A 115,343-nucleotide genomic window follows, 5' to 3' on the forward strand; every position below is an offset into this window, starting at 1 on the left:
GTCGGAAACCACTACCTACTCAAGCTGGGTGGCCATGGACCGCGAACAGGGTTTTGCGGCGCACATTGGCAAGCCGGTCGGCAACACCCAGTTCTACCTGCTGGACGCACAGATGCAGCCAGTGCCATTGGGCGTGCCGGGAGAAATCCACATCGGCGGTGCCGGTGTCGCCCGCGGTTATCTGAACCGTGATGACCTGACCGCTGAACGGTTCCTGCGTGACCCGTTCAGCAAGGCCCCGAACGCCCGGATGTACAAAACCGGCGATCTGGGCCGCTGGCTGGCAGACGGCAATATCGAATATCTGGGCCGAAACGATGATCAGGTCAAGATCCGTGGTTTCCGTATCGAACTGGGTGAAATCGAAGCCTGTCTTGCAAAACATGAATCGGTAAAAGAAGCAGTAGTCATGGCCCGCGAAGACGTGCCTGGTGACAAGCGCCTGGCGGCCTACTTCACTGCTGATTCGCAAGTGAGCCTCGACGTACTGCGCGAGTACTTACTGGCGCAACTGCCGGACTACATGGTCCCGACCGCCTATGTGCAGTTGGAAAAACTGCCGCTGACTCCCAACGGCAAACTGGATCGCAATGCCCTGCCCGCTCCCGATATGTCGTCGGTGATCAGCCGCGAATACCAGGCGCCGCAAAGTGCCGCCGAACGGGCCATTGCCGAGATTTGGCAAGACCTGCTGGATATCGATCAGGTCGGTCGGCATGACCACTTCTTCGAGCTCGGCGGCCACTCGCTGCTCGCCGTGAAGCTGATCGAGCGCATGCGCCAACAGAACATGAGTGCTGACGTGCGCGTACTTTTCAGCCAGCCAACCCTGGCCGCGCTGGCCGCTGCCGTGGACGGCGGCACGCAAGTCGTCGTACCGGCCAACCTGATTCCTGAGCACTGCAAACACATCACCCCGGATATGCTGCCATTGGTAGACCTGAATCAGGCGTCCATCGACCAGATCGTGGCCTGTGTGCCGGGTGGTGCAGCCAATGTGCAGGACATCTATGCCTTGGCGCCATTGCAGGAAGGTATTTTTTACCATCACTTGACGGCCACCGAGGGTGATCCGTACCTGCAACATGCACTGCTCGGTTTTGACAGCCTGGAACGCGTACATCAGTTTGCTGCGGCCCTGCAGACAGTGATTGCCCGCCACGACATCTTGCGCACCAGCGTACTGTGGGAAGACCTCGACGAACCAGTCCAGGTGGTGTGGCGCCATGCCGAGTTGAGCGTGGAAGAGATCCGCATCGACCCAGCAGCCCCAAATATCACCGCGCAGTTGCAGGAAGTCCTCGACCCGCATCACCACCACTTGGACATCCGCGAGGCGCCCATGATGCGCATTGCCTATGCCCATGATCCGGTCAACAACCGCTGGGCAGCGCTGCTGCGATTCCATCACCTGATCGACGATGTCACTTCACTGGCCGTTATTTCCAAAGAAGTCGAAGCCTGCATGCAGGGCCAGGAACACCTCCTGCCCGCCTCAGTGCCTTATCGCAACTATGTGGCTCAGGCCCGTCTCGGCGTCAGCCCCGAATCGCACGAAGCCTTCTTCCGCGATCTGCTCGGCGACATCGACGAGCCGACCCTGCCGTTCGACCTGCACGATGTGCAAGGCGACGGCAGCGAAATTGAAGAAGCGCATCACCGCATTGACAGGGCCTTGAGCCAGCGCCTGCGTACGCAGGCCCGACAATCCGGGGTGAGTGCGGCCAGCCTGGTGCATCTTGCCTGGGCCCAGGTCGTCGGACGCTTTTCCGGACGCGACGTCGTGGTTTTCGGCACCGTCCTGATGGGCCGCATGAGTGGCTCGGCGGGAACAGACCGCGCGTTGGGCATGTTCATCAACACCTTGCCGATGCGCATTGATCTGGGTCATCAGGGAGCTCAGGCCAGCGTCAAAGCCACTCATGCACAGCTGTCGGTACTGCTTGAGCATGAGCATGCCTCACTGGCACTGGCACAACGTTGCAGCGGTGTAACTGGCGATCTGCCGTTGTTCAGCGCCCTGTTCAACTACCGGCACAGCGGCGGCGAAGCCTCGAGTCCTGAGGCCAGTGCCGCGTGGGCGGGCATTCAAAGCCTGGGCGCTGAGGAACGCAGCAACTACCCGTTGGCGTTGAACGTGGACGATCTGGGTGAGGGCTTCATACTCAACGCCCAGACCGTTGTCGACATCGGCGCTCAACGTGTCTGCGACTACGTGCAAACGGCACTGGAAAGCCTGGTGGAAGCACTTGAGCATGCCCCTCAGACGCCCTTGTACAGCCTGTCGATCCTGCCGGAACAGGAACGCAATCGACTCATTGTCGAGTTCAACGCCACCACGCTGAATTATCCGCTGGAGCAGACCATTCATGGGCTGTTCGAAGCGCAGGTCGAGCGCTCGCCGCAAGCAGTCGCTGTGGTGCATGGGGATGTCCGCCTGAGTTATTGCGAGCTGAATAACAGGGCCAACCAACTGGCGCACCAGTTGATCGAACTGGGCATCGGCCCGGATGACCGGGTGGCAATCTGCGTCGAGCGTGGGCTGGGCATGATCGTCGGTCTGCTGGCGATCCTCAAGGCAGGCGCGGGTTATGTCCCGCTGGACCCCGCCTACCCCGCTGAACGCCTGGCCTATATGTTGCTGGACAGCGCGCCGGCCGCAGTGCTGGTGCAGGCCGCGACTGCGGATGTGCTGACGCTCGGTTCGCTGCCTGCCATCAATCTGGACGACGTCGCCTGGCAGGCGCAATCCGTCCAGAACCCGCACGTACAGGACCTGAGCGCTTCGCATCTGGCCTACGTAATCTACACCTCCGGCTCCACCGGTCTGCCCAAGGGCGTCCAGGTCGAACACCGAAACGTCGTGAATCTGGTGCAGTGGGGCTCGCTACTTTGCCCGGTCTCGCAGCACGGCGCGCTGTTGCACAAGACATCGATCAGTTTCGATGCCTCGGTGTGGGAAATCTTCTGGCCGCTTTGCAGTGGTCTGTCATTGGTACTCGCGCGTCCCGACGGGCAGCATGACCCAGCCTATCTGGCTCGGCTGATTCGTGAGCGGCAAGTCAGTGTGGTGCAGTTCGTACCGGTGCTGCTCCAGCAATTCCTCGATCTGCCGGACAGCAGCCAGTGCCTCAGTCTGACCGATATCGTGTGCGGCGGCGGTGAGCTGACGGCCGCGCTGGCCGAGCAGGTCCGCCAGCGCCTGCCCTGGGCACGCTTACACAACGTTTACGGACCGACGGAAACCACTGTGGATTGCAGCGCCTGGACACTAGAGCCGCACATGCCGGTGCCAGAAGCCACGCTGCCGATCGGTCGTCCGATCAGCAATACGCGCCTTTACGTGCTGGACACACATGACCAGCCCGTGCCTCAGGGCGTGATCGGTCAACTGCACATAGGCGGTGCCGGTGTCACCCGCGGCTATCTGAACCTGCCGCAGCAGCAGGCCGAAAGATTCATTGACAGCCCCTTCGTTGACGGTGATCGCCTGTATCGCAGCGGCGATCTGGTGCGCCAGCTGGCAGACGGCAACATCGAGTACCTGGGACGTGATGACGATCAGGTGAAGATCCGAGGTTTCCGCATCGAGCTGGGTGAGATCGAAGCCAAACTGGCCAGGCACGAGGCGGTAAAAGACGCCGTGGTCATGGCCCGTGAAGACGTGCCCGGCGACGAACGTCTGGTGGCCTATTACACATCACGGGGGGCGGACGAGACGCCGGACATCGGCCTATTGCGTAGCCATTTGCAAACCCAACTGCCGGATTACATGGTGCCCTCTGCCTATGTGCGCCTCGATTCTCTGCCGTTGACCGCCAACGGCAAACTGGACCGCAAGGCCCTCCCCGCTCCGGATCAGTCATCGGTGGTCAGCCATGAATACGAGGCCCCTATTGGTGATACCGAGATTGCCATCGCCGATCTCTGGCAAGACCTGCTGAGCATCGACCAGGTCAGTCGTCATGACCACTTCTTCGAGCTCGGCGGGCACTCGCTGCTGGCCGTGAAGCTTATCGAACGCATGCGCCAACAGAACATGAGCGCCGATGTGCGTGTGTTGTTCAGCCAGCCAACCCTGGCCGCGCTGGCCGCAGCCGTGGGCGGCGGCATGGAAATCGTGGTGCCGGCCAACCTGATTCCTGAGCACTGCGAACGGATTACCCCGGACATGCTGCCGTTGGTGGACCTGGCTCAGAACTCCATCGACCAGATCGTGACCCGTGTGCCGGGCGGCGTGGCCAACGTACAGGATATCTACCCGTTGGCACCGCTGCAGGAAGGTATTCTTTACCATCATCTGATGGCCCCCGAGGATGATCCGTACCGGCGAACGGTGCTGTTCAACTTTGACAGCCAGGAACGCGTGCAACAGTTTGCTGCGGCCTTACAGACGGTGATTGCCCGCCACGACATCTTGCGCACCAGCATAATTTGGGAGGACCTCGATGAACCGGTTCAGGTGGTCTGGCGCCATGCCGAGCTAAGCGTGGAAGAGATCCGCATCGACCCCGCGCAGTTGCAGGAAGCCCTCGACCCGCGTCACCACCACCTGGACATTCGTCAGGCGCCTATGATGCGTATCGCCTATGCCCGTGACTCAGTCAATGACCGCTGGGCAGCGTTGCTGGTGTTCCATCACCTGATCAACGACGCCACCTCGCTACCCGTGCTGGCCCATGAGATCGAAGCCTGCATGCAGGGTCAGGAACACCAATTGCCGGTCTCGGTGCCTTACCGCAACTACGTGGCTCAGGCCCGTCTGGGCAAGAGTATCGAAGCCCACGAAGCCTTCTTCCGCGACCTGCTCGGCGACATCGACGAGCCCACCCTGCCGTTTGACCTGCACGATGTGCAAGGCGATGGCAGCGAACTCGAAGAAGTGCGCCAGCAGCTCCAGGCTGAACTGGCCGGCCGCTTGCGCCAGCAGGCACAGAGCCTCGGCGTCAGTGTCGCCAGCTTGTATCACTTGGCCTGGGCTCAGGTACTGAGCAAAGTCACCGGCAAAGATGAGGTGGTCTTCGGCACCGTATTGATGGGCCGGATGCAAGGTGGCGACGGCGCCGACCGCTCGTTGGGGATGTTCATCAACACCCTGCCGTTGCGGGTCGAGCTGGGCAGTCAGGGGGTGCGCAACGGCGTGAAGCAGACCCACGCCCGCCTGACCGCGTTGCTCGGCCATGAACATGCGTCTCTGGTACTGGCTCAGCGCTGCAGTGGGGTGCAAGCACCGACTCCGCTGTTCAGCGCCTTGCTCAATTACCGGCACACCGACGCACCGAGTAGTACCGCCGAGGGTCTGGGAACCTGGATCGATATCGAGCGGTTAAAAGGCACGGACCGCACCAACTACCCGTTGGCCTTGGACGTGGATGATGAGGGCCAGGGTTTTGCCTTGACCCTCACCTGCCCGGTCGACATCGGGGCTGAACGGATCGCTGGTTACGTACAAAAGGCACTGGAAAGCCTGGTGCAAGCACTCGAGCATGCACCGTCATCCGCGCTCAACACCTTGCCAATCCTGCCGCAGGAGGAGCTACAAAAACTGCTGGTGGACTTCAACGCCACCGCCGTGCCCTATCCGCAAGACAGCACCATTCATCAGTTGTTCGAAGAGCAAGCGCGGGTACAACCGGACGCCATCGCGGTGGTCTTCGAAGCCCAGCGCCTGAGCTATGCCAAGCTGAACCGTGAGGCCAACCGCCTGGCGCATCACCTGATCGGCCTGGGCATTGTCCCGGATGATCGGGTGGCGATCTGTGTCGAGCGTGGGCCGGCCATGATCGTCGGCCTGCTGGCGATCCTCAAGGCCGGAGCCGGTATGCTGCCGCTCGACTCGTTGCCTGTTATCAATCTGGACGACGCCGCTGTGCAGACGCAATACGTCCAGAATCCGCACGTGCCGGGCCTGAGCGCTTCGCATCTGGCCTACGTAATCTACACCTCTGGTTCCAATCTGGACGACGCCGCTGTGCAGACGCAATACGTCCAGAATCCGCACGTGCCGGGCCTGAGCGCTTCGCATCTGGCCTACGTAATCTACACCTCCGGCTCCACCGGTCTGCCCAAGGGCGTCCAGGTCGAACATCGAAACGTCGTGAATCTGGTGCAGTGGGGCTCGCTACTTTGTCCGACAGCGCAACACGGCGCGCTGTTGCACAAGACATCGATCAGTTTCGATGCCTCGGTGTGGGAAATCTTCTGGCCGCTTTGCAGTGGTCTGTCATTGGTACTCGCGCGTCCCGACGGGCAGCATGATCCAGCCTATCTGGCTCGGCTGATTCGTGAGCGGCAAGTCAGTGTGGTGCAGTTCGTACCGGTGCTGCTCCAGCAATTCCTCGATCTGCCGGACAGCAGCCAGTGCCTCAGTCTGACCGATATCGTGTGCGGCGGCGGTGAGCTGACGGTCGCGCTGGCCAGGCAGGTCCGCCAGCGCCTGCCATGGGCACGTTTACACAACGTTTACGGACCGACGGAAACCACTGTGGATTGCAGTTCCTGGACACTGGAGCCGCACATGCCGGTGCCAGAAGCCACGCTGCCGATCGGTCGTCCGATCAGCAATACGCGCCTTTACGTGCTGGACACACATGACCAGCCCGTGCCTCAGGGCGTGATCGGTCAACTGCACATAGGCGGTGCCGGTGTCACCCGCGGCTATCTGAACCTGCCGCAGCAGCAGGCCGAAAGATTCATTGACAGCCCCTTCGTTGACGGTGATCGCCTGTATCGCAGCGGCGATCTGGTGCGCCAGCAGGCGGACGGTAACCTCGAGTACCTGGGCCGCAATGACGATCAGGTCAAGATCCGTGGTTTCCGTATCGAGCTGGGTGAAATCGAAGCCCGCCTGAGCCGGCATCCGACAGTGAAGCAGGCCGTGGTCATGGCCCGTGAAGACGTGCCCGGCGACAAGCGCCTGGTGGCCTATTTCACCGCTGAGGCTGAAGTGAGCCTCGACGTACTGCGCGAGCATTTGCTGGCGCAGATGCCGGACTACATGGTGCCCGCCGCCTACATCCGTATCGAGTTTCTACCGCTGACTCCCAACGGAAAACTGGACCGCAAGGCCCTGCCCGCACCGGATCAGTCCTCGGTGATCAGCCGCGAATACCATGTGCCGCAAGGTGCCACCGAACAGGCTATTGCCGAGATCTGGCAAGACCTGCTGGGCATTGATCAAGTCGGTCGTCATGACCACTTCTTCGAACTCGGCGGCCACTCGCTCTTGGCAGTGCAGATGATCTCGAGGCTGCAAACGGAACTGGGCAAGACCATTGGTCTACGAGGCTTGTTCGTGGAACCTACGGTTACTGGCTTCGCGCAAACACTGACGCCACAATCACGGACGGCTCCTCGAAGTAACCTCGTGCCCGTCCGCCGCGACGGTAACCAGCGCCCTTTGTTTCTGGTGCACCCGGCGGGTGGAGAGGTGCAATATGCTCGGGATCTGGCACCCTGGCTGGACGCCGACATACCGGTCTACGGCATTGCAGCCAATGGTTTTTTCGCTGGAGAAAAGACGCTGAGCACGATACCGGATATCGCTGCCCACTACCTGACGGCTATTCGCGAAGTGCAACCACATGGACCTTATCGCATCGCCGGTTGGTCGGCAGGGGGGACGATTGCCCACGAAATGGCCCATCAGGCAATCGCCAGGGGTGAAACGATAGAGTTCCTGGGTATTATCGATTCCAACATACAAGAGACAGCGCCCAATCATCCAATTAGCGAAGCACAGTTCCTGTTGGAGCAGGTAAAAGAACGCATGGAACCAGCGCTGGAGAAATCACTTCAAGCGTTGGCCGCCATCGACGAAATCCAACCTATGCTTGTATTGATACTTAGCAATAACTTGCTACCAGAGCTATGGAAGGATATCGATACCGCACTGCTGCGAACTCACCTGGCAGTGGCCTACTCGATTTGCCAGGCTATGGAAACCCATGTCAGCCCCCGCACGGCAGTCAAGGTCTCGCTATTTATCGCCGAGGACGAATCGTACGCTGACACCACTCTGGGCTGGGGCGCCTTTCACGATGATCACTTGCAAGTAACCCTAGTGCCCGGAGAGCATCACACCATGATGAGAGAACCTCACGTCAGCGCGCTGGGCGAGGCGATTTCCTTGGCCTTGAAGCGTAAATAAGATAGAGCATTGGCGCTTGTCCGGTAGACGAAAAAACGCCGGTATCGTGAATTGATGGGCAGCTTGCTTTTCTGGAGCGCCGCGCCATCAATGAAAGCGCTGTCTTGCACCGTTTATCCGGGTCCATTGCGCAGCTGTGGTCGAACTCTTGTTGAACTCCGGCCAAACTCGACCTTCCCCGAAAGTGCTTCTTTCCAGACTTTCCGGATGCGGGTAAAAAGACACCACGATATGCGATTTGCGCCTCAGGGCAGCCATCGGATACGGGCTTTTTAACAGCGCCAACCGATACATTGCGATCCACCCCAAACCCCGCCTCGGCGGGGTTTTTCATTGGGCGAAATACAAGGAGACCCGTGCAAATGTTGAAAGACTACCGATGCGGACAGTGCAAGAAGCTGCTGGCCCGCGTAGGTGACTACACCGAACTCCAGATCAAGTGCTCCCGCTGCGGGACGCTGAATCATGTGAAGGCCGTGAGCCATGAGTTATCGCCTTTGAGCGAAAAAGGTACAGCAGCGTCGCTGCTGCCTCCCAACGCTAATTAAAGGTATCAACTATGTCCAATAGCAGCTCTGCTGTAAGCCAGCTCAAAAATATTCCTCTAGCAGGTAACATCAATTACGCACCCACTGTCTGGTCCCGTGCCGATGCGCTGAAGGTCAATGAAAATGACCCGACCACCACGCAGCCACTGGTCAGTCCGGACTTTCCGGTCATGAGTGATACGGTATTCATCTGGGACACCATGCCGCTGCGCGAGCTGGATGGCACGGTGGTGTCGGTCAACGGCTGGTCGGTCATCCTTACCCTAACAGCTGACCGTCACCCCAATGATCCGCAATATCTCGACGCCAATGGCCGTTATGACATCAAGCGTGACTGGGAAGATCGTCATGGCCGCGCACGCATGTGCTACTGGTACTCGCGTACCGGCAAGGACTGGATTTTTGGTGGTCGTGTAATGGCCGAGGGGGTATCACCTACCACCCGAGAGTGGGCCGGCACTCCCATACTGTTGAATGACAAAGGCGATATTGATCTTTATTACACCTGCGTCACGCCCGGCGCAGCGATCGCCAAAGTACGTGGCAGTATTGTGACGTCCGATCAGGGCGTGGAGTTGAAAGACTTTACCCAGGTCAAAAAACTGTTCGAGGCCGACGGCACCTATTATCAAACCGAAGCGCAGAACTCGACCTGGAACTTCCGCGACCCCAGCCCGTTCATTGACCCCAATGACGGCAAGTTGTACATGGTGTTTGAAGGCAACGTCGCCGGTGAACGCGGTTCGCACACAGTAGGGAGTGTCGAACTTGGTCCTGTGCCACCAGGTCATGAAGACGTGGGAGGGGCCAGATTCCAGGTAGGTTGCATCGGTCTGGCGGTCGCAAAAGATCTCAGTGGTGAAGAGTGGGACATACTGCCTCCCTTGGTGACTGCCGTCGGCGTGAACGATCAGACCGAGCGCCCGCACTATGTCTTTCAAGACGGCAAGTATTACTTGTTCACCATCAGTCACAAGTTTACGTATGCCGATGGTATTACAGGGCCAGACGGTGTCTACGGTTTTGTCGGAGAACATTTGTTCGGTCCGTACCGGCCAATGAACGCTTCAGGCCTGGTGCTCGGCAATCCGCCCGAGCAGCCTTTCCAGACGTATTCCCACTGCGTCATGCCGAACGGTCTGGTGACTTCATTCATCGACAGCGTGCCCACCGAAGGTGAGGATTATCGTATCGGCGGCACCGAAGCGCCGACGGTGAGAATCCTCTTGAAAGGAGATCGCTCGTTCGTGCAGGAAGAATATGACTACGGTTACATTCCTGCGATGAAAGACGTGCAACTGAGCTGACACGCCATCCGCGTACGATGCCTGAAGAACGCCTGTGCAAGCAGACGCTCTTCAGGCGTTCCTCTCGGCAGCTTGCTCATCGCGAGGAGCTGCTCGACCATGGTTACATACTCGCGCGTTGGAAGGTGCCGTAACCGTTAATGAATAGGCGTTTCAAAATGCCCATACATAAAGGAGAAGCCGCAATGGCGATCGCGAACAAAAATCTCAAGGCGACATGGGTCGCAACCGTTACGAATCTTGACTGGCCGTCAGTCTCCTCTCTGGCCATCACTGATGAGGCTGCACGTGTCAGTGCACAGAAAGAAGAGCTGACCGGCATTCTTGATGATATTGCGGCAATGAAAATGAATGCAGTTATATTCCAGGTTGTTCCCTGCGCAGATGCATTCTACGCATCAGACCTGCTTCCATGGTCGAAATACCTGACGGGGACACTCGGGAAAAATCCTGGTTTCGACCCGCTGGCTTATGCTGTTGAGCAGGCGCACGCTCGTAATATTGAGCTGCACGCCTGGGTGAACCCCTACCGCATATCAATGAGCACCAGCGATGCCACAATAGATGAGCTTAATAACTCATCCTCTGACTCGCCGGCCTCTGTGTTTAAACTGCATCCTGAGTGGGCGGAAACTTCAGCGAACCGCTTTGTTCTCAACCCCGGCATACCTGAAGTTCAGGCGTGGGTGAGCAGTATTGTTGAAGAAATCGTCACTAAATACGATGTCGATGCCATTCAGTTCGATGATTATTTTTATTATGAATCCACCGATTCCCCTCTGAATGATGATGCCACCTACCAGAAATATAATTCGACCTTTACCACAAAGGCCGATTGGCGACGGAATAACACTTATTCGCTGGTTGATGCGTGCCATAAAAAAATAGCCGCAGTCAACACGGCTGTCTTGTTTGGCGTCAGCCCGGCAGGCGTCTGGCGGAATAAATCTGAAGACCCGCTGGGGTCTGATACACAGGCAGGTGCGTCCAATTACGATTTCGCGTATGCAGACACCCGGAAATGGGTAATTGACGGCATCATTGATTATATCGCCCCACAGGTCTACTGGCCGTTTGCCCGGGAGGTTGCCCGCTATGACGTCATCACACAGTGGTGGGCGGATACCGTCAGAGGGACGGGCACAGCGTTATATGTGGGTATGGCTCTGTATAAAGTGGGAACGGCATCAGAAGCCGAGCCCGACTGGACTGTCGAGGGGGGCGTGCCTGAATTTACTCGTCAGCTTGACCTGAATGATTCTCTGGCTGAGGTGTCAGGTTGTATGTTTTTTCGACATATGTTTCTGCGCGCTTCACAGACACAGCAGGTGGTTGATTACCTGAAGCTTCGGTGGGCCGACGTCTAATATTTTTATCGTTGGGCTTGTGCGCAATGGGCAAGCCCTTGTAATGAGCCGTCTTTTTTAAAATGGATTTCTCCCGATCAAGACATGCAATTCGGGCTTCCAACCCTTGAGTTTTCTGCTGCTCGTGCGTACGCGCTTTGCTCTGTCGTGAGAAATTAAAATGACGGACTGCATATTAAGAAATGTCCCTGTATTCCATTGCAGACATTTTCCATGCGATATAGCTTAATTCAGGATTTAGTTCGAATTCGCCTGACTTAATATAGTCGATGAGTTGATGCAGACGTGAAAATTTTTTAACTTCCCCCTTCTGCGCACTATTATATAATCGGCCATCACAGTGAACATCACCCCAAAAGTACCAAAAAAACTGATACGCTTTTTTTTCAAAAACATCCACTGCTACGTGGCCTGTAGTTTCTACTACTTCGGCGGGCTTTATAAGTTCATCCAAAGAAACACTCCTGGCACACAGCGGGCGTGAGATTGTGCAACCGGCAATGGCCAGGCCGCTATCAATTTAGTAACACCCTTCAACCATGTAATCGCTACCGCCAAAAATACGTGAGCATGAGAACAGGAGTCTATTGAGATGCAAGTGGAGAATCTGATTGGGGTGGCGATCATCGCGCTGGGCATGGTCATGACGCCGGGCCCGATCATGGTCTACTTAACGTCCAGAGCAATTTCGCAAGGACGCATGGCCGGTATGATCTCGCTGGCAGGGGTCGCCTTGGGATTCGCCTGTTACCTGATTGCTTCAGGTCTAGGTCTGGCGGCGCTGTTCAAGGCCTTCCCGATGGCTTATGACGTGGTCCGATTTGGAGGGGCTTTCTACCTCGGCTATCTAGCCTGGAATATGTTTAGCGGTGCCTCAGTGTTCGAACCGCGCGAACTTCCACCGCACTCCCCTCGTAAGCTTTTCACCATGGGGCTGGTGACGAACTTACTGAACCCCAAGATAGCACTGATGTATACCGCACTGATTCCCCAGTTCATTGATCCCTCGGCAGGCTCAACACTGCAGCAGTACATACAGTTGGGGCTGGTGCAGATATCCATTGCACTTACATTGAACGGTCTGATCGTCCTGGCTGCCGCGCGAGTCAGTCGCTTCCTTGCCGCTCGGCCGACGGCCATGCGCGCGCACCGCTGGGCGTCGGGTACGTTACTGGGAGTGTTCGCGGTAGATATACTTATGCGCAATCCGCTAGCATAAACCCGTTTCCAGCGAGCCGTGGTAAAGCCTGAGCTCACGTTTCTTCAGAAAATCCTGCCACCCCCCTGATCAAGCCGCTCTGGCCTGTTACGCTTCGCTCCGGCCCGCCTCAAATAGGTATCGATGGAGCTGCTCTTGACATCAGGTTCTGTACGAAAAGTCGGCGAGCGCTCGAACCTTGGACTTTATCAATATACCAAGGCATATTTCCTCTTCTCGTATTGACAACCGAAACTTCGACTGACTCGTCATGCTCAAGTTGCCGTTTCTGAGGAATTCGCGACGGATATTAGAGTGCATTCCCGGGCGGGTGGAGATATAAGTATCTCCACGGCTAAATGTTCCCTGAGGCTTATTTATTTTTTCCAGTTGATGCTCACCGGATTGGTTACCGTGTTTTTTTCTTGAGTGTAAGTGCCGTTTTGCTGGGCAAGGCCCTCGCCGGTATCAACAACAGCGTTCTGGATGAACATATTTTGCTTGTCTCCACGGACGAAAGTTAACTGATGAAAGGCCGTTTTATTTCCCCAGTCGCTGGAAGGCAGAGAAATGAAACGTACGGTGAACGTTTCCTCATCTACATTGCCCTGTATGGAGTAAACGCCATAGTGGTTTTCACCCTGCGAAATGAGTTTGTATGTGCCGTTGTCGTAATAATAAATTTCGGCATCGGGGAAAGGTTTTTTGTCGTACATTTTACGGTAATGCAGCACTTGCTTAATGGTGGGCTGACCGAAGCTAACGGTCAGTTCCTTACCATCCACCGAGGTGGTCAGTCCTTCGGCGTAGGCACCGTTCATGAGCATTAGCAGACTTAGGGTTACCGTTGTTATTAATTTCAATTCACTTTTCCTCGCCTGGTTTTATGGATGACGTTGCGTCAACGTGCTGAGACTACTATCTACATTGGCAATGTTACAATTTTCATGCCTGCGCTGCATACAGTTTATGAACTAGTCAGCCTGCGGCACTGGTCAACCTCGTTGGCCCACACCTCCCCAGCGGTGACGGTCGTAACGGCCTCAACAATCGCCCCCCCCTTCAGCAAGTACACTCCAGCGCACTTCGTATATTCAGCACATTTAGAGGCTTTTCAGTGATACCTATGGCCAGCTTGCGCTGAGCATCTGCCAAGATTGACTTCGACCTCAAGCAGCGAGAAACGCTACGTGACAACTCGACGTGGCAGAGCGTGAGCTCAAGTTTCTTCAGGAAGTCCGGCCATCCACCTGATCAAGCCATTCCGGCCTGTTGCGCCAAGCTTCGCTCCAGCGCGCTTCAAATAGGTCTCGATGGAGCTGCTCTTGACATTAAGTTTGTCGGCGAGCGCTCGAATCGAAGACCCCATCAGTAGACCAAGGCATATTTCTTTTTCACGCATTGACAACCGTAACTTTGATTGACTCAACTTCTCGTTGAAATCATGCTCAAGTTGCAGGGCGCTCTGCCTAAAGGCTTCGTTTTCGGCATTTGTCATGCAAGAAATGAGCATTGCACCAGCGTGCTGCTCCAGCATGGGGAGCAACGCCTCTGAAAAATTCTTCAAAAATGATAATTCGGAAAGTGAGAAATCACGCTGGTGATGCTCGCGGTACAGAGAAATAACCCAAAGCTTTTTCGACTTGTGCGCTACCAGATTGCAGTTATAAAAACCCGGCGCACCCGAGCTGGCTTTTCCAGCGCTATACGTTGGTTTCAAGTGAACCAGCAAAGTTTGTTCACCTTCGATTATTCGATTGAGCAGAATCTCATGCTGCGAATAAGTCGGGCTCATCAACTTATGTTCGGCACTCTCTTGCCCCAAGGGCTGGATACTGACAATACGTCGTTCATTCTCGTTGAGACTCCATTCACTCAAATCGAGGAAATCTATAGCAACGGTGGCCGCAATAACCTTGTGCATATTAGAAGCGAATCCTGCATCGCCCACGCTTTCAATTAAATTGCCGAGTTCCATAAAATAGCTCGACTGATTTCCCGTCATTTCAGAATTCTTTTCCATTAGAAGATATTCGCCCATCGGAGTCTGCCTCCAGCGAAGCCAAAAGCAACCTTTCATAGAAGGCCGCCGCGTGGCTTAAATGCCTAGTAGTGCACGCACCTCAGGTTGTAGGATGATTTAGCCGACGTATTTAATCCTCGGCAGGAAATGATCGCCATTACCCGCGCCGGGGTTTGTGACATCGCCAAAAAGCAGTCGGTTCGTCCGAACAGTAAGTACGAGCATGGTTACCACGTTGCGTTGTCGGTGTGCATATCCGGCTGGGGTAAGGTCCGGCTATGCGGCTATACAAATAGCCTCATCGACGTCGCCAGTATCGACTGTGCCCTCTACAGGAGCGAGCACTGCACCCTTGTCGTCAGTAATGGGCGCTGCTCCGGGCTTGAGCAAGGGTGGGGTCGATGAGCTGGTTGGCCTGTGCAAGAGTTAATAGCGTCATGACATGCAGTCCTGATAAATGGATACAAGGCCAGCCTAGAGATTAGTAAGTTAGCGCGCCATAGCGTCGGGCGTATTCACACTATCCATGGCATGGATAGTGTGAACAGTGCCATCAGCGAGCAGGACGATTTAGCGAGGAGAACTGGGCGTGAACCAAACCACGTAACCAGATATGCGCTGCGTCTTTGTGCACTCGCTCGTGCCAGTATTGTCGGACGGGTATACAGGGAGGGCTCATCGGTAACGTTACGAGACGCACGTTGGCATAGCGGGCAAACACGTGGGCAATGTCGCTGGGTACTGTTGCAAGCAGGTCAGAGTTTTCAAGGACGGGTAATAGGCTCATGAAATGTGCCAGCTCGAGCCGCACGCTTATCCGTAGACAGTTTTCAACCATGAACTGTTCTATGAAATGATGGCGTCCATCCACCCTCACGACAACGTGATCAGCATCAAGGTACGCTTCCAGTGATAGATGTGTACCGCCCGCCAGCAGCGGATGCTCGGCACGCATGACACAGATATGCGCGCTGTCGAATAGCTTCTGTTGAAAGTACTGTGCTCGCTCAAGGTCTGGAAAATATCCGATAGCCAGTTCTGCATCCCCCGAATCCAATATCTCCAAAGTGGCAGCGCGAGCACACGACATTACCCGTAGCGTCGCGGAGGGAGCCACAAGCGTCAGAGCCCTCAGCAGCGAAGGGACAATAACTACCTCACCTATGTCGGGTACCAGAATACTGAAAGCTCGCGTGCATTGGGCGGGGTCGAATAACGCAGGCTGCAACAACTCCTCACGTACGGTCTGCAATACTTTTTCAATGGCTGGTGCTAGCGCAATCGCACGTGGGCTAGGTTTCATTTCAGAGCCGCTACGCACAAACAAGGGATCGTCGAATTGCACACGCAATCTGGCCAGTGCCGCGCTCATGGCTGGCTGGCTGAGGCCAATGCGATCGGCCGCCCGACTGACGCTACGGCACTCGAGCAGGGCTCCAAAAACGGTGATCAAGTTCATGTCCAGCGAACGTAAATCCATGAGCTTTCTCGCGAAGAATTATCAATCCAATGGTTACCGCAGCGGTAAGCATACCTATGCGCATCATGCAGTTTATTAATGTTTCGCGTTCCGGACCACGTGCCAGGAAAAACCACATGGACACACTCCCAATCCTGCCTAAGCGATGGAGAGTGCTCTTCAAACCGAAAACAGCCAGTCAGTTAAAGATCGTCAAGCAACTACTCCAGCAGGCCACTGAACTCGTTATTGCGACGGACGCTGACCGCGAGAGGGAGATGATCGCCCGCGAGCTGATCGAGTATTGTGGGTAATGACTGCGAAATATGGACCGATACACGCGCCGCACAGCATTTTTTGCCAAAAAAAACGCCCCGTACACAAGCATTCGCTCGGTACGAGGCGCTCCAGTTTTACATCACGGTTTGCTGTTGCCGTATTTCGCGTCAGGCGGCAGCTTAAAGCGGTCCCACCTGAAAATGCATCCAACAAAAAAGGCGTCCCGAAGGACGCCTTTTCTGTTGGACTCAAAACGACTGTTCTTGAGTCCTGATCTTCAACCCTGATACAGCTGGGCGAAAATGGTCGGGGTAAGGGGATTCGAACTCCTGACATCCTGCTCCCAAAGCAGGCGCGCTACCGGACTGCGCTATACCCCGATGATGCTAAAAAACACCTCCGAGGAGGCGTTTTCTATTTGGGTGACGCTTGTGGCGTCACTCCCTAAGATCCAGCCAGATACAAACCAGCTAAAAATGGTGGGTCGTGTGGGATTCGAACCTACGACCAATTGGTTAAAAGCCAACTGCTCTACCAACTGAGCTAACGACCCAAATATGGTCGGGGTAAGGGGATTCGAACTCCTGACATCCTGCTCCCAAAGCAGGCGCGCTACCGGACTGCGCTATACCCCGACTGAAACCGCATTGAATCTTGCGAAATCTGGCTCCACGACCTGGACTCGAACCAGGGACCCAGTGATTAACAGTCACTTGCTCTACCAACTGAGCTATCGCGGAACTATCAATTTCAGATTCAACTTTACAACCTGTTGCCTTGAAACCAGCGTGCTGTTAACTCGTTGATTTCAATCTCATCGACCTTTGCGCTTCGTTTGTATCGTTGCGTTCACGTCTCTGAGGCGCGCTATTCTACAATTTTAAAAACACCTGTCAACCCTATAAATTGCTTTTTAAGACAATGATTTGCGATTTTTTTTCAGATAGCCTCTCGGGCCCGATTCTACTGCTGACCGCGCCTCAAAAAAAGGCCCTCTGTCCGAGGGCCCTTCTATAAGAGCGTTGACAAGCGCTGTCAGACAAACGTGATCTCGTCGTCGACCACCTTGCCGGTGATCGTCGTACCGGGCATGAAGCTGCCCGAGAGGATCATCTGCGCCAGCGGGTTCTCGATCCAGCGCTGGATGGCGCGCTTCAGCGGCCGTGCACCATAGACAGGGTCGTAACCAACGGCTATCAGCTTATCGAGAGCTTCGGGGCTCAGGGTCATCGACAGCTCGCGCTCGGCCAGACGCTTGCGCAGGCGGCCCAGCTGGATGTCGGTGATACCGGCGATCTGGTCACGCGCCAGCGGTTCGAAGATGACCACTTCGTCGATCCGGTTAACGAACTCCGGACGGAAGTGCGTACCGACTGCGTCCATCACCGCAGCACGCTGCGCCTCACGATCACCGACCAGTTCCTGGATCTGCGCCGAGCCCAGGTTGGAGGTCATGACGATCACGGTATTGCGGAAGTCCACCGTGCGCCCGTGGCTGTCCGTCAGGCGTCCGTCTTCAAGCACCTGCAGGAGGATGTTGAACACATCGGGATGCGCCTTCTCGACCTCGTCGAGCAGAATCAGCGAATACGGTTTGCGACGTACGGCTTCGGTCAGGTAGCCGCCCTCTTCGTAACCGACGTAGCCTGGCGGCGCACCAATCAGGCGAGCCACGGAGTGTTTCTCCATGAACTCGGACATATCGATACGCACCATCGCCTCTTCGGTGTCGAACAGGAACTCGGCCAGCGCCTTGCACAGTTCGGTCTTACCTACACCGGTCGGGCCGAGGAACATGAACGATCCGCTCGGACGATTAGGGTCGGAAAGCCCGGCACGCGACCGACGCACGGCATTGGAGACCGCGACCACCGCTTCTTCCTGGCCGATCACGCGGTTGTGCAGCAGGGTTTCCATGCGCAACAGCTTGTCGCGCTCGCCTTCGAGCATCTTCGACACCGGAATGCCGGTCCACTTCGAGACGACTTCGGCAATTTCTTCCTCGGTCACCTTGCTGCGCAGCAACTGGTTCTCCGGCTTGCCGTGCTGGTCGACCATTTGCAGGCTGCGTTCCAGGTCCGGAATGATGCCGTACTGCAACTCGGCCATGCGGTTCAAGTCACCACGACGACGCGCGGCTTCCAGCTCCTGACGGGACTGCTCGATCTTCTGCTGGATCTGCGCCGAGCCGGTGACTTCGGCTTTTTCCGAGGTCCAGATTTCTTCAAGATCCGCATACTCAAGCTCAAGACGCTCGATTTCGCCCTGAAGTTTTTCCAATCGCTTGATCGCCGCCTCGTCTTTTTCCTTCTTGAGGGCCTGAGCCTCTACCTTCAGCTGGATCAGGCGACGTTCAAGGCGGTCGAGCACTTCAGGCTTGGAGTCGATCTCCATGCGAATACGGCTGGCCGCTTCGTCGATCAGGTCGATGGCCTTGTCCGGCAACTGGCGGTCAGTAATATAGCGGTGGCTCAACTTGGCCGCTGCGATGATCGCGCCGTCGGTGATAGCGACCTTGTGGTGCACTTCGTAGCGCTCTTTCAAGCCACGCAGAATCGCAATGGTGTCTTCTTCGCTTGGCTCGTCGACCAGGACTTTCTGGAAGCGACGCTCAAGTGCAGCATCCTTCTCTATATATTGGCGATACTCGTTGAGCGTGGTGGCCCCCACACAATGCAACTCGCCACGGGCCAGCGCAGGTTTGAGCATGTTGCCCGCATCCATCGAGCCTTCGCCCTTGCCAGCGCCGACCATGGTGTGCAGCTCGTCTATAAACAGAATGATCTGGCCTTCCTGCTTGGACAGCTCATTGAGCAGAGACTTCAGGCGCTCTTCGAACTCGCCACGGTACTTGGCACCGGCAATCAGCGAGCCCATGTCCAGCGACAACAAACGCTTGCCACGCAGGCCGTCCGGCACTTCGCCGTTGATGATGCGTTGCGCCAGCCCTTCTGCGATGGCAGTTTTACCCACGCCAGGTTCACCTATCAGCACAGGGTTGTTCTTGGTGCGGCGCTGCAGGACCTGAATCGTGCGACGAATTTCGTCATCACGGCCGATCACCGGGTCGAGCTTGCCCTCTTCAGCGCGCTTGGTCAGGTCGACGGTGTACTTGTCCAGTGCCTGACGCGACTCTTCGATGTTCGGGTCATTCACGGCACCTTCGCCGCGCAGGTTGTTGATGGCATTCTCCAGCGCCTTCTTGCTGACGCCCTGGCCCAGCAACAATTTCCCGAGCTTGCTGCTTTCATCCATTGCCGCCAGCAGTACCAGCTCGCTGGAAATGAACTGATCGCCTTTCTGCTGGGCCAGGCGGTCTGCCTGATTGAGCAGGCGCGCCAAGTCCTGCGACATGTTGACGTCGCCGGTCGGGTTCTGGATTTTTGGCAGTCGGTCGAGCTCGGCGCTGAGTTCCTTGCGCAGGCTATTGACGTCAAAGCCGACTTGCAGCAACAAAGGCTTGATGGAACCGCCCTGCTGTTCCAGCAACGCCTGCATCAAATGCGCAGGCTCGATGGCTGGATGGTCGAGGCCAACGGCCAACGACTGGGAATCCGATAACGCTAACTGTAATTTACTGGTCAATCTGTCGATACGCATTAGTCACCTTCCTTTTAATGCAGGCCGGAGCAATGAACACACCTATAAAGAAAACCTGCTTGATAGCCAGTTAGATGCGGACGATTCTGCGTGTTTCAAGCGGGCGCGGGTTGATACAGATCAGACGAGCGTCAGGCAAGCCTAGCTGGCCTGCGCAAAACAGCCTGCAATCAGGCGTGTTCGATCCAGATCAGTGAGGCGAAGCGACCTGTGCGGGCGGCACGGCGGTAAGAAAAGAAGCGTGAATCAGTAACGGTATCCAGCCCACCGCCATAAACGGCAGAGATACCGTGGGCAGCCAGTCGCATCCGGGCAAGCGTATAAATGTCGGCCATGAAACGATCAGGATTCGAACTGGCGACAAATGCCCCGGCGGTTTGAAGATGTCTGCTTGTAAATGCCTCGCGCACCTCTGGACCGACTTCAAAGGAAGGCTGGCCGATGGCCGGACCGAGCCAGACAAGAATGTCTTGCGGATCACTTTGCAGGCTGTCCGCTGTCGCTTCCAGCACACCCGCCGCCAGACCGCGCCAGCCTGCATGCGCAGCAGCGACACGCGTACCGTCGCGGCGGCAGAACAGGGCTGGCAGGCAATCGGCGGTCATGATGGTGCACGCCACGCCAGGACTGCTTGTCCAGCTGGCATCGGCTTCGACGACACGGGAAGGGTCGGCATGAACCACGTCCACGCCGTGAACCTGGCGCAACCAGGCTGGCTGAACATTCAGATGAGAGGTCAGGCGCAGGCGATTGCTCGCCACGGCCTCTGGGCTGTCATCGACATGATCGCCCAGATTGAAGCTGTCGAACGGGGCCAGACTGGCTCCGCCCGAACGGGTGGTAACGCACGACTTGATCTGCGCTGGCGCGGGCCAGTCAGGTATCAGCCAGTCATTCACCCGATGAACGCCTCGCGATCCTGCTTGAGCAGCGACAGCAACCAGACAAAATCATCCGGCAGTGGCGATTCCCAGCTCATGCGCTTGCCGGTGATCGGATGATCCAGCTCCAGGAAGCGCGCATGCAGTGCCTGACGCGGGAAGGTCTTGAGTGAATCGACCATGGTCAGGCTCGCGGCGGGCGGAATGCGGAAACGACCGCCGTAAGCCGGATCGCCGACCAACGGGTAGTTGATGTGCGCCATGTGCACGCGGATCTGGTGCGTGCGGCCGGTTTCCAGCTTGACCCGCACATGCGTGTGCGAACGGAAGCGCTCCAGCACGCGGTAATGACTGACCGCCTGCTTGCCACCTTCCATGACCGCCATGCGCTGACGCTGCTGGCCGTGGCGGCCGATAGGCGCGTCGATCTTGCCACCTGCGGTCACCACGCCGATCACGATGCACTCGTAGATACGGCTGACACTGCGACTCTGCAACTGAGTCACCAGTTGTGTCTGTGCCTGAATGGTCTTGGCGACCACCATCAGACCGGTGGTGTCCTTGTCCAGGCGATGCACGATGCCGGCACGCGGGACATTGATGATGTCCGGCACGTGGTGCAGCAAGGCGTTAAGCAGCGTGCCGTCGGCATGACCGGCAGCCGGATGCACCACCAGCCCTGCGGGCTTGTTGATGACGAGGATCTGGTCGTCTTCATAGATAATGTCGAGCTCGATGTCCTGAGCGACCCATTCACCCTGGGCCTCCTGCTCGGCAATCAGCTCGAGAACAGCACCACCATGCACGATGTCACGAGGGCGCAGAACGCCTCCGTCCACAGTCAGGCGGCCGTCCTTGATCCAGGCGGAAAGGCGCGAGCGCGAGTGCTCAGCGAATAATTGTGCGGCGACTTGATCGAGGCGTTGACCGCCCAATTCGGACGGCACCTCTGCGCGAAGTTCTATATTTTCGGACATGACCAGACTAGGTGGCGGCTAGCCTTTGGTTTCGGCAGCGCGCTTGTGGTTAAATACGGCGTCTTTTGTCCCGCCGGTATCGCGGGGCGCTCATCATAACAGGACGGCCCCGCCCAAGACAGCAGGCCGTTATAGGGACGCAAGCCGCCATGCAAGTGAAACACCTGCTGCTGATCGCCATCCTCGCATTGACTGCGGCCTGTTCGTCGAAGGAAGTCATCGACGAAAACCTCAGCGAAGTCGAGCTGTACCAGCAGGCGCAGGCCGACCTGGGAAATAATAGCTATAACAGTGCCACTGAGAAGCTCAAGGCGCTGGAATCACGCTATCCGTTCGGTCGCTACGCTGACCAGGCACAGCTCGAGTTGATTTACTCGAACTACAAAAACGGTGAACCCGAAGCAGCCAAATCCGCTGCCGAGCGTTTCATCCGCCTGCACCCGCAGCACCCGAATGTCGACTACGCGTATTACATGAAGGGCCTGACCTCCTTCGACCAGGACGTCGGCCTGCTGGCTCGCTTCCTGCCGCTGGACCAGACCAAACGTGACCCGGGTGCTGCACGCGACTCGTTCAACGAGTTCGCCCAGCTGACCAGCCGCTATCCCAATAGCCGCTACGCGCCTGACGCCAAGCAACGCATGATTTACCTGCGCAACCTGCTGGCGTCCTACGAAATCCACGTAGCTGACTACTACCTGACCCGTCAGGCCTACGTCGCAGCCGCCAACCGCGGTCGTTATGTAGTGGAAAACTTCCAGGAGACGCCTTCAGTGGGCGACGGCCTGGCCGTGATGGTCGAGTCTTATCAGCGTCTGCACCTCGACGACCTGGCTGCCACCAGCCTGGAAGTGCTGAAGACCAACTACCCGAACCACCCGCAACTGGCTGACGGCAAGTTCACCCCGCGTGAGGCTGAAGCCGACAACCGTTCGTGGCTGTCGAAAGCGACCCTCGGCCTGATCGACGGCAGCGCGCCGCTGCCACCGGGCCAGACCCGTGCCGATCAGGACATCAAGAAGCAGTATCAGGATGCCAAGGACTCGATCCCGAAAGAGCTGTTGCCGGAAAACCAGGCAGAGCTGGACGAGCAGGCCGCGAAAGAAGCTGAAGAGAAAGGCACCAAGAGCCGTTCGTGGTTCAGCTACATGACCCTGGGTCTGTTCGACTGATCCTGAGCGCGTAAAAAAGAGGCCTTCGGGCCTCTTTTTTTTAGCATCACATTAGCCACTGTGCGCCCGCTCGCGGCTTGGCTACACTGCGCCATCGTCAATCACTAAGCGGGTAGTCATGATTCGCCTATTAATGTGGGTCGCGTTGATCGCGGCGGTGATCTGGTTCGTCAAACGCCTGATCAACCCTCCCAAGCAAAAAACCCGCAAACAGCCGCCTGAAATCGATGCTGCGCCGATGGTCCGTTGCGCCCATTGTGGTGTTCACTCGCCTCGCGACCGCGCATTGAGTCAGGGGCAGCACTGGTATTGCAGCGAGGCACACCGGCTGGAAGGCCCTGCGGCACGTGACCGCTGAGACGTCCTACCTTGCCAGCCCACAGGCGCAACGGATTCTGCGCCTGTATCACCTTTATCGACTGACCATTGGCGTCGTATTGGTCCTGTTGATCTCCAGCAGCCTGGAAACCGAACTGTTGCAACTGGCCAACCCGAACCTGTTTCGCTCTGGTTGCTGGCTGTATCTGGTGTTCAATATTCTGGTCGTGGTACTGCTGGAACGGCCTACTCGTCAGTCGCACCTGTTCAGCCTGGCGATGGTCGACGCCATCATGCTGTCCGGCTTGTTCTATGCGGCGGGCGGCCCTTCCAGCGGCATCGGCAATCTGCTGATCGCCTCGGTGGCTATCAGCAACGTATTGCTGCGCGGCCGCATCGGCCTGTTGATAGCCGCCGTGTCTGCCATCGGCATCATTTACCTGACGTTTTACATCAGCTTCGGCACGCCTTCGGTGTCCAACGACTACGTGCAGGCAGGTTCTCTGGGTGCACTGTGCTTCGCCGCTGCGCTGCTGGTGCAGGCGCTGACCGCACGCATGCAGACCAGCGAAGTACTTGCCGAACAGCGAGCAGCGGACGTCGACAGTCTGGAAGAACTCAACGCTCTGATCCTGCAACGCATGCGTACCGGCATTCTGGTGCTGGACGCCCGCCGTCAGGTGCTGCTGGCCAATCAGGGCGCACTGTCTTTACTTGGCCACGAGCGGCTGGTCGGCCAGGTCATCGACGCCTACTCGCCGCAACTGGTGGAGCGCCTGCGCCAGTGGCTGATCAACCCGATCATGTTGCCACGCAGCATCACCTCATCTGCAATCGGGCCTGAACTGCAACCCAGCTTTGTCGCCCTCAATCGTGGCGATCAGCGCCAGACGCTGATTTTTCTTGAAGACCTCTCGCAGATCGCCCATCAGGCGCAACAACTCAAGCTCGCCGCGCTGGGTCGCCTGACTGCCGGCATTGCCCATGAAATACGCAACCCACTGGGTGCGGTGAGCCATGCGGCGCAGTTGCTGAACGAGTCGGAAGCGCTCAGCGCGCCGGATCGTCGTTTGGGGCAGATCATTCACGATCAGTCGCAACGCATCGACCGGGTGATCGAAAACGTCTTGCAGCTCTCCCGGCGACGCGAGGCGCAACCGCAGCTGCTGGATCTGAAAGTCTGGCTGGACGCCTTTGTCGCCGACTTCCGCGACTCCGTCCTGCCCAACCAGCTGCTTCATGTGGAGGTCCATTCCGGCACGCTGACCACCCGCATGGATGCGGAGCAACTGACACAAGTCGTGACCAATCTGGTGCAGAACGGTCTGCGCTACAGCAGCAGAAATCACCCATTAGCGCAGGTCTGGCTGAAGCTGCATCATGACCTGCAAAGCGACCTGCCCATTCTGGAAGTACTGGATGACGGGCCGGGGGTCAGCGAGCCGCATCTGAGCAAGCTGTTCGAACCGTTTTTTACCACCGAAAGCAAAGGCACCGGTCTGGGGCTATACCTTTCCAGAGAGTTGTGCGAAAGCAATCAGGCGCATCTGGAATACGCCCCCCGCGCGGATGGCGGCAGTTGTTTGCGCATCACCTTCGCCCACCCGTTCAAAACGAGCTGAGCATGAGCCCACGGCAAAAGATCCTGATAGTCGACGATGAGCCGGATATTCGCGAACTCCTGGAAATCACTCTGGGACGCATGAAGCTCGACACCCGCAGCGCACGCAATGTTGCCGAAGCGCATGAATGGCTGGCGCGCGAGCCGTTCGACATGTGTCTGACCGACATGCGCTTGCCCGATGGCAATGGCCTTGAACTGGTGCAGCACATTCAGCACGGTTATCCACAGGTGCCGGTGGCCATGATCACGGCCCATGGCAATCTGGACACCGCGATTCATGCGCTCAAGGCGGGAGCCTTCGATTTCGTGACCAAACCGGTCGACCTCAACCGGCTGCGTGAGCTGGTGACCAGCGCGCTGAGCCTGCCCTCAAGCGTTCAACCGGCGTGCAGCATCGACAGCCGCCTGCTAGGCGATTCGCCGCCAATGCGCACGTTGCGCAATCAGATCGGCAAGCTTGCGCGCAGTCAGGCGCCGATCTACATCAGCGGCGAATCAGGCAGCGGCAAAGAGCTGGTGGCGCGGCTGATACACGAACAGGGGCCGCGTAGCGAAAAGCCCTTCGTGCCGGTCAACTGCGGGGCGATCCCTTCTGAACTGATGGAAAGCGAATTCTTCGGCCATCGCAAAGGCAGCTTCAGTGGTGCGCACGAAGACAAGCCCGGCCTGTTTCAGGCAGCCCAAAACGGAACGCTGTTTCTCGACGAAGTGGCTGACCTGCCGCTGGCCATGCAGGTAAAACTGTTGCGGGCGATTCAGGAGAAATCCATTCGCAGCATCGGCGGCCAGCAGGAACAGGTGGTCGACGTGCGCATCCTGTGCGCGACCCATAAAGACCTCAGTGCCGAAGTGGCGGCCGGGCGTTTTCGTCAGGACCTGTATTACCGGCTGAACGTGATCGAACTGCGCGTGCCCTCATTGCGCGAACGCCGTGAGGATATCGACCAACTGGCAGCCAGCGTTCTGCGCCGCCTGGCAGGCAAGGATGCCCAGCCGGTTGCGCGTTTGCATGCACAGGCGCTGGAAACCCTGAAAAATTATCGCTTCCCCGGTAACGTGCGCGAACTGGAGAACATGCTGGAGCGCGCCTACACCCTCTGCGAAAACGATGAGATCCACGCCAGCGACCTGCGTCTGGCCGAGTCCTGCAGCCCCCAGGAACACCATGGCGCGAACCTCGCCGATATCGACAATCTTGAGGATTACCTGGAAAGCGTCGAGCGTAAACTGATCCTGCAAGCCCTCGAAGAAACCCGCTGGAACCGCACCGCTGCCGCAGAACGGCTGAGTTTGTCCTTCAGGTCACTGCGTTACCGGCTGAAGAAGCTGGGGCTGGATTGAGGATCACAACTATCGTACCGACGCTCTGCGTCCGATCTTGCATAGGCGGCGCAGCGCAGATTTGTGACGCGGAGCGTCACCCAAGGCGTTCCCACGCTGGAGCGTGCGGAACGATCAGCGCTGAGCCGGCGCTTTAGGAACGGGAAGCGTCCGTGAGAACACCTATCGTGCCGACGCTCTGCGTCGGTATGCCGTTCTGGACGCTCCGCGTCCGGTCTAGCTCGGGTGTTGCGAAGTATTGAAGCAGCAATAATCATGACCACTCTCAAGCGCAGTCACTCATTGTCCACTCCTATCAATGCCAGTAAGCTCCCCCCATGAACAAAACCATCAGCAATCCCGCAGCAGGCCGTGGTCCGGCAGACCATGAGATTCGTGATCAGATCGTGATTGCGGCCACGGAGCATTTCAGCCAATACGGTTACGGCAAGACCACTGTCTCTGATCTCGCCAGGGCCATCGGTTTTTCCAAGGCGTATATCTACAAGTTCTTCGAGTCCAAACAGGCCATCGGCGAGATGATCTGCGCCAACTGCCTGAGCGAAATCGAGGCTGAAGTCCGCGCAGCGGTCAACGACGCGAGCACCCCACCGGAAAAGCTGCGACGCATGTTCAAGTCGGTTGTCGACGCCAGCGTGCGGCTGTTCTCACAAGATCGCAAGCTGTACGAAATCGCCGCTTCGGCAGCCACTGAGCACTGGCAGGCAACGTTGATTTATCAGGAACAGCTCCAGGAAATCCTTCAGGAGATTCTCCAGGAAGGTCGGCAAACCGGCGACTTCGAGCGCAAGACGCCGCTTGATGAAACCGTCGCGGCGATCTACCTGGTGATGCGAACCTACTCCAATCCGCTGCTCCTGCAGCACAGCTTCGATTACACAGACGAAGGCCCCGCCCAACTGTCCAGCCTGGTGCTACGCAGCCTGTCGCCGTGAGTAAAACAGATTTGTGACTATTGACTAATTTGGTCACTAGAATCAAAGTGCAGGTCTCGATCACTGCACGTTGAGATTCCCATGCTCCGGCACCGCCTCGCCCTGCTCACTTTTGCCTGTGTTCTACCGATCGCACTGACCGCCTGCAGCGAAAAGACGCAATCGGACCCGCGCACCGAATCGCCTTTGGTGCGCGTCGCAACCCTCAAAGAGGCTGTCGTAGCACCCCGCGCCTTCACCGGGACTGTGGCGGCGAGAGTGCAAAGCGATCTGGGCTTCAGGGTTTCCGGCAAGGTACTGGAGCGATTTGTCGACACTGGGCAAGCCGTAAAACGCGGGCAACCGCTGATGCGTATCGATCCTGCAGACCTGAAACTGGCTGCCCAGGCGCAACGCGAGGCAGTGACTGCCGCCAGAGCGCAGGCCAGGCAGACGGCGGATGATGAGGCGCGCTACCGAAACCTGCGCAGCAGCGGCGCAATATCGGCTTCAAACTACGACCAGATCAAAGCCGCAGCCGACTCGGCCAAGGCTCGACTCAGCGCCGCCGAAGCGCAGGCAGAAGTTGCTTTCAATGCGACCCGTTATGCAGAACTCATCGCGGATGCCGACGGTATCGTCATGGAAACCCTCGTTGAACCTGGCCAGGTCGTCAGCGCCGGACAAGTGGTAGTGCGGGTTGCACATGCAGGGCCTCGTGAAGCCGTCATTCAGCTCCCGGAGAACCTGCGACCGCGCATAGGTTCTGCCGCGCAAGCCACGCTGTTCGGCAATCAGGACCTCAACACCAGCGCTCGGCTGCGACAGCTCTCGGACGTTGCAGACCGCCAGACCCGCACCTTCGAGGCGCGTTATGTGCTGGAAGGCGATATGGCCAATGCGCCGCTGGGCACCACCATCACCGTGAAAATTCCAGGCACAGACGCCTTCGGACAGGACGTTTTCCAGGTACCGATCAGCGCCTTGTACGACGCGGGCAAGGGACCGGGCATCTGGGTCATCAAAGGCGAGTCGGCGCAGGCTTACTGGACGCCGGTAACCGTCCGCCACCTTGATGACGAGCACGCTTTTATCAGCACCCAGCTCAGCCCCGGCGTGCCGATAGTCGCCCTGGGCGCACACCTGCTGCATGACGCCCAGCCCGTAAGAGTGATCGCGCCAGCGGCGGCCAGCGTGGCCGAGAGTGCGCAACCATGAGCGGTGATCGTTTCAACCTGTCGGCACTGGCGGTGCGTGAGCGCTCGATCACCCTGTTTCTGATCTGCCTGATTTCATTGGCCGGAATCATTGCGTTTTTCAAACTGGGTCGCGCTGAAGACCCGCCTTCACGGTCAAGGTGATGACCGTGGTGTCGGTCTGGCCCGGCGCAACTGCGCAGGAGATGCAAGACCAGGTCGCGGAAAAGATCGAAAAACGCCTGCAGGAACTGCGCTGGTACGACCGTACCGAAACCTACACCCGACCGGGTATGGCGTTCACAACCCTGACCTTGCTCGACAGCACGCCGCCCTCACAGGTCCCGGATGAGTTCTATCAGGCGCGCAAGAAAATCAGTGACGAGGCCATGACACTCCCATCCGGAGTCATCGGGCCGATGGTCAACGATGAATACTCTGATGTCACTTTTGCACTGTTCGCGCTGAAGGCCAAAGGCGAGCCACAGCGCGTGCTGGTCCGGGACGCCGAATCTCTGCGCCAACGCTTGCTGCATGTGTCAGGCGTGAAGAAAGTCAATATCGTCGGCGAGCAGCCGGAACGGATTTACGTTGAGTTCTCGCATGAGCGACTGGCAACGCTGGGGATCAGCCCTCAGGACGTATTCACCGCACTGAACAACCAGAATGCGCTGACTGCGGCAGGCTCGGTTGAAACCCGTGGGCCGCAGGTGTTCATTCGGTTGGATGGCGCGTTCGATGAGTTGCAGAAAATCCGCGACACACCGGTCGTGGCGCAGGGCCGCACGCTGAAGCTGGCGGACATCGCAACGGTCAAACGCGGTTACGAAGACCCGGCGACGTTCATGATTCGCAGTGGCGGCGAACCCGCGCTGCTGCTGGGTATTGTCATGCGTGACGGCTGGAACGGCCTGGACCTGGGCAAGGCACTGGATCGAGAAGTCGGCGCGATCAACGCCGAGCTGCCACTAGGCATGAGCCTGAATAAAGTCACCGATCAGGCCGTCAACATAAGCTCGTCGGTCGACGAGTTCATGATCAAGTTCTTCGTCGCCCTGCTGGTGGTCATGCTGGTCTGCTTCATCAGCATGGGCTGGCGTGTCGGCGTGGTGGTCGCTGCCGCCGTACCGCTGACCCTGGCGATGGTCTTCGTGATCATGGCCATGAGCGGCAAGAATTTTGACCGCATCACACTGGGCTCGCTGATCCTGGCCCTAGGACTGTTGGTCGACGACGCGATCATTGCCATCGAAATGACGGTGGTGAAAATGGAAGAAGGTTATGACCGCATCGCCGCGTCTGCCTACGCCTGGAGCCACACCGCCGCCCCCATGTTATCCGGCACGCTGGTCACCGCCGTCGGCTTTATGCCCAACGGCTTCGCACGTTCCACTGCGGGCGAATACACCAGCAACATGTTCTGGATCGTGGGCATTGCACTGATTGCCTCGTGGGTCGTCGCCGTTTATTTCACACCGTATCTGGGCGTCAAGCTGCTGCCTGACGTGAAGCAGGTCGAAGGCGGGCACGCAGCGCTTTACGACACACCGCGCTACAACCGTTTCCGCCGGATTCTAGCCAGGATCATCGCTGGCAAATGGATGGTCGCAGGTTCGGTCATCGGGCTTTTTGTGCTGGCCGTGCTGGGCATGGGGCTGGTCAAGAAGCAGTTTTTCCCGGTGTCTGATCGCCCTGAAGTACTGGTCGAAGTGCAGATGCCTTACGGCACATCAATCGCGCAAACCAGTGCCGCCGCCACAAAAGTGGAAAACTGGCTGGCCGAGCAGGCCGAAGCTACCATCGTCACCGCCTACATCGGCCAGGGTGCGCCACGTTTCTACATGGCGATGGGCCCGGAATTGCCTGACCCGTCATTCGCCAAGATCGTGGTCCGCACTGACAGCCAGGAACAACGCGAAACGCTGAAACACCGATTGCGCCAGGCGATCTCCGAAGGCTTGGCGGCGGAAGCGCGTGTGCGGGTCACACAGTTGGTATTCGGCCCGTATTCAGCATTCCCTGTTGCCTATCGTGTCAGCGGCCAGGACCCGGACATGCTGCGTAGCATTGCTTCGCAGGTGCAGCAGGTCATGACCGCCAGCCCGATGATGCGCACGGTCAATACCGACTGGGGCAGCCGCACACCGACTTTGCATTTCACCCTGCAACAGGACCGCATGCAGGCCATCGGCTTGAGCTCCAGCCAGGTCGCGCAACAGCTGCAGTTCCTTCTGACGGGCCTGCCCGTTACTGCGGTGCGTGAGGACATTCGCACGGTGCAGGTGATCGCCCGCTCAGCTGGAGACACGCGCCTCGATCCGGCGAAAATAATGGACTTCACCCTCGCAGGCGCCGACGGGCAGCGTATTCCGCTGTCGCAGGTGGGGAGCGTCGACGTGCGCATGGAAGAGCCGGTAATGCGACGTCGTGACCGCGTGCCGACCATCACAGTGCGCGGCGACATCGCCGACGGCCTGCAACCACCCGATGTGTCGACAGCCATCACCCGGCAGTTGCAGCCAATAATCGACACCTTGCCCAGTGGCTACCGGATTACGCAGGCAGGCTCAATCGAAGAGTCCGGCAAGGCGATGGACGCGATGCTGCCGCTGTTCCCCATCATGCTGGCGGTGACGCTGATCATCATCATTCTGCAAGTGCGCTCGATATCGGCCATGGTCATGGTGTTCCTGACCAGCCCGTTGGGACTCATCGGAGTGGTGCCTACGCTGATTCTTTTTCAGCAACCGTTCGGCATCAATGCACTGGTCGGGCTGATCGCCCTGTCGGGCATTCTGATGCGCAACACGCTGATTCTGATCGGCCAGATTCATCATAACGAGCAGGCAGGGCTTGATCCGTTTCAGGCGGTGGTCGAGGCAACCGTACAACGTGCGCGCCCCGTGATACTGACGGCGCTGGCGGCCATTCTGGCCTTCATCCCGCTCACCCATTCGGTGTTCTGGGGCACGCTCGCCTACACGCTGATCGGCGGCACCTTCGCGGGTACGGTACTGACACTGGTGTTCTTGCCCGCCATGTATTCGATCTGGTTCAGGATCAGGGCGCAGGGTAACAACAGGCCGATGACTGTACAGTCTGAGTGAATGCAGTCAGTCAGAAATGCAGGCGGCCTGCCGGTGCGTAAGGCGCTGGGTCAATGATGGGCTTGCGGTCCAGCAGCAAGTCGGTGAGCAATTGGCACGACGCAGGGGCCAGTACCAACCCGTTGCGGTAGTGACCGCAGTTCAGCCAAAGCCCTTCGAAACCGGCAAGCGGCCCGATAAAGGGGATGCCTTCGGGTGAGCCTGGACGCAGCCCGGCCCACTGGGCGATGGGTTCGGCATTGGTCAGTTCTGGTAGCAACTCAATGGCCGATGCCCTCAAGCTTTCCAGAGCAGCCTGCGTGGTGGTCTTGTCGAACCCTTCGTGTTCCAGCGTACTGCCGATCAGGATATGCCCGTCACGACGCGGGATTGCATAACGCCCTTTCGCCAGCACCATGCTCGACAGAAAATCCGATGCGCATTTGTAGAGGATCATCTGACCTTTTACCGGCTCGACCGGCAGGTCCACGCCGAGAGTCTTGAGCAGCTCACCGCTCCAGGCGCCTGCAGTGAGAATCACCCGATCCCCGATGACAGCACCTGACGGTGTGTTAACGCCTGAAACCCTGCTGCCTTCACGCACAAAGCCGCTGACTTCGCACTGCTCCGCGAATCTCGACATTGGGCATCGCCAGCAAGGCCGCCTTAAGCGATTTGACCAGCCGGGGGTTGCGCACATTGGCCACATTGGCCATGTAGATCGCCCGTGAGTACCCCTCCCCCAGCACCGGCACGGCATCATGCACAGCCGAGATATCGACACTGCTCAAGGGCCGCTTTTCGCGGGCAGCCCACTCAAGCGCGGCCTGTTCGTCATCGAGGTCGAGCCAGTACAGGCCGGTGGTATGAACTTCGGGATCGACGCCGGTCTGCGCGAACAAGCGCTCACCGAGGAGCGGATAGAAGTCCTGCGACCAGTGCGCCAACGCGGTGACCGCCGGGCTGTAGCGCCATGGATAAAGCGGCGAAACGATCCCGCCACCGGCCCATGAAGATTCCTGGCCGACGGCGGAGCGATCAAGCAATACGACGTTGACCTGTTCGGAAGCGAGATTGAAGGCGGTCAGCAGACCTATGACTCCACCGCCGACGATGACTACTTTCTGCTTGGACATCTTGCTCTCGGGACAGGAAAACGGTTTCAGCGGCCCCAACAGTCTTTCGGGGTCACGCCGGCTGTGGCGCCTGGATTGGTGCGCGCTCCGGTGTTGGTGATCACGAAGCTGCCGCACTTGTCGCCAGCCATCATCGAGCCCGGGATGGGGTCGGCTGTCAGGGTGAAATCGGTGGCGTTTAGGACCGGCGTAATTTTGTAGTACGTATTGGCAGCCACCACCGTCGCCCCGGCGTAGCTAGCCGGACTGATTCTAGAATAATAGCGCTCCAGCGCCTGCGTTTGCTCCGACAGCAGACTGGCGATAGCCGAACGCTGAGTGCGTTTTACGTACTCGGTGTAACTGGGATAAGCGATGGCGGCCAGAATACCGACAATCGCCACGACGATCATGAGTTCGATCAACGTAAAGCCCCTGGATGTCGCGCGCATGATTAGTTTCCCTATTGGATTTGTCGCCACATGATGCGTTGAAAGACCGTCGCAGATAAGGGCTCTATAAAACCGAAGATATTTCCTTTGCTGTCCGTTACATAGGTCACTGCATTGGAGGACGAAGAAACCACCGAAGCCAGATTTGGAATACCCGCGCCAAAACCGATGCCAGACACCAATATATCGCTGGTGGTGATGTCACCGTCCCCATTGGTATCAAGGAAGCGATAAGTGAGCATACTGCCGGTTATCGGTTCCAGCTCTAACAGTCGACCTGTCCCCGTACTTTCGCAGGGATCAGTTGAGTTTACCGCCGCTGTAGTGAACGCAATTCGCCCCCTGATGGTTTGTGCCGGGAAGATAATTCGTTCACCCACATATGGCGCGCCTGTAGAGAGCGGCAAATACCAGCCTTTCTGGCTCGTCCAATCCACTTTATTCGACCTGGAGGTAAAATAGGTTGCTCCAGATCCGGTCGTACTCGAAACGATCTGCTGGGCCTGCAGGTTACCCTCTACGATACCTCCAACTCCTCCGTCTGCATCCCATATGGCATAGAAATCCTGTAGCGCAGTTGTCTGCTTGTCGGCCGTTTCAAGAAACTTGCCGGTCCCGAAATAGATAAGCTTTCCGTTAAGAGGGTGGTCCAGAATATAGGGCTGTACGGTAATCGGCTGGCCCGCGCCTCGTGGCGCAGTAAACAAAGGCGATCCACTGAATGCAACCTTCCAGCCGCTGGCAGCATTAGAGCTCAAATCAAACTTCCACATGCGCCCTTTCAGGTCGCCTGCGTAAGCCGCCTGAACCACGTTCTGCGAGTTCACGCGCAGCTTTACCGATGACAGCCCGTTATCCGTTTCGCTGCCAATGGCCGGAGTAGGGATTTCAGCGATCAGCGCTCCCGTCGACGCATTCAGCACGAAAAGAGAGGCTCGGCCGGTAAAGCTGCCGTAACCATTGCCGACCACGACTATCCCGGTGCCGTCATTCATTCGGGCGGCCTCAGGCCTGGAGTAGGTGTACCCCAGATTATTGAATTTGTTGTTGGTGTTAGAGGTGTCAGGCGCTTTGACTTCCCAAAGAGCACCTACGTTATTGGTTGTGCCCTCAAACAGCCTGATAGCAAAGAACGCCTTGCCGCCGGCGCCCAGTCCGCTTGCAGCGACTGTGCGCCACGTAGCACCGCTGCCATTCTGGGTATCAAATACAGCTATCTGCCCGTCTGCTGTAAATTTATGCACCCCTGCCCCATAGTTGCTTGCTGCGATAGTGGCCAGCGAGTTCAGCGCCGTCGATGGCATATAGCCGTAAGTGCGCTTGCCTGTGCCGGGAGTAATCACGTTAAAGAAACCGTCGTTGGCATTGACCAGCAGGCTTGAGCTCATGTTGTTGGCCTTGATGGTCAGATAATCAGAGTAGGACGTGCCGGTGCCGTAATCTGTGGACGTCTTCTCCGAAGGGCTCGTAACCAGCAGATTGGTATTGATCAAATCGCCCAGCACTCGCGTGCGAGTTCGCAACGCCGCATTTGCAGTGCCTTTGGCCCAGGCGATCATTTGCGAACCGTTCACGCCATTAGGCAACGTAGCAGTAAATGCAGTTTGCTGGGCAGGAGACAGGGCAGTGAAATTCAGCGCAATGACCGCAGACGATAACGTATTCCAGCTTTCGTAGGTCGGCGGAGGGGTAGAGCTCGCTAATATCGTTGTGTCGGAAGACCAGGCGAGAGCACCTGTAGCCCCGGTGCTGGCATCCAGCTTGAAGGCATTTACCGTGCCGTGCCAGTCAGTCGGGTCATACAGCGTCTGGAAGAAAAGCGTGCCCGACGCCAAGGACGAGGAGTTCGATGACGCACCTCCGCCAGAACCCGCCTTCGCGTAAATATCACTCAACGCAAGGTTCAATGCAGCGTTCAAACCAGCACTATCGTTGGTCTGAAAATACTTTCCATGCCCATGGTTGTCGTCTGCAGCATCAATCAGCATCTGGTTCGATGCTGTGAAACCGATGGTGTAGGTACTCAGGTTTTGCTTGGTGAAACCTGCGTTATCCCAACTTTTACCAGTCAGGTCACCGCCTGGATTCACAGCGTCGCGTCGCAGGTCAATGTCGTAAGCGAATTTGGCCAGATCGTCCAGATACAGCGTGTCACCCTCACCATCACCCGACAGATTGTCTCCATCGTTGGCCGCATTAAGATCCCAGTTGGGTAGCGAACGAGTGGTATTCAGAACATCGTCTGGGTCGTTGGTCGGGAAGGTTCGATCGTAGGTTGGCAAGCCATCGGTAACCACGACACCGTAGTTTTTCTGGCAACGGTATTGAATCGGACTCACATAGTTCGAACCGTTCTGATAGTACGGTGACATGCCGCGAAAATACCGCGTGATCTCATAATAGGTCTCAGCCAGCGGGGTGTTGGCTGTCGGGTTCAGGTCGGCAATGGCCTGCTTGAGGGCCGTAATATTGTCATTAGCCTGGGCCTGAGTGACGCCATTGGTGGTGCCTGCCACCGGGGATAGATCGGTGACGACTCTTGCAATCTTGCCACCTGGTCCGAGGTCGAAATTATTCGGATCGTTGAACGTGGCAAGCCCGATTCTTAGCGACGTATTGTTGGTCACCAGATTGGTTGCTACGGTTTTGGCAACGTTCATCCGGTAATCGTTGGGGATGACACCAGTAAGGTAGTTGCGAACTCCGAAGTTAGGCTGGACCAGATCGATCAGATAGGACAGGTAATTGGCGGTATAACGCGTTAGCCCGCCTCCGGCAGGATCAGGAAGGGCGAGGCAGTATCGAATATTACCGCGAAAAACGGGACGCCCTCCCGACGGGCAAAGCAGCGACAGATCGAAAATACTGATGCCGTTGATATCTCCCAACGACAACGTATCGTCTCCCGAGATCGTGCTCGCAAAAGGACAGACAACGGTGATGAAACCACTTATACATTGAGTGGAGTAATAAGTGATGTCCGACCGCTTAATCGTCGGATCGAACCCTGCCGCCCAGATGATGTTGTACATACTCCCGGAGTTATCCACGAGCAGCATCAGATTCGGCGCCACCGCCGATGCACTGAGCAATGGCACCTGCGCGGGGGTAAACGCGTAAACCGGCGTCGTCATGTACAACGCAAACAATGCGCCGTAAATGTACCTCAATGCACCACGCAGCACCTTAACAGTTGGCATAAATGCTCTCCAGCACCGTGCGCGGGGCGGTCTGACTGGAAACGGGAGCAACAGCAGTTACCCGATAAAGCGTCGCGGCACTTGAAGTTTTACACTTTACCGGCGTCATCGTAGTGCCCAGATTCTGAATGGCATACACCCCGCCGCCCGCCGCTTCAAACCACGTCACACCGGCGCTACCTGCACCTTTGCCTTGCACCGTATTGAAGTCGGTAGGTGGCGCACAATTGGCTTGAGAGCACACAGCCATTGAGAAACCCGCCTTTTTAATCTCCGACTCCCCAAGGCGCAACGCCGCTTCAGCCATTTGAAAGGATTGGTTACGGACCATTACGCTGCCCGCCATCTTCTCCTGCAACGTGGCGTTCTGCATCGATGAAATACCCAGCAGCGTCAGCAGCAGCAGGAATACCAGACTGACCAGCAACACCATGCCGCGCTGTCGGGCAGCGAAGGCATGGGGCACATTAAGGCGCACGATCTTGTTCATGTTCGGCCTGTTCAAAAGCGGTTACGCAAATAGGCGACGACGCTGTACTGCTGAGTATTGACGCGTCCATCCGGGTCCTTCAGCGTCAAGAGGATGCGGACGCTGCGTATATCGCCGGCATTGGCTTCGGTAATGGTCCGGGTGTAAGTCATCGGATTGCCCACCATGCCGAAGAGAAAATCCAGTCCGACCACGTTCTGTAGCAGCGGCTCTGGCTTACCACCCGTGGTGGCCTGGATAGTCAGGTCTGTGCCGCTCAGTGTGTAAACCAGTTGCCGCAAGGGAAACGCGGTTTGCCCGGCAGTTGGAGCACGCGCACCGGCATATAGCTGGAGCGTTGATTGGCAATCCGAAATGATCGTCCAGGTGGGCGAGCCTCCTGTAGTGCCAATATCAGCAGTTATCAGCGTCAGTTTATTGTTCGCGTTATCCCACAGGATCGGGTTATCCATCGCTATGGGATAGGTTATAGCTGGCGAAACAGGTATGTAACCACTGAAGCTAAGGCAGCCATACATACCGGTCATCCTGATTTCCTGTACCAGTTTGCTCAAGATGAAACGGGCATCTTCCTGCATGCGCGCGGCAGCGTTCTGGCTCTGAAACGTGCCTCTGGAAGCGGTGAATATCTGGATGATGCCCAGGCTCACTACCAGCCCGAGCACCAGTGCCACCATGATTTCGACCAGTCCGAAGCCTCTGGAAGCTTTTCTCATGGGGAGACCCCGATGCGCGAGACTAGCTTGAAGCTTTGAGGTGGCGGCGTAACAGTCGCACTGCCTGTTGCCTGATTGCTCGCACCGGCGGCACGTGTGTCGCTCCAGCCAACGGTAATAGTCACCAACGTAGAGTCACTGACCACAATGCTGCCCGTGCCGCTCGTGCTTGCAAAATTAATGATATTGGCTCTGAAATCAGACAGATCCTGATCTCTGGCCTTGTTCAGGTTGGCAACAGGGGCCAAATCCAGACTTGCCAAACCATAAGTCGCCAACACATTGCTGTTCGACCCATTGGCACTCGCATTACCATCAACGTTGGCGCGAATACGGTCCATCATGTCGTAGGCAATGAAGCTGGCCTGGCTGCTCATGGTCGAGCTGTCGGTGTATTTGAGCGCATTAAGCTGAATAGCCGCAGCCCCCAACAGCCCGATAGCCAGGATCAGTACCGAAACCAGTACCTCGATCAAGGTCATGCCGGTCTGGCGATGTCGGGTGTTGTAAAGCATCAGCAGCTTCCACCGAGGACAATCCGCCCAGTCAGGCAAATACTCATGTTTTTAGTCGTGCTGCCTCGGGTGTAGGTCATGGTTACCGCCGAAGCCGGGGCTATAAGCCCGCCCAGATTATTGAAGTCAAATGCCGCTACGTTAGGGTTCGATACCAGCGTCCCCCCGCCGCTCATAGCGGCAATGGTACGAAGCGCAGTAGGCGGCGTCTTGGTGTCGGAAGCCAGATACACCTGCAATTCGCCGGTCCAGGCGGTCCCGCTGGTCGGTGCAATTCGCACTGTCACTCCCCTGTTTATCGCCTCAAGTCGCGCATAGTTGAGCGCTCGCTGCAAATCGCTGAGTTCTGTGTCGGCTTTGTTGCTCTGGATGGAGCTGGTGAAATTCGGGATCGCGATAGCCGCCAGGATGCCCACCAGGGACACAGTGACTAACAATTCGATGAGGCTGAATCCCTTGGCTATATGACGCATTGAGTGTCTCCTAGACGTTATGACTATAAGGCAGCAACGCCGCAGGAAAATCCATAGCGAGACGTACGGTTGTTTTGCGACGACGAACGTCCGCAAGGTTCGGAAACGGCGTTTTCCAGGGAGGAAAGCACATGAAGCATGCAGGATTCACACTGGTCGAATTACTCATCGTGGTTGCACTGATCGCCATTCTCGCCAACATCGCAACACCTTCTTTCAAGGAACTGATCGAATCAAATCGTGGACTCGCAACGGCTCAGGAGCTGGCCAGCGGCATCCGCTCGGCAAGAGTCGCCGCGATCACGCGCAATCAGATCGTGACGATTTACGCCATCGAGCAAGACTGGAGCAATGGCTGGCGGATCATACTCGACACAGATGGCAAAGGGCCTGACGAAAACGATACGTTACTGGTGGAACGCGCCAATGGCGGTGAGACACGGGTTGCTGGCAGCCCAAAGCGAGCCAGACAGCTGAGCTTCAATGGCCTTGGAGGGTTGCGGGGCAGGACTAACGATACGCTGCATGTTTGCGTCAGGGACCAGCCGGTCAGCCGCTATCGCGTGATAGTGGCTGCCACCGGCCGGGTCAGGATCGAAGACACAAAAAGGGAAACAGCCTTGTGCGGCTGAGCGATGTCAGAGCAGCGACTTGACGCGCAGCTCCTTGGGCATCGAGAAGGTGATGTTCTCCTCACGACCCGCCAGCTCATCCGCGCCGGTCGCGCCCCAGGCGTGCAGTTGCTGAATCACCCCACGCACCAGCACTTCCGGAGCCGATGCACCGGCGGTGATGCCGATCTGTTGCACGCCGTCGAACCAGCTCTGCTGCATGTCTTCAGCGCCATCGATCAGGTACGCCGGGGTGGCCATGCGCTCGGCCAGTTCGCGAAGACGGTTGGAGTTGGAGCTGTTCGGGCTGCCCACCACCAATACCACGTCGCACTCGTCGGCCAGTTGCTTGACGGCGTCCTGACGGTTTTGTGTGGCGTAGCAGATGTCGTCCTTGCGCGGCCCGCCAATGGCCGGGAAACGCGTGCGCAAGGCGTCAATGACACGGCTGGTATCGTCCATCGACAATGTGGTCTGGGTCACGAAGGCCAGCGAGTCCGGGTTGCGGACCTGTAACTTCGCGACGTCACTTTCGTCCTCGACCAGATAGATCGCGCCGCCATTGATGGCGTCGTACTGACCCATGGTGCCTTCGACTTCCGGGTGACCGGCATGACCGATCAGAATGCACTCGCGACCGTCCCGGCTGTAGCGGGCGACCTCGATATGTACTTTGGTGACCAGCGGGCAGGTGGCATCGAACACTTTCAGGCCACGACCTGCGGCTTCTGTGCGAACGGCCTGGGAAACACCGTGGGCACTGAAAATAACGATGACGTCGTCCGGCACCTGGTCCAGTTCTTCGACGAAGATCGCACCGCGAGAGCGCAGGTCTTCGACGACAAATTTGTTGTGAACAACTTCATGGCGCACGTAGATCGGCGGACCAAACACTTCCAGAGCACGATTGACGATTTCGATCGCACGATCCACTCCGGCACAGAAGCCGCGGGGGTTGGCGAGTTTGATTTGCATGCTGTGCCTCATGTGCGGAACAGCCCGGCCGAAGCCGGGCTTGATGGCGAAGATCAGGAAGCCAGAATCGCCTGCACTTCGAATATTTCCACTTCGAAGCTCAGGGTCTTGCCCGCCAGCGGGTGATTGAAGTCGATGGTGACCTGCTCGTCATCGAAGGCTTTCACCACGCCGGGCAACTCGGTGTTGGCCGCGTCATTGAAGATCACCAGCAACCCCTCGGACAGCTCCATGCCCACGAACTGCGAGCGTGGCATGATCTGCACGTTTTGTGGGTTGGGCTGACCAAAGGCGTTTTCCGGTGGAATCTGCACGGTCTTTTTGTCGCCCGCCTTGAAACCGAAAATCGCCATTTCAAAACCGGGCAGCAAGTTGCCGTCGCCGACCTTGAACGTGGCAGGCGCCTTTTCGAACGTACTGTCGACGGTATCACCGTTTTCCAGACGCAGGGCGAAGTGCAAGGTGACCTGTGTGTTCTGACCGATGCGCAGCTCGCCAGACGAGCCTTGAGTCGAAGGTTGCTCAGTCATTGACGGTCTCTCCGGTTTTTTTTGCTCTTGAACATGTCCAGCGCCAGCATGATCGCGCCGACGGTGATTGCACTGTCGGCGACGTTGAAGGCCGGGAAATACCAGCGGTTTTCCCAGTGAACCAAAATGAAGTCGATCACATGACCCAATACGATGCGGTCATAGAGATTACCCAACGCGCCGCCCAGCACCAGCGCCAGCGCAATGGCCAGCCAGGTGTCATCGCGACCGAGACGCTTGAGCCAGACCACCAGTACCGCGCTGACTACAATCGCGATCAGGGCGAACAACCAGCGCTGCCAACCGGCACCATCTGCCAGAAAGCTGAAGGCAGCACCCGTGTTGTAGGCCAGGGTCCAGCTGAAGAAATCCGGAATCACCACGATCTGCTGATACAGGCTCAACGCATTCTCGAAGTAATACTTGCTGGCCTGGTCTATCACCACAATCAGCACGGTCAACCACAGCCAGGCCAGCCGGCCAAACGAGGCGTTAGGCATAGTGACGCACCTCGCCTGCACCGCTGATGTTGTCTACGCAACGGCCGCAGATTTCCGGATGCTCGGGGTTCACACCGACATCCTCGCGGTGATGCCAGCAACGGGCACACTTGGCGTGGCTGGACTTGACCACCTTCAGTTTCAGACCCGCTACTTCGGTGACCACCGCATCCGCCGGAGCCGACACGAACGGTGCAACGCTGGCGGTCGAGGTGATCAGCACAAAACGCAGTTCGTTGCTCAGCTTCGACAGGTCAGCAACCAGTGAATCTTCTGCGTACAAGGTCACTTCAGCCTGCAGGTTGCCGCCAATGGCCTTGGCCGCGCGCAGGTTTTCCATCTCCTTGTTGACCGAGGTCTTCACCGCCATGATCCGCTCCCAGTAGGCGCGGTCCATGTCGAACTCGGCAGGCATTTCGGTCAGGCCTTCGTACCAGGTGTTGAGCATCACCGATTCGTTGCGCTCGCCCGGCAGGAACTGCCACAGCTCGTCGGCGGTGAACGCCAGGATCGGCGCGATCCAGCGTACCAGCGCTTCCGAGATGTGGAACAGCGCGGTCTGGCAGGAGCGACGCGCAGTGCTGTCGGCAGCCGTGGTGTACTGGCGATCCTTGATGATGTCCAGATAGAAACCACCCAGCTCCTGCACGCAGAAGTTGTGGATCTTCGAGTACACGTTCCAGAAGCGGTATTCACCGTAATGCTCTTGCAGCTCACGTTGCAGCAGCAGGGTGCGGTCCACGGCCCAGCGGTCCAGCGCGAGCATCTCTTCGGCTGGCAGGATGTCGGTCGCCGGGTTGAAGCCCGTCAGGTTCGAAAGCAGGAAGCGTGCAGTGTTGCGGATACGACGATAGGCATCGGCGCTGCGCTGCAGGATCTGATCGGAAACCGCCATTTCGCCCGAATAGTCAGTTGCCGATACCCACAGGCGCATGATGTCTGCACCCAGCGAATCGTTGACCTTCTGCGGCGCGACTACGTTATTCAGCGACTTGGACATCTTGCGACCGTTCTCGTCGACCACAAACCCGTGGGTCAGCAGTTCGCGATACGGTGCGTGGTCGTCCAGCATGCAACCGGTCAGCAGCGACGAATGGAACCAGCCGCGGTGCTGGTCGGAACCTTCCAGGTACAGGTCGGCACGCGGACCGCTTTCATGGCCCATCGGGTGCGAACCGCGCAGTACATGCCAATGCGTGGTGCCCGAGTCAAACCAGACGTCCAGAGTGTCGGAGATCTTGTCGTACTTGCCGGCTTCGTCACCCAGCAACTCGCTGGCGTCCAGCTTGAACCAGGCTTCGATGCCCTCTTTCTCGACGCGCTGGGCCACTTCTTCCATCAGCTCGACGGTACGTGGGTGCAGGTCGCCGCTTTCCTTGTGCAGGAAGAACGGAATCGGCACGCCCCAGTTGCGCTGACGCGAGATGCACCAGTCAGGACGGTTCGCGATCATCGAGTGCAGGCGCGCCTGACCCCAGGCCGGTACGAATTCGGTGTCTTCGATGGCCTTGACCGCACGCTTGCGCAGCGTTTCACCGCTCTCAGGCTGCTTGTCCATGCCCACGAACCACTGCGCGGTGGCGCGGTAAATCAGTGGCGACTTGTGGCGCCAGCAGTGCATGTAGCTGTGGCTGATGGTTTCGGTGTCCATGAGGCTGCCGACTTCGACCAGCTTGTCGATGATGTTCTGGTTGGCCTTGAAGATGAACTGGCCACCGAAAAACTCCAGCGACTCGACATACACACCATTGCTCTGCACAGGGCTGATGATGTCGTCGTTGCTGAGGCCGTACTGCTTGCAGATATTGAAGTCGTCCACGCCATAGGCAGGCGAGCAGTGAACAATACCGGTGCCCGCACCCAGTTCGACGTATTCCGCCAGGTAGATCGGCGACAGACGGTCGTAGAACGGGTGGCGGAAATTGATCAGTTCCAGCGCCTGACCGGTGGTGGTCGCGATGACCGTGCCTTCCAGCTTGTAACGGGCCAGACAGCTTTCGACCAGCTCGGACGCCAGCACCAGCAGTTTGTCGCCGACATCGACCAGCGAATATTCGAACTCCGGGTGAACGTTCAGCGCCTGGTTGGCCGGAATGGTCCAAGGCGTAGTAGTCCAGATGACGATGGACGCAGGCTTGCCCAGCGAAGGCAGGCCGAACGCTGCGGCCAGCTTAGCCTCGTCGGCAGTCGGGAACGCGACGTCGATGGTCGAGGATTTCTTGTCCTGGTATTCGACTTCGGCTTCGGCCAATGCCGATCCGCAGTCGAAACACCAGTTGACCGGCTTCAGGCCCTTGAAGACGAAACCGCCCTTGACCATCTCCGCCAGCGCACGGATTTCCCCGGCTTCGTTGGCGAAATTCATGGTCAGGTACGGATTGCTCCAGTCGCCCAGCACGCCCAGACGGATGAACTCGGACTTCTGGCCTTCGATCTGTTCGGCTGCATAGGCGCGGCACAGCTCACGCGTGCGATCGGCGGACAGGTTCTTGCCGTGGGTCACTTCGACCTTGTGTTCAATCGGCAGACCATGACAGTCCCAGCCCGGCACATAAGGGGCATCGAAGCCCGCCAGGGTCTTGGAACGCAGGATCATGTCCTTGAGAATCTTGTTGACCGCATGACCGATGTGAATATTGCCGTTGGCGTACGGAGGACCGTCGTGCAGGACGAACTTGGGACGATCCTTGCCAATCTCGCGCAGCTTCTGGTACAGGCCAATGCTGTCCCAGCGCTGCAGAGTTTGCGGCTCGCGCTGGGGCAGGCCGGCCTTCATAGGGAAGGCGGTGTCCGGAAGGTTTAGCGTGGATTTGTAGTCGGTCATTTCAGGCTCTTGGTTAGGCTATGCATGCAAAATGTCTGCGTTCGGTCGACTATTTTTGATACATGTCCATCAGGTTAACCATGCCAATGGGCACGGGCGGCGGCGACGTCCGCATTGATCGCCGTCTTGAGCGCCTCAAGCGAGGCAAAACGCTGCTCATCACGTAGCTTGTGGTGGAAAGCCACCGTTAAACGCCGGCCGTAAAGGTCGCCGGCAAAATCCAGAAGATGCACCTCAAGGTGGGCACTGCCATCACCGGCCACTGTCGGGCGCACACCAATATTGGCGACCCCCGGCCAAGCCTTGCCGTCGATGTCCATGCTGACCAGGTAAACCCCGCTCAGCGGCACGCGACGACGCTTGAGTTGTACGTTGGCGGTGGGCGTACCCAATTGCCGCGCCAGCTTCTGGCCATGCAATACCCGTCCGGTTATCTGGAACGGACGACCCAGCATACGCTCGGCAAGGGCAAAATCCGACGCAGCCAGGGCTTTACGCACTTTGGTACTGCTGACCCGGATGCCATCGATCTCAACGGTCTGCGCCGCTTCTACGGTAAAGCCATAAGTTGTGCCGGCCTGTTGCAGGAAGTCAAAGTCACCGACCCGGTCAAAGCCAAAACGAAAATCGTCGCCCACTTCGAGGTGCAGAACACCCAGACCGTCGATCAGCACGGTTTCCACGAAACTCGCCGCACTGAGTTTGCACAGGCGCTGATTGAAGGACAGGCAAAGTACCCGGTCAACGCCCTCGGCTTCAAGCAGCTCAAGCTTGTCGCGCAAACGCGCCAGGCGTGCCGGAGCCGTGTCGGGCGCAAAAAACTCACGCGGCTGTGGCTCGAAAATCACCACGCAGCTGGGCACACCCAACTCGACGGCACGCTCACGCAACCTCGCCAGGATAGCCTGGTGGCCGCGGTGTACACCGTCGAAATTGCCAATCGTGGCGACGCAGCCCCGATGTTCGGGGCGCAGGTTGTGAAGGCCTCTAACCAGCTGCATAACGCACTTCTTGCTCATAAAGTGGCCGATTATAACCACACAAGGCCACGGACGACAGGCAACACGCCAAGACCGGACAGCGGTTCGTGGCGCGCAATGAAAAAAAAACCGACAGCCAACCGCTGTGCAGCGACCTACATGACCGCCTTGCGGGCGAAATCCCGGAGGCGAAAGCCGAGTAACAGAAGCATTGCAAAATAGGTCACGACACCCGCCGCCACCAGCGCACCGAGACGCAGAAAGCGCTCAAGCATTTGTCCGTGGTCCCACGCGGGCATGAAATGCATCATCCCCAGCAGGACGGCCGACATCACGGTAACTGCAACGACCAGTTTCAGCAGAAACTTCGTCCAGCCCGGCTGCGGCTGAAACAGCTGTTGCTTGCGCAACTGCCAGAACAGCAGGCCGGCGTTGATGCACGCGCCCACGCTAATCGCCAGCGCCAGCCCTGCATGCTGCAACGGCACTATAAACGCAAGGTTGAGCAACTGAGTGACGATGAGGGTGAAGATCGCGATTTTCACCGGGGTGCGGATATTTTGTTGAGCATAAAAGCCGGGTGCCAGCACCTTGATCAGGATGATCCCCAGCAGCCCGACCGAATAGGCGACCAGCGCACGCTGGGTCATGGCCGAGTCCAGCGCATCGAACTTGCCGTATTGAAACAGCGAAACGGTCAACGGTTCGGCAAGCAACCCCAGCGCCAGCGTGCAAGGCAGCACCAGCACAAAACACAGACGCAGCCCCCAGTCGAGAATCCGTGAATACTCCTGACGATCCCGTTGTGCGTAGGTTTTGGACAGGATCGGCAGCAGAATCGTACCCAGCGCAACCCCCAGCACGCCGGATGGCAATTCCATCAAGCGGTCTGCGTAGTACATCCACGACACCGAGCCGGCGACGAGGAACGAGGCAAAAATCGTATTGATGATCAGAGAAATCTGACTGACTGACACGCCGAGGATGGCGGGCAGCATCTGTTTCATGACCCGCCAGACGCCGGTATCACGCAGATTCAGACGCGGCAGCACCAGCATGCCGATCTTTTTCAGGTGCGGCAGCTGGTACAGCAACTGTAGCAAGCCGCCGACCAGCACTGCCCAGCCCAGCGCCATCACCGGAGGATCGAAGTAAGGGGTAAGGAACAGCGCGAAGAAGATCATGCTGACGTTGAGCAGCGTCGGCACGAATGCAGGCACCGAGAAGCGGTTCCAGGTATTGAGAATCGCACCGGCCATCGAGGACAGGGAAATCAGCAATATATAAGGAAAGGTCACGCGCAGCAGATCCGAGGTCAGCGCAAACTTTTCTGGCGTGTCGACAAAGCCTGGCGCCGTGGCCCAGATCACCCAAGGCGCGAAAATAACGCCCAGCAGCGTCACCAGCGCCAGCGCCAGCGTCAGCAGCCCGGTCACGTACGCAACAAACGTGCGGGTCGCCTCCTCGCCCTGCTGGCTCTTGTATTCAGCCAGAATCGGCACGAATGCCTGGGAAAAAGCCCCTTCGGCAAAAATGCGCCGCAGCAGATTGGGCAGTTTGAAGGCAATGAAAAACGCATCCGTTGCCATTCCGGCGCCGAAAGTGCGCGCGATAATGGTGTCGCGAATGAAGCCCAGAACCCGGGAAACCATGGTGATAGAGCTGACGGCGGCAAGTGACTTGAGTAGATTCATGGAAAGAGTTGTGCGCCTTGGCAAAGGATGGGCGATTAAGCCAGCCATTTATGCGATACTTCGCGCCGCAAAAACGCCCGAAGCAAAGGCCGCGAGTTTACAGGTCACAGGCCGGAAATAAATCCTCCGGTCAAATGTAGCAACCACTCAGCGGAACACCTTAACTGCCCTTGACAAGACTTCAACTCATCGGCATGATTCGCGGCCTATTTTGTTTGCTATTTCACAAAGTCTTTCGAGGAGCTCGACGGTGGCCAACACACCTTCCGCCAAAAAACGTGCAAAACAGGCTGAGAAGCGTCGCAGCCACAACGCCAGCCTGCGTTCCATGGTTCGTACCTACATCAAGAATGTAGTTAAAGCCATTGACGCAAAAGACGCAGAAAAAGCGCAAGCCGCTTATGTTCTTGCAGTGCCTGTTATCGACCGTATGGCCGACAAAGGCATCATCCACAAGAACAAGGCTGCTCGCCATAAAGGGTCGTCTGAACGGTCACATCAAGGCTCTGAGCCTTGCTGCTGCAGCCTAAGCGACACGCTTGTTAAAAAACCGACCTCAGGGTCGGTTTTTTATTGCCTGAAGGAAAGAGGCAGGAACAAGAGTATTCATCATGCCGCCACAACCCCCCCCCCCCCACGCTGGAGCGCAGGGAACGATAATCTCACCCATCGTGCGACGCTCCGCGTCGGCATGCCGTTCTGGACGCTCTGCGTCCGATCTTGAGTGTGTGGTGCGGTGCAGTTTTTTGACGCAGAGCGTCACCCACAGCATTCCCACGCTGGAGCGTAGGGAACGATAATCTCAACTATCGTGCGACGCTCCGCGTCCGATCTCGCTACACGCTCAAGGTGCGGGCGCGGCTGCCCATGGCAGGATCGGAATAGCGGTCACGGCATTCTGTGGGCTACCCTCGATGACGCGGTCGCTGTAGACCAGGTACACCAGCGTGTTGCGCTTCTTGTCGAAGAAACGCACCACCTGCATGGTCTTGAAGACCAGCGAAGTGCGCTCCTTGAAGACCTCATCGCCATCCTTGAGGTTTTCCTTGAACCGGATGGCCCCGACCTGACGGCAGGCGATGGACGCCTCGGCACGGTCTTCAGCCAGCCCCAGGCCGCCCTTCACTCCACCAGTCTTGGCGCGCGACAGGTAGCACGTCACACCCTCGACCTTGGGATCATCGAAAGCCTCGACCACGATTCGATCGTTAGGCCCGACCATCTTGAACACTGTGGACACCTGACCGATCTCTTCTGCCGAGACCAGCACCGGCACCAACAACAAAGCAGCCAGAACACCTTGCATGACGCGCATCGCTTATTCCTTTTATTTACCTGAACCCACAACCCCAATCAGACGAGGATCAGGTTATCCCGGTGAATCAACTCCGGCTCGGCCATGTAGCCTAGCTCACGAACAATGGCTTCGGAGGAATGACCAATGATTTTCTGGGCCTCGATGGCGCTGTAGTTACTCAGGCCACGAGCGATCTCCCGACCATCCGACGCCACACACACCACCATCTCGCCTCGACGAAAACTGCCCTGCACCAGCTTGACGCCAACCGGCAGCAGGCTTTTATGATCCTTTGCCAGCGCCGACACCGCACCATCGTCCAGCACCAGTGTGCCGCGAGTCTGCAGATGACCTGCCAGCCATTGCTTGCGCGCAGCGAGCATTTCGCGCTCGGGAGACAGCAAGGTCCCCAGCCGCTCACCCCCCTTGAGTCGCGCCAGAACGCGCTCGATGCGCCCGCCGACGATCACTGTATGAGCACCGGAACGCGCGGCCAGACGCGCCGCGCGCAGCTTGGTCTGCATACCACCACGACCCAGCGCACCGCCGGTGCCGCCCGCCACCGCATCCAGCGCCGGATCATCGGCACGCGCTTCGTAAATCAGTTGTGCGTCAGGGTTATTGCGCGGATCAGCATCGAACATGCCGTCACGGTCGGTCAGGATGACCAGCAGATCAGCCTCGACCAGATTGGCGACCAGCGCCGCCAGCGTGTCATTGTCGCCAAAACGGATTTCGTCGGTGACCACGGTGTCGTTCTCATTGATGACCGGCACCACGCCAAGTTCGACCAGTGTGCGCAGCGTACTGCGCGCGTTCAGGTAACGCTTGCGATCCGACAGGTCATCGTGCGTCAGCAGGATCTGCGCGGTATGCCGGCCATGCTCGGCAAAGCTCGACTCCCACGCCTGCACCAGCCCCATCTGGCCGATTGCAGCAGCAGCCTGAAGCTCGTGCATCGCACTGGGTCGCGCTGTCCAGCCAAGGCGACTCATACCGGCCGCCACAGCCCCGGAAGAAACCAGCACCAGCTCGACGCCCGCCTCATGCAGCGCCACCATCTGTTCAACCCACACACCCATGGCGTTGCGATCCAGGCCCTTGCCATCCGCGGTCAGCAGGGCACTGCCGATTTTCACAACCCAGCGCTGGGCACCCGTCACTTTGCTGCGCATCTTCTTCCAACCTTAGCCAGAGGGTTTTCAAATTCGGGATACAAAAACGCCGCTAACAATCGTAGCGGCGTTCAAGTTTACTTCAAGCAATCAGTCACGGACGTAAATGATTTCCGGACCATCTTCATCGTCCACGTCTTCTTCATCCCAGTCATCGTCGCCGATGTCATGCACGCTCTTCACGCCACTGCGACGCAGGGCACGCTGGTCGTCCAGCGCCTGCAACTGCGCACGCGCCTCGTCTTCGATGCGCTGATCCAGCTCGGCCAGCTCTTCGGCATAACCAGGCTCTTCGGCGATACGCAGACTGCGCTCTTCGAGGTAACGCATGATGTCGCGCGTCAGTTGCTCAGTGCCTTCTTTGGCGATGGCCGAGATCACGTAGACCGGGCCGGTCCATTCCAGGCGATCAACGATCTCCTGCTTGCGTGCTTCCTGCTCTTCTTCAAGAATCTGGTCGCACTTGTTCAGCACCAGCCAGCGATCACGCTCTGCCAGCGACGGGCTGAATTTTTCCAGCTCGCGAACGATCACTTCTGCGGCATCCGGAGCGCTGGTTTCATCCAGTGGCGCCATGTCGACGAGGTGCAGCAACAGACGGGTACGCGCCAAATGCTTGAGGAAGCGAATCCCCAGGCCTGCGCCGTCGGACGCACCCTCGATCAGGCCGGGAATGTCGGCGACGACAAAGCTCTTCCAGCGATCGACACTGACCACACCCAGGTTCGGCACCAGTGTGGTGAACGGATAGTCGGCAACTTTCGGCTTGGCGGCCGACACCGAACGAATGAAGGTACTTTTACCGGCGTTCGGCAAGCCCAGCAGACCTACGTCAGCCAGCACCTTCAATTCCAGCTTGAGATCACGCTGATCGCCCGGCTTGCCCGGCGTGGTTTGACGCGGCGCGCGGTTGGTACTGGATTTGAATCGGGTGTTACCCAGACCGTGCCAGCCGCCCTGAGCAACCATCAGGCGTTGACCGTCTTTGGTCAGGTCGCCAATGATTTCCTGGGTGGTCGCATCAATGATCGTGGTCCCGACCGGGACGCGCAGTACCAGCTCTTCACCTTTACGACCGGTGCAATCGGCGCTACCGCCGTTGGAGCCGCGCTCGGCATCAAAGTGACGGGTGTAGCGATAGTCGACCAGCGTGTTCAGGTTTACGTCGGCGATCATGTAAACCGAACCACCATCACCACCGTCGCCGCCGTTGGGGCCACCGTTTTCAATGAATTTTTCGCGACGGAAGCTCATGCAACCGTTGCCGCCGTCACCGGCTTTTACTCGAATGGAAACTTCATCTACAAATTTCATAACGCACGCCTCCCGCCACAGGGACGAGCAGAACCACATAAATTACATAAGACTCTTGCAAAAATGAGCGTTGCGATACCGATCAGAAACCAGCGACCCCAGGGGTCAACATCACAACAGCCCGCACAAACAGTTTTGCAAGAGACTCACCTGCCTCTCTACCTCTACAAACAAAAAAGCCCCGTCGCAAGACAGGGCTTTTAAGCAACTGCGTGATTACGCTGCGGAGACTTCAGTCTTCGGAACGATGCTCACGTAGCGGCGACCGAAGGCGCCCTTGACTTGAAACTTGATCACGCCTTCCACTTTCGCGAACAGGGTGTGATCCTTGCCCATGCCAACGCCGTAGCCAGCGTGGAATTGGGTACCGCGCTGACGCACGATGATGTTGCCAGGGATGATAGCCTGGCCGCCATACATCTTCACGCCAAGGCGTTTGGCTTCTGAGTCGCGCCCGTTACGGGTACTACCACCAGCTTTTTTGTGAGCCATGAGTCAATTCTCCAAATGAGGATTAGGCTGAATTAAGCCTGAATACCTGTAATTTTGATCTCGGTGTACCACTGGCGGTGGCCCATGCGCTTCATGTGGTGCTTACGACGACGGAACTTGATGATACGAACCTTGTCGTGACGACCTTGCGAGATCACTTCAGCCACAACAGTGGCGCCAGCAACAACCGGAGCACCGATGTTGACGTCGTCGCCATTGCCAACCAGCAGAACGCGGTCGAAAGTGACGGATTCGCCAGTAGCGATTTCCAGTTTTTCAATTTTCAGGTATTCACCTGGGGCGACTTTGTACTGCTTGCCACCGGTAACAATTACTGCGTACATGGTATTTCTCCGAAAATCCTGCTCACCCAGCTCTTTATAAGAAGAGTATTGGCTGGCATGGCTGCATGGGGCTGGAACGGCCCGTTTGCATTGCGTAAGGCAGGTGCTGCCCAGGAAAGTTAGGGTGCGCGATTGTACGCAAGGCAATCATGGGTTGCAAGAGGCGGGTCGTCATACCTTGACACGCTCTAGCCCGCAACCTAGCATGCGGCGCAACCTATCCGGAGCACGTGTCGCTGATGCAACCCCAAGCCTTCTACCGCACGGTGGCGGACGACTTTAGTGCCGTTGACCTTATCATCAAAAAGCAACTGACGTCGCGCGTACCGCTGGTTTCCAAGATCGGCGATTACATCACGTCGGCCGGCGGCAAACGCCTGCGTCCGCTGCTGGTGCTGTTGTGTGGCAAGGCCCTGGGCCGTGAAGGCGACGATGTTCGCCTGCTGGCCGCCACCATCGAGTTCCTGCACACCGCCACGCTGCTGCACGACGATGTCGTTGACATGTCCGGCATGCGTCGTGGGCGCTCTACCGCCAACGCACTGTGGGGCAACGCGCCCAGCGTGCTGGTCGGCGACTTCCTTTATTCCCGCTCGTTCGAAATGATGGTCGAGCTGGGTTCGATGGACGTCATGAGAATTCTTTCCAAGGCAACCCGCGTGATTGCCGAGGGCGAAGTCCTGCAACTCTCCAAGATCCGCGACGCCAGCACCACCGAAGAAACGTATATGGAAGTGATTCGCGGCAAGACAGCCATGCTGTTCGAAGCCTCGACCCACAGCGCCGCCGCCCTGTGCAATGCCTCTGACACGCAGACTGAAGCCTTGCGCACCTTCGGCGATCACCTGGGTGTGGCCTTCCAGCTGGTTGACGATCTGCTCGACTACCTCGGTGATGCCGAAACGCTGGGCAAGAACGTTGGTGACGATCTGGCCGAAGGCAAGCCTACCCTGCCGCTGATCTACACCATGCGCGAAGGCAGCCCCGAGCAAGCCGCGCTGGTTCGTCAGGCTATTCAGAAAGGTGGCCTGGAAGATCTGGAAAGCATCCGCAATGCCGTGGAAAGCGCCGGTGCGCTGGATTACACCGCACGCCTGGCCCGCGACTATGCCGCGCGCGCCATTGCCTGCCTTGAAGCCCTTCCGCCCAGCGAATACCGCGATGCACTGGTCGAGCTGAGTGAGTTTGCGGTCGCCCGCACGCACTGATCGCATGCAGTTGCAACCAGAAGCCCGTCCAGTGTGACGGGCTTTCTTTTACCTGACATAAACTGACCTGAATCAACCATCCAGCACAAAATGAGAATTAATCTCAATAGTGCCTTGCTATTATTCCAATAGGAATTATTCTCATCTAACCGAACACAGGAGATGAGACATGACTTATTTGATCGATGCATGGCTGGACCGCCCCCACCCTTACCTGAGAATTCTGCACCGCGAGACCGGCGAGGTGTGTGCCGTTCTGGAAGAGGAAGCTCTGGAGGAGTTGCGTGATCAGGGAGACCTGGACGTTTACAGTCTGAGTTCGAGCGAGCCGCTGGTGCTCAAGGAGATGGTGCGCAATCTGTTTCTATTCTGTTATGCGCGGGCGTTGCGCCCCATGGGTGAGTTGCACTGAGCATGAAGCATCAGCACAACCCCGCCGCTGAACGAATCAGCTCGATTCGTTCAGCGACCTTCTGTACCGAACGGGTCGATTACAGAACGTCGAGCAGTTCCACATCAAACACCAGCACGCTGTGCGGTGCGATGCTGCCAACGCCCTGCGCGCCGTAAGCCAGTTCGCTCGGCACGTACAGACGCCATTTGCTGCCAGCGTTCATCAATTGCAGTGCTTCGGTCCAGCCAGCGATCACGCCGCTGACCGGGAATTCGGCCGGCTCGCCACGATCGTAGGAGCTGTCGAACACATTGCCGTCGATCAGCGTGCCGTGGTAATGAACGCGTACCTGGTCCTCACGGGTTGGCTTGGCGCCTTCACCAGCGGTCAGCACTTCAAACTGAAGACCCGACGCCAGAGTGGTCACGCCTTCGCGCTTGGCATTTTCAGCCAGATAAGCCTTGCCAGCGCCAGCAGCCTGTTCAGCCTTGGCAGCCGCTTCGGCCTGCATGATTTCACGGATGACCTTGAAGCTGGCGGACATTTCTTCCTGACCGACACGGCTTGGCTGACCGCCAAAGGCATCGCGCAGACCTGCAACGATGGCTTCCAGATCAACGCCCGGTGGCGGGTTGTCGCGCAACTGGTCGCCCAACTGACGGCCAATGCCGTAGCTGACGCGGGTTTCGTCGGTGGACAGATTGACTTCGGACATGACACTGCTCCGCAAAGGGGCACGCAGTCGGTAATCGCGTAAAACCTCAACGGTCACCACGATGTACCCTGATGCGCCCCGAACCAAAAGGCCGAGCAGCCTAGCACAGTTGGCCGGACGAGCCCTATCACAGCAGCGATCGAACGCTGACTGTCAGGACCATGAGGAGTGAAAAGAGATCGGCATGCGCATCTCCGAGCGATCGTTGACCGGCATACCACACAGCTCGTCATGCACGACGCAATGCACCAGATAAAACGGCACCACCGGAAAATCCTTCAGCATATCCCTCGCGTGCTCCACCGAACGCAGGTGCAGGGTCTTGCCTGCCGGGTCCTTGAGCATCACCGAGGTGCCATTCATACGCACATCCAGCAGATAAATACCGCCTTCAAGGGAAATCAGGTTCAACTCCTCGACCCGCCCGGCCTGGGCATGGCTGGCCAATTCCTGATAATTCATGATCGAACCTCCTGCGCTGCATGTTAAGCATCGGAATGGACTTTTTACCGCATCGCCGGACAACATGCCAGAAAGCGGCTGCGTGCCCTTTCAGACCTGACAGGCCATCGCACAGCGGGCGGCCGGGTCAGGCCTCAATGCTCGTGCTTGGTCAGTTTGTCCAGATAGCCCATCGCAAATGCCGATATCACGAAAGTCATGTGGATAATCACGTACCACATCAGGTATTCCGGCTTGATGTTGGTGGCATCCATGAACACCCGCAGCAGGTGAATAGAGGAAATCGCCACGATGGAGGCCGCGACTTTCATCTTCAGCGAAGACGAGTCCATGGTCCCCAGCCAGTTGAGCTTTTCCTTGTCCTCATCGATGTCCAGTTGCGAGACGAAGTTCTCATAGCCGGAAATCATCACCATCACCAGCAAGCCACCGACCAGCGCCATGTCGATCAACGACAGCAGCACCAGAATCAGATCGGCTTCGGCAAGCGAAAAAATGTTGGGAATGACGTGAAAGACTTCCTGGAAGAATTTGAGACACAACGCCAGCAGGCCAAGGGAAAGACCGAAATAGATCGGCGCCAGCAGCCAGCGCGATGCGTACATGGCATTTTCAAAAAAACGTTCCATTGAAACTCGCAAGGTGTTTTGAAAGGACGGGCGAGTATATCAGCGGGGAAGCGCGGCTCTGACGATGCGACAAAATATCGCACTTGGCACATCACCATGATTTCGGAATACAGGCCGGCGAATGATCAGAACTGCGATGATCGCTGGCAAAGCGACATATCGCTATTGATGCGCCGCAGTTCGGCCTGCATATGCAGGGACCAGATCGAAATATTGTCTGTAGATCGATAGCCGTGCAGCGACAGGCTTTCAGTAATGGAGGTCAGCACTGACTGCGCAGAAGGCTGACCATTGAACGGCCCCTGGGCCTTGATGGCAGACGGCTGCTCATCAGCCATGCCAGCGGCAAACAACAGCATCCATCGGTTGCTGTCACAAGGAAGCGGCCGAATGACACATTCAATACGGGTCATCAGCCCCAGACATTCTCGGGTAAGGCAAAGGCTACGCTGCATAATGCGCTCCTGATCAGTACCGATATCCAGCTTCTCTCGAAGCAGAATATGCACCAATCCTCAAGGCCACGGCGGTCACAGCCAAGACTAGAGGAAAACTGCACTACGCGAAACATCACTGATGAACGGGGCCTGGCGACCTGTTTGCCACCCGGCCCGATTCACACGGCTGTCAGAGCTTGAGTTCCGGCTGCAACTGCGCGGGCTCTTTTTCCAGTTCTTCCTTGAGATCTTCGTCGCTGAGCATTTCCGCAATGTCCCGCAGACGCTCCACCACCCGAGCGTTGACGCTGCCCTCGGGAAATTCGCCGTTCTCGTCCGGCGCACCCGCAGGCTCGCCGACCAGCAGGCTCAAGGCCTCATCTGCCTGACGAACTGCGTAGATATGGAATTGACCGTCGCGCACCGCCTGCACCAAACGCTCATCGAGCATCAGCGTGGTGACGTTGGCGTGCGGGATAATTGCGCCCTGCTCACCCGTCAGCCCACGCGCCTCACAAAGCCGGAAGAAGCCTTCGATCTTCTCGTTGACCCCGCCCACCGCCTGCACCTCACCAAACTGGTTGATGGACCCGGTGATTGCGAAGCACTGCTTGAGCGGCGTGCGTGACAGCGCCGAGATCAGCGTGCAGGCTTCGCCCAGCGACGCGCTGTCGCCGTCCACGTAACCGTAGGATTGCTCAAGCGCAATGCTCGCGGAAATCGCCAGCGGGAATTCCTGAGCGTAGCGGCTGCCCAGATAACCGGTGAGGATCATCACGCCCTTGGAGTGGATCGGCTGCCCAAGGTTGACTTCGCGCTCGATGTCGACAATCCCGCTGCCACCGGGATAGACGGTCGCCGAAATACGCGCCGGAACGCCGAAGGCTGAATCACCAACCTCCAGAACCGTCAGGCCGTTGCATTTGCCGACCGCGGCGCCATCGGTATCAATCAGGATCACGCCCGCCATCATGTCATCGAGAATTCGTGCCGAGACCCGCCCGGTACGCGTGGCCTTGGCTTTCAGAGCACGCTCGATATGCCCGGCGTCAGTCTGATGATCGTTGGCCAGTTGACGAATGAAGTCCGCCTCACTGACCAACTGGAACAGGTCACCGATACGCGCCGACAAACGCCCCTGATGTTCGGCCAGGCGAGCGCTATAGGTCGCCAGCCGCGCCACGGCGTCGGCCGTAAGCGGCGCCATGCCCTCTTCGGACGTACGGGTTTTCAGCAACTGCGCGAACTGCTCCAGGGTTTCGTCGACCATCGGGATTTCTTCGTCGAAATCGACCAGCACCCGAAACATCTCCTGAAAGTCAGGATCAAGGTCTTGCAGCGTGTAATACAGCGAGCGCGAACCAATGATGACGATCTTGACGCTCCACGGAATGACCTGCGGCGTCAGCGAGACGGTCGCCACACGGCCCAGCTCGCCCAAGGGCGACTCCATCTTCAGCTTGCGCGATTGCAGCGTGCGCTTGAGCGCATCCCAGACGAACGGCTCGCTGAGCATCTTCTCCGCTTCCAGAATCAGGAAGCCACCATTGGCACGGTGCAAGGCACCGGGGCGCAACTGCCGATAAGTAGTGTAAAGCGCTCCCTGATCGGTGCTGTATTCAATGCGCCCGAACAGATTGTCGTACGTGGGGTGCTGCTCGAAAACCACCGGTGCGCCGCCGTCGTGGGTATGCCCGACGACCAGACTCGGGCTGTACTGTTCTTCCAGCACTTTACGCGCCTGGGCGTCGGTCTTGGCGTCATCGACCAGTTGCTCGACCACCGTTTTGAGCAGATACACCTGCATGGCTTGCAGATACGCGCAGACTGCAGCGTTTTCGGCGTACTTTTCCGACAGCGGCGCCAGCAGCGGTTGCAAGGTCAGGGTGATGGTTTCTTCGTTCAACTGCCGCAGCTGATTGCTCGACTCGCGCTTCCATTGCGGCAGGCTGGCCAACTCTTCGTTGAGGCGCTCCTCAAGGGCAGAAATGTCGTCATGGAAACGCTCGCGATCTGCCTCGGGCAGTTGCGAAAACTCGGCCTCGTCCAGCGCCTTGCCATCGGCCATCGGCGTGAAAGCGATGTTGGAACTGTCGCGATACAGCGCAATGTCCTTCTCCAGCGACAGGCGCTCGATGACATCCAGTGCCCGGTCATAACGCTGATTGAAAGCCCGATCGATCGAGCTTTTCTTCTGCTGATAGGACGGGTGCTCGAACACAGCAGGGAACGTCACCAGCAGGTTGTCGATCAGGCCATTGATATCGGCCATGAAGGACTGCGCGCTGCCCGGCGGCAATTCCAGCGCCTTGGGCTCGCGCGGCTCATCGAAATTATTGACATAGACCCAGTCGGACGGCGTCTGCATCCGCTTGGCTTCGGCCTTGAGGTAACGTTTGACGAACGAAAAACGGCCGGTGCCGGGCTCGCCCATGACGAACACATTGTAACCGGGACGCGGCATGGCAACGCCGAACTGCAAGGCCTCGACGGCACGCTCCTGGCCAAGTACTCCGCGAAAGGGTTCAAGATCATTGGTGGTCGAAAAGCTGAACTGTTCAGCGGAAAACGGACGGGTCAGCGCATGTGGCGCCAGGCGTAGGTTGGCTGCGACAGAATCGGGCATCAGTAATCCTTACATCAGGCGGGGCAGATGTCGGCATTCTGGCGCTCGCCGCACACGACTTGCAAGGCAGGAAAAGCCCGAATGTTTTTTAACGTCTTGAACGCTGCCGACAACACCTGCTAAAAAGTAATGGCGGGTAATAATCTGCGACAAATGACGGAACCCTTGGAACCCGCCCAGGCTCCAAATGAAACAGGTGGTTATAAGATGACCAGCTGTCTTGATGTAGATACTCAAGAAACTCGACCCTTGGCTGAACTAAAAAGAGAAAAAGCTATGAAACGGATTCTTCTTGGTACGCTCTTCGCCGCTGTATCCATCAACGCTATGGCTCAAGCCCCAGGTGGTCCTGACTGCGGTTGGGGCAATATGTTGTTTGAAGGCCAGCGCGGTACGCCAGCTCACTTCCTGGCTTCAACCACCAACGGCACCTCGGGTAACGCTACCTTCGGCATGACCTCCGGCACCAATGGTTGCTCGACCAACGGCGCACTGACCTACGGCGGCAAATCCTGGCTTGCCATGAACGGCATGATGGATGAACTCTCCAAGGACATGGCAATGGGTCAGGGCGAAGCACTGACGACCTACGCCGTGGTACTGGGCGTTGCTCCAGAAGATCGCGAGCACTTCGCGGCCGTCACTCACGAACACTTCTCGCAAATTTTCAGCAAGGCCGACGCCACGGCTGAAGACGTTCACACCAACACCGTCAACGTTCTGAAAAACGACCCGACTCTGGCCAAGTACGCTACCCAGGCTTAAAGTTGTTCGCCCGCCCTTTCTTCGCAAAGGGCGGGATCTGTTTCCCTGACTGCTTCTGACTTCCCCTGACTAGTTGCCTGCCCTCTATGCTCAAACGTCTTGTATCGCTGGCGCTGTTTGTCTGTGCCCCCTTGTCTGCGGCTCCCCACCCGAGCGCTGACCGTTTGCAGCAATTGGCCAACGAGCCGTTCTGGATTTCCCTGGGCCACTACGAGGCTGGCAAGCTTGGCGGCTGGCGCAGCTACGTGACCGATCCCAAATTCTTTCTCGCTGCCGACGGTGCACACGACCCGAAGGCGGAACTGAGCGCCACACTTAAGGCCATCTACACACCTGTCACCAACGAACAGACCCATCCACAGTGTGTGTACCCGGCGCGCACCCGCTGGCTGCGCGATCAGTTGCACCTGACTGACCTGCCGACGCCGGACTGCAAGGAATTCAAGGCCTGGTACAAGGACGTGGCCCCGGACAGCACCGTGCTGATCTTTCCGGCGGCCTACCTGAACAGCCCGTCTTCCATGTTCGGCCACACGCTGCTGCGCATCGATCCGGCCAGCGCGAAAACCAACAACACCACACTGTTGAGCTATGCGATTAACTTCGGTGCCTACATCGAAGGCATGGACAACAGCATTTTGTACGCCTGGAAAGGCCTGGCCGGCGGCTATCCGGGTTTGTTTGCACTGGTGCCCTATCAGGAAAAACTCTCGGAATACCGCAGCCTGGAAAACCGCGACCTGTGGGAATACCGGCTGAACCTGACCCCGGAAGAAACCGGGCGTATGGTCGAACACGTTTGGGAGCTCAAGCAGATCCGCTTCAGCTACTTCTTCTTTGATGAAAACTGCTCCTATCGCTTGCTGGAATTGCTGCAGGTTGCCCGACCGGGGCTGCGCCTCACCGAACAGTTCGGGCTGACTGCAATCCCGACCGACACCGTCAAAGCCATCAAGGCCGCCGGGCTGGTCGAGAAGATCGACTATCGTCCGTCACGCGAGCGCGAGTTGCTGAGCCGTGCCGCGCCCCTTGATGCCGACGAGCAGCAGTGGGTATTGAAGGTCAGCGCCGATCAGAAGCAGCTGCAGGACAGCCAGTACCTGGCCTTGCCGAAAGAACGCCGGGCACTGATTCAGGACGCGGCCTATCGTCTGGAACGTTATCGCGCCAACGGTCTTGAGCGCGATGCCCAGCGCTCGCAACGCAGTTTTGAACTGTTGCAGGCCATCAACCAGAATCCGCCGCCACAACTCGACATTCCGCGCCCCGGCCTGCCGGAAGAAGGCCATGAATCGCGCACCTGGCAATTGGGGGCAGGTACACGAGGCGACAAGGCGTTTGCCGAATACGGCTTGCGCATGGCTTATCACGATCTGAACGACAACGCCTACGGCTTCCCGCTGGGCGCGCAGATCGAGATTCTTCAGCTCAAGGTGCGCCAATACGAAGGCAACGACTGGCAGGTGCAGCAGCTGGATCTGGCCACCATTCGTTCGCTGACACCGCGTACCGAACTGCTGAAACCCTGGTCATGGCAGGTCACTGGTGGACTCGAACGCGTACTCGGCAAGCATGGTGACGAAAACCTCGTCAGTCATGTGAATGGCGGCGGCGGTGGAACCTGGCAACTGGGTGACGAAGTGCTGGGCTTTGCGCTGGGTACGGTGCGTATCGAGCACAATAATGACTTTGCCGAATTCGTCTCCCCCGCTGCCGGCTTTAACACCGGCGTGCTCTGGCGCAATCCGCTTGGCAATCTGAGCCTGGAGGCCAAGGGCGACTATTTCACCAACGGTGAAGTGCGCCGCAGCGTCAGCCTCAATCAGCAATGGGAGCTTTCCCGCAACCTCGGCCTGCGTCTGAGCGCCCAACGCGAATTCAGCCAGATGAGCTCGCCGCAGAACGAAGTGATGCTTGAAGTGAAGTGGTATCACTATTAATCAGGTTTCAGAAACCGCTTTCATCGGGCCAGCCAATGAAAGCACGATGACATCACCTATTACCTACGTCGCTTTTACAAATAACTCACAAATTACCTTCTAGACTCCTCTAATAAGTAGAGGAAACCACCATGAAGCGGTATTGGCTGTTGTTGTCGCTGGCCATCGTGCTGGCGGGTTGTCAGTCCACCCGTGACCAGATGCTGGCCGAGGGATACCCACCCGGCTTTGCTGACGGTTATCAGGATGGCTGTGGCAGCGGTCGGGAAGCCGCGGGCGCCAGCACCGGGCTTTTCAAGAAGAACGTGCCCCGCTACCTGAAGGAAAAGCTCTACGCCGAAGGCTGGACCGATGGCTTTCGTCAGTGCCAGGCCGCCCAGAACAATCGTGACCGCTTCGACCCCGGGCAGATTTTCAATGACCGTGATCGCGACTGGGAACGGGAAAAAACCCGTAGCGCCGCTAAGGCTTACCGTCCGAACTGACGCGCAGGCACCTCGCAGGCACACCGCAAATCCGACGAAACCAATGCCGCCCTTTCGTGGCCTAACGCCTATTAGGGAGGACACTTCATGAGTCGCGCATTCGTAAACGAAGACAACGCCGCTGCCGACGCCGAGCAGCCGATAGAACGCCTGGTCAGCGCACAGACCAACTATGTGACAGCCCGCGGCCTGGAGCTGTTGCAAGAGCAAGTGCGTAATCTGCAAGCCCAACACAGCGCGCAAAGCGCCTTGGGTGATGACGCCGACAAACAGCGCCTGGCTGACCTTGAACGCGATTTACGCTATTTCAACCAGCGCCTGCAAAGCGCGCAGGTCGTTGCTGCAGCGGTGTCGACCGAGAAAGTTCAGATTGGCAGTCGGGTCACGTTTGCCGATGAAGACGACAACCAGCAGCGGGTGCATCTGGTCGGCGAGGATCAGGCCGATGCCGCCAACGGGCTGATCAACTGGGGATCGCCACTGGGCCGCGCATTGATCGGCGCCCGGAAAGGCGACGAAGTGGTGTGGCAACGTCCGGCGGGGGATTTGTCGATCGAAGTGTTGCTGATCGAAACCGACGAGTGAGCTGTCGGCGACAGCGCCGTTCCCGGTCAGGAACGGCGCATGCCTGAAAGCTGATCAGGCCAGCTTTTTGTGACGCACGCGGTGCGGTTGAGCCGCCGCTTCGCCCAGACGCTTTTTACGATCGGCTTCGTATTCGGTGTAGTTGCCTTCGAAGAAGATCGCTTGCGAGTCATCTTCGTACGCCAGAATGTGCGTAGCCACACGGTCAAGGAACCACCGATCGTGAGAGATCACAATGGCAGCGCCCGGGAAGTCCAGCAGCGCTTCCTCCAGCGAACGCAGGGTTTCAACGTCGAGGTCGTTGGACGGTTCGTCGAGCAGCAAGACATTACCGCCCTCTTTCAACGTCAACGCCAGGTGCAGACGACCGCGCTCACCACCGGACAGGTCCTTGACGAATTTCTGCTGATCGCCACCCTTGAAGTTGAAACGACCGACATAGGTACGCGACGGGATTTCATAGTTGCCGATGCGGATCACATCGGACCCGTCGGAAACGGCCTGGAACACCGACTTGCTGCCATCCAGATCATCACGACTCTGGTCCACACAGGCCAGCTGCACGGTTTCGCCGACTTCGATGCTGCCGGAATCCGGCTGTTCCTTGCCCATCAGCATGCGGAACAGGGTCGATTTACCGGCACCGTTACCGCCGATTACGCCCACGATGGCGCCCTTGGGCATGGAGAACGACAGGTTGTCGATCAGCACGCGGTCGCCGTAACCCTTGGTGACGTTCTTGAACTCAATCACCTTGTCACCCAGGCGCGGACCGGCCGGGATGTAGATCTCGTTGGTCTCGCTGCGCTTCTGGAATTCCTGCGATTGCATTTCTTCGAAGCGTTGCAGACGCGCCTTGGATTTGGACTGACGCGCCTTGGCGCCCTTGCGGACCCACTCCAGCTCGTCTTTCATGGCCTTTTCATGGGCCGTCTGCTGCTTGGATTCCTGGGCCAGACGATCAGACTTGGCTTCAAGCCAGCCCGAATAGTTGCCCTCGTAAGGAATACCCGCGCCGCGGTCGAGTTCCAGAATCCAGCCCGCCACGTTATCCAGGAAGTAACGGTCGTGCGTGATCGCGACCACAGTGCCCGGGAAGTCGTGCAGGAAGTGCTCCAGCCAGGCGACGGAATCGGCGTCCAGGTGGTTGGTCGGTTCGTCGAGCAAGAGCATGTCCGGTGCAGACAGCAACAGGCGGCATAGCGCGACACGCCGCTTTTCACCACCTGACAGGACCGAAACCTTGGCGTCCCAGGCCGGCAGGCGCAGTGCATCGGCCGCCACTTCCAGTTGACGCTCCAGATTGTGACCGTCGCTGGCTTGCAGGATCGACTCGAGCTTGGCCTGTTCGGCGGCCAGCTTGTCGAAGTCTGCATCCGGTTCAGCGTATTCGGCGTAAACCTGATCAAGACGGGCCTGGGCGTCCTTGATGACGCTGACCGCCTCTTCAACCACTTCGCGGACCGTCTTGTTCGGATCAAGTTGCGGCTCTTGCGGCAGATAACCCACATTAAGTTCCGGCATCGGACGCGCTTCGCCGTCAAACTCGGTATCGACACCTGCCATGATCTTCAGCAGCGTGGATTTGCCCGAACCGTTGAGACCCAGCACGCCGATCTTGGCGCCCGGAAAGAAGGACAGAGAGATATTTTTCAGAATTTCCCGCTTCGGCGGCACAACTTTGCTCAGCCGATGCATGGTGTAGACGTATTGAGCCATGGAATGAAAACCTAGCGTCTGTGATGAGGACCGATCTGGAACGCGAGCTTAAAGCTCCGGCCGAAAAAAAGCTTTTATTTGTCCCTGAGACTTGCCGCAGGACCGTTCCGCGCCTTGAATAAAACCAGGCATAAACAGGTTGGGGCAGTGCAGACGAATATAAAGCCGGGTTGTCAGTGCAAAAAGTGGAGTCACTCATGCTGGAGTCGGTGGAGACCACGCGTTGCGCAAAGCTACCCGAATGCAGCCCGCAGGGCAAACGATACACCCCACAGGGCTGGCACTCTGCCACAACTAAAGGCATGCTAGCCGCCCTTCGGGGGACCGGCTATGTTGCTTAAAGCATTACTGCTCCAGTTCAGCACTCAGGAACAACGATTTGCCCACATCAACGCATTTGTCGTCATCGCGTGTTGCTGCGAACAGTACGGGCAGGCATCTGAGTGGGTCGGTGAAAGGTGCGCTGGCGGCGCTGGTATTGCTGATGCTTGCCCTGCTGCTGTGGCAACTGATCGAGCAGTTCCACCAGACTCAGGAGCGCCAGCGTCAGCGCAGCATCGAGTACAGCGTTCAGCTCTCCGACCGGATGACCCTGAACATGGCGCTCAAGGCACAGATCGCCATGAACCTGCTGGACGAGGCCCAGTCGTCCGGAGAGCAACTGGAGCAACCCCACGCGCTCGCGGCCTTGCGCACAGCATTACCCGCACTGCGCAGCGCCGCCCGGCTTAACCCGGCGGGCAACATTGTCAGCGACAGCGCTGAAGCCTCACGCGACGGGGAGTTTCTGCAACGCACCATGAAGCAGGCGCTGGGCCGCCCCTATTTCTACATCAGCACCGATGACGGCGCTCAGGTCTATCTGCTGGTTCGCCTGGGCACAGGCAGCAGCGGAGACTACTGGGCGTTGCGCATGTCTCCGGACGCACTCAAAGACCTGTTCAGCCAGCCTGCCCAGGATATTCAACACCTGTGGCGCCTGGAACAGCGCAAAACCCAACGGGTGATCCTGCGTGAAGTCATGCCTGCCAACGACTCCGACAGCGGCCTGGCGGACACCATTCTGCTGCAGCCGCTAGTCAACAGTGACTGGCAACTGCGCGGGCTGTTCGATGCCTACAAAACCCGCAGGGCGCTACTCGGGCCGTTGATTAGCAAGTGCCTGATCGGCCTGTTGTTGTCGATTCTTCCGTTGATCGCACTGATCAGCCTGCGCACCCGGCAGCGGCAGATGCAGCAAAGCCGTCGCCGCTATCGGGATATTTTCGAAGGTGCGGGCGTTGCGATCTGTGTCATGGACATGTCCGGCCTGCCGGAGCAACTGGAAGCACTGCAGATCAAGTCCGACGAGGACTTTGATCGCGTGGTCAGGAATCAACCAACGGCGCTGAAGAGACTGTTGCAGCAATTGCGGATCACCGAAGTCAACGAGGTGGCGCTGGCCCTGCTGAATATCGAGTGCGCCGAGCGGGCGTGGCAGAAGCTGATCGAGGGCGAGTCGCGCGCACGCCCCGGCATCGGCATTCAACTGATTCAGGCAGTGCTCGACAAACAGCCACGGCTGGAACTGGAAATCTGCCTCACCCAGGCAGGCGCTCAGGACAAACACTTGTGGCTGGTGATGCGCCTGCCCGAGGTGCACAGCGACTCCGATGCGGTGATCCTCAGCATCGGCGACATTACCAGCCGCAAACAGATCGAACTGTCACTGCAGGACCGGGAAAGCTTCTGGTCCGACGTCGTGCGCACGGTGCCGGATCACCTGTACGTTCAGGATGTGCTGAGCCAGCGAATGATCTACAGCAACCACCATTTCGGGCACACACTGGGCTACAGCAAGTCCGAACTACAGGCCATGGGCGAGTTCTTCTGGGAGGTCCTGCTGCACCAGGAAGACGCCAAGACCTATCAGGACATGCGCCTGCGTCAGCGCCATTACGGCCACAATGAGTTGCTGCAAAACGTGTTGCGCTTTCGTGATCGAGAAAACCGCTGGCGCAGCTTCGACGTTCGCGAACAGGCGCTGGCCTGGGACGCTGAAAACCGGGTTACCCGAATCATCGGCATTGCCAAGGACATTACCGATCAGGTTGCGTCCAGTCAGTCATTGCGTGACAGCGAGCAACGTTATCGCATGCTTGCCGAGAGCATCAGCGATGTGATTTTTACCACCGACAATCAACTGCGAGCCAATTATGTGAGCCCTTCGGTGGAGAGCATCCTGGGCTACAGTCCCGACTGGATCCTTGAACATGGCTGGACAGGTGCCGTTGCTACTCAACAGCAACTGAGCGGTTTCTACGCGCTCATGAGCCGCATTCGCAAGGTGCTGAAAAAACCCCTGGAACTGGCCAGCCTGCGCAGCGAAGTCACGACCCGACTGTTCCTCTTCGACTGCCTGCGCGCCGACGGCCGCAAGATTCCGGTCGAGTTGCGGGTGGTACTGGTCTGGGATGAGCACCATAATTTCGAGGGCATCCTCGGCGTGGGCCGGGACGTCAGTCAGCAGCGACGGGCGGAAAAAGACCTGCGCATGGCCGCCACGGTCTTCGAGCATTCGACCTCGGCGATCCTGATCACCGACCCGGCGGGCTATATCGTACGGGCCAACGAGGCCTTCACGCGGGTCAGCGGCTATGAAGTCGCTCAGGTGGTCGACCAGTTGCCGAGCATGCTCACGGTGGAAGCAGAGCAGGAAGCGCACGTGCGTTACATCATCAGGCAATTGAGCGGACGCGGCACCTGGGAAGGCGAGATACGCCTCAAACGACGCAATGGCGAGCAGTACCCGGCTTGGGTCGGCATCACAGCGGTGCTCGATGACGAAGGTGATCTGGCGAGTTACGTGTGCTTTTTCAGCGATATCAGTGAGCGCAAGGCCAGCGAGGATCGCATTCATCGCCTTGCCTACTACGACGCGTTGACGCACCTGCCCAATCGCACCCTGTTTCAGGACCGTCTGTACTCGGCGCTGCAACAGGCCGAGCGCCAGCAAGGCTGGGTGGGCCTGATGTTTCTGGATCTGGACCGCTTCAAGCCGATCAATGATTCGCTGGGACATGCCGCAGGCGACCGTATGCTTCAGGAAATGGCCACGCGTCTGCTCGCCTGTGTCGATGCCGATGACACGGTGGCGCGCATGGGCGGCGACGAATTCACCTTGCTATTGCAACAAGGCAGTACCCGTGAAGAGGCGATGAATCGTGCGATTCAGGTTGCCGAGCGGATTCTGACCAGCCTGGTGACACCGTTCGTGCTCGAAGGCCGCGAGTTTTTCGTCACGGCCAGTATCGGCATCGCCCTCAGCCCGCAGGATGGCAAAGAGCTGAGCCAGTTGATGAAAAACGCTGACACGGCGATGTATCACGCCAAGGAATGCGGCAAGAACAACTTCCAGTTCTATCAGGCGAACATGAATGCCACGGCGCTGGAGCGTCTGGAGCTGGAAAGCGACCTGCGTCACGCCCTTGAGCAGCAGGAGTTCACTCTCTACTACCAACCGCAGTTCAGTGGTGATGGCAAGCGTCTGACGGGCGCAGAGGCCTTGCTGCGCTGGCGTCATCCACGGCGTGGGCTGGTCCCGCCCAATGATTTCATCCCGGTGCTGGAAGAACTCGGGCTGGTGGTGGAAGTCGGCGACTGGGTGCTGACCGAAGCCTGTCGTCAGCTAAAACACTGGCATCAGGCCAAGGTGCGAGTGCCGAAGGTGTCGGTCAATATCTCGGCCAGGCAGTTCTCGGATGGCCAGCTTGGCAAACGCATTGCCACGATTCTGGAGCAAACCGGCCTTTCGCCCGCCTGTCTTGAGCTGGAACTGACGGAAAGCATCCTGATGCGTGAGGTCAACGAGGCCATGCAGATCCTCGACGGGCTGAAAAATCTCGGTTTGAGCATAGCGGTGGATGACTTCGGCACGGGTTACTCGTCGCTGAACTACCTCAAACAGTTCCCGATCGATGTGCTGAAGATCGACCGTACGTTCGTCGACGGCCTGCCATCCGGCGAGCAGGACGCGCAGATCGCGCGCGCCATCATCGCCATGGCGCACAGCCTGAACCTGTCGGTCATCGCCGAGGGCGTGGAAACCCACGAGCAACTGGAGTTTCTCCGCGAACACGGCTGTGACGAGGTCCAGGGCTACCTCTTCGGCCGCCCGATGCCACCCAGACAGTTCGAAGCGCAATTCAGCAACGATGCGCTGTTCATGCTGGATTGAGGTCGAGCTTCGCGGCCTGGCCATCGTACATTTGAACGATAGCCGAACCCTTGAATATGAGTAGACTTGAGCCACAGCCTCGCACAGCGTCAATGACAGCGAGCACTCTACCCATAACAAAGAACACAAGGGGGTAGCATGATCAGCGATACAACATCCCTGGACAGTGTTTCCTGTCAGGTCGTGGAAGCCTTGAACGAAGTGATTCTCGAGCTCCAGACCGAGGTCAGCAGCGCGTCGATCTCTACGTTTCATCAACAGGCGCTTGGGCGGGTTAGCGCGCTGGTGCAGTTCGACAAGGCGTGGTGGGGAAGGTCCACCTGGCATGACAACTGGCCCGTCGAGCACAGTTCCTTCTTGCTGGGCCTGCCCACCGGTTACGCCGCCGAGTGGGAGCAACTCAAGACCTCGGATGCCAGTGTCGGCCGAATGCATCAGACTCAGGGCGTCTGTCAGATCATTCACTGCACGGCAGCGGATGCACCTCCCGCGCTTGCCGCACTCGGACGCCAGTACGATCTTTGCTTCGCGCTGGGCATCGTCCTGACCGACCCGCACACCCAGCAGGGCGTGCATTTGACGCTGTTTCGCTCGGCCGACCACACGCCCTTTTCGCCCCTGGACAAACGCCTGATCGAGTGGCTGATGCCGCATCTGGTCGCCGCCGAACAGGCCAGTTATCTGCGCACGCTCACGACCCTGCGGGAAACTCAGGGTGCTTACGACGAGACCGCCATGGCGGTGAGCGATCGTTATGGCGTGCTGCTTTCCATGGAGCCAGCGTTCTCGTCGATGCTGGGCTCGGAATGGCCTGACAGACCGTCCAATCGTCTACCGCGACAGTGCAACCCGCAAGCAGGCTATTCGGGTCTGAACCTGCATATCACATCACAGCCCGTGGGCGACCTCATTCTATTGACGGCGCGCCGACGCAGCAGTCTGGAACTGTTGAGCACGCGCGAACTTCAGGTCGCCCGAGGCTTTGCGGTCGGACAGACTTACAAGGAAGTTGCTCGCAGCATCGGTATGTCCCCCTGCACCGTCCGACACCACTTGAGAAAGATCTACAACAAGCTCGGTGTCACCCGTAAAGCGCAGATCGCTCAGTTACTCCATTTGACTGACGGCTGACGCCAACGCGTTCTACCCCACTTCCGGTTTTTCCAATAACTGCCACCCCGCAAGGGAGGGCTGTGCTCGCCCATAAAAATAAGAAGGCACTTGCCAATGTCATTAACAAAACCGTTCCTTAGCGCTTCCGTGCTCGCCATGGCGATCCTTTGGTTATCGTCCACGGCCTGCGCCACCGAAAATGCTGCGCCCACGACAGCCGCTGGTGTTTTCGACTTTGGCGCTGGCTTCATGCCGCCCTCCACTCCCAATGGCACCGTCGGCACCCGCATCAGCAACTACCGGGCAGATGTCATCAAGGACAGTCACGGCAATAACAGCCCCAACGATTTTCATATAAACGTCCTGGCGATCGGCCTCGCTTACTTGCGAATGACCGAGCAGGAGTTTCTCGGTGCCCGCTATGGTTTCGCGGTGGTGCCGATCTTTTTCAAGATGGATGCAGACCTGGGTGTGAATGCCGGGGGACAACGGGTATTCAGCGACAGTGCATCGCTCTTTCGTCAGGCGGACCTGCAAGTGGTGCCGATCATCCTGGACTGGAAGCTCGGGCCGGGGCTGGGCATCAATACCCAACTGATGTTTCAGGCGCCCACCGGGGACTATGACAAAAACCGTCTGGTCAGCCCCGGTACAAACCACTGGACGGTTTCTCCGCAGTTGAATGCGACCTACATTTCACCCGGTGGCTTCGAGGTTTCCTCGAGCTTTCAGATCGATATAAACGCGCGTAACCCCGACACCGATTACCGCAGTGGCGTTGAGTACCGACATGAGTTTGCGGTGGGCCAACATGTGGGCGACTGGACCGTCGGCATTGGCGGCTACTACTACCGGCAGCTGTCTGACGACGACGCGCCGGGGCTGACCCGCGGCAATCGCGCCCGGGTACTCGCCGCAGGCCCTGCAGTAAGTTACTTCAAACCCGGCGCCGGGCTGCCCCCCATCTGGCTGCACGCCTACAAGGAGTTCGACGCACGCAACCGTGCCGAGGGCTACACCGTGGCGCTGCGTACCGGCATCAGTTTCTAAGTGGCGTACGCACCGTGACGGCACATTTTCAATCCTGGAGACGATCAATGAAAAACCTGCACGAACTATTCAATACGCTGGACGGACGTGGCCTGGCAGCACTGGTGCGCAATGGCGAGGTGAGCCCGGCCGAGCTGCTGGAAACCGCTATCGCGCGGGTAGAGCAGGTCGAGCCTGGCCTGAACGCCGTCAGCGAAAGGCTTTACGATCAGGCTCGTGGCCAAGCGAGCGGGAGTAGCGTCAGGCAGGGCGTCATGGCGGGCGTACCGACCCTGGTGAAAGACATGTTCACCCCGATGGCAGGGGCACGGATGACCCATGGTTCCCATGCGCTGGGCGAGTTTCGCTCAGACATCGACTGCGAAATTGTCAGCCGACTGCGCCAGGCAGGCTGTCAACTGATCGGAACAACCACTGCCCCTGAATTCGGCGTGTCCTACAGCACCGAATCGCAACGCTTCGGCGCGACCCGCAACCCCTGGAATCCGCAACACAGCGCGGGCGGTTCCAGTGGGGGTGCGGCGGCTCTGGTTGCGGCGCGCGCCATTCCGTTCGCCCATGGCAACGATGGCGGCGGCTCGCTTCGTGTGCCAGCCTCCTGCTGTGGTGTATTCGGCTTCAAACCCTCGCGCGGCTTATTGCCATCCGGTCCGATGGTCGGCGAGGGCTGGGCAGGTCTGAGCACGGCTCATGCGATTACCCTGTCGGTAGGCGACAGCGCCGCCCTGCTTGACGCCACTGCCGGGAGCGACCTGGGGGCTCCCTATGCGGCCCCCATGCCGGCGACGCCCTTTGCACACGCCGCAGGACGCGATCCCAAGCGCCTGAAAATCGCCCTGATCTCGGCAATATCGCCGTGGCCCGCCGAACCTGAAGCACTGGCCGCATTGCAACACACCGCGGCCTTGCTGGAGGCGCTCGGCCATTACGTGGTTCCGGCGACATTGCCAGTCCGACTGCCTGAATTCCTTGATGCGACGTTCGACATCATCGGCTCACACACCCAGGGCTACCTCGATCTGCTGGGGAAAATGCGCGGTTTCCCGGTGACCATGGAAGAGCTGGAACCGCGCACCCGTGTCATTCTGCGCGAGCGCGGGCAGTTGCCTGCAACACGCTACATTTCGGCGGTCGAATCGATGCATGCACTGGGCCGGGCGATGGCCGGTTTCTTCGAAGAGTACGACATTGTCCTCACCCCGACGCTCAACCGCGCTCCACCCCGCCTGGGAGAGCTGGCCTTCGACGACGACAGCCGATCCCTGCAGGACTTCATAGCGCTTTCGCACAGTTACTCGCCCTACACAGCGATCTTCAACGCAACAGGTCAGCCGGCCATGTCCGTCCCCCTCTACTGGACAGCCGATTCGCTGCCAATGGGTTCGCACTTCGTCGCGCGGTTTGGTGACGAACTGACCTTGCTGAGCCTCGCCGGCCAACTGGAACGCGCCCAGCCGTGGGCCGCACGCAGGCCGCCTCTGAGTGCTAATGCGGGTTGATGCGAGTGGGCTTTTGCCAGCAATGGAGGCAAGGTCACAGGAGTGGTCTTGCCCCTCGAAACCCACAGAAGCCAGGATCCCGCGCCTTTTCCCGTGCTGCGTGAACCCCATCACTGCTCAAGATGACTGCCTTTCATATGCCAGATAAAACCCGATGGGGTAGAATAGACGCCTTTTCCGCCATGCCCCCTTGAGGACTGCCATGTTCAGCCGTGATTTGACTATCGCCAAGTACGACGCCGATCTGTTTGCCGCCATGGAGCAAGAAGCTCTGCGTCAGGAAGAACACATCGAGCTGATTGCCTCGGAAAACTACACCAGTCCGGCCGTCATGGAAGCTCAAGGCTCGGTCCTGACCAACAAGTACGCTGAAGGCTATCCAGGCAAGCGCTACTACGGCGGCTGCGAGTACGTCGATGTTGTCGAGCAACTGGCCATCGACCGCGCCAAAGAGCTGTTCGGCGCTGATTATGCCAACGTCCAGCCACACGCAGGCTCACAGGCCAACTCGGCTGTTTACCTGGCCCTGCTGCAAGGCGGAGACACCATTCTGGGCATGAGCCTGGCCCACGGCGGTCACTTGACCCACGGCGCCAGTGTTTCGTCCTCGGGCAAACTGTACAACGCCGTTCAGTACGGCATCGACGGCAACGGCATGATCGACTACGACGAAGTCGAACGTCTGGCCGTCGAGCACAAACCGAAAATGATTGTCGCAGGCTTCTCTGCCTACTCGCAGATCCTCGACTTCCCGCGCTTCCGTGCCATCGCTGACAAGGTCGGTGCCTACCTGTTCGTCGACATGGCTCACGTAGCCGGTCTGGTTGCGGCAGGTGTCTACCCGAACCCGGTGCCATTCGCCGACGTCGTGACCACCACCACGCACAAGACCCTGCGCGGTCCTCGGGGCGGCCTGATCCTGGCGCGCGCCAACCCGGAAATCGAGAAGAAGCTGAACTCCGCCGTATTCCCTGGCTCCCAGGGCGGTCCGCTGGAGCACGTCATCGCAGCCAAGGCCATCTGCTTCAAGGAAGCGCTGCAGCCTGAGTTCAAGGCCTACCAGCAACAAGTGGTCAAGAACGCCAAGGCCATGGCCGGTGTGTTCATCGAGCGCGGCTTCGACGTGGTGTCCGGCGGTACTGAAAACCACCTGTTCCTGCTGTCGCTGATCAAACAGGACATCTCCGGTAAAGACGCCGACGCCGCTCTGGGTCGTGCCTTCATTACCGTCAACAAAAACTCCGTACCCAACGACCCACGCTCCCCGTTCGTCACCTCCGGCCTGCGCTTCGGCACCCCGGCAGTGACCACTCGCGGCTTCAAGGAAGCAGAGTGCAAGGAACTGGCTGGCTGGATCTGCGACATCCTGGCTGACCTGAACAACGAAACCGTGATCGACGCGGTTCGTGAGAAGGTCAAGGCCATCTGCGCCAAGCTGCCGGTTTACGGCGCTTGATAAGCTTCGTGTAAACGCAATACCGAAAGCCCCGGTTCGTGAGAACCGGGGCTTTTTTGCTTGAAGTTCGCCGTTAAAAGCGATCCTAAACATTCCTTTAAATAAAGTTTCAAACGTTTAATCACCAAACAACCTATAACCGACAGCGCAATAACTCTTCGCACCAACTGTAAAACCATTCCTACATAAAACAAAGAACCTCCCTATTCAAACCAGATCTCATCGCCCATAAAAAATCGAGCACAGGCCAGTATCTTTAGCTCTTCGGGACACAGATCCATAGCAATACAACCGTATGCGTCTGGCGAAGTCATCTAGCAGGTAAATTTGTAGACGTCCGACGTGAGTATGCTGACTCTGCGTTGCACTGCCTGAACCACAGGGGAGCGGAAATCCTCTGGCATGAGCCTTTCGACTGCCGCTGCCTTAAAGGTTTGGATCTCTTGAAATCACTTTTGACATAACATAGTACAAAGTTTAGCTTTCCCAATTCTCCCCCCGAACGCAGGAGCGATGAATGCCTTTATGGACAAGGATCCCCAGTTGGCTCGATATCGAGTCTTATGCCGAACGCCTATTTAGTACGCGCAGCCTAGGGGAACGGGAAAGGGGCATGAATCCTCTCAGCCCACCCAGCTCAATAAATGTACCTAGTATCGATCTAATTTATCGCCGGGTCAGATGTGTCCGTCGAGCCTGTGATTTGGGCGAAAAAGAGGCCGCCAACAGCATCCTGAAGCGCTTTTCTGACCTTGATATTCGAAGCATCCTTGATGAGATGATTAGCGCAGTGGTCGACATGGCCATGATCATTATCAGCAGTGCGTTAACTGGCGCTACGATAGGTGGAGGGATCGGATTACTTGCAGGCGGCATCGGCGCGTTCCCAGGCGCAACGGCAGGAGCACTGGTCGGAGTGCAAGCGGGAACGTGGATTCTTGGAGTACTGGGGTTGGCCTCGATTGCTGAATTCTTCACAGTAGGCCTTAAGCCGATAGCTACGGGCTACATTCGTGGGGTTTCCACCGCTTGGAACGGCCCTCGAGAGCGAACCGGTAATCCGTTGAGTTCCTTTTCCGATGACAGCATGGCAGCACAGCAAGGTGCGTGGGATATTGCACGCTCCCATGAGGCCGTAGTGATTCTCCTGCTAAGCGCTATCGTTGCTTATCTGACGCGAGGCCGCGGAAACGCAAGGGTGCTCGCAACCGAAATGCGAGGCAGCGAGCGAGGTGCAAAGCTTGGCCAGTGGATGCTCAAGCACGAAGAAGCATTGAAAAAACATCCTGACCTACAAGCGGCAGAGCCTCGCAGAGGCGCACTTGGGCCGCAGGAATCACCACCGAACAGCCCATCTGGAAAAGACAAAGAGCCGCCCAAGGGCAAGCCAAATACTATGCTGCGCCATGACGTCGAATGCTTCAAGGCAGACAAGATGCCGGCCTCTAAAGTCGGAGAGTTCGAGCGGCAATTGAAGGGGCAGGAGGACGGGCTGAATCGGCTGACGGTTGATGAGTATTTAGAGAATATTGCTAATCCGGTGAAACGCAGTCCGGCGGCTGCCAGAACGGCTCGCAAGGATCTGCAAGATCAATTGGAAGAGCGTTTTCAGAATGATTTTCCAGACTTGGATGTACTCGAAGCGGAGGAAGCTGCAATTAAAAAAGCCAAGGAAACGATGGCAAACCTTGCTGGACTGCACAACCCCGATCTGAGTGCTGGTGGCAAGGATATCATCGGCGATTTCGGTGACCGACAGGTTAACTCCAGCATTGGGCCTCAGTGGAGACCAAAAATTCAAAACCTCAAAGCAGCTGCTGAGAAAGTGCCAGAATCCCTGCGAGGCTCAACTTTCCTTAACGTTAAATTACATAAGTGCTGAAGGAGGCATCCGTGGACAAGGTATTTGCTAGGTTTCTAGAGAAGTTTGGTGGCCCTGTCGATCGCCAGGACGTTCCGATGTCAAGTATCGAGCGCTATAGGGGCAAACTGCCTAATCAGCTTCTGGAATACTGGACTGAGCACGGCTGGTGCGGATACGGTGAAGGGATTTTTTGGATAGTGAACCCGCAGGAGTACGAGGGAGTGGTAGCTTCCTGGATTGAGGGGACGGAACTTGAAAAGCGCGACACTTACCACCTGATTGCACGTGGTGCTTTTGGTGACCTATACCTGTGGGGCGAGAAAACGGGATTTTCACTGAAGATAACCAGCGTCTTTTCTAGATGCGTAATCCACGATTTTGAACCCACCCCCGAACAAATGGATCGTAAGCTTCAAGACTTTATCGTGTCCAGAAAAGTGGACTCTAACGATGTAGAAAATTTGTTTAGCCAGGCAAGAAGAAAGCTCGGCACGCTGCGCCATGATGAAATGTATGGTTTTGTTCCAGCGTTAATGCTTGGCGGATCAGCATCTCTTGATCATGTTGAGAAACTAAAAGCAGTGGAACATCTAATCCTGCTGTCCCAGCTTGCAGAGCTTGAGCCATATAGCTTTTAAGGCATGCATGCGTGCATACCGCCTGGAGTATTTAATCCAGTTGCCACTTATGCGGCAGCAACTGATCGATTTCACTCGCCCGTTGCGTCGGCAGACGCGTGAGCACGTCTTTCAGATATGTATACGGATCATGCCCGTTCAATCGCGCAGACTGGATCAAGCTCATGATCGCTGCCGCTCGTTTGCCGCTGCATAGCGAGCCCGCAAGTCGAGTCAGCCGAAGGGAACTTCACCCCTCGGCTGCTCACAGAACCGTACGTGACAGTCTCCCGTCATACGGCTCTTGATCACACATTCGATGCACGGAGTAGGTACCAATGCGCGAACAACTGCGGATTCTCTTTTCGGATAAGACGCAGCCGATGCTCCGCCTGACGTATTGAGATCCGGTACTTGCTCTTCATCCACTTGAGCAGGCGCGATTGCAACGCGCTCCACAATCGATAGCTGAAGTTCCGGTACCAGAATTTACTGTAGTATTCGATTCACCCTCGAATCACGGCGTTGTACCTACGGGAAAAATCTCTCAGGTCATTCGTCGTGGATCGATGGATGCGCCAGTGTTTGATCGTGTATACCATCCTGCGCATCGCCTTCATCGACGCTCCCGGCATGCACTTGCGAAAGAGTTCGCCCTTGAAATTTCTGAGGATTCACACCTTGAAGTCATAACCGAGAAAAGTGAAGCTCGTCGCGACATTGTGCCGCTCGAATATGTCGATGTAGCCAATCTTCGACTTTTCTTCGTTGATGGTTAGGCCCACCTCACTCATCCGTAGGGTCAGGCTCTCCCTGATTCAAACAGCCTCGCTCATCCTTGTGCAGTGAATAACAATATCATCAGCATACCGTTCGAACGGCACGCCGCGATGCGTCCTATCCATCCAACGATCAAAGGCATAGTGCAGAAATAAATTGGCTAACAAGGGCGAAATAACACCTCCTTGAGGTGTTCCCCGCCCCCGTTCCTGAAGCAACCCCGTCTCACTCCGCATCGGCGCTTGTAGCCAGCGTCGACAGTACAAGATCACCCATTTTGGCATCTGATGATGTTCCAGAGCCTTGATGATCAGGTCATGCCCAACGTGGTCAAAGAACGCACTGATGTCCACTTCTAGTACCCAGTTCTTTCGTCGGCACCGAATGGAACACTGACGCAGGAGCAGGCAAAGTATCAGGCGATGGCGGAGCCGCGCACTTGCTCGGGCTTGAGCCCACAACACTGGCTTCACGACTTCGCAAGTGGGGTATTGATCCGCGTGATTACAAGTCGAAAGCTTGAAGCTTGAAGAATAAGCGGCGGTGCAAGAATCAATCATCCTGCACCCGCTCGATGACTGAGGCGCTTACTGCCCCGTCACCTTGGCAAACCCCGCCCGAATCTTCTCCTCCGGCAACTCATCGGCAATAAACACAATCACGCTCTCGCGCGGTTCGCCTTCAGCCCAGTCTGCATCCCAATCGAAGCCATACAGTTTGAGCACACCCTGAAACACCATCTTGCGCGGTTCATCTTCGATGTTGAGCACGCCTTTGTAGCGCAGCAGTTGTTTGCCGTGGTCTTCCAGCAGTTCATTCATGAACTCGCTGAGGCGGTCCAGGTTCAGCGGCTTATCGCTGCGCAGCACCAGGCTGGTGATTCGGTCGCTGGATGTTCCGGCCGGGACCAGTGGGCGCAGGGTCATGCCGCCGCCGAGGTCGGCGTTGAGGTTGAAGCCGCGCACGTCCAGCAGTTCGGCGAGGTCAATCTTGCCGTGTTCGACGATGCGTATCGGGGCGCGGCGGTTAATGCGGGTCAGGCGTGCGCTGAGGGCGTCGAAGGCTGCATCGTCGACCAGATCACGCTTGCTGACCAGCAACCGGTCGGCAAAGCCGATCTGCGCCTGGGCGATAGTTTGCGCCAGATGAGTATCGGCATGGGCGGCGTCGACCAAGGTAATGATGCCGTCGAGAATGTAACGCTCACGCAGCTCCTCATCAATGAAGAACGTCTGAGCGACAGGCGCCGGGTCAGCCAGGCCGGTGCATTCGATCACCAGTCGGTCGAAAGCGATTTCGCCACTGTCCAGACGCTCCAGCAACAGGTAGAGCGCCTTGGTCAGGTCCGTATGGATGGTGCAGCACACGCAGCCGTTGGACAGGGTCATGATCTGCACTGGATCAGTACCAAGCAACTGGCTGTCGATACCGGCGTCGCTGAATTCGTTTTCGATCACGGCGATTTTCAGGCCGTGCTCAGCCTTGAGCAGGTGGCGCAACAAAGTGGTTTTGCCTGCGCCCAGAAAACCAGTCAGCACGGTCACGGGGATGGGTTGCAGCTCAGTCATAAGGCTCCTGGCGTGATGCATTCAGCGGGAATGAAAACGCGCCACAGGTGATGGCCTGTGGCGCGTCAGGTCAAACAATAACGCAGATCAGCGAATCAGCAGCACTTCGGCCCGCCCTTGCCGCCGTAACGTGCCTCTTGCCGCTCCCGAAAGAACTGCTCGTAGGTCATCATCGGCTTGTCCGGGTGCGTGTTCTGCATGTGCTCGACGTAGGTGTCGTAGTCGGGCATGCCCACCATCAGGCGCGCGGCCTGACCGAGGTATTTGCCGAGGCGACTCAGGTCATTGAACATGGGCAAATCCTCTGTGGGTCAGCATTATCACACCTGCGACGCTGGCGGCATGGCCTGGAACGGCGCTTCCTTGTCGGTACGCTCCTGATTGCTCCAGGCGGCACGGCCGACCTTGATGGAGTAAAACAGGATACTGAACACCACGAACAGGAACAGCACGGTCAACCCGGCGTTGGTGTAGGCGTTGAAGATCACATGCTGCATCTGGTCCATGGTCTTGGCCGGGGCCAGAATCTGACCAGCATCTGCCGCAGCACTGTATTTCTTGGCCAGGGCCAGGAAGCCGACCGCAGGGTTGGCATCGAACAGCTTGATCAGACCCGCCGTCACGGTGCAGATCAACAGCCAGGCGGCGGGCAGCATGGTCACCCACACGTAGCGCTGACGCTTCATCTTGATCAGCACAACGCTGGCCAGCATCAGGGCGATGCCGGCGAGCATCTGGTTGGAGATGCCGAACAATGGCCATAGGGTATTGATGCCGCCCAGCGGGTCGATCACGCCCTGGTACAGCAGATAACCCCACAACGCCACGCAACCACCGGTGCCGATGGCGTTGGCAGTCCAGGATTCAGTCCGTTTCAAGGCTGGAACGAAGCTGCCCAGCAGGTCCTGAAGCATGAAGCGGCCGGCACGCGTACCGGCATCGACAGCGGTCAGGATAAACAGCGCCTCGAACAGAATCGCGAAGTGGTACCAGAACGCCATGGTGTTCTCACCGGGCAGCGCCTGGTGGAGGATTTGTGCAATACCGACCGCCAGGGTCGGCGCACCACCGGCACGGGCCAGAATGGTGTTTTCACCGATGTCCTTGGCCACTGCTGTCAGTTGATCAGGCGTAATGGCAAAGCCCCAGCTGGAAACCGTCTGCGCGACCGTCACCACGTCACTGCCAACCACGGCGGCCGGGCTGTTCATGGCGAAGTACACGCCTGGCTCGATAACCGATGCGGCAACCATCGCCATAATGGCCACGAACGATTCCATCAGCATGCCGCCGTAACCGATGTAACGCGCGTTCTTTTCGTTATCCAGCAGCTTGGGCGTGGTGCCCGAAGAGATCAGCGCATGGAAACCCGATACCGCACCGCACGCGATGGTAATGAACAGGAACGGGAACAGTGCGCCTTTCCAGACCGGGCCCGTGCCGTTGGTGAACTGCGTCAGGGCCGGCATTTTCAGCTCGGGAGCCAGAACCAGAATACCGATCGCCAGGGCCAGAATGGTGCCGATTTTCAGGAAGGTCGACAGGTAGTCACGCGGCGCAAGCAGCAGCCAGACCGGCAGCATTGCCGCGACAAAACCGTAGCCCACCAGCATCCAGGTGATCTGGATGCCGGTGAAGGTGAACATCGGCCCCCAGGTCGGATCGGCGGCAACCGCGCCGCCTAACCAGATCGAACCCAACAGCAGAATGACACCAACGATGGAAATTTCACCAATGCGGCCCGGGCGGATGTAGCGCATGTAAATGCCCATGAACATCGCAATCGGGATCGTCGCCATGACCGTGAACATGCCCCACGGGCTTTCAGCCAGGGCTTTGACGACGATCAGCGCCAGCACCGCCAGGATGATGATCATGATCAGGAAACAGCCGAACAAGGCGATGGTGCCGGGAATGCGGCCCATTTCCTCGCGAACCATGTCGCCCAAAGAGCGACCGTCGCGACGCGTGGACAGGAACAGGATCATGAAGTCCTGCACTGCACCGGCCAGCACTACGCCGGCGATCAGCCACAGCGTACCGGGCAGATAGCCCATCTGCGCCGCCAGCACCGGACCAACCAGCGGACCGGCGCCTGCAATGGCTGCAAAGTGGTGACCGAACAGGATGTGTTTGTTGGTCGGTACGTAGTCCAGACCATCATTGTTGACCACCGCCGGTGTCGCGCGCTGCGGATCGAGCTGCATGACGTGAGTGGCGATGAAAAGACTGTAGTAACGGTAAGCAACCAGATAGATAGCCACCGCAGCGACCACTATCCACAAGGCGTTGATCGCCTCTCCGCGACGCAAGGCCACGACCCCAAGAGCACATGCTCCGACAATTGCAACGATGAGCCACGGAACATGGCGCATCAGACTATTATTATTTTTCATTTTTTATTCCAGCAGAGTTGACTAGAAGGCAAGCAGCGAGAGTTTAGCGCCGCTTCAGCGAAAGACCACCCCCAACCATGGTCTAGGTCGAAATTTGATCAAGTGCGGCAGATACCCGGCATAGAGGGCTGGAATAGCCGCTATAAAGGCTTCCCGGATCACAAAACGCGCATGTAGAACTGTTCTGTAAGCGCTTTCAGGTCTATCGTGCATGAACATCAACATGATCAGAAAACAACCTGTCCGCTGACACTGGTAGCGGTTAACAAGAGAGCTCACTCGATGACCGACTCACACGAAGATCGACGTCGTTTCAAACGCATTGCCTTCGACGCCAGGACAAACCTCAAGCAAGGCGATCAAAGCTGGAAAGTGACACTGGTCGATCTGTCGTTGAAGGGCATGTTGATTGAGCGGCCAGAGCCGTGGACCGGCGATCCGGAGCAGCCATTTGATGTCGATATCGTTCTCAGCAACGAGACGCACGTGAAGATGGATGTCGCGGTCACCCACGATAACAATCGGCAACTCGGATTCGTCTGCCGACACATTGACCTCGACTCGATCAGCCACCTGAGGCGGCTGGTCGAGCTGAACCTTGGCGATCAGGCAGAGCTGGATCGTGAGCTGGCGGCGCTTATAGAACTCTAGGCACGCCTATTCAAACAGCGCATCGAGTGCCTGCTCCAGGCGCGTGACGGCAATAATCTGCAAGCCGGGAGGCGCCTCTTTCGGCGCATTGCCTTTCGGCACGATGGCCCGTTTGAAGCCATGCTTGGCGGCTTCTTTCAGTCGCTCCTGACCGCTCGGCACCGGCCTGACCTCGCCGGACAGGCCGACTTCGCCGAATACCAGCAAGTCATGCGGCAACGGACGATTGCGCAGGCTGGACATGACCGCAGCCATCAGCGCCAGATCCGAGGCAGTTTCCAGCACCTTCACGCCGCCGACCACATTGAGAAACACGTCCTGATCGTGAGTCGGAATGCCGCCATGCCGGTGCAGTACCGCGAGGAGCATCGCCAGACGGTTCTGATCCAGGCCCAACGTCACCCGGCGCGGGTTGGACATGTGGCTGTCGTCCACCAGCGCCTGAACTTCCACCAGCATGGGGCGCGTGCCTTCCCAGGTCGCCATGACCACACTGCCCGGCACCTCTTCCTGCGCACGGGTCAGGAAAATCGCCGAAGGGTTGGAGACTTCCTTGAGCCCCTTGTCGGTCATGCCGAACACGCCCAGCTCGTTCACCGCGCCGAAGCGGTTCTTCACCGCTCGCAACAGACGCAGGCGCCCATCCGACTCACCTTCAAAATACAGCACGGTATCGACCATGTGCTCCAGCACGCGTGGACCGGCCAGTGCGCCTTCCTTGGTGACATGGCCCACCAGGAAGATCGCCGTGCCGCTCTGTTTCGCGTAACGCACCAGCAACGCGGCGCTTTCGCGAACCTGCGACACGCCGCCCGGTGCCGACTGCAATTGTTCGGTGAAGATGGTCTGGATCGAGTCGATCACCATCACCTTGGGCCTCTCGACCTTGGCCGTGGCAATGATTGTCTCGATACAGGTTTCGGTCATGACCCGCAGTTTGTCCTGCGGCAATCCCAGGCGACGGGCGCGCATGGCAACCTGCTGCTGGGATTCCTCACCCGTGACATACAGGGCCGGCATGCGCTGGGCGATATTGCACAGCGTCTGCAACAGAATGGTCGACTTGCCGATGCCAGGATCACCGCCGATCAACACCACCGAGCCGTCCACCAGACCGCCGCCGAGCACACGATCCAGTTCGGCGGAATTGGTGGAGAACCGCGGAATTTCTTCGACGCTGACTTCCGCCAGGGTCCTGATCTGCGCCTGTGAGCCGGTCCAGCCCGTGCGGCCGCTGGGCGGGGCGGCGGCACCGCTTTCAATCATGGTTTCGACCAGTGTGTTCCAGGCACCGCAATCAGCACACTGGCCCGCCCACTTGGGAAATGTCGCGCCGCACTCGGTGCAGCCGTACAAGCGTTTGGCCTTGGCCATGACAACCCCAGTCTTGAAAAACAGCCATGATAACGCAGGTGCAGCACTTGCTACCCGCTCAGCGAGCCACAGCTTTTGAAAACCGAATAAAACTTACGCAGACGTCCCCGGTCGATTGAAGGAGATCCGGGCGGCAAAGGCGCGGCCGGGCTACACTCCAATGAATCAATTTTATCTGTAACAAGGAATTACCCCATGAGCGTACTTAGCGAATTCAAGGCCTTCGCGGTCAAAGGTAACGTGGTCGATATGGCCGTCGGTATCATCATTGGCGCAGCGTTCGGCAAGATCGTTTCGTCGTTCGTCGGCGATATCATCATGCCTCCGTTGGGCCTGTTGATCGGTGGCGTGGACTTCAGTGACCTGGCCGTCACGCTACGTCCTGCACAAGGCACGGCACCTGCGGTAATGCTGGCTTATGGCAAGTTCATCCAGACCGTTCTCGACTTCATCATCGTCGCATTCGCCATCTTCATGGGCGTCAAGGCCATCAACCGACTGAAACGCGAAGAGGCCAAGGCCCCTACCCTGCCGCCAACACCTTCCAAGCAGGAAGTGCTGCTGAGCGAGATTCGTGACCTGCTCAAGGAACAGAACAAGCCGGCAGAACCCATCACCGTGGACCCTGCCCGTCCGCTTTGATTGAATGGTGCAGATGCCTGTCGTTCCCGCGCTCCGTGTGAGGATGCAGTTCTAGACGCTCTGCGTCCGACTTTGGCGAACGGCGCAGAACAGTGACGCAGAACGTCACGAACTGCATGCCAACGCATTGGCACGATAGCGGTCAGCTTAAGCCATGTCCTGCCGTAACGGCCGCTACCAATACGTCTCCACCGCCACCTGCCCCGGCTTGCGGGACAGGCTCAGGCGCATGTCACGCTGCTTGAGCAGTGCGCGGGTGTCGTCGATCATCTGCGGGTTGCCGCACAGCATGACCCGCGAATGTTCCGGGGTCAGGGCAATGCCGGCGGCCAGCTCCAGCTCACCGTTGTCGATCAACTGCGTGATGCGACCATTGAGGGCGCCCGGGTGCTGTTCACGGGTGACTATCGGCAGAAACAGGAACTTGTGCGCGTACTCGGCCAGGTAATCACGCTGCATCAATTCGTTGATCAGCGGCTGATAAGCCAGCTCGCAGGATTCACGAACGCTGTACACCAGAATTACCCGCTCGAATTTCTCCCAAACCTCGAAATCCTGAAGGATCGACAGAAACGGCGCGACGCCCGTGCCTGTGGACAACAGCCAGAGGTCGTGGCCATCAACAAAACGGTCCAGCGTCAGGTAACCGAATGCCTGCTTCTCGACCATCAGGCTGTCGCCCTCGCGCAAGCGGCTCAACTCGCTGGTGAATTCACCACCTGGCACCACAATGGAAAAGAACTCGAGAAACTCGTCGTGGGGCGAGGACACCATCGAATAGGCACGCCACACGGTTGTGCCATCAGCCTTGGTCACACCGAGTCTGGCGAATTGCCCTGCACGAAATCGAAAACCGGGATCACGCGTGGCTCGCAGGGTAAACAGATTGGGGGTCAACGGCGTGACGCGTTGCAGCGTTTGCCGTGTGAACTTGTCTTCGCTGACGGACATGATTCGCCTCAGGCTCCTGAACATGAAAAGCAGGCTGCCAGTGTCCCGCAAAGCAGGCTCGATAAACACCGGCTGTTTGTGTTGACTTGAAGTGCTTCGCGAGCGGCATGGGCAGAAACGCACACATCAGTTAGAGCATTTGGTTCTTGATGCGTGCAATCAACCGCTGAACGTAGATGCACCACATTGCACAAACCGCTCTAGCTAGAGGCTTTGAGCCGTAGTACGTTTTCCAGTAAGAAAAGTGTCATCGCCATCCGTCAGGCCAAGCGGGCGGAGTCCAGATGGGCAGCATTTGTTTCCTAGACTAGAAAACACACAGCGGGGTACCGCTGTTCAGGGGACGGAGGCTAAATGAACGCAATAGAAATCGAATTTGTACAGCCGTCACCAGCAAGAAACCTGACACAGAGAGAGATAGAAGTACTCAAATGGTCCGCTGAAGGTAAAACGGCTGGCGACATCGCAATTATTCTTTGCATCAAAGAGCGCACCATTCACTTCCACATTGCCAGCGCCATTCAAAAAATGGGCGTTTGCAACAAGACTGCCGCCGCTGTTCAGGCAGCATTGAGCGGGATGTTCTGATAAAGCCGTAGTCAGACCGCAATCATGCAGATATCGAACGGAAAACGACGTAAAATCATCTGCTTTAGCGAGCCCGGTCTTAATCGGGCTCGTTGACATACCTTCGATTGCACAGAGTTCTCCCGCCAATGCCCCTGCTCATCAGTCCCTTCGCTGAACTTGATCTCATTCGTCAACCCGAGCAACAGGATGAGCCGCTCCAGGCATTCGACGCCGCTGACGAGTACCTGCTCAGCCACGTCGCAGAGGTCGGTCTGAGCCTGCAAAGCCGGGTGCTGGTGCTCAACGACAGCTTTGGTGCGCTGGCGGCCAGTCTTGCCCGCCACGCCTCAGTGATCAGCAGCGGTGACTCGTTTCTGGCGGCGCAAGGGCTGGAAAAAAATCTTGTGCGCAATGGCATGGGCTATGACGCGGTACCGCTGATCCCGGCCAGCGAGCCATTGACCGGCCCCTTTGACTGGGTGCTGATTCGGGTGCCCAAGACACTGGCGCTGCTGGAAGAACAACTGATCCGCCTGCAAGGCCAACTGGCACCCCACGCTCGCGTGGTGGCCGCTGCCATGGTCAAACACCTGCCGCGCTCGGCCGGTGACTTGCTGGAAGAATACGTGGGGCCGGTGCAGGCTTCGCTAGCCGTGAAAAAGGCGCGTTTGCTGTTCGTGACGCCGCAGGCCAAGGCACTGCGAACGTCACCCTACCCGACTCGCTACACGCTTGATGAGCCGGCCATCGAACTGGTCAACCACGCTAACGTGTTCTGTCGTGAAGGGCTGGATATCGGCACTCGGGCATTCCTGCCGTTCCTGCCCAGGAACCTCGGTACGGCAAGGGTGGCCGACCTGGGTTGCGGTAACGGTGTTCTTGCGATCGCCAGTGCTCTGGACAACCCACAGGCGCATTACACGCTGGTGGACGAATCGTTCATGGCCGTGCAGTCGGCGGCCGAAAACTGGCGAGCAGCCTTTGGTGAGCGCGACGTAGTGATGCGCGCGGCAGACGGGCTGGAGGGGCAGGAGCCTGACTCGCTGGACGTGGTGCTGTGCAACCCGCCTTTCCACCAGCAGCAGGTGGTCGGCGACTTCCTTGCCTGGCGGATGTTTCTCCAGGCGCGGGCAGCATTGGTCACCGGCGGTGCGTTGTACATCGTCGGCAATCGCCATCTGGGTTACCACACTAAGCTGTCGCGCCTGTTCCGTGGCGTCGAGCAAGTCGCGGCCACCCCCAAGTTCGTCATTCTGAAAGCCCGCAAGTGACCCGCCGAGCAAAAAAAGACCCCCTTGCCACGCGAATGGCAAGGGGGTCGCAAAACGTGTCCGGAGGACACGAACGGGAATTCAGTATCAGTGAGTCGTCAGGCCCGCTGCGCTCATGAACATGCGCATCAGGCTGGCGACGATGAACAGCGCAAACACGCTGCCTGCCCAGATCCCGACCAGCCAGGCCAGTCGTTGCCAGAGCGGCTTGCTGAGCGCCGGATCCGGGTCGTGCATGGAATTCTTGCCAGACATCGTCATTCTCCTCGGTTCGGACTAGTGATAACCGTCTTCGGCCGTTACCTTGCCGCGGAACACGTAGTAGCTCCAGAAGGTGTAGCCCAGGATGAACGGAATAATGAACAGCGTGCCGACCAGCATGAAGCCCTGGCTCTGCGGCGGTGCAGCAGCCTGCCAGATCGATACCGCAGGCGGGATGATGTTCGGCCACAGGCTGATGCCCAGCCCGCTGTAACCCAGAAAAATCAGCAACAGGGTCAGCAGGAACGGGGTGTAGTGAGCATTGCGCGCCACGGCCTTGAACAGGCCGTACATGGTCACCAGCACCAGAATCGGTACCGGCATGAACCAGAACAGGTTCGGCATGCTGAACCAGCGATGCGCGATATCCGCGTGCGCCAGTGGGGTCCACAGGCTGACCACGCCCATGACCACAAGTACTGCCAGCGCCAGAGGGCGTGCCAGGTCGTGCATTGCCTTCTGCAGCGAGCCTTCAGTCTTCATGATCAGCCAGGTGCAGCCCAGCAGCGCATAGGCGACGATCAGGGCCAGACCGCAGAACATCGGAAACGGTGAGAGCCAGTCCAGCGAGCCACCGGCAAACTGGCGATCAACCACCGGAATGCCTTCAATGTAGGTACCCAATGCCACGCCTTGAAAGAAGGTTGCAGCCAGCGAACCACCGATGAACGCCTTGTCCCACCAGTGACGCTTCAGCTCGGTCGCCTTGAAGCGGAACTCGAACGCCACGCCACGAAAGATCAGGCCCATGAGCATGAACATCAGTGGCAGGTACAGCGCCGACAAGACCACCGAATAGGCCAGCGGGAACGCGCCGAACAGCGCCGCGCCACCCAGTACCAGCCAGGTTTCGTTGCCGTCCCAGACCGGAGCAACGGTGTTCATCATCACGTCACGGTCGGAACTGTCCTTCATGAACGGGAAGAGAATCCCGATGCCCAGATCGAAGCCATCCATCACCACGTACATCATGATGCCGAAGACAATGATGATGGCCCAGATAAGCGGAAGATCGATACCCATGGCTTAATTCCCCTTGCCGAGACGGTCGAGATGGTCGCCATCGTCTTCGCCTTCAACAGCTGCGGAGAGCGGACGGGCCGGCGTGCGTTTCTGGCCGGGACCACCATGAGGTACATGATCGACATAGGCTTTCGGCCCTTTGCGAACCAGCCGCATCATGTAGCCAAGACCTGTACCGAACAGCACGAAATACACGACCACGAACAACACCAGGGTAATGCTCATCTGCGCGACGCTGTGACCGGACGAAGCGTCTGCGGTACGCATGAGGCCGTAAACGACCCACGGCTGACGGCCTATCTCGGTGGTGAACCAGCCCGCAAGAATAGCGATCAGGCCCGAAGGTCCCATCCACAGCGCCACGTACAGGAACGGCCGCGAGTGATACAGCGTGCCGCGCTTGCGCAACCAAAGACTCCACAAGCCGGTGAAAATCATCAGCATGCCGAGCGCTACCATGACCCGGAACGACCAGAACACGATCAGCGAATTCGGCCGGTCTTCAGGCTTGAACTCTTTAAGCGCAGGCACCTGCTTGTCGAGGCTGTGAGTCAGGATCAGGCTGCCCAGGTACGGGATTTCCACCGCGTACTTGGTCCGCTCTTCCTTCATGTCGGGGATACCGAACAGGATCAGCGGGGTCGGCTCGTCACCAACGTTTTCCCAGTGACCTTCAATGGCAGCGATTTTCGCTGGCTGATGCTCAAGCGTGTTCAGACCATGGAAGTCACCTACCACGGCCTGAACAGGCGCGACCAGCAGGGCCATCCACATGGCCATCGAGAGCATCTTGCGCACGGCCGGTGTGTCGCGGCCACGCAATAAATGCCAGGCCGCAGACGAGCCGACGAAGAAGGCGGTCGCAACGAAAGCTGCGATAGCCATGTGCGTAAGGCGATACGGGAACGACGGGTTGAACACCACGGCGAACCAGTCGGTCGGAATAACCCGGCCGTCGATGATTTCGAAACCTTGCGGGGTCTGCATCCAGCTGTTGGATGACAGAATCCAGAAGGTGGAAATCAGCGTGCCGATGGCAACCATGACCGTGGAGAAAAAGTGCAGGTTGCGGCCGACGCGGTTCCAGCCGAACAGCATCACACCGAGGAAACCGGCTTCAAGGAAGAACGCAGTCAAGACCTCGTAGGTCAGCAGCGGACCGGTGACAGCGCCGGCAAAATCGGAGAAGCGGCTCCAGTTGGTGCCGAATTGATAGGCCATGACCAGTCCGGACACTACGCCCATACCGAAGTTGACGGCAAATATCTTGGACCAGAAGTGGTAAAGGTCACGGTAAACGTCGTCGCGGGTCTTCAGCCACAGACCTTCGAGTACAGCCAGGTAACTTGCCAGACCGATGGTGATGGCAGGAAACAGGATGTGAAACGAAATCGTGAATGCGAACTGAATTCGGGCGAGATCGATAGCCTCTAAACCGAACATAAGATGTTCCTCTCTCAGATGAAACCTGCTGCCGGCCGCAAGCCAACAGCGATTGCCCCCACGGTAATGAGTGCTTGTGTTTCTTTTATTCTGGCGTTTCCAATGGCGAAAACGCTGGTCGATGCACTGATCATTACCTGAACGCAATGATGCAGATCAATCGACCATCAAAGAGTAGTCCTGTTCAGTCATTAAAGCCGTGTGGTCTATTGTCGCGTGACGGGTTGTCTCACCTGCAGAGCGAGTGCAGACGCGGAACTTCCTGAGCTGCGTGCCAACGCGAAGTACTTGAGGGCACCTCTCGTTCCGCACGCTCTGGTGGGCATGCAGTTCGTGACGCAGAGGGTCACGAACTGCATGTCAACGCGAGCCGCGTCGCGGTTACAACAACTTATCCAGCGTGATCGGAAACTCGCGTATGCGCTTCCCGGTCGCGTGGTAGATCGCGTTGGCAATCGCCGCAGGTACACCCACGATGCCGATCTCGCCGACCCCTTTGGAACCCAGCGCGTTGACGATTTCGTCATGCTCTTCGACAAACAGCACGTCGATGTCACCGATATCAGCATTCACCGGAATGTGATATTCAGCCAGGCTGTGGTTCATCGGGCGACCCAGGTCATGATCGAGCATGGCTTCTTCGTGCAACGCCATGCCCATGCCCCAGACCACACCACCGAGAATCTGGCTGCGCGCCATCTTCGGATTGACCACCCGACCTGCCGCCACGGCACTGACCACGCGGCTGACCTTGACGGTGCCCAGATCCTCGTCGACCAGCACTTCGACGAACACCGCCGAGTGTGTCGCGGCAGCGTAGGCTTCACGTTTCTTGTCCGGCTCGGCATCGACCTGCACTTCAATCACGCCGCTGGCCTGAGAGGCCGCCAGTTCAGCCATCGACAGCACCTGGTCGCCCAGATACAGCTTGCCAGCTTCGAAGCGCGCCTCGTCCGGCGTGACAGCAGCAAACTGCGGATGCAGCCCTTTCGCCACTTCCAGCACTTGACGCTGCAAGGCCTGACACGCCTGTTGCACCGCTGTACCGACTGAAGACACGGTGAACGAGCCACCCTGCAACGGCGCGGTCGGCAACGACGAGTCGCCCAGCAGGAAAGTGACGTTCTGCACATCGACTCCCGCAGATTCGGCAGCGATCTGCGTCATCACTGTGTAAGTGCCGGTGCCTATATCAGTCGTGGCGCTGCTGACCACCAGCGTGCCATCCGCTGCAAGACGCGCCTTGGCGCTGGCTTTCATCTGCATGGCTTCCCAGACACCGCCCGCCATGCCCCAGCCGACCAGTTGGCGACCTTGACGCATGCTGCGCGGTTCGGGGTTGCGGCGCTCCCAACCAAAACGCTCGGCACCCTGGCTGTAGCATTCGCGCAATTCCTTGCTGGAATACGGTTTGTCTTCGTTGCCGTTGCGCTCGGCATAGTTGGTCAGGCGCAAACGCACCGGGTCGATGGCCAGTGCGCAGGCCAGTTCGTCCATCGCGCATTCCAGGCCGATCATGCCCAAGGCTGCACCCGGCGCACGCATGTCCAGCGGTGTGAACACGTCCAGCGGCACCAGCTTGTAAGTAAGTTGCACGTTGTCACACTGGTAGAGCATGCCGCTCCACTCCACGACGTGCTCGCTGAAGTCTTCGAAACGCGAGGTCTGGCCGATGGCTTCGTGGCCTACCGCCAACAGGCGACCGTTGGCAGCAGCGCCCAGGCGCAAACGCTGAATGGTGCGCGGGCGATAGCCGAAGGTGAACATCTGTTGCCGTGTCAGGGTCAGGCGCACCGAGCGCTTCAGGTGCAGCGCCGCCATCACCGCCAACGGCAACTGATACTGCGGACGCAGGCCGGAACCGAAGGCACCGCCGACAAACGCGGCCAGCACGCGGATCTTGTCCTTTTCCAGCCCGAACACCTTGTGCAGGTAGTCCTGACAGTTCTGCGTGCCTTGGGTCTTGTCATGAATCTGCAAGCTGCCGTCGGCCTGATACAGAACGGTCGATGCGTGCGGCTCCATCGGGTTGTGGTATTCGCTGGGCGTGCTGTAGGTCACATCGACGCTCAGCGCAGAACTTGCCAGCTCGCCCTCGAAATTGCCACGTGGCGGCGGCAGTTCGGCAGGCGCATCGTAGGCCGTGTCGAGCATGGCCTGGAGATCGGTATGGTGAACAGACTGTTCGTATTCGATACGTACCAGCGAGCCCGCATGCCGCGCCAACTCCAGCGTGTCGGCTACCACCAGCGCGAGTGGCTGGCCGCTGTACAGCACTTTATCGTTATAAAGAGGGCGAAACGGCGAGCCGTCAGCCGAATCGGCGTCTTCATAATTCTCGTCGTAGCTGGCCAGCGAAGGACGATTGGTGTGGTCGATGACGGCGACGACACCTGGCACTTTCATGGCCTCGCTGATATCGATGCTGGCGACGCGGCCGTTGGCGATGGTGCTGGAGACCACGCTGCCGTACAGCAGACCCTCTTCAGGGTACTCACCGGCGTAACGCGCGCCACCGGTCACTTTCAGTCGGCCGTCGACGCGGTCCACAGGTTTGCCCATTGGCGAAAATGGCTGGTTCATTGGGCGCTCCCTCCTGTTGCGGCATCGCTCAGGGCGCGAATGATCGCGCGGCGGGCCAGTCTGACTTTAAAACCGTTGTGCGCAAGCGGCTGCGCGTCTTCCAGCATGGCGTCAGCCACGGCGGCGAAGTTCTCACGGGTGACCGGCTTGCCGATCAGCAGCGCCTCGACCGCCTTGTCGCGCCATGGTTTGTGCGCAACGCCACCCAAGGCAACGCGCACGTCACGCACCACGCCATTGTCCAGCTCAAGCGCCGCAGCGACCGACACCAGGGCAAACGCGTAAGACTGACGATCACGGACCTTCAGATAAGCGCTGTTGCTGGCGAAGCGTGGTGCTGGCAGTTCGACGGCAGTAATCAGTTCGTCGTCGGCCAACTGATTGTCGCGCTGCGGCGCATCGCCGGGCAGGCGGTGGAAGTCTGCGAATTCGATGGTCCGCTTGCCGGCGCGCCCTTCAACGTGCACAACGGCCTCAAGCGCAGCCAGTGCCACGCACATGTCCGACGGGTGCGTTGCTACGCAGTCATCACTTGCACCAAGAATCGCGTGAATACGGTTCAGGCCTTCACGCGCGGGGCAGCCAGTGCCCGGCTCGCGCTTGTTGCATGGCACACCGGTGTCGAAAAAGTAGTAGCAACGCGTACGCTGCAACAGATTGCCGCCGGTACTGGCCATGTTGCGCAGTTGCGGCGAAGCACCGGCCAGAACCGCCTGACTCAGCAACGGGTAACGCTGTTCGATCAGAGGGTGATACGCCAGGTCTGCGTTGCTGACCAACGCACCGATCATCAGACCGCCAGAAGCGGTCTCACTGACATCCCTTAATGGCAGGCCGGTGATGTCGATCAGGTGCTCGGGCGTGGCGACGTTTTCTTTCATCAGGTCGAGCAGATTGGTGCCGCCCGCGATGAAACGCGTGGCCGGTCCGCTCAGGTTGACCGCGGCGGTGACGTCGGTCGGCTTGCTGTAGGTAAACGGATTCATGCGTTCACCTCCGGCTTCGGCGCTGCGTTGTGGAACTGGGGCAGTGCCTCTTCGACGGCGGCGAGGATATTGCTATAGGCACCGCAGCGGCACAGGTTACCGCTCATCAGTTCCTGAATTTCGGCACGCGTGCTGGCGCGCCCCTCATTGGCAAGCCCGACTGCCGAGCAGATTTGCCCCGGAGTGCAGTAGCCGCACTGGAACGCATCGTTCTTGATGAACGCCTGCTGCATGGGGTGCAACTGGTCGCCATCGGCCAGGCCTTCGATGGTGGTCAGCTCGGCGCCGTCACACATGATCGCCAGCGTCAGGCAGGCATTGATGCGCGTGCCGTCGCGCAGTACGGTACACGCACCACACTGGCCGTGGTCGCAGCCTTTCTTGGTACCGACCAGATCAAGCTGATCGCGCAGCAGGTCAAGCAAAGTGGTCCAGGGCAGCACATCCAGTTGGCGGAGCTGTCCGTTCAGGGTCAGAGAAATCGCGTGGGTGGCGAATTCCTTGGGGTTCGGGGTCGTTGCACTCATGGAAACCTCACGGTAGGCGTTCGCTTAGCGCACTTTTTATGCGTCTTAAGGGGTCGGACTTCGCGAGGTTTGCAACGTTCAGGCTTTCTTGATGAGCGTACTTGTCATCGAAAGGCCGTCATCCACAGGCAGCCATCCCGCCAAGCTGCTGGTATGATGCGCGGCTTTTTCCGACCCGCAAAAATCAAACGGGCTGCCTTGCAGTCTGTGCATTGCTGTTGGAATCGATCATTCACGACGCGCCCAGCGTCACGGAGAGCCAGACATGCTGGAAAGGCTGTTTCAACTCAAGGCACACAACGCCAACGTGCGTACCGAGATTCTTGCGGGCGTCACGACTTTCCTGGCGATGGCTTACATCCTGTTCGTCAACCCGAGCATCCTCGGCGAGACCGGTATGGACAAGGGCGCCGTGTTCGTCGCCACCTGTCTGGCGGCAGCCATTGGTTCGACCGTGATGGGCCTGATCGCCAACTACCCGATTGCCCTGGCACCGGGCATGGGCCTGAACGCCTTCTTTACCTACACCGTCGTGCTGCACATGGGCCACAGCTGGCAGGTAGCGCTGGGGGCGGTGTTCATTTCCGCGGTGATGTTCTTCATTCTGTCGATCTTCAAGATTCGCGAATGGATCATCAACAGCATTCCCCTGCCGCTGCGCTCGGCGATTGCTGCCGGCATCGGCCTGTTTCTCGCGCTGATCGCCCTGCATAACGCCGGTATCGTGGTCAGCAACCCGGCCACCATGATCGGCATGGGCGACCTCAAGCAGCCTGCTCCGGTGCTCGCCACCCTGGGCTTCTTTCTGATCGTTGCGCTGGACCACCTCAAAGTGCGCGGCGCAGTGCTGATCGGCATTCTGGCGGTGACCCTGGTGTCCATCGGGCTGGGCTTCACGCCGTTTGGCGGCATCCTGTCGATGCCACCTTCGCTGGCACCGACCTTCATGCAACTGGACATCATGGGTGCGCTGGACGTTGGTCTGGTCAGCATCATCTTCGCGTTTCTGTTCGTCGATATCTTCGACAACTCCGGCACCCTGATCGGCGTGGCCAAGCGCGCCGGGCTGATGGGCAAGGACGGGCACATGCCGAAAATGGGCCGCGCGCTGATCGCCGACAGTACTGCCGCGATGGCCGGTTCCCTGCTGGGCACCTCGACCACCACCAGCTACATCGAGTCGGCTGCGGGCGTGAGTGCCGGTGGCCGCACAGGTCTGACCGCCGTAGTGGTCGCCGTACTGTTCCTGCTGGCGCTGTTTTTCGCCCCGCTGGCGAGCAGCGTGCCCGCTTTCGCCACCGCACCCGCGCTGCTGTTCGTCGCAGTGTTGATGGCGTCCGGCATGGCGGAAATCGACTGGGACGACATTACCGTGGCCGCACCGGTGGTGATTACCGCCCTGGCGATGCCGTTCACCTACTCCATCGCCAACGGCATTGCCTTTGGCTTCATTTCCTGGACAGCGATCAAGCTGCTGTCGGGACGCTGGCGCGAGCTGAATTCCGCACTGGTGATCCTGTCGATCCTGTTCGTGATCAAGCTGGGCTGGTTCAACGCATGAGTGTTCACTTCGACCCTGAGAGCTACGACCGTCAGCTCGAAGAAAAAACCGTTCGCCTGCGTGAGTTGCTGGCGCCGTTCGACGCACCCGAGCCGCAGGTGTTTGACTCACCCCGCGAGCATTACCGGCTGCGTGCCGAGTTTCGTCTGTGGCGCGAAGACCAGAAACGTTACTACGCGATGTTCGCACCGGGCGACAACCGAACACCGATCCTGCTCGAAGGCCTGCCGATTGCCAGCGAACGCATCAACGCCCTGATGCCAGTGCTGCGCGAGCGCTGGGAAGCCAGTCCGACGCTGAACCACAAGCTGTTTCAGGTCGACTTCCTGACCACGCTGGCAGGCGATGCGATGATCACGATGTGCTATCACCGCCCGCTGGACGATGAATGGCAGGCAGAGGCTGAGGCACTGGCGAAAGAGCTGGGCGTGAGCCTGATTGGTCGCTCCAAAGGCCAGAAGCGGGTGATCGGCGATGACTACGTGACCGAAAAGCTCGACGTCGCTGGGCGCACCTTCAGCTATCGGCAACCGGAAGGCGCCTTCACCCAGCCCAACGGCACGGTCAACGGCAAGATGCTCAACTGGGCTTACGACGCACTGGGCGAGCGGCAAGACGATCTGCTGGAGCTGTACTGTGGCAACGGCAACTTTACCCTGCCGCTGGCGACCCGCGTGCGCAAAGTGCTGGCAACTGAAATCAGCAAGACGTCGGTCAATGCCGCGCTGAGCAACCTGGATTACAACGGCGTGGATAACGTCACGCTGGTGCGCTTGTCGGCCGAAGAGCTGACCGAAGCGCTGAACGAAGTACGCCCGTTCCGCCGCCTGCAGGGAGTGGACTTGAAGAGCTACGCTTTCGGCAGCGTGTTCGTCGACCCGCCTCGCGCAGGGATGGACCCGGACACTTGCGAATTGACCCGTCGTTTCGAGCGCATTCTGTACATCTCCTGCAACCCGGAAACCCTGGCCGCCAACATCGCCCAGCTGCACGACACCCACCGGGTCGAGCGCTGCGCCCTGTTCGACCAGTTTCCGTACACTCACCATATGGAATCGGGCGTGCTGCTGGTCAGGCGTTGAGACTCGCCTGACTGATTCTTGTGCCGACGCTCCGCGTTTGATTATCGTGCCGACGCTCCGCGTTGGCATGCGTCCCGTGACGCTCCGCGTCACAGATCTACGCCGCACTGCGCTCTCAAGGTTGGACGCAGAGCGTCCAGCACTGCATTCCCACGCGGAGCGTGGGGATGATAATCATCGTCCTCAACACCCACGCAAATCCCGGCCCCCCGAAACTGTCAGTTTATTTATTAGCCTCCTATCGATACGCTGAGGTATAAACCAAAACCCGATTTAGCCGTTTCGATGGGATCCCGTCTTGAGCTCCGAGTCTTCCGCGTCTTCTGCCCCGGTCAAGCTGTCCAGCCAGCCAGGTTTCGTCAGTTTTATCCTGTCGCGCCTGATGGCCGTGTTTGCCATGCAGATTCAGGCAGTGGTGGTTGCCTGGCAGGTTTACGACATGACCCGCGAACCCATGGCGCTGGCTTATGTGGGGCTTGCGCAGTTCATCCCCATGTTGCTGCTGTTGATGCCTGCCGGAGACCTGATCGACCGTTACAACCGCAAGGTGATCCTGATGCTCAGTTGGGGCGTGCAGGCGGTCTGCGGCGTCATTTTGCTGGTTTTCTCCGCGCTTGAACTGCAAGACCTGCGGCTGATCTACGGCGCACTGATGCTCTATGGCTGCGCTCGCGCATTCACCGGACCGGCCCTGCAAAGCCTGCTGCCGCAAATTGTCCCGCGTGATCAACTGCCCTCGGCCATCGCCACCAACAGCGTCATCATGCGCTGCTCGACTGTCGGCGGCCCGTTGATCGGCGGCTATCTGTACTGGCTGGGTGGCGCAGAGCTGACCTATTCGGTGTGCGTCGCGGCATTCATCGCCGGGATTCTGCTGCTGGCGCCGGTCGCCACGCCGTTTGCCGGCAAGCCGGTGGAGCTGGGCTCGAATGCCTGGGGCCGATTCACCGCAGGCATTGCCTTTATCCGCTCGCGCCCGATCATCCTCGGCACCATTTCTCTGGACCTGTTCGCTGTGTTGCTGGGCGGCGTGGTCGCGTTACTGCCGATCTATGCCCATGAGGTGCTGCACCTCGGACCTCAGGGGCTGGGCATGTTGCGTGCGTCGATGAGCCTGGGGGAGCTGGGCGTCGGCATTTACCTGAGTATTCGTCCGCTGGAGCGCAACGTCGGGATGACCATGTTTCTCGCAGTCGCCCTGTTCGGCGTGGCGAATCTGGTGTTCGCCCTGTCGACACTGTTCTGGCTGTCGTGCCTGGCGCTGCTGGTCGCGGGTGCTGCGGACATGGTCAGCGTGTTCATCCGTTCGGCGCTGGTACAGTTTTCGACCCCGGACAACATGCGTGGCCGGGTCAATGCGGTGAACATGCTGTTCATCGGCTCTTCCAACGAGCTGGGCGAGTTCCGCGCGGGCACCAGCGCCTCGCTGGTCGGCGCAATCCCGGCCGCAATCCTCGGCGGGGTGTGCACGCTGGGGGTAGTCGGCGCATGGATGACGAGCTTCAAGTCGCTGCGCCAGGTCGACCGGTTTGCCGACGCGTCACCGCCGGATGTACTCAAGGCACAGCCCGCAGCACAGCCCTGATCACTGCAGGCAGCGCTAAATCAAGACCAGAGCGATACCGGCAGAACCAAACTGTCCGTCACGCCTCTATACTGTCGCATTCTGCACAACGCTGCGCGGACCGCCGCACTGGCCAGACCTGTATCAGCAGCGATACTCATTGCAAGAAACATAGAGGGATCCGACATGCTCTGGAAAAAAGGCCGACGTAGCGACAACGTAGTCGATGCTCGCGATGGCGGCAGCAGTGGAGGTGGCGGCGGCATGCGCATCGGTGGCAAGGGGCTGGGTATCGGCGGTATCGTGATCATTGTCGCGATCGGCCTGCTCACCGGCCAGGACCCGATGCAGATCCTTGGCCAGTTGACCGGACAAAGCACCGAGCAAAGCGCGCCACCCAGCGCACAGACGCGTGAGGCGCCGCCCGCCAATGACCAGCAGGCCGAATTTGTGCGCAGTATCCTGGGCGATACCGAAGACACCTGGCGCGCGGTGTTCGCGCAAAACGGCCGCGAGTACAAGGACCCGACGCTGGTGCTGTTCAGTGGCCAGGTGAATTCCGCCTGCGGTCGCGCCACTTCGGCGACCGGTCCGTTTTATTGCCCGGCTGACCAGCAGGTCTATCTGGACATGGACTTCTTCCGCGAAATGGCCCAGCGCTTTTCCGCTGCCGGAGACTTCGCTCAGGCTTACGTGATTGCGCACGAAGTCGGGCACCATGTGCAGACGTTGCTGGGTATTTCCGCCAAAGTCGACAAGGCGCGTCAGGCCGGGCAAAAAATGGAAGGCAGCAACGGTTTACTGGTGCGCCAGGAGTTGCAGGCCGACTGCTTTGCCGGTGTTTGGGCCTATAACGCACAAAATCGTTTGAACTGGCTCGAGCCGGGTGATATTGAAGAAGCATTGAACGCGGCGAACGCTATCGGCGATGATCGCCTGCAGCAGCAAAGCAGTGGTCGAGTCGCTCCGGACTCCTTCACGCACGGCACGTCTGCACAGCGCGTGCGCTGGTTCAAGGCCGGTTTTGCCGAAGGCCAAATAAATCAATGCGATACGTTCGCTGCCAAGAGTCTCTGAGCACATGATTAAACCGCTTCTGGTCCTGTTGTTAAGCACTGCCTTCGTGAGCCTTGCGGCGCATGCCGAGGATAAAGCGGTCAATTCAATCAGCCCTGATCGTCTGGCGATCAATGGCGCCGAAGCGACGCTCGGGCTGAGCCAGGAGTGGGTGCACCCCAAACCGAAGATCGAGCGGGTGGTTATCGTGCTGCACGGCCGTTTGCGCAACGCGCAAACCTACCTGCGCAGCATCGAACGTGCTGCCAATCAGTCCAGAGAACGCGGCAAGACCCTGCTGATTGCCCCGCAATTTCTGGATGAGAAAGATATCGTCGCCCACCATTTGTCTGAGTCGATTCTGCGCTGGCGTCAGAACGGCTGGATGGAAGGTGCAACCTCCACCGGTCCCAAGCCGGTCAGCTCGTTTCTGGTGCTCGACCATATCCTCAAGCGCCTGAGTGACAGCAAGCTGTTCCCCAATCTGAAAGAAATCGTCATTGCCGGGCACTCCGGTGGTGCGCAGGTGGTACAGCGCTACGCGATGATCGGCGGCAAGGAAGATGCCCTGCTGCAACGTGAAGGGGTGAAGCTGCGTTACGTGATCGCCAACCCGTCCTCGTATGCCTATTTCGACGCCGAACGGCCGGAGCCGGTGACGGCGCAGAGCTGCCCGGACTTTGACGAGTGGAAATACGGTCTGAACAAGATGCCGTTCTACTCGGGCAAGGAAAAGCCGGCCGACATCGAAAAGAACTACGTGAAGCGTGACATCACTTACCTGCTCGGCGAACTGGACACCGACCGCAATCACCCGGCGCTGGACAAGACCTGCGCGGCCGAAGCACAAGGCCCGTATCGCCTGATTCGTGGGCAGAACTACTTCAACTACCTGCAGAAGCGTCATCCCGAGGGGCTGAACCAGCGCCTGGTGATCGTGCCGAAAGTCGGCCACAACGGCGACGGGATCTTCACGTCACCTGAAGGTCAGGCGGTGCTGTTCAAGCCGTTCTAAAGTATGAATATCGTCCCCACTCCGCGTGGGGACGCATTTCTGGACGCTCTGCGTCCGACCTTGAGCGAGCGCTGCGGCGCAGAATTGCGACGCGAAGCGTCACCGAATGCATGCCACCGCGGAGCACTGGGCACGACAGTGCCGTTCAGATCAGCCCAACATCCCGCGCAACACCCGGCAATCAAGTGCATGCCAGTCAGTCAGTTCCGGCCAGGGATTTTCCGGCAGGTTGACCAGGATGGTTTTTGCCCCCGCCGCACGGCCGCAGCTCAGGTCATGCAGGTAGTCGCCGATCATGACCATTCTTTCCGGCTCGACCTCCCAGGCGCTTGCCAGCTTCAGCAAGCCGGCCGGGTCGGGTTTGGGCGTCGCTTCGTCACGACCCAGCACGTCCTCGACAGCGAAACAATCAGCCAGCCCGATTGCCTGTAACGTGATATGCGCCAGCTCGCGAGCGTTGCGGGTCAGTATGCCCAGCCGATAACCACGCCCTGCCAGCTCGCGAACCAGTTCGACCGCCCCTTCGGCAGGCAGCGACCCCAGTGCCAGCTCTCGCTCATGCTCCAGCAGCCAGGCATGCTTGGCCGCTGACTCGTCCGCTGGCAACGCCGCTAAATGGCCAAGAATGTCGTGGTCCTGCGGGATACCCAGTTCGCGCTTGATCGCCGGAAAATCGTGAACCGGCACAGTCAGAGTGCCGTCCATGTCGAATACCCAGTGCCGTATGCCGTCGAGTGTCATGCCCAATCCTTACGATGACGAATCAGCCCTTCCTGGCTGACCGATGCAACCAGTTGCCCGGCGCGATTGAAAACACTGCCCCGCGAGAAGCCGCGAGAATTGCCGGCCCACGGGCTGTCCATGGCGTACAGCAGCCAGTCATCGGTGCGCAGGTCATTGTGGAACCAGAGCGAATGATCAAGGCTGGCAACCTGCATGTCGCGCTGCCAGACGGTTTTGCCGTGGGGTCGCAGTGACGTGGTCAGCAGGTTGAAGTCCGACGCGTAGGCCAGCATGTAGCGGTGCAGCGCCTGTATGTCCGGCAAGCTGCCGTCGGCGCGGAACCACACATACTTGACCGGCTCGCCAGGCTTGGGGTCATACGGGTCCTCGGCCGTCACTGGACGGAATTGAATCGGCTTGGGGCGCAGAAACTTGTCGTGCGCCGCTTCGGGAATCAGGTGCGCTCGGCTCGTCAGCAGCTCAAGCTCCGACGGCAGGTTCTCCGGGCCGACAATCTGCGGCATCGTAGCCTGATGTTCAAAGCCCTCTTCGTCGTACTGAAACGAGGCGCTGCAGGTAAAGATCGGCTTGCCCTTCTGGATCGCCGTGACGCGACGTGTACTGAAACTGCCCCCATCACGCACACGATCAACCTGATAGACCACCGGTAGCCCAGCATCGCCGGGGCGCAGAAAGTAGCCATGCAGCGAGTGCACGTGCCGGGTGTCCTCGACAGTCTGGCTGGCGGCGGACAATGACTGGCCCAGCACCTGACCACCAAAGAGCTGGCGGAAACCCAGATCCTGACTACGGCCGCGAAACAGGTTTTCTTCGATGGCTTCCAGCGTCAGCAGCTCAACCAGATCATCCAGCACTTGACTCATTATCACTCCTCGCGCACACCGGCTCTGAACCCGCAAGGCAGCGGCGACCGATGTGATGTGTGGCGAGCCCGGGGCCCGCACCTTGGAATGGAATGATACAGAATTTAAGATGGCGGGCTTAATCCTGTTTGCAGCTCAATCAGGGCTCAAGCGTGTGGAGCCACTGCTCACGGCTGATCCGGTACAGCACATGCTGTTTGAGCGGATGGCCGTCCGGCAGGTTGGGATGCGCGAAGTTGTCGGACTCATCGTGTTGCATACCGATCGCCTGCATGACTTTCTGCGATGGCTGATTGTTCAGCGCGGTGAACGAGACGATCTCTTCCAGCTTCAAACGCTCGAAGCCGCACCCCAGCGCGGTCCATGCAGCCTCGCTGGCAAAGCCAAAGCCCCAATGCTCGCGCGCCAGACGCCAGCCAATTTCAATCGCGGGCGTGAAAGGCGCCTTGAAACCCACCACATGCAGCCCGGTGAAACCGATGAATTCGCCCGTGTCCTTGCGTTCCAGCGCCCACAACCCGAAACCCAGCTCGGCGAAATGACCGCGTATTCGTCCGATCATGGCGGCGCTTTCAAGACGGCTCAGAGGCGCCGGAAAATAGCGCATTACCTGCGGATCGGTGCACATGGCGGCGAACACGGGCAAGTCGTCGTCACGCCACTGCCGCATCAGCAGTCTGGCACTGTCAAGCTTGAGTATCGGTTCCATCGATTTCCCCGTGTTACGAGACCATAGGCTAGCTAATAGTGACGAGGCTATATGGGAGTCAATATGAGCATAGTCCCGCCTGCCGTTTACCAGACGACTGGGCGACCGGACGCATAACTGGCACTATCGGCCTTCGACCTTTGGACAAACATCCAATGCCCCTGCCGCTTATCTATCACGACGACTACAGCCCGGCGTTTCCGGCGGACCATCGGTTCCCCATGGACAAGTTTCGCCTGTTGCGCGACTACTTGATCGACAGCGGGTTGACCCGTGACGTTCAATTAATACGTCCCGAGTTATGCCCGGCGGACATTCTGGCGCTGGCCCACGACCCGTCCTACATAAGCCGTTACCTCAGTGGCGACCTGTCACGCGAGGATCAGCGACGTCTCGGCCTGCCCTGGAGCGAAGCCCTCGCACGACGCACCATCCGTGCCGTAGGCGGCTCGCTGCTGACCGCAGAACACGCACTGACGCACGGCCTGGCTTGCCATCTGGCAGGCGGCACGCACCACGCGCACTACGATTACCCTGCCGGTTTCTGCATTTTCAATGACCTGGCCGTGATCAGTCAGTACCTGCTGCAAAGCGGCCGTGTGGATAAAATATTGATCTTCGATTGTGACGTCCATCAAGGCGACGGCACGGCGCGCATTCTGGCGGAGACGGAAGATGCAATTACCGTCTCGCTGCACTGTGAAAAGAACTTCCCGGCCCGCAAGGCACAGAGCGACTGGGATATCCCGCTGCCGATCGGGCGACGCCGAGTACCTGAACGTTGTCGATGACCTGCTCAATTACCTGCTGCCGTTCTACAAGCCCGATCTGGTGCTGTATGACGCTGGCGTGGATGTCCACAAAGACGATGCCCTCGGTTACCTGCAACTGACCGATCAGGGCGTGGCGAATCGCGATGAGGCGGTGTTACGTCATTGTCTGGGCCGCGACATCCCGGTCATGGGCGTGATCGGCGGCGGTTACAGCAAGGACCGACAGGCATTGGCGAGACGCCACGGGATCCTGCACCACAGCGCACAGAAGGTATGGAGCGATCTGGGCTTGTAGCGGCGTACCGCACTTCACCTGAGTTGCACACCTGAAAACAGCCCTCGGGTAGAATGCCCCACCCTTCTGCTATCGATATTCTGCTGACCATGACTGACCTCGCCTCCTCCGCTTGCCGATCCGTTGCCATCATCGGAGGCGGCCCTGCGGGATTGATGGCGGCCGAAGTGCTGAGCGAGGCCGGGTTCAAGGTCGATCTGTATGACAGCATGCCTTCGGTGGGGCGAAAGTTTCTGCTGGCGGGCGTTGGCGGCATGAATATTACCCACTCCGAACCTTACCCTGCCTTTCTGGGGCGCTACGCCGAGCGTTCGCCGATGATCGCCCCCCTGTTGCGGGAATTTGGCGCGCACGCGTTGTGCCAGTGGATTCATGAGCTGGGCATCGAGACATTTGTCGGCAGCTCGGGGCGGGTGTTCCCCACCGACATGAAAGCCGCCCCGCTGTTGCGCGCATGGCTCAAGCGGCTGCGTGATGCGGGTGTCGTTATCCACACCCGACATCGTTGGCTTGGCTGGAATGTCGATGGCAGCTTGCGTATTGCTCACGCGGAAGGCGAACTCGCGCTCAAGCCCGCAGCCACCTTGCTGGCACTGGGAGGTGCAAGCTGGGCTCGCCTGGGTTCCGATGGCGCGTGGTTGCCGTGGCTGCAGGCGAAGCAGGTGGACATCGCGCCCTTGCAGGCCGCCAACTGCGGTTTCGAGGTGAGCGCCTGGAGCGATCTGTTGCGCGACAAGTTTGCTGGTGCGCCACTGAAGAACATCGCCATGGGTCTGTATGGCCAAACGCTGCGCCTGGGCGAATGCGTACTGACCAGGACAGGCGTTGAAGGCAGCCTTGTGTACGCACTGTCGGCGCAGATTCGAGAACAGATCAACCTTGATGGGTCGGCCGTTGTGCAGATTGATCTGCTGCCCGGTAAAACACTGACAGACATTCAAAAAGCCCTGAGCAAACCCCGCGGCTCGCGTTCGATGTCCAAACACCTGCACAGCCAGTTGGGGCTGGACGGAGCAAAGGCCGCGCTGTTACGCGAGCTTGCGCCTCATGAAGCGTTTGCTGATGGGCTGGTGTTAAGCAAAGCCATCAAGGCATTGCCTCTGACCCTGATCAAACCGCGCCCGATTGATGAGGCCATCAGCACCGCAGGCGGCGTGACCTTCGAAGCGCTGGACGAACGCCTGATGCTCAGGCAACTGCCGGGCGTATTCTGCGCAGGCGAAATGCTCGACTGGGAAGCCCCAACCGGCGGCTACCTGCTCACCGCCTGCTTCGCCAGCGGCCGCGCTGCGGGGTTGGGGATGGTTGAGTGGCTGAACTCGCGCTGATTCCTGTGCATCTGCTCTGCGTGGAGATGCATTTGACTATCCTGCCGCCGTCCTGGACGCGCTGCGTCCGATCCTGAATGTGCGACTTCCCTCAAGGCTTTTTCTTGCGCGGGCCGGTGTTGAAAACAGGTACTTTACGCACCGGTTTGACCACTGGCGCAGGCTCTGACTCGCCGCTGTCGACCCATTTACCCAGGTTGCGCTTGCTGCCCGAGACCTTGGGCTTTTTCGGTTTCTTGGGCTTCTTCAGAATCTGGCCGCTGGCGTCAGTGTCTGGCACCCGATGCTCGGGCTCGAAATCCTGTTCTTCCTTGCGCTCCAGGGTCTGCCGGGTCAGCACTTCAATGGCCGACAGCAGCTCAACCTCATCAGCACACACCAGCGAAATGGCTTCGCCAGTCTGACCCGCACGGCCGGTACGACCGATACGGTGGATGTAATCCTCGGCCACGATCGGCAGGTCCAGGTTGACCACGGTTGGCAGGTCATCGATATCCAGACCGCGAGCCGCCACGTCGGTGGCAACCAGAATCTTCACTTCGTTGCTCTTGAAACGATCCAGCGCACGCTGGCGGGTAGCCTGCGGCTTGTCGCCGTGAATACCGTCGGCGTTCAAGCCCAGCCCCTGCAAACGGTCCACCAGCTGATCAACGCCAACGCGGGTCTTGGCGAACACCAGCACCTGCCCCCAACGATGCTTCTTCATCAGGTGGATGAACAGATCCGCCTTGCGCTTCTTGTCCACGGTCACGACCCATTGCTTCACCGAAGACGCCGCGACATTGCGCGGGCTGACTTCGATGGTCAGTGGGTCATTCAGCATCTGCGCGGCCAGCAGGCGAATCTCGTCAGAGAAGGTCGCAGAGAACAGCAGCGTCTGACGCTGCTTGGGCAATACGGCATAGATCCCGCGCAGTTCCTCGGCAAAGCCCAGATCGAGCATGCGGTCGGCTTCATCGAGAATCAGGGTCTGCAACTGGGAAAACCTGATCGCTTTCTGGCGATACAGATCAAGCAGGCGGCCTGGCGTCGCAACCAGCACGTCCACGCCCTTGCGCAGTTTCATCATCTGCGGGTTGATGCTCACGCCGCCGTAAGCCGCATACGTGCTCAGCGGCAGGTGCTCAGCGTACTGACGAATACTCTCGTGAACCTGATCGGCCAGCTCGCGGGTCGGCGCCAGGACCAGCGCGCGGATCGAGTTGGGCGCAACCTTGGGGCCTTCCATGGTCAAACGTTGCAGCAGCGGCAAGGCAAAACCGGCGGTCTTGCCGGTGCCGGTCTGGGCATACTCTCGTGAACCTGATCGGCCAGCTCGCGGGTCGGCGCCAGGACCAGCGCGCGGATCGAGTTGGGCGCAACCTTGGGGCCTTCCATGGTCAAACGTTGCAGCAGCGGCAAGGCAAAACCGGCGGTCTTGCCGGTGCCGGTCTGGGCCGCAGCCATCAGATCGCGGCCCGCCAGTACCGGAGGAATGGCCTGTGTCTGTACAGGCGTCGGAGTCTGGTAACCGAGCGCTTCAAGGGCGCGCAGCAAGGGTTCGATCAGGCCAAGAGAGGCGAATGTCATGGGGATACCGTAGGAAAAATTCACGCAAGGCGCGCAGTTTAACCTGTCCGGCCCGCCTCGGTTAGCTTGTGCGTGTCGATCCTGCGTCTCGCAGCGGCGGCCTGCGCCATTGCGGCAGGCCGATCAGCACTACGCCACTGATGATCACCACCATCGCCATGCACTCTTCAGCGCCGATTGTCTCGCCTGCGAACAGCACGCCAAGCATCACCGCAACCGCCGGATTGACGTAGGCATAACTGGTCGCAGCGGCCGGACGCACATTCTTGAGCAGGTACATGTAAGCACTGAACGCGACGATGGAGCCAAACACCACCAGGTACAACAGCGCGCCCCAGCCCGCAGCTGTCGGCATGTGCTCAAGGCGCTCGCCGCTGAGGGCGCTGCCTATCAACAGCGTCGCACCGGCGGTCAGCATTTCCGCAGCACTGGCCATCGGGCCTTTCGGCAACGGCAGATGCTTGCTCAGCACCGAACCGAACGCCCAGGACGCAGCAGCCAGGATCACTAGCGCCGCACCGTAGGGACTCGCTTGCAGGTTGGAACCGAGGTTCAGCAGGCAGATGCCGATCAGACCCAGCACAATGCCTGCCCACTCAAGATTGGTCGTGCGATTGCCCCAGAACAGACCGAACAGCAAGGTAAACAGCGGCATGGTCGCCACCGCCAGCGCTGCAATGCCCGAAGCGACACCGGCATGCTCGGCCAGCGTCACTCCGCCATTACCACAGGCCAGCAGCAGAAAACCGATTACGAACGCGGCTTTCCACTCGGCCCAGGTCGGCGCAGGCACGCCGCGAAAACGCAAGAAACCGTACATCAGGCACCCGGCAATCATGAAGCGCACGCCGGCCATCATCAGCGGCGGCCATGACTCGACGCCAATGCGGATCACCAGATAGGTCGACCCCCAGATCAGGTACAACGCCAGAAAGGCACCGATGAGCAACGGTGAAATGCGAACGGACTGGGGCATGGTCAGACTCTGGGTTCATTGTTATGGTTGACCTATTGTATGAAGGCCAACAGCTAACATTAAGCAGACAAACCTGTTTAATCCACGCCATAACTTATGAATCAACGCTTGTTCTGCATTTAGACCTTCGTTTTGAAAATCAAATGCTACGCAACAAGAGGCACGCCATGACCCTGGATAAATATGATCGGATTCTGCTCGATGAGCTGCTGAAAAACGGCCGCGCCTCTTTTGCGCAATTGGCGAAGCTGGTCAACCTGTCTGCCCCTGCTGTGGCTGAACGAGTTGCCAAGTTGGAAGCCAGCGGGGTGATTACCGGCTACGAAGCCAAGGTCGATCTGTCGAAAGTCGGCCTGCCGATTCAATGCATCATCGAACTGCGCATGGGCAGCCACGGCAACCAGCAGGCCTACAAGGAATTGTGGAAAGTGCCCGAACTGATCCAGTGCTATCGGGTGACAGGCGACCCGTGCGTGATCATGCGCGCGGCGGTCGATTCGATGCCGCACCTTGAGGACCTGATCAACCGGATTGCGCAATTTGGCTTCAGCAAGACCTCAATCGTGCTGTCGACCGCTGTAGAACGCAGCCTGCCGTCCGGCTATCTGGTGAAGCACAACAAGCCGGAGATCAAAAACCGCGCTGACGCTTGAGGGTTTCGCCAATCTTCGCGGCGGGGACTTTTTGCAGCGAGCACAGCATCTGATGGGAGATCCCGGCAATGCCGTGAGTATGGCGCAGCTCGTTGGTCAGGTACGCCGTCAGGTTGGCAGCCATTTCCGCATCGGCCATGGCCCGGTGAGCCTTGCCGGTATTGGGCAGGCGCGCATAGCTGGTCAGCGTGCCGAGCTTGTGATTCGGTGCGCCGGGCATCAGGCGGCGGGCCAGCAGCATCGAGCAGGCGAAACTCTGTTCGCGCTTGCGCTGGATACGCGACAGTTCGTAGTCCCAGAACTTCTGGTCGAACGAGGCGTTATGCGCGACCAGCGGCGTCGAACCGACGAAGTCCGCCACATCCCCCATCACCCGCTCGGCGCTGGGCGCGGTGCGAATCATGTTGTTGCTGATACCGGTCAGCCCTTCGATGAACGCCGGAATGCGCACACCGGCATTCATCAGGCTCTGAAAGCGCTCGACGATGCGCCCCTGTTCCATGATCACCACGGCAATCTCGGTCGCCCGGCAGCTGTGGTTCGGGGAAATTCCGGTGGTTTCGAAGTCGATGACTGCAATACGTTCCAACAATGGCCTGGCCCTATAAATTCATTTCAGCAACAACGCGCCTTCGATCGGCACATACCGGCTGGCCGCACGAATCAGCGAGTTCGCAGTGAGGCCCGGCACACCGTAGGCCACCGCTTCCACACCGTGTTTACTGATCACACGTTCGAGCAGCATATCGAAATCGCCATCGCCCGACGCAAGCACCACTTCGTCGACTTGCGGCGCGTAGTCCATGATATCGATTGTGATACCGACATCCCAGTCGCCTTTGGCCGAACCGTCGCTGCGCTGGATATACGGCTTGAGCCTGACCGTGAAGCCCAGATTGCGCAGGATCTGCTGAAACTGCTGCTGCTTGCTGTCGCCGCGATCAATCGCATACGCAAACGCATGGACGATTTCGCCGCGCTTGCTGATGTCCGCCCACAGGGCAGCGTAATTGAAATGACAGCCATGCGCCTGGCGCACGGTGTAATACAGGTTCTGCACGTCGGCGAACACCGCAATCTTCTTCACCGCAATTCCTCATGGCGGGCAACGCCCACTGGTTACAGCGATCCGGAATGTGAATCGGCGCCCAGTATGCCAGCTTGAAGAGGGAATTGAGGTCAACACAAAGATTATCGTTATACACACGTCCTGGAGAGCCCGGAATACGTGCTTTTCAGGCTTCTGCCCCAGGGCGTAGGAGCGACCGGGGCAGCGATCCGCATTGTTCACGAAGACGGTGTTTCAGACACTGCATTTTCGGCGATCATTATCGTTCCCACTCCAGCGTGGTAACGCCTTTCTGGTCACTCCGTGTCCGATCCAGAGCACGCGGCGCAGCGCAGATGGGTCACGCAAAGCGTCACTCAAGGCATTCCAACGCTGGAGCGTGAGGAACGATCATCGCGTCCTCACACAAACGAATCATCATCCCCAAACGTGTCGCCGCCATCATCAAAACTGTCATCAGCCGTGTACTGCTGATCCGGCTGGCCCCAACTGCTTTGATCATTGACCGAACCGGTGTCCTGAACCGGCGCAGCGTCATGAATGACTTCAACGACCTCCTGCGGCTGGCTGTGGTGGCTGAACATGCTGCTGATGCCTTCTGCCAACAGCACGCCGCCCGCGACACCCGCCGCTGTCTTCAGCGCGCCACCGAGAAAACCACTACCGGCTGCAGGCGCGGCATAACCGCCCTGTGGCGCTGCCGGTGCAGGTGCCGGATTGAAACCCGCGCCATCGCGCCAACCGCCACCGGTCGCCTGACTCGGTTGTGGCTGCGGCGCGCGGGGTGCGCTGCTGCCGAAGATACTCGACAGAAACCCGCCGCTGGCCGGTGCCGACGAGGATTGCCCCTTGGCCTGCTGAAGCTCGGCCTGCAACTGCTGAATCTGCTCGTCGCGCTGTTTCACCTGCTGATTCAACTGATTGACCGCCGCCTCCTGCACCAGAATCGCTTGAGTCATGTAATACGGCGCGGAGGGCTGGCGGGTCAGATGCTCCTTGATACGCGCCTCGGCCGCAGCATCGCGTGGGGCTGATGCCGCTTCGGCGTCTTTCAGTTTCGAAAAAAGACCATCGATCAGGGTTTGTTCTTCGCTGTTCATGACCACCTCACTGAGTTGCCACTGAAATTCTTCCCCGCCTCGATGGCAGGACCATGATCAGAGAATGGGGCCTCCTCGACGCGCTTCAATGACATGAAGAAAAAGATAACAAGTCTCGGCCCCACACGACCGCTGTGCTTGGTTCGGCAAGGGCCATGGGCTAAAGTGGCGGCCTGCTTTTTGCCTGTGATCTATCTACATGAACCCGTTGACCGTCATCCAGGATTCCCTCTACTTTTTTCGCCGCCATCTGGGCAGCATTCTGGTGCTGTGCCTGCCGCTGGTGATCCTCGAAGTCCTCGCCAAGCAAGCGTTGAGCAGCGCCATGTCCGCCGAGTCATCACCGGCCTACGCACTGGTGATCGGGCTGTTTTTCTACCCGATCTACACCGCCGCGCTGATCCTGTTTCTCGACGCCCGCAGCCGTGGCGAAGAGGCGCAAACCCGCGACCTGCTGGCCATGGCGTTGCGCCTGTGGCCCACCTTCGCGGTGCTTTCGGCGATGAGCACCCTGCTGATCATGTTCGGCCTCTCGTTGTTCGTGGTTCCCGGCATCTGGGTAATGGTCAAACTGGCGTTCAGCGAATACCTGCTGGTCCTGCGCAAACTCACACCGTTCATGGCCATGCGCGAAAGCATGCAGATGACCACTGGGCATTTCACGCGCATTCTGGTGTGCGTGCTGAGCGTCTACATTCCGCTCTGGCTGCTTGAAGGCGCCAGCCTTTACCTCTTTCCCGAGCCACAGAGCCTGCCGGTGTCGGTGGCGATCGACAGCCTCAGCAGCTTTCTGCAACTGTTTACCACCATCGTGATGTTTCGCCTGTTCATGCTGGTCAGCGAGCCTGCACACAAGAACTGACGTCAAACGCGCTGATTCGGTATGCTCGACCCCGAATCCCTCACCGAGCGCCAGGCGCTCCAAGTCGAGCCGATGCCCCGTGTCCTGATACGCCTGATCCTGTCATGCCTGCTGCTGATCGCGGTGCTGCTGGTGCTGGTCTACCAAATGACCTGGCGCCCACCTGCCCACGAGCAACTCACCGCCAGTTGCAACCCTGCCGTCCAGGCGCCGAAGCTGGTGCCCGGACAGGCCCTGAAGGTCATGACCTGGAACATTCAATATCTGGCAGGCAAACGCTATGTGTTCTGGTACGACATGGCCGACGGCAGCGGCGCGGACGAACGCCCGACGCCTGAAGACCTTGCCTACAACCTGGATGAAGTCGCCCGGGTGATTCGCGATGAACAGCCGGACATCGTGCTGCTTCAAGGCGTGGACGACGGCGCCAAAAATTCCGATTACCAGGATCAGTTGAAGCTGCTGGAAGAGCGCCTGATCGACCTGTACCCATGCAGCACCCAGGCGTTCTACTGGAAAGCCGAATTCGTGCCCAACCCGCATATCTGGGGCAGCGTCGGCAGGAAACTCGCCACCCTCAGCCGCTTCCACATCGACAGCGCCGAACGCCTGCAATTGCCGGTGCCCGACGCCAACCTCATCAGCCGCCAGTTCCAGCCCAGGGATGCACTGCTGGTCAGCTACCTGCCCCTGCGCGACGGCGGCAAAGTGGCGGTTATCAACACCAGCCTCAGCACCGCCAAACAAAGCGGTACAGCTCAGAAACAAATCGCGGCCACTGAAACGCTGCTGGACAAACTGGAAGGCGGCGGCACGCCCTGGCTGATCGGCGGCGACTTCAACCTGCTGCCGCTGGGCCAATACCAACGCCTCCCCGAACAGCAGCGCCTTGGCTATGCAGCAGACAGCGAACTGCACGAGCTGTGGGAAAAGTACCCGATGATCCCCACCAATGCCGAATCCAGCGGCATCGACCGCAGCAAATGGCTGACCCACTTCCCGAATGACAGCCGCATCAACGGGCCGGACCGGACAGTGGATTACTTGTTCTACAGCCCGAGTTTGAAACGAGTCAGTGCCAGAGTGCGCCGGGATGACACGTTGTTGATCTCTGATCACTTACCAGTGATAGGGCGTTTTTTGTTGCCGATGGTGCCTTGAAGGGGCAAAGCGGTATTCAGGTTTCAATACTCGGGCTGCCGAGCATCTGAATGTCGTCCTTCGGCGACCAATGTGTTCAAAACAGTTGGAACCGTTTCTGGACGCGCTCGCCTAATGATTAGCCTGTGGATATTCCCATAGGCAACGTGCCAATACCGGCATATACCAAAGGGTGAACAACGTGGCTAAAGACGACAAGAAAAGCAAAGGCGAAGCCTCGAAAGCCAGCAAGGACCTGAAAGACAAGAAGGCATCCCCGGCCAAGAAATCTGAAGCGGCCTCGACGCTTTCCAAGTCTTCGGAAAAGAAAGACAAGAAAAAAGACGCCGAGCCAAAGAAAGCGGCCAAAAAAGCTGATACCAAGCCCGAAAAGGCCAAGAAATCAGAGAAGGCTGAAAAGCCGGCTAAAAAGAAAAAGTGATGTGTTCTGCCTGCCAGGGCGTTGCGCCCTGGTGTCCTGTGGTGCTATCACGCCGGATATCCAAGATTCGCTCAGGTGTTCCAGGCCGAGGACATTGAACAGCGAGCCGCGCACATGCCTTCTGTACGCCATCGTTGTCACGCTGGCTGAAGGGTGTAAATCGCTTTGCGCTTGCCATAGACCATTATTCTGAGCACCTCGTTGCCAGCACTGGCGGCCTCAGCCACCTTGACGAGCTTAGCCATACTATTGACCGTGCTCGTTTTGGACCGATACTTGAAACGCTCAATTTCTGCTACCGAGCAAGCCCGGTAGGCCGTTCTGATCACGCCACTTTTTTCGAGCAGGTCGATTTTCTCCGGCGAAATCCATGAGATCAGCTCGATGATTTTACTGATCTTCTCATGCAGATGGGTGACCGCCTGCTGCTCATTAGAGACGTTGTAACGCTTCCAGGCTGGCTCGTGGTGGAAGACCCGATTGCGGAAGTTCCGGACAAGCGCGACACGGTCCTTGCAGTACAAAAGCATGTTCGCACTCGTAGGCCATGCTCCCCTGAACACCCGTCCCAAGTTCTTGGGCCAGATCAGGTTGTTCCCCATGAACTCGTTCTCAAGAATAAATTCCCATGTAGAAAACTCGGTCTGCGAAATAATCTCTTGGTGATCGGGAGCCCCACTGCCGCCCGTGCGTCTTGCTTTCTCCCTTTTCGCGATCCGGTACGCCGACTGAAAATTGTTAGTGAGGTGTTCAAGAGGATATGGAAGCCTGGTAGCTCCAGAGGTGAAGCTTTTGTACTGCAGCGTTCCTTTCTTCCACCAGAATTTACCCAGGTCAGCCGTCAGAGCTGCGTCTATCGCGTTTCTAAGCGTGACTTCAGCTGCACCAAGCAATGGATAGAGAGCCGCACAGACGTGAGAATTCCACAGGTACGCACCGACCAGTTCCATGTCGTTGGTGGTGGAAAAAACCTTACTGTAGCTGGCGATTCTGTGGGGGCTGATCATCTGTTCGATCAGGACAGGTCTGTACTGGACTGTGCGTGGCATGCTCGGCTTCCTTTCAGCGAGGGGCTTGTATAAATGGCGGTTGACATGGGTGTCAACCACTCGTAGCATCGCTTCACAGGTTGGCAATGAGCTCCAATGGGCGCAAGCCTAAGACTCATTGCAAAGACCACGAAACACCCACCCCGGCCTCGAGCCGGGGTTTTCGTTTCAGGGGTATGGAGCCACCCAACCCAACAACCTATCTCGTCGACCACTCGCTCGTTTTTTGCAAGCAACTCTTGCACTGAGAACAGATTCCCGCAGCTACGTACTTAAAGCTGCCATCGGTTTACTGTACGCATGCGAGCAACGCAAATGTAGCGACCGCGCTGGGAGCAGAATCGAAAATCGCTCAAGCAGCATGGTTTCATAGAGAAGATCTTGCCGAACATCTTGTTGAAAATCCGAGATCATCGTCGCTGGGATTCGCTTGGCAATCGACTTTTTATTACGATGCTCGACCTGTTGGTCGCGACAAATCAGTGAATAAAAGCAGGAAAGGTCTGATTATTTGAACGAGCAAAAACTTTTGAAAGCCAAACCAATAAGGCTCAAAAATTGCTGCCTGTCTCAGACTTTACCGGGCGCGATACCCACTTGTACATCAGCGCTTTTGCCATCTTTTGGTCCACCAGTGGCGGGGAGTGAGACCTCGCGCGGAGAAGAGCACGCAGTTCGTCAGGCGTAACGCAGTCAAACGTAGAGCCTATTTTTACACCGCAACCTTTCTCCAGCTCCCGCTTCATGGCTGTCACCACATTAAAACAGCCCGAGCAAATCTTATTTATCCTTGTCCATGCCGAACTAAGCTTGGTTGGCGAATGCGTGTGAAAGCTTATTTTATTCTTCCCAAAACTGACAGATTCATACTTTGACCGACTACAGATGGGGCATTCCCAACCATCCGACAACTCCTCCCACATCAGAGCACATCCAGGCAGCGACTTTATCATTGCTAAGAAGTTTGGAGGCGGGCTTTCGCCTATAGGCTGCATCTCGGTACGCCATCTACTATAGTTTGAGGCATGTTTGACAATACCTCTCTCCATTTCTCGAATCAACGCGTCACCGCTTACTAACTCAAGCCCATTGTATCGCTTGAATCCATTGGATAAGGTAGGTACGGGCATCGTTTCTCCTTTGTACCTCTCATACCAATAGTCTTGTAACACCCCAGCCTTTGCCACTTCATATACCAAATTCATTCGAGCAACGTAGGCAGGCCTTACGAGATCCCAGAGCGCTAGAACCTTAAATTCATCTACATCATGCGGAGCGTGTTTATGGACTGTAATAAATTGACAAATTTGACCTATAGAAAAGGAATGCCAGTCCACCTTGCGGCCCGTGTTTGAAATAATTTTTTTTGCAGCAGCGTCAGCGTTATTACAATCCTCGCAGACCAGTACTGAAGGATAGGCTGAAAACGCCGGAGCCATTCGTTCAATAAGAGCCAGACCAGTGTGCGTCGGCTGGTCCGTACCGCTCACAACGAAAGCTTTATTGAAGGCAGCCTTTAATGCATCGGCCATATGATCGTGATGCTCAACCAACTTTGCAAGAATCTGCCTCTTGCCACCCACTCTGGATATTTCAAACTTTCCTCGCGCACAACAAGGGCACCTCCAATACTGCGCTGTTTCAACCCAATTTCTATTCATCTCGAATAGACTAACGCCATGATGCGCCTGAATTTTACTCGACAGCGGCGATCCTATACCATCCAGCGAATCAATTGATCCATCATTTATCCCCTCAATTGCCAAGCGCAGAGCAATGCCTATTTTCTCCTCAATTTTCTCAGGAGAAAGTTTGTTCTGCTCAGCCCATATCGCCAAAGAATACTTAGGCCTTTCTTGAACCAGCTTCTTCTCGTCTTCTGTCATTCCAAATGGTCCATCACTATACCCACTGCCTGTACGAGTCACAATTTAAGCCGTGCAACCGCTCTTTACTCCATTGATCACCGCCTACACCACACGGCAAATTAGCTACGTCCCCCTCGGCTTCACCCTAGCCGTCGCCTCCGCCACCAACGGATCATCCGGCCAGTAATGCTTCGGATACCGCCCTTTCAAATCCTTCTTTACCTCAATGTAGGTCGACCGCCAGAAGTTGGCCAGATCCTGCGTCACCTGCACCGGACGGCGCGCCGGGGACAATAAGTGCAGTTTCAAAACCTGTCGCCCATTGGCAATGCGCGGGGTATCGGATAGTCCAAACAGCTCTTGCAGCCTCACCGATAGGATCGGCGGGTGTTCGCTGTAGTCGATGCGAATGTTTGAGCCAGACGGCACCTGTAAGGTCTGCGGGGCCTGTGCTTCCAGTTGTTGCGGCATGGGCCATGGCAGGAGGTTGCGCAGGATCGAGGACAGGTCGAGCTGGCTGAAATGGCTGAGTCGGGTGACTTTGCCGAGGTAGGGCATCAGCCAGTGTTCGAGTGTCGCCATCAGTTGCGGGTCGCTCAGGTCGGGCCATTCGCTGGTCGCGTTTTTGTCGATATCGAGGTTGCGCAACAGTGCGACACGCGCTTGCCACTGACGCAGTTCCGGGGTCCATGGCAGCATTTCCAGGCCTTTGCGACGCACCAGCGCCAGCAACGCGTGGCTGCGGGCTGCGTCGTCGAGGCCGGTGAGCGGTTCGCGGCTGAGGATCAGTTCGCCGACTTTGCGCTGTCGCTCGGCACGGAACACGCCTTCGCGTTCGTCCCAGTCGATCTGGTCAATGGCGATAACCTGCTCTGACAGTACTGAGTCGAACAGCGCCGGATCGAACTCGGCAGCGAGGTAGATGCGTTCTTCGCGCTGGCCCTGACGGCTGCCTAGGTCGGCGATCACCAGCCACGGCTGTTTCATCAGAGCGTCGGCCTCGGCGAACAGTGCTGCGCGACCGTTGGCCAGCCTGTATTCCGCGCCGCCCGCTCGACGTTGTTGTGCCACGCGATCCGGGTAGGCCAGCGCGAGCAAGGCGCCCAGCCAGCGGGAGTGATCGGGATCGCTGACCGGGCTGCTCGCTGCGCCACGCAGGTATCCGCGATATTGCCGCGCCAGTTGCCTGGCACGCTGCACGCCGCCTTGTGCGCCACGCGCCGCGCGCTCGGTGCCTGCCAGCAGGGTCAGGCGACTGTGCAGATCTGCACCGCCGCCGCGCAGAATATCGCGCTCACCCAATAAAGCCGCCACGTCACACGCTAGGTCGCCCAGCCCCAACGCATGGCCTCGCAGCAGTAGATGGGCGATACGCGGATGAGCAGGCACCTCGGCCATCGCCTGGCCGTGTGGCGTCAGGGCTGGCGGCTGACCCGGCTGATTGCTCAGCGCTTCAAGCCGCACCAGCAGGTCCTGCGCTTGTGCATACGCCGCCGCTGGCGGCACATCAAGCCAGACCAGTTGCGCAGGCGTTACGCCCCAACGCGCCAGCTGCAACGCGAGCCCGGCCAGATCCGCCTGCAGAATTTCTGCCGCGCCGTAGGCGGCCAGTTGATCGTGCTGCGCCTCGGACCACAGCCGATAACACACGCCCGGTTCCAGCCGCCCTGCCCGTCCGGCCCG

The 115,343-nt window shown here is 58.3% G+C and carries 92 protein-coding genes, 4 tRNA genes and 8 pseudogenes (2 of these 104 cut by a window edge); 44 read left to right on the top strand and 60 right to left on the bottom strand.

Annotated features, from left to right (window positions below; all coding sequences use genetic code 11):
* The 4 genes from N018_RS28185 to N018_RS21450 all read left to right on the top strand — a co-directional run.
* Positions 1 to 8,149, top strand: partial view of a non-ribosomal peptide synthetase gene (locus N018_RS28185; RefSeq protein WP_051476184.1) — the 3' portion only. Its footprint begins 2,075 nt before the window's first position; only the last 8,149 of its 10,224 coding nucleotides appear in the window; its start codon lies off the left edge, out of view; the stop codon is at positions 8,147 to 8,149.
* A 362-nt stretch (positions 8,150 to 8,511) separates the two neighbouring features.
* Entirely contained in the window at positions 8,512 to 8,697 is a 186-nt protein-coding gene (locus tag N018_RS21440; RefSeq protein WP_024644971.1) for a Com family DNA-binding transcriptional regulator, read from the top strand.
* An 11-nt stretch (positions 8,698 to 8,708) separates the two neighbouring features.
* Positions 8,709 to 10,004 carry a glycoside hydrolase family 68 protein gene (locus N018_RS21445; protein WP_025390712.1) on the top strand — a complete coding sequence of 432 codons (1,296 nt, stop codon included), beginning with the start codon at positions 8,709 to 8,711 and terminating at the stop codon, positions 10,002 to 10,004.
* Positions 10,005 to 10,189: 185 nt separating this feature from the next.
* Positions 10,190 to 11,371, top strand: a complete 1,182-nt coding sequence (locus N018_RS21450; protein WP_024644969.1) for a glycoside hydrolase family 10 protein — start codon at positions 10,190 to 10,192, stop codon at positions 11,369 to 11,371.
* Positions 11,372 to 11,546: 175 nt separating this feature from the next.
* On the opposite strand, the gene N018_RS21455 is transcribed toward N018_RS21450, so the two are convergent.
* Entirely contained in the window at positions 11,547 to 11,825 is a 279-nt protein-coding gene (locus N018_RS21455; RefSeq protein WP_024644968.1) for a hypothetical protein, read from the bottom strand.
* A gap of 138 nt (positions 11,826 to 11,963) precedes the next feature.
* On the opposite strand from N018_RS21455, the gene N018_RS21460 reads away from it, so the two are divergent.
* Entirely contained in the window at positions 11,964 to 12,590 is a 627-nt protein-coding gene (locus N018_RS21460) for a LysE family translocator (RefSeq protein WP_024644967.1), read from the top strand.
* 356 nt (positions 12,591 to 12,946) lie between these two features.
* On the opposite strand, the gene N018_RS21465 is transcribed toward N018_RS21460, so the two are convergent.
* The 3 genes from N018_RS21465 to N018_RS21480 all read right to left on the bottom strand — a co-directional run bounded on the left by N018_RS21465 (position 12,947) and on the right by N018_RS21480 (position 16,072).
* Entirely contained in the window at positions 12,947 to 13,396 is a 450-nt protein-coding gene (locus N018_RS21465; protein WP_200866306.1) for a hypothetical protein, read from the bottom strand.
* Positions 13,397 to 13,788: 392 nt separating this feature from the next.
* Positions 13,789 to 14,610, bottom strand: a complete 822-nt coding sequence (locus N018_RS21470; protein ID WP_024644965.1) for a helix-turn-helix transcriptional regulator — start codon at positions 14,608 to 14,610, stop codon at positions 13,789 to 13,791.
* A 535-nt stretch (positions 14,611 to 15,145) separates the two neighbouring features.
* A complete protein-coding gene (locus N018_RS21480; protein ID WP_024644963.1) occupies positions 15,146 to 16,072 on the bottom strand; it encodes a LysR family transcriptional regulator in 927 nt (308 codons plus the stop codon).
* A gap of 116 nt (positions 16,073 to 16,188) precedes the next feature.
* Here N018_RS21480 and N018_RS26870 point away from each other — a divergent pair.
* Positions 16,189 to 16,362 (top strand): annotated as a pseudogene (locus N018_RS26870) (toprim domain-containing protein); the annotation flags it as partial.
* A gap of 271 nt (positions 16,363 to 16,633) precedes the next feature.
* Here N018_RS26870 and N018_RS21485 read toward each other — a convergent pair.
* From N018_RS21485 to rluD, 7 genes are all read right to left on the bottom strand, one after another.
* Positions 16,634 to 16,710 (bottom strand) — tRNA-Pro (locus N018_RS21485).
* A gap of 97 nt (positions 16,711 to 16,807) precedes the next feature.
* Positions 16,808 to 16,883: transfer RNA gene (locus tag N018_RS21490), tRNA-Lys, on the bottom strand.
* 5 nt (positions 16,884 to 16,888) lie between these two features.
* Positions 16,889 to 16,965 (bottom strand) — tRNA-Pro (locus tag N018_RS21495).
* Positions 16,966 to 16,994: 29 nt separating this feature from the next.
* Positions 16,995 to 17,070 (bottom strand) — tRNA-Asn (locus N018_RS21500).
* Between the two features lie 295 nt (positions 17,071 to 17,365).
* Positions 17,366 to 19,930, bottom strand: a complete 2,565-nt coding sequence (gene clpB / locus N018_RS21505) for an ATP-dependent chaperone ClpB (protein ID WP_024644962.1) — start codon at positions 19,928 to 19,930, stop codon at positions 17,366 to 17,368.
* A 170-nt stretch (positions 19,931 to 20,100) separates the two neighbouring features.
* Positions 20,101 to 20,829: a peptidoglycan editing factor PgeF gene (pgeF, locus tag N018_RS21510; RefSeq protein ID WP_024644961.1), complete on the bottom strand. Its 729-nt coding sequence runs from the start codon at positions 20,827 to 20,829 to the stop codon at positions 20,101 to 20,103.
* Complete coding sequence (gene rluD, locus N018_RS21515; RefSeq protein WP_005895286.1) at positions 20,826 to 21,788, bottom strand: 23S rRNA pseudouridine(1911/1915/1917) synthase RluD; 963 nt, start codon at positions 21,786 to 21,788, stop codon at positions 20,826 to 20,828. Before rluD ends, pgeF begins: the two co-directional genes overlap by 4 nt.
* Before the next feature lie 149 nt (positions 21,789 to 21,937).
* Between rluD and N018_RS21520 the strand changes: the two genes are divergently transcribed.
* From N018_RS21520 to N018_RS21550, 7 genes and pseudogenes are all read left to right on the top strand, one after another.
* Complete coding sequence (locus N018_RS21520) at positions 21,938 to 22,960, top strand: outer membrane protein assembly factor BamD (protein WP_024644960.1); 1,023 nt, start codon at positions 21,938 to 21,940, stop codon at positions 22,958 to 22,960.
* A 118-nt stretch (positions 22,961 to 23,078) separates the two neighbouring features.
* On the top strand, positions 23,079 to 23,318 hold the full coding sequence (locus N018_RS21525; RefSeq protein ID WP_032632732.1) for a PP0621 family protein: 240 nt from the start codon (positions 23,079 to 23,081) through the stop codon (positions 23,316 to 23,318).
* Complete coding sequence (locus tag N018_RS21530) at positions 23,308 to 24,900, top strand: sensor histidine kinase (protein ID WP_024644958.1); 1,593 nt, start codon at positions 23,308 to 23,310, stop codon at positions 24,898 to 24,900. Before N018_RS21525 ends, N018_RS21530 begins: the two co-directional genes overlap by 11 nt.
* A gap of 2 nt (positions 24,901 to 24,902) precedes the next feature.
* Entirely contained in the window at positions 24,903 to 26,243 is a 1,341-nt protein-coding gene (locus N018_RS21535; RefSeq protein ID WP_024644957.1) for a sigma-54-dependent transcriptional regulator, read from the top strand.
* Positions 26,244 to 26,560: 317 nt separating this feature from the next.
* Positions 26,561 to 27,178: a TetR/AcrR family transcriptional regulator gene (locus N018_RS21540; protein WP_024647403.1), complete on the top strand. Its 618-nt coding sequence runs from the start codon at positions 26,561 to 26,563 to the stop codon at positions 27,176 to 27,178.
* A gap of 81 nt (positions 27,179 to 27,259) precedes the next feature.
* Positions 27,260 to 28,375: an efflux RND transporter periplasmic adaptor subunit gene (locus N018_RS21545; protein WP_024647402.1), complete on the top strand. Its 1,116-nt coding sequence runs from the start codon at positions 27,260 to 27,262 to the stop codon at positions 28,373 to 28,375.
* A pseudogene (locus N018_RS21550) lies at positions 28,372 to 31,460 on the top strand (efflux RND transporter permease subunit). The gene N018_RS21545 and the pseudogene N018_RS21550 overlap by 4 nt, the downstream one beginning before the upstream one ends.
* A gap of 10 nt (positions 31,461 to 31,470) precedes the next feature.
* On the opposite strand, the pseudogene thiO reads toward N018_RS21550, so the two are convergent.
* The 7 genes and pseudogenes from thiO to N018_RS21585 all read right to left on the bottom strand — a co-directional run bounded on the left by thiO (position 31,471) and on the right by N018_RS21585 (position 38,400).
* A pseudogene (thiO, locus tag N018_RS21555) lies at positions 31,471 to 32,575 on the bottom strand (glycine oxidase ThiO).
* A gap of 26 nt (positions 32,576 to 32,601) precedes the next feature.
* The gene (locus tag N018_RS21560) at positions 32,602 to 33,006 is read right to left on the bottom strand and encodes a type IV pilin protein (RefSeq protein WP_024647399.1); all 405 of its coding nucleotides are present in this window, start codon (positions 33,004 to 33,006) and stop codon (positions 32,602 to 32,604) included.
* Between the two features lie 11 nt (positions 33,007 to 33,017).
* On the bottom strand, positions 33,018 to 36,206 hold the full coding sequence (locus N018_RS21565; protein ID WP_025389821.1) for a pilus assembly protein: 3,189 nt from the start codon (positions 36,204 to 36,206) through the stop codon (positions 33,018 to 33,020).
* Positions 36,193 to 36,696 carry a pilus assembly PilX family protein gene (locus N018_RS21570; protein WP_024647397.1) on the bottom strand — a complete coding sequence of 168 codons (504 nt, stop codon included), beginning with the start codon at positions 36,694 to 36,696 and terminating at the stop codon, positions 36,193 to 36,195. Before N018_RS21570 ends, N018_RS21565 begins: the two co-directional genes overlap by 14 nt.
* Before the next feature lie 11 nt (positions 36,697 to 36,707).
* Complete coding sequence (locus N018_RS21575; protein ID WP_025389820.1) at positions 36,708 to 37,412, bottom strand: PilW family protein; 705 nt, start codon at positions 37,410 to 37,412, stop codon at positions 36,708 to 36,710.
* On the bottom strand, positions 37,409 to 37,927 hold the full coding sequence (pilV, locus tag N018_RS21580) for a type IV pilus modification protein PilV (RefSeq protein ID WP_025389819.1): 519 nt from the start codon (positions 37,925 to 37,927) through the stop codon (positions 37,409 to 37,411). Before pilV ends, N018_RS21575 begins: the two co-directional genes overlap by 4 nt.
* A complete protein-coding gene (locus tag N018_RS21585; RefSeq protein WP_025389818.1) occupies positions 37,927 to 38,400 on the bottom strand; it encodes a GspH/FimT family pseudopilin in 474 nt (157 codons plus the stop codon). Before N018_RS21585 ends, pilV begins: the two co-directional genes overlap by 1 nt.
* A 131-nt stretch (positions 38,401 to 38,531) precedes the next feature.
* Here N018_RS21585 and N018_RS21590 point away from each other — a divergent pair, with 131 nt between their 5' ends.
* On the top strand, positions 38,532 to 39,032 hold the full coding sequence (locus N018_RS21590; RefSeq protein WP_025389817.1) for a GspH/FimT family pseudopilin: 501 nt from the start codon (positions 38,532 to 38,534) through the stop codon (positions 39,030 to 39,032).
* 6 nt (positions 39,033 to 39,038) lie between these two features.
* Here the strand turns inward: N018_RS21590 and ispH are convergent, their stop codons facing one another.
* The 6 genes from ispH to murJ all read right to left on the bottom strand — a co-directional run bounded on the left by ispH (position 39,039) and on the right by murJ (position 46,514).
* A complete protein-coding gene (gene ispH, locus N018_RS21595; RefSeq protein WP_024647392.1) occupies positions 39,039 to 39,986 on the bottom strand; it encodes a 4-hydroxy-3-methylbut-2-enyl diphosphate reductase in 948 nt (315 codons plus the stop codon).
* Between the two features lie 53 nt (positions 39,987 to 40,039).
* Positions 40,040 to 40,516 carry an FKBP-type peptidyl-prolyl cis-trans isomerase gene (locus tag N018_RS21600; RefSeq protein ID WP_024647391.1) on the bottom strand — a complete coding sequence of 159 codons (477 nt, stop codon included), beginning with the start codon at positions 40,514 to 40,516 and terminating at the stop codon, positions 40,040 to 40,042.
* A complete protein-coding gene (gene lspA, locus N018_RS21605) occupies positions 40,513 to 41,016 on the bottom strand; it encodes a signal peptidase II (protein ID WP_154219970.1) in 504 nt (167 codons plus the stop codon). Before lspA ends, N018_RS21600 begins: the two co-directional genes overlap by 4 nt.
* Positions 41,009 to 43,840, bottom strand: coding sequence for an isoleucine--tRNA ligase (ileS, locus tag N018_RS21610; protein WP_025389815.1), 2,832 nt, complete (start codon positions 43,838 to 43,840; stop codon positions 41,009 to 41,011). Before ileS ends, lspA begins: the two co-directional genes overlap by 8 nt.
* Positions 43,841 to 43,914: 74 nt before the next feature.
* The gene (ribF, locus tag N018_RS21615; protein WP_024647388.1) at positions 43,915 to 44,841 is read right to left on the bottom strand and encodes a bifunctional riboflavin kinase/FAD synthetase; all 927 of its coding nucleotides are present in this window, start codon (positions 44,839 to 44,841) and stop codon (positions 43,915 to 43,917) included.
* Between the two features lie 134 nt (positions 44,842 to 44,975).
* Entirely contained in the window at positions 44,976 to 46,514 is a 1,539-nt protein-coding gene (murJ, locus tag N018_RS21620) for a murein biosynthesis integral membrane protein MurJ (protein ID WP_024647387.1), read from the bottom strand.
* 250 nt (positions 46,515 to 46,764) lie between these two features.
* Here murJ and rpsT point away from each other — a divergent pair.
* Positions 46,765 to 47,044: pseudogene (gene rpsT / locus N018_RS26880) on the top strand (30S ribosomal protein S20).
* Positions 47,045 to 47,358: 314 nt separating this feature from the next.
* Here rpsT and N018_RS21625 read toward each other — a convergent pair.
* From N018_RS21625 to rplU, 5 genes are all read right to left on the bottom strand, one after another.
* Entirely contained in the window at positions 47,359 to 47,829 is a 471-nt protein-coding gene (locus N018_RS21625) for a CreA family protein (protein ID WP_024647419.1), read from the bottom strand.
* A 38-nt stretch (positions 47,830 to 47,867) separates the two neighbouring features.
* The gene (gene proB / locus N018_RS21630; RefSeq protein WP_024647418.1) at positions 47,868 to 48,986 is read right to left on the bottom strand and encodes a glutamate 5-kinase; all 1,119 of its coding nucleotides are present in this window, start codon (positions 48,984 to 48,986) and stop codon (positions 47,868 to 47,870) included.
* Positions 48,987 to 49,076: 90 nt separating this feature from the next.
* Positions 49,077 to 50,300 carry an Obg family GTPase CgtA gene (gene cgtA / locus N018_RS21635; RefSeq protein ID WP_024647417.1) on the bottom strand — a complete coding sequence of 408 codons (1,224 nt, stop codon included), beginning with the start codon at positions 50,298 to 50,300 and terminating at the stop codon, positions 49,077 to 49,079.
* A 216-nt stretch (positions 50,301 to 50,516) separates the two neighbouring features.
* Positions 50,517 to 50,792, bottom strand: a complete 276-nt coding sequence (gene rpmA / locus N018_RS21640) for a 50S ribosomal protein L27 (protein WP_002551972.1) — start codon at positions 50,790 to 50,792, stop codon at positions 50,517 to 50,519.
* A gap of 32 nt (positions 50,793 to 50,824) precedes the next feature.
* Positions 50,825 to 51,136 carry a 50S ribosomal protein L21 gene (rplU, locus tag N018_RS21645; protein WP_003381306.1) on the bottom strand — a complete coding sequence of 104 codons (312 nt, stop codon included), beginning with the start codon at positions 51,134 to 51,136 and terminating at the stop codon, positions 50,825 to 50,827.
* Positions 51,137 to 51,375: 239 nt separating this feature from the next.
* Between rplU and N018_RS21650 the strand changes: the two genes are divergently transcribed.
* Both N018_RS21650 and N018_RS21655 read left to right on the top strand, forming a co-directional pair.
* Positions 51,376 to 52,344, top strand: a complete 969-nt coding sequence (locus N018_RS21650; RefSeq protein WP_024647416.1) for a polyprenyl synthetase family protein — start codon at positions 51,376 to 51,378, stop codon at positions 52,342 to 52,344.
* 169 nt (positions 52,345 to 52,513) lie between these two features.
* Positions 52,514 to 52,756, top strand: a complete 243-nt coding sequence (locus tag N018_RS21655; protein ID WP_024647415.1) for a PA4570 family protein — start codon at positions 52,514 to 52,516, stop codon at positions 52,754 to 52,756.
* 79 nt (positions 52,757 to 52,835) lie between these two features.
* On the opposite strand, the gene N018_RS21660 is transcribed toward N018_RS21655, so the two are convergent.
* From N018_RS21660 to N018_RS21680, 5 genes are all read right to left on the bottom strand, one after another.
* Complete coding sequence (locus tag N018_RS21660; RefSeq protein WP_024647414.1) at positions 52,836 to 53,453, bottom strand: FKBP-type peptidyl-prolyl cis-trans isomerase; 618 nt, start codon at positions 53,451 to 53,453, stop codon at positions 52,836 to 52,838.
* A 153-nt stretch (positions 53,454 to 53,606) separates the two neighbouring features.
* Positions 53,607 to 53,915, bottom strand: a complete 309-nt coding sequence (locus tag N018_RS21665; RefSeq protein WP_024647413.1) for a DUF6482 family protein — start codon at positions 53,913 to 53,915, stop codon at positions 53,607 to 53,609.
* Positions 53,916 to 54,049: 134 nt separating this feature from the next.
* Positions 54,050 to 54,544 carry a TIGR00645 family protein gene (locus N018_RS21670; protein WP_024647412.1) on the bottom strand — a complete coding sequence of 165 codons (495 nt, stop codon included), beginning with the start codon at positions 54,542 to 54,544 and terminating at the stop codon, positions 54,050 to 54,052.
* 125 nt (positions 54,545 to 54,669) lie between these two features.
* On the bottom strand, positions 54,670 to 54,999 hold the full coding sequence (locus N018_RS21675; protein WP_024647411.1) for a hypothetical protein: 330 nt from the start codon (positions 54,997 to 54,999) through the stop codon (positions 54,670 to 54,672).
* Between the two features lie 172 nt (positions 55,000 to 55,171).
* Positions 55,172 to 57,607, bottom strand: a complete 2,436-nt coding sequence (locus N018_RS21680; protein ID WP_025390714.1) for a Lon protease family protein — start codon at positions 57,605 to 57,607, stop codon at positions 55,172 to 55,174.
* A gap of 276 nt (positions 57,608 to 57,883) precedes the next feature.
* On the opposite strand from N018_RS21680, the gene N018_RS21685 reads away from it, so the two are divergent.
* From N018_RS21685 to N018_RS21700, 4 genes are all read left to right on the top strand, one after another.
* On the top strand, positions 57,884 to 58,372 hold the full coding sequence (locus N018_RS21685) for a DUF3015 domain-containing protein (RefSeq protein ID WP_002555221.1): 489 nt from the start codon (positions 57,884 to 57,886) through the stop codon (positions 58,370 to 58,372).
* Positions 58,373 to 58,458: 86 nt separating this feature from the next.
* Positions 58,459 to 60,312, top strand: coding sequence for an Lnb N-terminal periplasmic domain-containing protein (locus tag N018_RS21690; protein WP_025390715.1), 1,854 nt, complete (start codon positions 58,459 to 58,461; stop codon positions 60,310 to 60,312).
* 131 nt (positions 60,313 to 60,443) lie between these two features.
* Positions 60,444 to 60,797: a lipoprotein gene (locus N018_RS21695; protein WP_024647408.1), complete on the top strand. Its 354-nt coding sequence runs from the start codon at positions 60,444 to 60,446 to the stop codon at positions 60,795 to 60,797.
* 87 nt (positions 60,798 to 60,884) lie between these two features.
* A complete protein-coding gene (locus N018_RS21700; RefSeq protein WP_024647407.1) occupies positions 60,885 to 61,382 on the top strand; it encodes a GreA/GreB family elongation factor in 498 nt (165 codons plus the stop codon).
* A gap of 54 nt (positions 61,383 to 61,436) precedes the next feature.
* Here N018_RS21700 and ettA read toward each other — a convergent pair whose 3' ends face one another.
* Complete coding sequence (gene ettA, locus N018_RS21705; protein WP_003399986.1) at positions 61,437 to 63,101, bottom strand: energy-dependent translational throttle protein EttA; 1,665 nt, start codon at positions 63,099 to 63,101, stop codon at positions 61,437 to 61,439.
* A gap of 379 nt (positions 63,102 to 63,480) precedes the next feature.
* Here ettA and N018_RS21710 point away from each other — a divergent pair, with 379 nt between their 5' ends.
* The 7 genes from N018_RS21710 to N018_RS21740 all read left to right on the top strand — a co-directional run bounded on the left by N018_RS21710 (position 63,481) and on the right by N018_RS21740 (position 74,937).
* Entirely contained in the window at positions 63,481 to 67,317 is a 3,837-nt protein-coding gene (locus N018_RS21710) for a bifunctional diguanylate cyclase/phosphodiesterase (RefSeq protein WP_025390716.1), read from the top strand.
* 138 nt (positions 67,318 to 67,455) lie between these two features.
* Positions 67,456 to 68,448: a helix-turn-helix transcriptional regulator gene (locus N018_RS21715; protein ID WP_025390717.1), complete on the top strand. Its 993-nt coding sequence runs from the start codon at positions 67,456 to 67,458 to the stop codon at positions 68,446 to 68,448.
* 96 nt (positions 68,449 to 68,544) lie between these two features.
* Positions 68,545 to 69,480, top strand: a complete 936-nt coding sequence (locus N018_RS21720) for a SphA family protein (protein WP_025390718.1) — start codon at positions 68,545 to 68,547, stop codon at positions 69,478 to 69,480.
* A gap of 47 nt (positions 69,481 to 69,527) precedes the next feature.
* On the top strand, positions 69,528 to 70,979 hold the full coding sequence (locus tag N018_RS21725; RefSeq protein WP_025390719.1) for an amidase: 1,452 nt from the start codon (positions 69,528 to 69,530) through the stop codon (positions 70,977 to 70,979).
* A gap of 202 nt (positions 70,980 to 71,181) precedes the next feature.
* Positions 71,182 to 72,435, top strand: coding sequence for a serine hydroxymethyltransferase (gene glyA / locus N018_RS21730; RefSeq protein WP_024646815.1), 1,254 nt, complete (start codon positions 71,182 to 71,184; stop codon positions 72,433 to 72,435).
* Between the two features lie 517 nt (positions 72,436 to 72,952).
* Positions 72,953 to 74,317, top strand: coding sequence for a DUF6861 domain-containing protein (locus tag N018_RS21735; RefSeq protein WP_025390720.1), 1,365 nt, complete (start codon positions 72,953 to 72,955; stop codon positions 74,315 to 74,317).
* Between the two features lie 11 nt (positions 74,318 to 74,328).
* Positions 74,329 to 74,937: a GAD-like domain-containing protein gene (locus N018_RS21740; RefSeq protein WP_025390721.1), complete on the top strand. Its 609-nt coding sequence runs from the start codon at positions 74,329 to 74,331 to the stop codon at positions 74,935 to 74,937.
* A 31-nt stretch (positions 74,938 to 74,968) separates the two neighbouring features.
* Here N018_RS21740 and N018_RS21745 read toward each other — a convergent pair.
* From N018_RS21745 to N018_RS21765, 5 genes and pseudogenes are all read right to left on the bottom strand, one after another.
* Positions 74,969 to 75,142: pseudogene (locus N018_RS21745) on the bottom strand (transposase domain-containing protein); the annotation flags it as partial.
* Between the two features lie 592 nt (positions 75,143 to 75,734).
* Positions 75,735 to 76,256 (bottom strand): reverse transcriptase domain-containing protein, encoded by a 522-nt coding sequence (locus tag N018_RS28320; protein WP_267872187.1) that lies wholly within the window; start codon positions 76,254 to 76,256, stop codon positions 75,735 to 75,737.
* Between the two features lie 27 nt (positions 76,257 to 76,283).
* Positions 76,284 to 77,264 (bottom strand): GTPase, encoded by a 981-nt coding sequence (gene yjiA / locus N018_RS21755; protein WP_025390723.1) that lies wholly within the window; start codon positions 77,262 to 77,264, stop codon positions 76,284 to 76,286.
* A 95-nt stretch (positions 77,265 to 77,359) separates the two neighbouring features.
* A complete protein-coding gene (locus N018_RS21760; protein WP_002555232.1) occupies positions 77,360 to 77,557 on the bottom strand; it encodes a YbdD/YjiX family protein in 198 nt (65 codons plus the stop codon).
* A 27-nt stretch (positions 77,558 to 77,584) separates the two neighbouring features.
* Positions 77,585 to 79,660 (bottom strand): carbon starvation CstA family protein, encoded by a 2,076-nt coding sequence (locus tag N018_RS21765; protein ID WP_024646817.1) that lies wholly within the window; start codon positions 79,658 to 79,660, stop codon positions 77,585 to 77,587.
* A gap of 282 nt (positions 79,661 to 79,942) precedes the next feature.
* On the opposite strand from N018_RS21765, the gene N018_RS21770 reads away from it, so the two are divergent.
* Positions 79,943 to 80,311, top strand: coding sequence for a PilZ domain-containing protein (locus N018_RS21770; RefSeq protein WP_024646818.1), 369 nt, complete (start codon positions 79,943 to 79,945; stop codon positions 80,309 to 80,311).
* Positions 80,312 to 80,317: 6 nt separating this feature from the next.
* On the opposite strand, the gene radA is transcribed toward N018_RS21770, so the two are convergent.
* Positions 80,318 to 81,685 carry a DNA repair protein RadA gene (gene radA / locus N018_RS21775; protein ID WP_024646819.1) on the bottom strand — a complete coding sequence of 456 codons (1,368 nt, stop codon included), beginning with the start codon at positions 81,683 to 81,685 and terminating at the stop codon, positions 80,318 to 80,320.
* 195 nt (positions 81,686 to 81,880) lie between these two features.
* On the opposite strand from radA, the gene mscL reads away from it, so the two are divergent.
* On the top strand, positions 81,881 to 82,327 hold the full coding sequence (gene mscL, locus N018_RS21780) for a large-conductance mechanosensitive channel protein MscL (RefSeq protein ID WP_025390724.1): 447 nt from the start codon (positions 81,881 to 81,883) through the stop codon (positions 82,325 to 82,327).
* Positions 82,328 to 82,501: 174 nt separating this feature from the next.
* Here mscL and N018_RS21785 read toward each other — a convergent pair whose 3' ends face one another.
* Positions 82,502 to 83,278 carry a ferredoxin--NADP reductase gene (locus N018_RS21785; protein ID WP_025390725.1) on the bottom strand — a complete coding sequence of 259 codons (777 nt, stop codon included), beginning with the start codon at positions 83,276 to 83,278 and terminating at the stop codon, positions 82,502 to 82,504.
* Between the two features lie 354 nt (positions 83,279 to 83,632).
* On the opposite strand from N018_RS21785, the gene N018_RS26890 reads away from it, so the two are divergent.
* Both N018_RS26890 and N018_RS21795 read left to right on the top strand, forming a co-directional pair.
* Positions 83,633 to 83,866, top strand: coding sequence for a helix-turn-helix domain-containing protein (locus tag N018_RS26890; protein WP_024646822.1), 234 nt, complete (start codon positions 83,633 to 83,635; stop codon positions 83,864 to 83,866).
* Between the two features lie 128 nt (positions 83,867 to 83,994).
* A complete protein-coding gene (locus N018_RS21795; RefSeq protein WP_024646823.1) occupies positions 83,995 to 85,119 on the top strand; it encodes a methyltransferase in 1,125 nt (374 codons plus the stop codon).
* 87 nt (positions 85,120 to 85,206) lie between these two features.
* Here the strand turns inward: N018_RS21795 and N018_RS21800 are convergent, their stop codons facing one another.
* From N018_RS21800 to N018_RS21810, 3 genes are read right to left on the bottom strand one after another with little or no spacing between them, the layout of a single operon-like run.
* Positions 85,207 to 85,374, bottom strand: coding sequence for a DUF2474 domain-containing protein (locus N018_RS21800; RefSeq protein WP_002555239.1), 168 nt, complete (start codon positions 85,372 to 85,374; stop codon positions 85,207 to 85,209).
* A gap of 21 nt (positions 85,375 to 85,395) precedes the next feature.
* Positions 85,396 to 86,403: a cytochrome d ubiquinol oxidase subunit II gene (cydB, locus tag N018_RS21805; protein WP_024646824.1), complete on the bottom strand. Its 1,008-nt coding sequence runs from the start codon at positions 86,401 to 86,403 to the stop codon at positions 85,396 to 85,398.
* Positions 86,404 to 86,406: 3 nt separating this feature from the next.
* Entirely contained in the window at positions 86,407 to 87,846 is a 1,440-nt protein-coding gene (locus N018_RS21810; RefSeq protein WP_024646825.1) for a cytochrome ubiquinol oxidase subunit I, read from the bottom strand.
* A 3-nt stretch (positions 87,847 to 87,849) separates the two neighbouring features.
* On the opposite strand from N018_RS21810, the gene N018_RS27820 reads away from it, so the two are divergent.
* Positions 87,850 to 87,987, top strand: coding sequence for a hypothetical protein (locus N018_RS27820; RefSeq protein WP_195757154.1), 138 nt, complete (start codon positions 87,850 to 87,852; stop codon positions 87,985 to 87,987).
* A gap of 240 nt (positions 87,988 to 88,227) precedes the next feature.
* Here the strand turns inward: N018_RS27820 and N018_RS21815 are convergent, their stop codons facing one another.
* The 3 genes from N018_RS21815 to N018_RS21825 are packed head-to-tail and all read right to left on the bottom strand — an operon-like array spanning position 88,228 to position 91,942.
* Positions 88,228 to 90,429 carry a xanthine dehydrogenase family protein molybdopterin-binding subunit gene (locus tag N018_RS21815; RefSeq protein ID WP_025390726.1) on the bottom strand — a complete coding sequence of 734 codons (2,202 nt, stop codon included), beginning with the start codon at positions 90,427 to 90,429 and terminating at the stop codon, positions 88,228 to 88,230.
* Positions 90,426 to 91,415 carry an FAD binding domain-containing protein gene (locus N018_RS21820; protein ID WP_025390727.1) on the bottom strand — a complete coding sequence of 330 codons (990 nt, stop codon included), beginning with the start codon at positions 91,413 to 91,415 and terminating at the stop codon, positions 90,426 to 90,428. The genes N018_RS21815 and N018_RS21820 overlap by 4 nt, the downstream gene beginning before the upstream one ends.
* A complete protein-coding gene (locus tag N018_RS21825) occupies positions 91,412 to 91,942 on the bottom strand; it encodes a (2Fe-2S)-binding protein (protein ID WP_024646828.1) in 531 nt (176 codons plus the stop codon). Before N018_RS21825 ends, N018_RS21820 begins: the two co-directional genes overlap by 4 nt.
* A 265-nt stretch (positions 91,943 to 92,207) precedes the next feature.
* Between N018_RS21825 and N018_RS21830 the strand changes: the two genes are divergently transcribed.
* The 5 genes from N018_RS21830 (at position 92,208) to N018_RS21850 (ending at position 98,220) form a co-directional block, all read left to right on the top strand.
* The gene (locus N018_RS21830; protein ID WP_025390728.1) at positions 92,208 to 93,503 is read left to right on the top strand and encodes an NCS2 family permease; all 1,296 of its coding nucleotides are present in this window, start codon (positions 92,208 to 92,210) and stop codon (positions 93,501 to 93,503) included.
* Positions 93,500 to 94,585 (top strand): tRNA (uridine(54)-C5)-methyltransferase TrmA, encoded by a 1,086-nt coding sequence (gene trmA, locus N018_RS21835; RefSeq protein ID WP_025390729.1) that lies wholly within the window; start codon positions 93,500 to 93,502, stop codon positions 94,583 to 94,585. The genes N018_RS21830 and trmA overlap by 4 nt, the downstream gene beginning before the upstream one ends.
* Positions 94,586 to 94,883: 298 nt before the next feature.
* The gene (locus tag N018_RS21840) at positions 94,884 to 96,170 is read left to right on the top strand and encodes an MFS transporter (protein WP_025390730.1); all 1,287 of its coding nucleotides are present in this window, start codon (positions 94,884 to 94,886) and stop codon (positions 96,168 to 96,170) included.
* A gap of 165 nt (positions 96,171 to 96,335) precedes the next feature.
* Positions 96,336 to 97,226, top strand: a complete 891-nt coding sequence (gene ypfJ, locus N018_RS21845; RefSeq protein ID WP_024646832.1) for a KPN_02809 family neutral zinc metallopeptidase — start codon at positions 96,336 to 96,338, stop codon at positions 97,224 to 97,226.
* Between the two features lie 4 nt (positions 97,227 to 97,230).
* Entirely contained in the window at positions 97,231 to 98,220 is a 990-nt protein-coding gene (locus N018_RS21850; protein WP_024646833.1) for a hypothetical protein, read from the top strand.
* Positions 98,221 to 98,370: 150 nt separating this feature from the next.
* On the opposite strand, the gene N018_RS21855 is transcribed toward N018_RS21850, so the two are convergent.
* The 3 genes from N018_RS21855 to N018_RS21865 form a co-directional block, all read right to left on the bottom strand.
* Positions 98,371 to 98,961 (bottom strand): HAD family hydrolase, encoded by a 591-nt coding sequence (locus N018_RS21855; protein WP_024646834.1) that lies wholly within the window; start codon positions 98,959 to 98,961, stop codon positions 98,371 to 98,373.
* Positions 98,958 to 99,827 carry an acyl-CoA thioesterase II gene (gene tesB, locus N018_RS21860; protein WP_024646835.1) on the bottom strand — a complete coding sequence of 290 codons (870 nt, stop codon included), beginning with the start codon at positions 99,825 to 99,827 and terminating at the stop codon, positions 98,958 to 98,960. Before tesB ends, N018_RS21855 begins: the two co-directional genes overlap by 4 nt.
* A 139-nt stretch (positions 99,828 to 99,966) precedes the next feature.
* On the bottom strand, positions 99,967 to 100,536 hold the full coding sequence (locus N018_RS21865; RefSeq protein ID WP_024646836.1) for a GNAT family N-acetyltransferase: 570 nt from the start codon (positions 100,534 to 100,536) through the stop codon (positions 99,967 to 99,969).
* A gap of 155 nt (positions 100,537 to 100,691) precedes the next feature.
* On the opposite strand from N018_RS21865, the pseudogene N018_RS21870 reads away from it, so the two are divergent.
* Together N018_RS21870 and N018_RS21875 are read left to right on the top strand one after the other, a co-directional pair.
* Positions 100,692 to 101,604, top strand: a pseudogene (locus tag N018_RS21870) (histone deacetylase family protein).
* A gap of 89 nt (positions 101,605 to 101,693) precedes the next feature.
* A complete protein-coding gene (locus N018_RS21875; RefSeq protein ID WP_195757203.1) occupies positions 101,694 to 102,932 on the top strand; it encodes a TIGR03862 family flavoprotein in 1,239 nt (412 codons plus the stop codon).
* A gap of 91 nt (positions 102,933 to 103,023) precedes the next feature.
* On the opposite strand, the pseudogene N018_RS21880 reads toward N018_RS21875, so the two are convergent.
* From N018_RS21880 to yedA, 3 genes and pseudogenes are all read right to left on the bottom strand, one after another.
* Positions 103,024 to 104,220, bottom strand: a pseudogene (locus N018_RS21880) (DEAD/DEAH box helicase); the annotation flags it as partial.
* Positions 104,220 to 104,501 (bottom strand): annotated as a pseudogene (locus tag N018_RS28725) (DEAD/DEAH box helicase); the annotation flags it as partial. The pseudogenes N018_RS21880 and N018_RS28725, both read right to left, overlap by 1 nt.
* A gap of 61 nt (positions 104,502 to 104,562) precedes the next feature.
* On the bottom strand, positions 104,563 to 105,477 hold the full coding sequence (gene yedA / locus N018_RS21890; RefSeq protein ID WP_024643824.1) for a drug/metabolite exporter YedA: 915 nt from the start codon (positions 105,475 to 105,477) through the stop codon (positions 104,563 to 104,565).
* A 167-nt stretch (positions 105,478 to 105,644) separates the two neighbouring features.
* Here yedA and N018_RS21895 point away from each other — a divergent pair, with 167 nt between their 5' ends.
* On the top strand, positions 105,645 to 106,130 hold the full coding sequence (locus N018_RS21895) for an Lrp/AsnC family transcriptional regulator (protein ID WP_025390732.1): 486 nt from the start codon (positions 105,645 to 105,647) through the stop codon (positions 106,128 to 106,130).
* Here the strand turns inward: N018_RS21895 and N018_RS21900 are convergent.
* From N018_RS21900 to N018_RS21910, 3 genes are all read right to left on the bottom strand, one after another.
* The gene (locus N018_RS21900) at positions 106,108 to 106,719 is read right to left on the bottom strand and encodes a 3'-5' exonuclease (RefSeq protein WP_024643826.1); all 612 of its coding nucleotides are present in this window, start codon (positions 106,717 to 106,719) and stop codon (positions 106,108 to 106,110) included. The genes N018_RS21895 and N018_RS21900 overlap by 23 nt on opposite strands.
* Positions 106,720 to 106,740: 21 nt before the next feature.
* Positions 106,741 to 107,217, bottom strand: coding sequence for an NYN domain-containing protein (locus N018_RS21905; protein ID WP_024643827.1), 477 nt, complete (start codon positions 107,215 to 107,217; stop codon positions 106,741 to 106,743).
* 383 nt (positions 107,218 to 107,600) lie between these two features.
* On the bottom strand, positions 107,601 to 108,299 hold the full coding sequence (locus N018_RS21910; protein ID WP_024647187.1) for a DUF2076 domain-containing protein: 699 nt from the start codon (positions 108,297 to 108,299) through the stop codon (positions 107,601 to 107,603).
* 199 nt (positions 108,300 to 108,498) lie between these two features.
* Between N018_RS21910 and N018_RS21915 the strand changes: the two genes are divergently transcribed.
* From N018_RS21915 to N018_RS21925, 3 genes are all read left to right on the top strand, one after another.
* Positions 108,499 to 109,161 (top strand): YciC family protein, encoded by a 663-nt coding sequence (locus N018_RS21915; protein ID WP_025390733.1) that lies wholly within the window; start codon positions 108,499 to 108,501, stop codon positions 109,159 to 109,161.
* Positions 109,162 to 109,182: 21 nt separating this feature from the next.
* Entirely contained in the window at positions 109,183 to 110,322 is a 1,140-nt protein-coding gene (locus N018_RS21920) for an endonuclease/exonuclease/phosphatase family protein (RefSeq protein ID WP_025390734.1), read from the top strand.
* 172 nt (positions 110,323 to 110,494) lie between these two features.
* Entirely contained in the window at positions 110,495 to 110,743 is a 249-nt protein-coding gene (locus tag N018_RS21925; protein ID WP_025390735.1) for a hypothetical protein, read from the top strand.
* Positions 110,744 to 110,880: 137 nt separating this feature from the next.
* Here the strand turns inward: N018_RS21925 and N018_RS21930 are convergent, their stop codons facing one another.
* The 3 genes from N018_RS21930 to hrpB all read right to left on the bottom strand — a co-directional run.
* The gene (locus N018_RS21930; protein WP_038401534.1) at positions 110,881 to 111,792 is read right to left on the bottom strand and encodes a CAAX amino protease; all 912 of its coding nucleotides are present in this window, start codon (positions 111,790 to 111,792) and stop codon (positions 110,881 to 110,883) included.
* Between the two features lie 551 nt (positions 111,793 to 112,343).
* Entirely contained in the window at positions 112,344 to 113,678 is a 1,335-nt protein-coding gene (locus N018_RS21935; protein WP_025390736.1) for a hypothetical protein, read from the bottom strand.
* 105 nt (positions 113,679 to 113,783) lie between these two features.
* Positions 113,784 to 115,343, bottom strand: the 3' portion of a protein-coding gene (gene hrpB / locus N018_RS21940) for an ATP-dependent helicase HrpB (protein WP_025390737.1). Its footprint extends 975 nt past the window's final position; 1,560 of the gene's 2,535 nt are visible here — the last part of the coding sequence; the start codon falls outside the window, past its right edge; its stop codon occupies positions 113,784 to 113,786.

The sequence above is a fragment of the Pseudomonas syringae CC1557 genome, assembly GCF_000452705.1.
GTDB lineage: Bacteria > Pseudomonadota > Gammaproteobacteria > Pseudomonadales > Pseudomonadaceae > Aquipseudomonas > Aquipseudomonas syringae_F.

Excerpts from the sequence above, each read along its gene's own strand:
- N018_RS21440 (WP_024644971.1), top strand. The coding sequence starts at position 8,512 with ATGTTGAAAGACTACCGATGCGGACAGTGCAAGAAGCTGCTGGCCCGC.
- N018_RS21445 (WP_025390712.1), top strand. The coding sequence starts at position 8,709 with ATGTCCAATAGCAGCTCTGCTGTAAGCCAGCTCAAAAATATTCCTCTA.
- N018_RS21450 (WP_024644969.1), top strand. The coding sequence starts at position 10,190 with ATGGCGATCGCGAACAAAAATCTCAAGGCGACATGGGTCGCAACCGTT.
- N018_RS21460 (WP_024644967.1), top strand. The coding sequence starts at position 11,964 with ATGCAAGTGGAGAATCTGATTGGGGTGGCGATCATCGCGCTGGGCATG.
- N018_RS21465 (WP_200866306.1), bottom strand. The coding sequence starts at position 13,396 with ATGCTCATGAACGGTGCCTACGCCGAAGGACTGACCACCTCGGTGGAT.
- N018_RS21470 (WP_024644965.1), bottom strand. The coding sequence starts at position 14,610 with ATGGGCGAATATCTTCTAATGGAAAAGAATTCTGAAATGACGGGAAAT.
- N018_RS21480 (WP_024644963.1), bottom strand. The coding sequence starts at position 16,072 with ATGGATTTACGTTCGCTGGACATGAACTTGATCACCGTTTTTGGAGCC.
- clpB (WP_024644962.1), bottom strand. The coding sequence starts at position 19,930 with ATGCGTATCGACAGATTGACCAGTAAATTACAGTTAGCGTTATCGGAT.
- rluD (WP_005895286.1), bottom strand. The coding sequence starts at position 21,788 with ATGTCCGAAAATATAGAACTTCGCGCAGAGGTGCCGTCCGAATTGGGC.
- N018_RS21520 (WP_024644960.1), top strand. The coding sequence starts at position 21,938 with ATGCAAGTGAAACACCTGCTGCTGATCGCCATCCTCGCATTGACTGCG.
- N018_RS21525 (WP_032632732.1), top strand. The coding sequence starts at position 23,079 with ATGATTCGCCTATTAATGTGGGTCGCGTTGATCGCGGCGGTGATCTGG.
- N018_RS21535 (WP_024644957.1), top strand. The coding sequence starts at position 24,903 with ATGAGCCCACGGCAAAAGATCCTGATAGTCGACGATGAGCCGGATATT.
- N018_RS21540 (WP_024647403.1), top strand. The coding sequence starts at position 26,561 with ATGAACAAAACCATCAGCAATCCCGCAGCAGGCCGTGGTCCGGCAGAC.
- N018_RS21545 (WP_024647402.1), top strand. The coding sequence starts at position 27,260 with ATGCTCCGGCACCGCCTCGCCCTGCTCACTTTTGCCTGTGTTCTACCG.
- N018_RS21560 (WP_024647399.1), bottom strand. The coding sequence starts at position 33,006 with ATGCGCGCGACATCCAGGGGCTTTACGTTGATCGAACTCATGATCGTC.
- N018_RS21565 (WP_025389821.1), bottom strand. The coding sequence starts at position 36,206 with ATGCCAACTGTTAAGGTGCTGCGTGGTGCATTGAGGTACATTTACGGC.
- N018_RS21570 (WP_024647397.1), bottom strand. The coding sequence starts at position 36,696 with ATGAACAAGATCGTGCGCCTTAATGTGCCCCATGCCTTCGCTGCCCGA.
- N018_RS21575 (WP_025389820.1), bottom strand. The coding sequence starts at position 37,412 with ATGAGAAAAGCTTCCAGAGGCTTCGGACTGGTCGAAATCATGGTGGCA.
- pilV (WP_025389819.1), bottom strand. The coding sequence starts at position 37,927 with ATGCTTTACAACACCCGACATCGCCAGACCGGCATGACCTTGATCGAG.
- N018_RS21585 (WP_025389818.1), bottom strand. The coding sequence starts at position 38,400 with ATGCGTCATATAGCCAAGGGATTCAGCCTCATCGAATTGTTAGTCACT.
- N018_RS21590 (WP_025389817.1), top strand. The coding sequence starts at position 38,532 with ATGAAGCATGCAGGATTCACACTGGTCGAATTACTCATCGTGGTTGCA.
- ispH (WP_024647392.1), bottom strand. The coding sequence starts at position 39,986 with ATGCAAATCAAACTCGCCAACCCCCGCGGCTTCTGTGCCGGAGTGGAT.
- N018_RS21600 (WP_024647391.1), bottom strand. The coding sequence starts at position 40,516 with ATGACTGAGCAACCTTCGACTCAAGGCTCGTCTGGCGAGCTGCGCATC.
- lspA (WP_154219970.1), bottom strand. The coding sequence starts at position 41,016 with ATGCCTAACGCCTCGTTTGGCCGGCTGGCCTGGCTGTGGTTGACCGTG.
- ileS (WP_025389815.1), bottom strand. The coding sequence starts at position 43,840 with ATGACCGACTACAAATCCACGCTAAACCTTCCGGACACCGCCTTCCCT.
- ribF (WP_024647388.1), bottom strand. The coding sequence starts at position 44,841 with ATGCAGCTGGTTAGAGGCCTTCACAACCTGCGCCCCGAACATCGGGGC.
- murJ (WP_024647387.1), bottom strand. The coding sequence starts at position 46,514 with ATGAATCTACTCAAGTCACTTGCCGCCGTCAGCTCTATCACCATGGTT.
- N018_RS21625 (WP_024647419.1), bottom strand. The coding sequence starts at position 47,829 with ATGCGCGTCATGCAAGGTGTTCTGGCTGCTTTGTTGTTGGTGCCGGTG.
- proB (WP_024647418.1), bottom strand. The coding sequence starts at position 48,986 with ATGCGCAGCAAAGTGACGGGTGCCCAGCGCTGGGTTGTGAAAATCGGC.
- cgtA (WP_024647417.1), bottom strand. The coding sequence starts at position 50,300 with ATGAAATTTGTAGATGAAGTTTCCATTCGAGTAAAAGCCGGTGACGGC.
- rpmA (WP_002551972.1), bottom strand. The coding sequence starts at position 50,792 with ATGGCTCACAAAAAAGCTGGTGGTAGTACCCGTAACGGGCGCGACTCA.
- rplU (WP_003381306.1), bottom strand. The coding sequence starts at position 51,136 with ATGTACGCAGTAATTGTTACCGGTGGCAAGCAGTACAAAGTCGCCCCA.
- N018_RS21650 (WP_024647416.1), top strand. The coding sequence starts at position 51,376 with ATGCAACCCCAAGCCTTCTACCGCACGGTGGCGGACGACTTTAGTGCC.
- N018_RS21655 (WP_024647415.1), top strand. The coding sequence starts at position 52,514 with ATGACTTATTTGATCGATGCATGGCTGGACCGCCCCCACCCTTACCTG.
- N018_RS21660 (WP_024647414.1), bottom strand. The coding sequence starts at position 53,453 with ATGTCCGAAGTCAATCTGTCCACCGACGAAACCCGCGTCAGCTACGGC.
- N018_RS21665 (WP_024647413.1), bottom strand. The coding sequence starts at position 53,915 with ATGAATTATCAGGAATTGGCCAGCCATGCCCAGGCCGGGCGGGTCGAG.
- N018_RS21670 (WP_024647412.1), bottom strand. The coding sequence starts at position 54,544 with ATGGAACGTTTTTTTGAAAATGCCATGTACGCATCGCGCTGGCTGCTG.
- N018_RS21675 (WP_024647411.1), bottom strand. The coding sequence starts at position 54,999 with ATGCAGCGTAGCCTTTGCCTTACCCGAGAATGTCTGGGGCTGATGACC.
- N018_RS21680 (WP_025390714.1), bottom strand. The coding sequence starts at position 57,607 with ATGCCCGATTCTGTCGCAGCCAACCTACGCCTGGCGCCACATGCGCTG.
- N018_RS21685 (WP_002555221.1), top strand. The coding sequence starts at position 57,884 with ATGAAACGGATTCTTCTTGGTACGCTCTTCGCCGCTGTATCCATCAAC.
- N018_RS21690 (WP_025390715.1), top strand. The coding sequence starts at position 58,459 with ATGCTCAAACGTCTTGTATCGCTGGCGCTGTTTGTCTGTGCCCCCTTG.
- N018_RS21695 (WP_024647408.1), top strand. The coding sequence starts at position 60,444 with ATGAAGCGGTATTGGCTGTTGTTGTCGCTGGCCATCGTGCTGGCGGGT.
- N018_RS21700 (WP_024647407.1), top strand. The coding sequence starts at position 60,885 with ATGAGTCGCGCATTCGTAAACGAAGACAACGCCGCTGCCGACGCCGAG.
- ettA (WP_003399986.1), bottom strand. The coding sequence starts at position 63,101 with ATGGCTCAATACGTCTACACCATGCATCGGCTGAGCAAAGTTGTGCCG.
- N018_RS21715 (WP_025390717.1), top strand. The coding sequence starts at position 67,456 with ATGATCAGCGATACAACATCCCTGGACAGTGTTTCCTGTCAGGTCGTG.
- N018_RS21720 (WP_025390718.1), top strand. The coding sequence starts at position 68,545 with ATGTCATTAACAAAACCGTTCCTTAGCGCTTCCGTGCTCGCCATGGCG.
- N018_RS21725 (WP_025390719.1), top strand. The coding sequence starts at position 69,528 with ATGAAAAACCTGCACGAACTATTCAATACGCTGGACGGACGTGGCCTG.
- glyA (WP_024646815.1), top strand. The coding sequence starts at position 71,182 with ATGTTCAGCCGTGATTTGACTATCGCCAAGTACGACGCCGATCTGTTT.
- N018_RS21735 (WP_025390720.1), top strand. The coding sequence starts at position 72,953 with ATGCCTTTATGGACAAGGATCCCCAGTTGGCTCGATATCGAGTCTTAT.
- N018_RS28320 (WP_267872187.1), bottom strand. The coding sequence starts at position 76,256 with ATGATTGATTCTTGCACCGCCGCTTATTCTTCAAGCTTCAAGCTTTCG.
- yjiA (WP_025390723.1), bottom strand. The coding sequence starts at position 77,264 with ATGACTGAGCTGCAACCCATCCCCGTGACCGTGCTGACTGGTTTTCTG.
- N018_RS21760 (WP_002555232.1), bottom strand. The coding sequence starts at position 77,557 with ATGTTCAATGACCTGAGTCGCCTCGGCAAATACCTCGGTCAGGCCGCG.
- N018_RS21765 (WP_024646817.1), bottom strand. The coding sequence starts at position 79,660 with ATGAAAAATAATAATAGTCTGATGCGCCATGTTCCGTGGCTCATCGTT.
- N018_RS21770 (WP_024646818.1), top strand. The coding sequence starts at position 79,943 with ATGACCGACTCACACGAAGATCGACGTCGTTTCAAACGCATTGCCTTC.
- radA (WP_024646819.1), bottom strand. The coding sequence starts at position 81,685 with ATGGCCAAGGCCAAACGCTTGTACGGCTGCACCGAGTGCGGCGCGACA.
- mscL (WP_025390724.1), top strand. The coding sequence starts at position 81,881 with ATGAGCGTACTTAGCGAATTCAAGGCCTTCGCGGTCAAAGGTAACGTG.
- N018_RS21785 (WP_025390725.1), bottom strand. The coding sequence starts at position 83,278 with ATGTCCGTCAGCGAAGACAAGTTCACACGGCAAACGCTGCAACGCGTC.
- N018_RS26890 (WP_024646822.1), top strand. The coding sequence starts at position 83,633 with ATGAACGCAATAGAAATCGAATTTGTACAGCCGTCACCAGCAAGAAAC.
- N018_RS21795 (WP_024646823.1), top strand. The coding sequence starts at position 83,995 with ATGCCCCTGCTCATCAGTCCCTTCGCTGAACTTGATCTCATTCGTCAA.
- N018_RS21800 (WP_002555239.1), bottom strand. The coding sequence starts at position 85,374 with ATGTCTGGCAAGAATTCCATGCACGACCCGGATCCGGCGCTCAGCAAG.
- cydB (WP_024646824.1), bottom strand. The coding sequence starts at position 86,403 with ATGGGTATCGATCTTCCGCTTATCTGGGCCATCATCATTGTCTTCGGC.
- N018_RS21810 (WP_024646825.1), bottom strand. The coding sequence starts at position 87,846 with ATGTTCGGTTTAGAGGCTATCGATCTCGCCCGAATTCAGTTCGCATTC.
- N018_RS27820 (WP_195757154.1), top strand. The coding sequence starts at position 87,850 with ATGTTCCTCTCTCAGATGAAACCTGCTGCCGGCCGCAAGCCAACAGCG.
- N018_RS21815 (WP_025390726.1), bottom strand. The coding sequence starts at position 90,429 with ATGAACCAGCCATTTTCGCCAATGGGCAAACCTGTGGACCGCGTCGAC.
- N018_RS21820 (WP_025390727.1), bottom strand. The coding sequence starts at position 91,415 with ATGAATCCGTTTACCTACAGCAAGCCGACCGACGTCACCGCCGCGGTC.
- N018_RS21825 (WP_024646828.1), bottom strand. The coding sequence starts at position 91,942 with ATGAGTGCAACGACCCCGAACCCCAAGGAATTCGCCACCCACGCGATT.
- N018_RS21830 (WP_025390728.1), top strand. The coding sequence starts at position 92,208 with ATGCTGGAAAGGCTGTTTCAACTCAAGGCACACAACGCCAACGTGCGT.
- trmA (WP_025390729.1), top strand. The coding sequence starts at position 93,500 with ATGAGTGTTCACTTCGACCCTGAGAGCTACGACCGTCAGCTCGAAGAA.
- ypfJ (WP_024646832.1), top strand. The coding sequence starts at position 96,336 with ATGCTCTGGAAAAAAGGCCGACGTAGCGACAACGTAGTCGATGCTCGC.
- N018_RS21850 (WP_024646833.1), top strand. The coding sequence starts at position 97,231 with ATGATTAAACCGCTTCTGGTCCTGTTGTTAAGCACTGCCTTCGTGAGC.
- N018_RS21855 (WP_024646834.1), bottom strand. The coding sequence starts at position 98,961 with ATGACACTCGACGGCATACGGCACTGGGTATTCGACATGGACGGCACT.
- tesB (WP_024646835.1), bottom strand. The coding sequence starts at position 99,827 with ATGAGTCAAGTGCTGGATGATCTGGTTGAGCTGCTGACGCTGGAAGCC.
- N018_RS21865 (WP_024646836.1), bottom strand. The coding sequence starts at position 100,536 with ATGGAACCGATACTCAAGCTTGACAGTGCCAGACTGCTGATGCGGCAG.
- N018_RS21875 (WP_195757203.1), top strand. The coding sequence starts at position 101,694 with ATGACTGACCTCGCCTCCTCCGCTTGCCGATCCGTTGCCATCATCGGA.
- yedA (WP_024643824.1), bottom strand. The coding sequence starts at position 105,477 with ATGCCCCAGTCCGTTCGCATTTCACCGTTGCTCATCGGTGCCTTTCTG.
- N018_RS21895 (WP_025390732.1), top strand. The coding sequence starts at position 105,645 with ATGACCCTGGATAAATATGATCGGATTCTGCTCGATGAGCTGCTGAAA.
- N018_RS21910 (WP_024647187.1), bottom strand. The coding sequence starts at position 108,299 with ATGAACAGCGAAGAACAAACCCTGATCGATGGTCTTTTTTCGAAACTG.
- N018_RS21915 (WP_025390733.1), top strand. The coding sequence starts at position 108,499 with ATGAACCCGTTGACCGTCATCCAGGATTCCCTCTACTTTTTTCGCCGC.
- N018_RS21920 (WP_025390734.1), top strand. The coding sequence starts at position 109,183 with ATGCTCGACCCCGAATCCCTCACCGAGCGCCAGGCGCTCCAAGTCGAG.
- N018_RS21930 (WP_038401534.1), bottom strand. The coding sequence starts at position 111,792 with ATGCCACGCACAGTCCAGTACAGACCTGTCCTGATCGAACAGATGATC.
- N018_RS21935 (WP_025390736.1), bottom strand. The coding sequence starts at position 113,678 with ATGACAGAAGACGAGAAGAAGCTGGTTCAAGAAAGGCCTAAGTATTCT.